The sequence below is a fragment of the Nitrospira sp. Vd2 genome (assembly GCF_979581665.1).
Map to the genome: position 1 here is coordinate 1 of NZ_CEFZSK010000039.1, position 110966 is coordinate 110966.

Below are 110966 nucleotides of genomic sequence, written 5' to 3' on the forward strand. Positions count from 1 at the left end.
ATCCTGGCCAGCGTGGCTCGATTTTGTCAGCGCACTTCAGAGACAGGACACTAGGGCATAAAGGGTGCTCCGGTCGTCATCCACCAACAACACCTGTGACGGGCGAGCCCGCGCCTTCTGCTCCTGGAGAATATGTCCCGTAATTCGGGCAACCTCCTCCACGCCTCGCTCCGATTTGACGACATAGTCGTGTAATCCGGCCTTGAGACCCCGGACAGCAACTTCCTCTGTGCCCGTCCCCGTATACATCACCACGGGACAGTGCGGATAACGAGCTTTCACCCGTTGCAGAATATCCAAGCCTGTCGTCCACTGAAGATGATAGTCAGTAATGACCAAAGCAAAGGCGCCGGCCTGAAGGCTCACATCGAATTGTGATGTCCCAAACACTTCAGTTACAGCGACGTCAACATGGTGCTTCGCATAGGCTCGCTTCAGGAGTGCCCGATCGTCAGGGTTGTCGTCTACTACGAGGATGACGGGGAGGGGTATTTCACACGACATAACGATACCTTCTAGCCAATCGGAGGTGAAGATTAGCGTCCGGAGATGGAGATAACAATACGGAAGGTCACGTACTGGCAGGGTTCAGGCGGAACGCAGTCGGACAATCCGAGGGCCTATCGGATCGCGGTATGAACGGAGGATGGAACCTGGCTCGAAAGGTTTAAGTTTCCAACCGTCCAACGCCAACACTCTTCGGCGATCGATGTACTCGTGGTCGATGATGACGAAGGGACGCTCCATGCTCTACAGGCATTGCTTGGGGGTCGCAACCACCATATTGTTTTGGCGCGTTCCGGGGAAGAGGCGCTCAAGTATCTGCTCACCATGAAGTCGCAGCCATTATCCTCGATGTCCAAATGAAAGGTATGAATGGCTACGAAACAGCGGCGCTGATCCGGCAACGAGCGAAATTCCGGGATACCCCCCCATCCTCTTTTTGACTGGGGGTGAGCGTGGCCCACGCGCGATAACCGTAGCCTATGACCTTGGGGCAGTGGATTTCCTGATCAAGCCGCCCGATCCCGGGTCGCCACGAGCTAAAGTGCAATGTTTTGTCGCGTTAGCTACTCGAACGGAAGCGATTCGGGCCGCGAAGGCGGAGCTTGAAGGAGCGCTCCGTGATGTCGAGCAGGTTCAGGCACTGAGCGATGAGCTAAAAGGGTGAAAGAGCAACTGGCACGGTGCGTCGAGGACCTGAAAGCCTTTGAAGATGCGGTGGCCGATCGCAAACTGAAGATGCTCGCATTGGAGGAAGAGAACGCGGACCTGCGGGAACAGCTTCGCATCCTAAAAGGCAACGGAGGGGCTCCGTAAATGCCCTCTGCCTCGCTGGTACTTCCCTCGCAAACTTGGCACCCGTCCTAAGGTCCGCCTAACCTTCTCTTCCTCGTTACTACACTTCTCTCGCTGACTCCAGGGAACGACAGAGCCGTGCTGTAAGACCTTTGGCGGATTGTACGTATCCCTCCTATGTTATCTTTGACCTCTGTATCGAGAGCGATGCGAAGCATGTCAAGCCGGCCGTTTGGCCCTAGTGAGTAGGGCCATAATTTTTTCGATTGTGGCACACGTGCAAGCATGAATTTTTGCATGCCATGAATTCCGTGGGGCGATGGGGTCAGGACTCCTATTGCGATGATTGCCGCGGCAGTCCTGGCCGCTCTCGTCCTCGTGGGTTGCGATAACGAAGTCACAGTAGCGCCTCGCTTACTGCCTGTCCCCTCCTGTCCACAGCTGTCCACCTTCATTCGTCGATGACGTTTGTGTAGGGTGCCACCATCAACACGGAGTTTTCTTAATGGAAGGCATTAGTGAAGCATCTCGATGGTTCGTGAGCGTGAGAGAACTGGCCCGCGAACTGGGGGTCAGTGAGAAGTCGATTCGGCGGGCCTATTGGAAAGGGGAACTCCGAGTAGTCAAGGTGTGCCACATGCTGCGGATCGATCGCCGGCATGTCTTGGCGAAGTTCGAGAAGGAAGGGATGGCGGAGAAGGGACGACTGGCGGGGCGAGGCGGCGCCAGCCGCTCGCGCCGCACAGCGGCAACTCGTCCCCGTTTAGTAAGACTGGGGCGCAATTCTAGGAGGACGGGATGGGCGGGTTCTTGCTCCCGATCGGGTGGTTCCGGTTCACGGTCCGCAAGACGACCGTCGATGAGGTCATGAATCTCATCGGCGGCGACTGGATCAAAGCTGAACGCGGCTGGCAAGGCTACGTGCTGCCGTTCAGGGTCCTGCCAGAGTTGGCGCAGCTCCTCGGATCGCACTGGGAGAAGACCTTGTCCCTCGAATTGACATCAGACCATGCTATCCCGTGGGTCTTCTATTGGTCGGACCGTGGGACCGTCAAGCCGATTCACCCGAAGGCCCTCTATCGGCGATGGGAAACGGCGTGCAAGGCGGCGGGTGTGCCGGAACGCATCCCCCATGATTTTCGGAGAACGGCAGTCCGCAATCTCGAACGGGCAGGGGTGCCGCGCTCAGTCGCCATGAAGATTACCGGACACCTGACCGAGGCAGACTATCGGCGGTATGCGATCGTGAGCGAAGCCGATCTGGCCGAGGGGCTGAAGAAACTGGCGGCGTTGAGTGTCAAAACCGAGTTTAGCCACAGTTTGGCCACACTTCAGGGGGAAAAACCTCGATTTTGGCCGGAAACAATGGCGGAGGGGGCGAGATTTGAACTCGCGGACGGGTTACCCCGTCTCCGGTTTTCAAGACCGGCACGTTCGGCCACTCCGTCACCCCTCCGTGATGAGCGTCGAGTATACAGGGAGTCATCTTGCGCCGCCAGTGAGGTGTCAGGAGTGTGAGACAGTAGGTCATCGGTCTTCGCGCGCGATGGAACGAGTGTCAGCGAGATTCCGAACGGTCGGTCTCACGCGATAAGGCCTGGCGGAGGCGCTGCACCTCCTTTTCCAATTCGATCATCTTCAATTCCCGCCCGACCACGACTTCTTCGAACTTCTCCAATTCGTTCACGCGCTCGTTCAGCTCATGCTGCGTCGCCATGAGTTGATCGTGTTCTGAGCGCAGTTGGGCAAGGAGTCGTTCGCGTTCCCGGTCGGACTGCTTGCGGTCGCTGATATCGGCAATGATCCCGAGTATGCCAAGCCGCGTGCCGTGGAGGTTTCTCAACGGCGCCCAATGCAACGCCACGTCGAGCAGGCGCCCGTCGCGGCGCACGCGTTTCGTCTCGATTGCCGTCGTCGTATTCTCATTCATGGCCTTGTGAAGATAGGCGAAAAGCTCGTCGCGTTTCTCCTCAGGGAGGTGAGGCGGAGGATGACCGATGACCTCATCGCACGTCCATCCCAAGAGGCGTTCGGCGGCGCGATTCCAGATCATCACGCCGCCATTGCCGTCGATCGCGACGATGGCGAGCGGAGACGCCTCGATCACCGCTTGCAGAATGTGCGACGTCTGATGTTGGAGTTGTTCCGTCTGTTTCCGAATGAGCGAGAACGCAATATGGTTCGCGATATTTTGCGCCAGCTCGATCTCTTCCACCGAGAACTGATGCGGGGTGCCAAAATAGACCATGAACTTCCCGAGCAGCTTCCGTTGGAACAGCAGGGGGAAAAACCCCAAGGCCGCGATGCCTTCGCGGGCGAGCGTGGCGCGCAATGTTTCGACGGATCGATCACCCGCGACGTCGGATATGACAATCGGCTGCGGCGCGGATTCGTCTCCACGCCACGGTGAATGGCCCTCGACGATCGAGCGGTATTCATCGGACAAATTGGTCCACGCCTTGAACCGCATGACGCCGTCCGCATCGAACAGCAGAATGGAAGCGCGGTCGGCGCGTAACCCTTGCTGAATAGCAGCGAGGGCCGCCTTGTACACCTCTTCAATATCGGAAGCCTGAATGACGGTTTGCGTGAGGTTATAGATCAAGCGGAGTTCGTCGTAGCGACGCTGGATTTCCGCTTCGTACCGCTTGCGCAGTGAGATGTCGCGCTTGATGCCGACATACGCCACCGTCTCGCCGCTGTCGTTTGTGATGGCCGAGGCCACGAGTTCGAGCGAGATCACCTCGCCGGCTTTCGTCCGGCTCATGACCTCCCCGCGATAAGAACCACGCGCTTTCAACTCTGCAGCGATCTTCCCAAACTCCTCTTCTCCAACATGGATCGCAGGCGTTTGGTCTCGAAGTTCGTAATCCTCGTATCCGAGCATGCGGCGGTGGGCATCGTTTTGGGCGAGGTACCGGCCTTGCGGGTCGATGATCGCAATGCCGTCGTTCGAGACGCGAAATACCTCCCGGTAGAAGGTCGCGTCATCCAGAAGCGGCTCGAGGGACTTACGCATGAAAGCACTGTAAATTGGACAGAAAAAGCAGCATGTCGGATATTCAGCGAGGGCCCTTGTCGGTACAGACCGACATGCGTGGCGCGGGCGGTGGGCAGGGGAGGGGGGACCATGAATTGGAACCCGGGAAGCATTCGGCTAAGAAGCGGCTGGCGGTGTGATGCGCTCCAGGCCGCCCATATATGGACGCAGGACATTCGGGATCATCACCGAGCCGTCTGCCTGTTGATAATTTTCGAGGATTGCGAGGAGCGTGCGACCGACCGCGAGCCCCGATCCGTTCAGCGTATGGACGAATTCTGTTTTGGCGTCGCCCTTTGCCGCCGGACGGCGAAAGCGGATGTTGGCCCGACGCGCTTGGAAGCTCTCGAAGTTACTGCATGACGAAATTTCGCGGAACTGTTGTTGTCCCGGCAGCCAGACTTCAAGGTCGTACGTTTTCGCAGCGGAGAAACCCAGATCACCCGTGCACAATGCCACCACGCGATACGGCAGGCGCAGCCCCTGAAGGATCGATTCGGCTGCCGCCGTCAAGCATTCGAGTTCCTCGTAGGAATTGTCCGGTCTCGTCAAGACCACCAACTCGACTTTGTTGAACTGATGCAGTCGAATCAAGCCGCGCGTGTCCTTGCCATAAGAGCCCGCTTCTCGCCGGAAGCACGGCGTGTACGCGGTGTAGCGGAGCGGCAAGTCGCTCTCGTTCAATATTTCCTCGCGGTGGAGATTCGTCACGGGGACTTCGGCCGTCGGAATTAAGAAGTAAGGATCGTCACGGAGCGCAAAGAGATCGGCTTCAAACTTCGGCAACTGTCCCGTGCCGGTCATCGCGGCGCGATTGACCATCAATGGCGGCAGGACTTCCCGATAGCCGTGGCGTTCGGTGTGCATATCCAGCATGTAATTGATGAGGGCCCGCTCGAGTCGGGCGCCGACCCCAGAGACGACGACGAACCGCGCACCGGCCATGCGCGTGGCCCGCTCGAAATCCAGGATGCCGAGCGCCTCGCCAATCTCCCAATGGGGTTTCGGCACGAACGACAGAGACGGGAGTTCGCCCCAGCGCCGGATCTCTTGATTGTCATTCGAGTCCGATCCCGCCGGGACCGAGGCGTGGGGCACGTTCGGCACGCGGAGCGCCAGTTCGGCGAGCCGTTCTTCGAGGTCTCGCGCCTGTGTTTCCAACTCGCCGATCCGGTCTCCAACGACCTTCATCTTTGCCATCGCCTCGTCGGCGGGCTGCTTCTCGCGTTTGAGACGCGCGATCTCGTTGGAACCGGTCTTCAACTGATGGCGGAGGTCTTCGATCTTCGCCGTCAGGCTTTTCCGCTCCTGCAGCAGTTTGCCGAGTTCTTCCCATGGCACATCTCGACCGCGCGGACCGAGTTGTGCGCGGACGGTGTCGAGCTGATCGCGGAGGAGACGGGGATCGTGCATCGTTCAGAAGTCAGCGGATTTTGAGGTGCGCAATCTAACACCCGGTCCCCGAGGAGTCAATTGCGCGAGACATTGGGCGTGATGGTTCGTCGTGCTTGACAATCAGTATCGCGAATTCCACCATACGCCATGCGTGCGGTCAGGAATCCTCCCAATCCGTTCGAGTCCCAGTATCGTGAATTGTTGGAACCGCCGCCGGAGGCCCGTGTCGAGATCCTGGAAGATGCGACGCGCGAAATCCTCAGCCGCAACGACAGCCCCGATCTTCCCTTCCGCTGGAGCGTGAATCCGTATCGCGGCTGCTTCCATGCGTGCGCGTATTGTTATGCGCGCCGCTCGCATGAATACTGGGGCTTCGGCGCCGGCACGGATTTCGACTCGAAGATTCTCATCAAGCGTGACGCGGCCTCGTTGCTGCGAAAGGCCTTTCTCCGCCCCTCATGGAAAGGCGAAGTGATTCTCTTCTCGGGCAATACCGACTGCTACCAGCCGCTCGAGGCCTCCTACGGATTGACGCGGGCGTGTCTTGCCGTCTGTGCGGAATTTTGCAATCCCGTCCGCATCATCACCAAGTCGGCGCTCATCGTTCGGGACGTCGAGTTGCTGCAGCGGCTCCACCGGACCGCCTCGCTGCGCGTGTATTTCAGTATTCCGTTCATCGATGCCGAGACCGCAAGAAAGGTCGAACCGCATACCCCGTCCCCGGAGAAACGTTTCGCGGCCCTCCGCACGCTGTCGGAGGCCGGCATCCCGACCGGCATTTCGATCGCGCCGGTGATCCCGGGCCTCAACGAAGACGACATTCCGGAGTTATTGCGCCGGGCACGCGAGGCAGGCGCGAGTGATGCCGTGTACGTGCTCCTGCGCTTGTCAGGGAGCGTGCGGGATGTGTTTCTTGAACGGATGGCCGAGGCGTTTCCCCAGCGGATTGAGAAAATCATTTCCCGGATCCGCGATGTTCGGGGCGGCGCGCTATCGGACGGACACTTTTTCCGCCGTTATCAAGGACAGGGCCATCATTGGCGCGTGATCGAGCAACTCTTCGAAGTCGGACGGCGGAAAGCCGGCTTTCCCGATGCCGCCGATGAAGAGACCGTGACCACTTTTCGCAGGCCTGAAACGGTACAAACGACACTTTTCTGATGACACGATGACGCACAATCCTGGATTTCTCCGCCTCGTGGAGGAGGCCCGTCGACGTATTCGCGAGTGCACCATCGATGAGGTGCGGGCAAAACGGGAGCGCGGGGAACGGTTCGAATTCATCGATGTCCGCGAAGATCACGAATATGCCAAGGATCGCGCGTGTGGCGCCGACGTTGAAAGCCTCATCCCGGACAAATCGACCGACATCGTACTGTACTGTGGTGGCGGCTATCGTTCCGCTTTGTCGGCCGACAGCCTGAGACAGATGGGATACACGAACGTGACATCGATGGCCGGCGGCATCAGAGCGTGGCGGGAAGCCGGCTATCCATTGGAATCAGGCCCAACCGACTAGCCGTCACATGCCCCGCATTCGACGCAGCGATGCGTTACTGGAGACCCGCGTTTCTCACACCGTGTCCGGTCCCCTTCGATGACCCGACGCGATTTGCTTCAGCGTCTCCTGTTCGGCGTCGGTTTGATGTCGGCGCTCGCCTTCGCCCCGCGGTCGTTGCTCTCAACCTTGCTCTTTGAACCCGACGCCCCGCAGGTTCCGCCCAAAGCCCTCCCGGTGAACCTCTTTCAGCAGGATGGCAAGGCGCTCGTGGTGATGATCCATGGCCCGGATCCCGCGGTGCTCGTGCGTGAGGCGCTCGCGCGTCTCGGTGGACTGGAACGGTTGTATCCCTCCGGCAAGCGGATCCTCATCAAGCCCAACGTCGTGAACGATCGGCCGCCACCCAGCACGACGGGTCCCGCTGTGCTAAGCGCGGTCCTCGACCTGGTGAAGCAGACGGATCCAGCAGAGTTGATCGTCGCAGACAGCTCCGGAATGTTGCGCTTCCCGACGTCAGACAACTTGACGGAAACGGGCCTCCGACAGGTGGCCGCGTCACACGGCGTTCGTGTGCTCACGCTGGAAGAGGAGCCCTGGGTACGAGTTGAGCCGCCCGCGGCGGCGTCCATGCGTCAGTACTGCGTGTCGCAGCCGGTGTACGATGCGGACCTGTTCATCAACGTGCCTGTCGTCAAGACGCACAAGTTCGCTCACTATTCGTGCAGCCTTAAGAATCTCGTCGGCATCATCCATCCCCGGTATCGCCCGTCCCTGCGATTTCTCTCTGGACGCTGGCACGAACAGATCGCCGAACTGAACTTGGCCGTCCATCCTCATCTCACGATTGCGGATGCCACGACGATGATGATCGCCGGCGGGCCGACGAGCGGGACACCGGCGGACGCGGACATCGTTCTCGCGAGCGGGGACCGGGTGGCGATCGACGTGGTCGCCCTCGCCCTCATTCGTTCATACGGCGCGTGGCCGAAGGTCGAGGGCGGATCGGTGTGGGAGCAGCGTCAGATCAAGCGGGCAAGAGCGTTGGGCCTTGGGGTGAACGGACCGGCCGAGATCGAATTGGTCATCCACACGTTGGCGCCAAAGGATGAGGGGTTTCAGCGTCGAGCTGACGCCGTTCGGGCTGACGTGATGAATGGCTAGATGTGGGTCCGAGGCGAACCGCTTACTTGTTTTGGCGATCGAATTCCTTGATCACTTGGTCGGTCAGATCAAGGGTATCGCGGTTGTAGAGCACGATCTTGATCGTGTTCTCGCTTCCTTTGTCCACGACGAGCGTGAACCCGCCTTTCTCCGCGACGGCCTTCGTGGCCGCCTGGATCTTCTTCATGTATTCATCGACGAGTTCTTTCTGCTTGGCCCCGAGTTCTTGGTTGAACTCCTGCGCCCGCCGCTGATAGTCCTGCAGCTTGCTGCGAAACTGGTTCTGCTTGTCCCGCTTCTGTTGCTCGCTGAGCGACGCGTCCTGCTCCTTGAGTTGCTTCTCTAAGTTCTTCAACTCCTCCTCGTCGCCGGCGAGCAGCTTCTGGCGGGTGGAGGCATATTCCTTCAACGTGTCGAGCGCCCGCTTGCCGGCCTTGGATTTCTCCAACACGGCTTGCGGATCAACGACGCCCATCTTGAAGGTCTCGGCGGCACGGGTTAGCGACCCAAGCGGCGTGAGGACCAAGAGAGCCAGGATGGCGGCGGACAGCATTGTGAACGTGGCTCTCGGCTGAATCTCGCGCATAAAGTCTCCTTTTCTTCTTCGATAGCGGAAAACGCGGCGAGAATAACGTTCCGACGACAGCGTGTCAAGCAAACGCTGAGCGGTTTTCAGTAGAGATGAGGCGGGGTGCTGTCAGAGGAAATAGCGGCTGGTGTCGAAGCGGTACTCCGTATTGTCGACAAGCTGGACGATCGAATGCCGATACTGGCCGCTTGGGTCCTTCTCGGACAGGTCGAGTTCCGGTCCATCGATCGGGTTGCCGTCGACATCGCCGACCACCTTGACAATCGGACGCCGGGCGAATTCGGCCTCCGGATGTGGGCGGAGGACGACGGCAAGCTCATTGGTATCGAGCATGACGAGGCTGCCGATCGGAATAATGCCGATGCAGTTCACGAACAATTTCAGGAGCAGCGGATCAAAGGCTTGCCCGGTCTTGCTCAGCATCATCTTCAACACCTTCTCGGGCGGCATGGGCTGGCGGCGGTACACCCGCGACGACGTCATGGCATCGTAACAATCGGCGATTGTCAGAATGCGGCCAGTAAGCGACTGGGTCCACGGGACGCTGAGTTTCGGATACCCCGAAAAATCGAGATTCATGTGGTGTTCGAAAGACGCAGCCGCCATGCGCGCCGGCAGGTCCGCAATCCCCCGCAGGCGGATCATGTTGATGACCCCTTCGGTCGGGTGGCTCCGCATGACCTGCCAGTCCTCGTCCGTGAATTCTCCCGGCTTGTTGAGCACCTCGAGCGGGATGGAAGCCTTGCCCGAGTCATGAAACAGTGCGGCGAGGCCGACGTCGGCCAGCTCGGTCCGCGGATAGCCGGCCTTGTTGGCGAGCGCAAGGGACAAGACGCAGACGTTGACCGAATGATTGTGGGTATATTCGTCGTGGCACCGGAGGGTCGCCAAACCGAGCATCGTCGCTTCGTCATATTTCATCAGATCGACGAGGTTTTCGATCGCCCGTTTGGCGAGTTTGAAATTCGGCCGCTTGCCTTCCCGAACGCTTTGGACGAGCGCCTGCACCGCCTTGCCGGCTCCGGCATAGCTGCTCTTCGCCAAGGCTTTCGTATGGGCACGGTGCTCGGTCTTTCGAGCACCGCCGGTTTTGGCTTCTTCGATCTCGATGTGCGTAATCCCGGCTTGCTTCATGTCCTGTTGCAGCTCGAAGACGGTAATTTTCGCGGGATCGCTCGACATCAACAACGACGCAAACTCGCGCAGCTCTTCGGCCGTAAGGTCGGCCGCGAAGGAGATCGAACCGATCTTCCAACTGGTGAGCAGGTCGATCAAACCAGTGAAGACGGCGAGCTGCTGCGTGTTCATTTTCAAGTGCATCTCGCCCAAGAACAGAAAGTCGTTTTGGAACCGGAGGATGACGGGGCGGTCCTGCCCGAGCGTCTTCACGATTTTGAGAATCGCGTTGACAGGCTGGTTGAGGGCGGCGTTCCCGCGGTCGTGAATGCGGACCGTGCGGAACAACGAGTACAGTTGCGCCACGCATTGGGAGCCCAGCCACAGGATTTGTTGATCGAGGATGTCGTGAGCCTCGGAACCCTGACCGATCTTTCCGGTGAGCGACTTTTCGTGCGTCAGCAGCGGCTGTTCGGTGGTCGTCGCCTCCGATCCTGAAGACACCGGGGTGCTGGTCTTCTCGGTCATGGCTGTGCTGCTCCTCGGGAAGGTGCCTGCTGTACGATTGTGAGTGCGTTACTGCACGCCCGGCGAATGGTTTTGTTGAAGCGACGTTGACCAATCCGGAGCACGGCAGCGGCGGCGGGGGTCTTCAAGGCGCCGAGGGCCTCAGCCGCAAGCACGGCGGCTTCCTCGTGTCGCTTTCGATGTCGCCATGCCCGGTAGGTCACTAGTTGTTGCCAATACGGGACACATGCCTCGCCGGCCGTCTGCCGCATGGCCTGGAAGACGGATCGTCGTTCCGCGACAGGACGATCGTGAAACGTCGGCGCGGTCACAATCGGCACCCACGCATCAAATGACGCCGTGTACTCCGCCGAGAGCAAGGTCTTGAGCGCCATCAATCGAATCGATTCCTCGGTGTCGTTGAGAAAGGCAATGTAGCGATCGGCTTTCTTCGTCTGCGATAGCGTCCGCACGGCCCGCAACACTTCTTTCCGGACGCGCACGTCGGCGTGCGTCGCGAGCGGCTCCAAGTGCTTGACCATTTGCTCATCGCCGACTTTGCTGATGACGTACACCAGATTGCGAACGACGTACCATCGCGCGTCGGACAGGCCTTTGATCAGCGGCATTGGGTTGTGTTTCGCGTGCGCCATCAGGACGTCGCAGACGACCATCCGATGTTCCTTGTGCTTCAAGTTCGCCATCAGCACGCAGAGGCCATGGGTGGCATGAGGGTTCAGCAACAACAGCAAGGCGTGCAGGTCATCGGTCGCGGTGTTCGGCGACGCGTTGAGGACGGCCTCGATCGTTTTTAAGCGATCGGCGCGACTGAGCGAATCGAACAGCTGGGCCACTTTCTGCTTGTGGGCCTCACTCAAATTGGGACAGAGCTCCTGCGCCTCCCGCAGCAAGCTGACGAAGGTGTTGAGGAGCTTCCAGTTGCCTTCCTTCGTCAGCGTATCGAGAATCTCCGAGAAGAGGCCGAGCAGCCGATCGAGAACCAGGGGCGACTGCTCGCTGGCGAGAATGGCGGTCAACATATCGAGCAAATACGTGACGCTGTCCCGAGCGGACTCCGCTGCAATCTCCTCCGCCAGTCGTTGCAGGTCGGTCTCGGAAATCTCATACGCCGGGACCCCTTGTCCCTGACCGCTCTTGTCCTCTTGCTGGCGATCTGCCTGATGGTGTCGGCGCTCCTGTTCCGCGATAGCGCGCAAGTTAGAGGGCGCGGCGTTGAGTGTCTCAGCGTCCTGCGGGGTGAGAAAAGCGCCGGCATCTGACGTGTTGATGATTTCTTCGGCGGTAATGAAAGAGATCGTGGAGAGATTCTTCTCCCAGAGTCGCGTCACGATATCGTCGTCCGACGCCTCCGCGTCATAGGTTCCCCAGACCGCTTGCAGAAAATATTGGAGGTCGTCCTGGCTCAGCCCTTTGTGAAACGACAATTCGCGAATGCCGTCGGCGTGGAGCTTGAACGCGAGGTTTTCGGTGGGAGTGGACGATCGGTACACCGCCTGGCCCTTGTAGTACAATTCCCCTCGCTGCACGAGAAATTGCAGAACGTCGTGAGCGGCGAGTTGTAGCGTAAGGTAGCTATAGAACTGCTGAAAGAACTTCTGCGCGACCGGGTTGTTCGGTCCATAGGTGCGGACGGTCTTGAACGTCTTATCCAGCAGGCCGAGGAGCTGCTTGATAGCTTGCAGTTCGTTCGAATCGACCTGTTCGGGTACCGAAGGACTCTGCTCTCCTGTGGAAGTCGTCATTGGTCGGCGCTTTCAAGCATCGCTGTAGGGACCCTTGAAGAATGCAATGTAGTTCTGAAAACTGGCATGCGTATGTCGTTGCCCGTTCTTGCTGTTGGAAAGTTTCGTCGGCAAGCCAAAGTTTGTCAATTTTTGAGACGGTGATGAACACGTTTTGTCAAGGAGCGATCCCGCTATGACTAGCCCTCCGGCTCCTCGCTCCATCGTATGCTTTGGTGACAGTCTGACGGTCGGCTACCAGTCGCCGCCGCCCGGTGTCTTATCGGTAACGGAGACGCCGTATGGCGGCTTTTTGCAGGATCGGCTCGGAGATAGGGCCCGCGTGATCGTGACAGGTATCTGCGGCGAGTTGACCGGTGAGATGGTGGCGCGATTCGAGAAGGACGTTCTCGCTCGGCGGCCGGACTATGTCGTCATTCTGGGCGGAACGAACGACCTTGGTTGGAATGTGCCGATACCGGAGATCACGCGGAATCTCTTTCTGATGTACCAACGCGCACACGAAGCCGGGATTCAGCCCGTTGCGTTGACCGTGCCATCCTTGCGGGCAACGTCAGGCGCAGATGCCGAGGCGGCCGCCTGGCTCAGGGACCACATCGCGCGACGCCGAACGGTCAATGCGGCACTTGAAGAGTACTGTTCGACCCACTCGCTGCCCTGTGTCGATCTGTTCACCGCCACCTCGGAACCCGGCACAGGCCTTCTCGCGGCGCGCTATTCCAACGATGGCCTGCATTTCAACACGGACGGTTATCACCTCATTGCAGAGCTGTTGTACGCGCAAGTCTTTGCTGCCCTCATGGTGTCATAATGCAGGACGTCAATGACCGGCAGTTCGATCGTGTGATTGAGGGAGCGCGGGTCCCCGTCCTCGTCGAGTTCTGGCAGCCCGGATGTGGAGCGTGCCGTGCGCTCATGCGCCAGCTCGAACAATTGGAGGCGGAAGTCGGGGACCGTCTCCTGATTCTGAGGATGAACGTCGAAGAGAACTATCAAATCCCCGCCGAGCTCGAGATCTCCTCTCTCCCGGTGCTGGCGCTGTACAAGAATGGACGGTTCGAGCGGTTTATCGGCGGCCTCGGAAGGAGGGATGAGATACTGAAGCAATTGCGGCTTGCCTAGCGATTCACTCGTGTGCGTTCCTACATTGCTGTTCCCACACCCGTCCACTCCGTTTGACAGCCCCCGACGCTCTGTTAGCCTTGAAGACAAGCCACACGGTGGAGGGTGTTATGCGTATCATCCGACGTCATTCGGTTCACGCCTTGGTCATTCTGCTTCCGTTGCTCATGAGCGTTGCGACCGGTTGCAGCCGAACGATTTCGACGTACGGCGGAGACAAACAGTCCGAGTATGGAAAAGACCGGGGGGCCCAAGGCCGGGAGGCGAGCCGTGGTCGTCCGGGGCAGCCGTCGACAGGCGGAGGGGAGGTGGGGCAGGAAGGCCGGGACGATTCACCGATCCCGTCGCTCAGTCAGGTGGAGCGTCCCGACGCTTTCAGCCTTGGGAAATCGACTGGAGAGGAGCGAATCCCGTCGGATGCGATCGTCACGGCTCAGCCGGTGGAGGGCGCGAATGGCGTTCAGGGGAGTGAGGGACGGACGCGATCGTCACGCGGTCTCTCGGGGAAGTCCGGCACGCTGCTCACCGGCGACCACGAGGTGGAGATCGAAGCGGTCAACGACGTCTTCTTCGGCTTCGACAGTGCGATCATCACGAATGAAGGCAAACAGGCGCTGCTCAACGACGTGCGATGGTTTCAAACCCATCCCGAAGTGCGCCTGCTGATCGAAGGTCATTGCGATGAGCGCGGGACGAACGCCTACAATCTCGTGCTTGGCGAGAAGCGCTCGAAGGCCATTCGCGCGTTCCTCAGCGACCAACGCATCGATCACACCCGCATGTCGATCGTCTCGTACGGTAAAGAGCGGCCGTTCTGTGAAAGCCACGACGAATCATGCTATCAGCAAAACCGCCGGGTGCATTTTGCGATGCGCGAATAGCAGGAACCGATCTGCGCCGTCATACGCGTCGGGCCTCCGTCTCTCGATTCAGTGAGGCGGAGGCTCGGTCGTTAGAGCGTCCGCCACCGGCGCCCGTCCATTTGAATCAACCGGTCGGCCTCCACCGGTCCCCACGTTCCTGCCGCATACTCCGGCAACCACCGCGCGCCTTCCGTTCGCCATCCGTCGAGAATCGTTTGAATCCATGCCCAGGATGCTTCGACAGCGTCACGGCGCATGAAGAGCGAGGCGTCCCCGATCATCACATCGAGGAGAAGCCGTTCGTAGGCTTCCGGCGACGATGAGCCGAATGCTTCATCGTACTTGAAGTCCATCTCGACCGGATGCGTTTGCGCCTTGCTACCCGGCACTTTGGAAATCACGCGGAGGGAGAAACCTTCTTCGGGCTGGATGCGAAGCCGCAAGACGTTCGGCGCCTGCGGCATGTGAGGATTCGCATTGAACAGGATGTGCGGAATATCCTTGAACTGGACCGCGACTTCGCTCGCACGTTTCGGCATGGCCTTCCCGGTGCGGAGATAAAAGGGAACGCCGGCCCACCGCCAGTTCTCGACAAACAGTTTGAGGGCGACGTACGTCTCCGTCGTCGAATCGGGCGGTACCCCGGACTCTCGGCGATAGCCAGGAACTTCCCGCCCGCCGATCTTGCCTTGGATATATTGCGCACGGACCGTCATCGTTTCGACGTCCTTGCCGACGATCGGCCGTAAACATCGGAGCACGTCGATGCGTGCATCACGGACCACCGTCGCGTCCAGGGAATAGGGCGGCTCCATCGCGACGAGGCAGAGCAACTGCAGGATGTGATTTTGCACCATGTCGCGCAGGGCGCCGGTCTCGTCATAGTACCCGGCTCGCGTCCCGACGCCCTCGGCCTCGCTCACGGTGAGTTGCACGTGGTCGATGTACTTGCTGTTCCAGACCGGCTCGAAGATGCTGTTCGCGAACCGCAGCACCATGATGTTCTGAACGGTTTCCTTGCCGAGATAATGGTCGATCCGGAAAATTTGCGATTCGTCGAAGACGCTTGCCAAGGCGGTGTTGATCGCCTGCGCGGATGGGAGATCGTGGCCGATCGGTTTCTCGACGATCACCCGACAGAACGGCCGGCGATCCTCGGGCACATGAATCAGTCCGGCGTCATTCAGTCCCCGGCAGACCGGAACAAACGCATCCGGGGGAATAGCCAGATAGAAAATCCGATGGCCGGGCATCCGGGCCTCGGTTTCAATCGCTTCCAGCCGCGTGCGGATCGCCGGATAGGTCGCGGGGTCGTCGATGGAACCCGCGAGATAGAACAGGTGGCTGGCAAACTCTTGCCACGTGGTCTCGTCGATCGGTTGGCGGGAATACTTTTCCAGTCCTTCGCGCATCTGCAATCGGAATTGCTCATCGGTCCAGGTCTTTCTTCCGTTCCCGAGCACCGCGTAGGTCGTGGGCAGCATGCCGTCCAGCAGCAGATTGTACAGGGCGGGGATCAGCTTACGTCGGGTAAGGTCGCCCGACGCGCCAAAAATCACGAGGGAAGACGGCTCCACGTGACTACGTCCGGCCTCGGTCGGTGAACCAGGCGTGACCATGAGCGGCTTCCTCCAGTGGTTTACTGTTTGACCGCGTGGCCGCCGAAGGCATGGCGCAGCGCCGCGAGCATCTTCTCGGCAAATGATTCGGCCTGCCGGGAGCGAAAGCGGGTAAAGAGCGCGGTGGTCAGCGTGGGAACCGGGACATCCTTGTCGATGGCATCCTCGATCATCCACCGGCCTTCTCCGGAGTCCTCTACGTAGCCCTTCAGTTTCTCGAGCCGTGGATCCTGGGCCAGTGCATCGGCGGCGAGTTCGAGCAACCACGAGCGAACGACGCTTCCCTGCAGCCACAGTCGGGCGATCTTCGGCAAATCGAGCCCGTACTCGCTTTTCGCCATCAACTCAAAACCCTCGGCGTAACCCTGCATCAAACTGTACTCGATGCCGTTGTGCACCATCTTTACGTAGTGACCGGCGCCGTGACCACCCATATGCGCCCAGCCGGACGGCGGCGCCAGCGTCTCGAACACCGGGGCGAGCCGCTGCACCACCGCCGCCTCTCCACCGACCATCAAGCAATAGCCGACTTTCAGCCCCCATACGCCGCCGCTCGTGCCAACGTCGATATAGTGGATGCGGTCTTTGGCCAGGTCACCGGCGCGGCGGATGTCATCGTGGTACCGCGTATTGCCACCGTCGATGACGACGTCATCGGCCTGAAGCAAGCGCTTCAGCGAAGCAATGGTTTGTTCGGTCGGCGACCCGGCGGGAACCATGACCCACACGGCACGGGGAGCCGAAAGTTTCTGGACGAGCTCCTCCAGCGACCGGGCGGGGATCGCGCCTTGGTCAGCCGCACGATCGGTGACGGCTGCGGAGCGGTCGAACGCCACCACGCGATGCCCGCCTTGCCGCAGGCGAGTCACCATGTTCATGCCCATTTTGCCTAAGCCGACAAATCCGATTTCCATAGCCGGTCCTTTCCTGGTCAAATACCTCGGGTGGATTCTAGCACAGCGGCGTCGTCGCCGCTGTCGGTCGTGGAGCAGCTGTCGACACGTCCCGCCCGTCACCAACCCAAATAGAGGAATCCCGTGTCTTGACGCGTTCGTCCGTTGGATGCGAGAAGTAATCATGTCTCCAGCGGCAATACTCCACGGGCTGCTCCTTGCCGTTCTGCTCGTCGCCTGCAGTTCACCTCCGCCCATCATCGGGAATCCTGCTCAAGAGGCCGCGAAGCGCGACCTGAATCTCCTCAATGCGCGGGTCATTCATGCCTATCAAGAGCGGGAGGAAGCGCGAAAACGCGTCGAGTTCTTCAAGCGTCAACTCGCGCAGCGCGGTCTGTCAGCAAAAGAGAGGGCCGGTATCCAGGTTGATCTAGAAGAGGCCCAAGCCCGACTGCAAGCAAGCACCGACCACGTCGCCGAGTTGGAAGCCGCATTGGCGGAAGAACATCGTCGTTACCGTGCGGCGTACGGAGACGGTCCACGCGCGGCTGGGATGGAGGCAGTGCCCCGCCCGTCCAGTCCTGTCCGGTCGCGTCAATAGCGAGCGTCCTCCGCACCGGCAAATCAGCGAGGCGCGCCGCGTGGCGAGGTCGCGATGAGACGCTGCACGAGCGTTCGCTCATCGTGCTCCGAGCGAACCTCGCCGTTCAGCCGATCCTTTAACAGCCGGTCGAAAATCGCGCGGTAAATCGGTCCTGGCTTGACGCCGAGAGCCTGAAGGTCGGCCCCGGTGAGATGCGGTTTCACGTGTTGATAGGTCGTGAGGTACGCGGACACGTGGCGCTTCGCGCTTTCAGATGGCGCTTTCGCGATCAGAAACAGCAGCACTTCATCGGGCAGGCCGGAGAGAAGCGTATAGACCTCCGCCGGTTTGGGGCCCGGCTGGGCCGTAAGTCGGCGTAAGATGCCGGCCGAGTCGAAGCGCGCGCGGCGGATTTTTCCGGCGTGCCGTTCTGGTACACGGAGCCGCTTCAGCGTCTCTCGCACGGCATCCGGCGGCAGGGGGTCCATCACTGCCATGAAGTAGACGACCCACGCATCCATCTGGCGATCGAGAAACAGGAGCTTGTACCAATCCAGCGCATCCTCCAGGGCTTTGACCTTCGTCGCGAGATTCACCGCACGTTTCAAGCGTGGATGAATGAAACGAAGCAGGTCCAGTTCGCCGAGGCGGGATACGGCCGCCTGCGGATCGTCCTCGGAGAGCAAGAGAACGAGTTCGGTCAACAGGCGCGAGCCGGAGAGGCGGTGAAAGAGGTCCATTTTTACCGCGCCCTTGATCAAGGACAGCGTTTCTTTGCCCAGCCGAAAGCCGAACCGATGTTCGAAGCGAATCGCGCGGAATACGCGTGTGGGGTCCTCGACGAAACTGAGGCTGTGGAGAACGCGGATCGTCTTGTCCTTGAGGTCGCGCTGACCGCCGTAGAAATCGAGCAGCTGCCCGAACCGCGGCGTATTGAGACAAACCGCCAGGGTGTTGATCGTGAAATCCCGCCGGTACAGGTCTTTCTTGATCGAGCTGCGCTCCACCGTCGGGAGCGCGGTCGGGTATTCGTAGTATTCGGTCCTCGCCGTCGCGACATCGATCTTCCGGCCATTCGGCAACCGGACAACCGCCGTACCAAACCGCTCATGAGTCTTCACCGAGGCGCCGTGTTCCTGCGCCCACTCGCGCGCATAGGCAAGGCCATCGCCTTCGACGACGAAATCGAGGTCCAGATTCGGATGACCCAGCAGTAGGTCGCGGACGAAGCCGCCCACCACGTAGAGGGACACCGACCTCCGTTCGGCGAGCGCGCCCGCGTCTTCCAACAATCGATAGATCTCCGTCGGCAGATGCGTCTTGAGAAGCGATCGCACATTGCGACTCTGCGGCGTGTCCGGGACCTCCTCGTCCTTCGACCGTATGCGGCCTGAGCTGCGGAGATCATGGTGCAGGGCGCGAACGAGATCCGTTCGGGTGATCACGCCCATCACCCGACTGCCATCAAGAATCGGCACGAAGCGCTGATTCCGATCGACCATCTGCGTTTCGATGTCGCGAAAGGGCGTGGTCGGTGTCGCGGTATACACATCGGTCTGCATCACGTCGGCGACAGGCGTCTTGTGGAACTTATGAAAAAGCGCCTTCTGGACCGTCTCGCGCGTGATGATGCCGCGATAGTGGTCGTCCTCGTCGACGACCGGCACGGCATTGACCTGATAGCGCGTCAGCGTCCCCTCAACCTCCTGGACGCTCGCGCCTTGGTCCACGATCTTTGCGGGGCTCGACATCACGTCACGGGCGAGGAGCACCGGCTCGGCCCGCCGCCGCACCCAGTCGACGATCTGCTCGCGCACCTCGATGAGCGTGCGGCCTTTGATCGTCGCGGCCGCCGCGACCGCATGGCCGCCGCCGCCGAACTCGCGGGCCAGCGCCCCGACATCGACGGCATCCCGGCGGCTGCGTCCGATCAGCTCAATTTTCTCTTCCAGCGCAATGGCCGCAATCACGGCATCCAAGCCTTCCATTTCGGCGAGCTTCTGCACCACGTCCGCCAACTCGCCTCGGTAGCGATCGTACGTGCTCGCGGCAATGAGCACTTTACAGCCCTCGAGATAATGGATCTCGCCGTTCTGCAGCAAATCATCGAGGAGCGCAATTTGCTCGCGGTCGAGGGGATGCCGAAGGGTATCGGTCACCATCGTCAGATCGGCGCCGCAGCGGAGCACATGGGCGGCGGCCTCGAGGTCGCGGGGCGTCGTGGACGTGAACGCGAGAAAGCCGGTTTCTTCGTAGAGCCCGAGCGCGAGCACGGTGGCTTCGAACGGCGTGAGGGGAATCCGCTCTCGCTGCAACGCCTCCACGAGCAACGTCGTGGTCGCCCCGACGGATTCGACCACCCGGTGCTCGGCGCGAATCCCCGGCCGGTCCGGCGACTCCTCGCCGTCGGGGTGATGATCATAGATGATCACCCGCACCGCCGGTCGATCAAGCACGCGGCGAAAGGGACCGAGTCGGTCCGGTTCCTGAGCGTCCATCAGAATGAGACGCTCGACCTGGGAGAGATCGACGTCCTTCATCCGTTTGATCCCAAGGTCATGAGTTGCGAGGAAGCGGCGCACCGCCTCCTGTGCGCCGGCGGGGAGTGCGAGGACGGCGCCCGGGTAGAGCTTTCGGCCGGCCACCATGGAAGCCACGCCGTCAAAATCGGCGTTGAGGTGAGTGGTAATCAGGTCCACGGCGGAGGACTCCTTGAGGCATTCTAGCAGGAGGCACGACGTCGCGGCATGCAGCCGTGTCGGAGGTCAATCGACACGGGCGGGGAGCGGGATGTCTTTGAAGATCTCATCAGCCAACTGCCGGCCGAGCGCGAGTCGCTCATCCAGCGACGCGGCGGTCAAGAAACGGTCCATCAATTCGCCGATTGCCGCATCCCGGCTGGACACGAAGCGCAGGACATCCGCCGGGGCGGTCGCCCAATAGCCACGCAACCGAAAAAACGCTTGAACCAGATAGTCGAAAAAGAGGCCCAATAGGTATTGGGCGGTCGCCGGCACGTGGGCGAGATCTTCGGCCTTCCCGAGCCGATGGAAGCATTCGGCCTTCAGCCGGATCTTCTCGTTCATGCTGGCCGGTCGCGGTCCTTGTCGGAAGCGTTGAGCCGCCTTGTCCACCAGCCGGGCACCGACCTGCTCATGGTCGAAGAGCACGCGGCCTTTTCGAAGGAGCGGCGGCAGCCGGGCAGTGAAGGGTAATTCCTGTTCGACCGCCTTGTGGCCGCGGTAGCGAACCTCGATGTGCCGGTCGTCGATGCGGACGATCTCCTCGCCCTCATCCTGCCCTTTGACGAGGGCGATGAAATTCAGATCGCTGTGTGCCGTTAATCCGCGGCGGATGCCGGATCCCACGAGGATGATCGAGACAAGATCCGCCCCACGCCGTCCCCGGATGTAACTCACCGCCGCCGTGACGACTTTCTCGAGACCCGGCGGCGCAATCGGCTCGGGCTGCTCCGGCGGCTCCGGTACTGGAAGGAGTTCGGCGAGCAGTTCCTCACGCTTGGGTCCTAGAGGCGCCGGGTGGCTCGGTCCCGGGTGCTGTGATTCGGTCGTCATCGAGAGTCCATAGGGCGCCCTTGCCAGACCGCGATGATCGTCGGCTCCAAATTTGCCAGCCAACGATCGAACGGTGTGTCGGCATCGACGATGATCTCGAGTTTTCCGTTCGGCAACGTGCGGACAACGCCGGGAGACTCCGAGCCGAGCGGAATTTCGACCCGCTCGCGATTCAGTCCGAGTCGGTCGGTAACTTCCAGTATCTGCGCGATCTGCTGAAACGACACGGCATCACTCATCATTTTGCGCCCGCGCATTCTAGAAAGCAGCGGTCGGCACGTCAATATCATTGAAGATGGCTCAATGGTGCAGACGTCCATGCACGTCTGGGTCGCCGCAGGTGTGGACGTGTCGGTGCTTCAAGGACATACCCTTTCTATCATATCGGCTGAAGAACCCTGCTTCGCGAACGTTAAGCTAAACCAAGCATAGTTAGGAGGAGGCAATTGTCATGAAACGGTATACCGTAGCTCTGCTCGCAGGCGTGACCATGCTGTCCGCGTGTGCTCAGCAGCATCCAACAGCCGAGACGCACCGGGCGTCTGCGCAACGGCAGACGCCGTCCGAGGAGGCGCAGTGGCAACAGCGGGCGGCACAGGCGCGGGCGCAAGCGCAGCAACAGCAAGCCCAAGGGAAGCTCGCCTCGACCGATCAGCAGTTCCTCAATGAAGCGGCACGCGACGGCGCGTTGGAAGTGAAACTCGGGAGCCTCGCAATGGTGCAAGGCACCACGCCGGCTGTGCAACAATTGGGCGATCGACTGATGAAGGATCACACCAAGGCCAATGAGGAATTGCAGAAGTTGGTGGACCAGCAAGGATGGCGCATCCCGTTGGCACCGGCCGACGGGGAGCAGACGATGCGTCAACTGTCCCAACTCTCCGGGCGTGAGTTCGAGCGTGCCTACTTACAGCGGATGGTCGAGGATCACCAGAAGGATCTGGCGGCCTTCGAGCGGGAGGTGGATGAGGGGCAGAATCCCGCCGTCAAGGCGTGGGTGGCTCAGGTCGTTCCACAGCTGCGCGAGCACTTGAATCTGGTGCAGAAAACGGTCCAAGAGTTGTCACAACAGGAGAACGCGGGCGCAGTCCCCACGGCACCGATTCTTCCAAACACCGGAGGCGGAACCGCTTCAGAACGGTGATGGATCGTCGTGCTGCGGTGATCGACTGAAGAGTAGTGAGAAGTCCCGGCTGGAAGAGTTCTTCCGGACACCCGTATAATGGCATGCCTTTTGGCCTGCCACAGGTGTACGGTGACCTCTCGGCTGATATCACTCATCGGGATCGTGGGCGGGCTCGCAGGACTGTTTTGGTTCATCGCCCTCGCCATGACCAAGAAGTCCTCCGAGCCCTCCGAGACGAAACGCGCCGCATGACATTTGCCATCGCGGCGAGTGGCGAATGGTTCGAGAGCTGAAGTACGTTTATTAACTTAGGACAACCCCTCCTCTTGCACGACTGGCAGCACCTCCCTAGAATGCCGTAACTTCCGGCTCGCCGATAGGCGGATTCATCCATTGCCGACGAGAAACCTCAGATGTTTGTGGACAAGCCAGCTCCTGTCGCAAGTTGCCGATGGTGTCACGAAGCTGGCACTCCTGTGGTTCGTCTATTCGGTTACGGGATCCGCGTTTAAGACGACGCTGATCGGCCTCCTCCAAACGATTTCCTCCATCGTCTGTACGCCCTTCATCGGGGTCCTCGTCGATCGACTCCCGAAGAAGGGAATCCTCGTCGTCACCGATCTCCTGCGTGGTGTGTTCCTGGGGTTCGTGCCCTGGCTGGTGCCATCGGATGTACTGACCGTCGATCTCCTCTATGGCCTGGTCTTTCTGTATGGGCTCACCTCCGCCGTCTTCACACCGGCATTGTCGGCGTCCGTCCCGTTCCTCGTGTCCCGAAGGCGTTTCACAGCGGGCAATGCGGTCTTACAGAGCACGACCAGTATCGGGATCATCCTCGGCCCGATCATGAGCGGAATCGGCATTGCAGCGCTGGGCCCCAAAGAGGTGCTGTCGCTCAATACGGTGACCTATGTCGCGTCGGCTCTTCTGCTCCTGCCGATGCAGTTTCAAGACCGTGCGTCGGTACCGGCCGCCCGCAAGCCACGGACAATTGCCGCGCTATTGGAAGCCGCTCGCTTTGTGTTTCGCTCCTCGCCGACGATCGTTCGATTGATCATCATCGCCGCCCTCTATACGTTCGCCACCGCGGCGTTGACGACATTGCTGCCTGTGTTCGGAAAAAGCCTCTTTCAATTCGGCCCGGTGGAAGTGGGATATTTCTGGTCGTCGCTCGGCGTCGGCTTTCTCGTCGTCTCCATCGGGCTGCTCCGCGTTTCTACCTGGACCCTTCGTGCGCGCGTCTATCTGGTTGCAGGTTCCAGTGCAGTCGCCGGCGTGGCGCTGCTCACCCTCTTGTCGACGATGAACCTGGCGGTCGCGCTCGCGCTGATGGCCATCGTGGGCGCGGGAATAGGGACCTTGACGCCCGTGGCGTGGGGCATCCTTCAGGAACTCTCGCCGCTGCCGATGCTGGGGCGAGTCATGGGACTGTACACGGCCGTCGCGATGACAACATCCTTGGCCGGTATCTGGGGATTTGGATGGCTCGTCCAAGAATGGGGACCGGCGATCGGCCTGATGGGAATCGCGACCATTCTGTTGAGTGTCGCGGGGACGAGCGTCCTGTTCGCCGGCGCGATGACGGGCGTGACACAGGTCATCTTCATGGAGCGCGTCCGCTCGGGGTTGGCCGATGACCGCGAGCCAGCGGCGCTCGCGCTCGTCTCCCGGAGCCGTACTCGGTAGGGATGGAAAGGAGTGGCAGGAGATGGCGGCGATGATGGAGCGAGCAGCCCTTCAACGAAAAGGCATGGTACGGCTGATTCCCGTCTTTGTGTTGATCGCAGCGCTTGGTCTGGTTGATCTGCTGGTGCCCGCGCTCTCCATCGACCCGATGCTGTACGTCGCACCGATTGCCTGGATCGCGCTCTGGTCGGAGCGGTCCGAAGGCGTCTTCGTCCTGCTCGCCGGATGCGTGTGTTGTGGTTTGATCATTGCCGCCGGATTGCGTGATGGGCTCATCCTCTCACCCGAGCTGGCGCACCGCGCCGTGGCCGTCTGTATCCTGTGGGTCATCGTCGCGATGTCACTCGCGAGAAAACGTGTCGAGGAGGAAGTCAAAGTGCTCAAGGGCCTGCTGCCGATCTGCGCGTACTGCAAAAAGATCCGTGACGACCAAGGATACTGGAAGCAATTGGAAATCTACATCGCTGCGCACTTGCAGGCCGATTTCAGCCATGGCCTCTGCCCGGAATGCGGCCCAGCCCACTACCCCGATATTCTCGGCACGCAAGTTCCGAGCTTCTCGCCCGTGCGCCGATCGGCGCCCTAACGCCCCTCAAGCAACCAGACTCCTCGCCACGTCACTACGTAGACCGTCGTCTCGCTTCCTCGTTCAAGTTCGTCCACGGGAACCCGCGCATGCGGCGGACATACTGCAGGCCCACCCCGGGGCGGATAATGAAAGAACCTGACATCACGATCACCCAAGCCAGGAGGGCGACATGAGATACCAACGCATCTGGCTACCGCTATCACTGTTGATGATGCTGTGCGTACCCGGTCTCACGTTCGGTGCGGAGTCGTCCGAGCGGATCGGCCCAGGAGACCGCGTGATCATCTCGTATACCTTGTCAGTGCCGGACAGCGAGTTCATCATGCGGGACAATGTCAGCGAATACACTCCCGGGCAAGGCCAGCTCCTTCCACGGCTGGAAGACGCGCTGATGGGCATGAGAGCGGGAGAGCAGAAGCATGTCGAGCTGAGGCCGGACGAAAGTTTCGGGCGTTACGAGGAAGGCAAGCGGATCACGATCGCGCGGGACCGATTGCCGGACGACGCCAAGGTCGGGGACGTGTACCAGACGCCCCATGGGCAACCGTTCATCGTGAAACGGTTAGCGAACGACGCCGCCGTGGTCGACTTCAATCATCCGCTGGCTGGAAAGGACGTGGTCTTCAACGTGACCATCTTGAACGTCATGCACCCGGGCATGGCATCGAGGTCGGGACAAGAGGAGCCGACGATCATGACGTTCAACGGGGCGACGGTGGAGAAAGTGGACCCGGACAGCCAACAAATTCGCGTTCGAACTCAGGAAGGGGACAATTGGCTGCTCAACGTGACGCGGGACGATCTGCTCAAGGGCGTGAATGCGGGTGACCGCGTGAGCTTGGAGCTGAACGGCGAGAATCGCGTCAAGAATCTGATCAAGCAGGAGTCCAGATAAGCCGCCTGAACGGGGTGGCCGGCGGAGCGGGACCGAGGGTGTCGTGTGTCGAAACGGAAGACGATCGGAAGAGTCGGACGTCGTCGAGTCGGCAGCGGTCACGACACCGGGGTTCGGTACCGCGCGGTCACCCGCTTGACTCCGTCCCCGAGGGTTTCGCCGGGTTTCAACATAAACGAAGATCGTGTGCCGAGGGCGTCTTCGAAGAGGGCGAAATCGCCGTGGTCCGTTTGCCACACTCCGCAAAATCGGAGACCGTGTAGCCGGTTGACCTCGTCGTTCAGTGTCACATCGTTGCTCATGTATCCCTCCATGTACCACCCAAAGGCCGTAAGCTCTAGGATGACATGAAGTGTACACCTTTGCTGACGAAAGTCGAGGGGAACAGTGGCTCTAGACAAAGTACGTGGCTCGGGAGGACGGGTGGGCTTGTTGGATCCCGGCTCCCTACCATTCCGTTCGTTGCGCTCCTCGAACGACACTTCGGTGCGCGTTCGCACATTGGGGACCTAAGCGGTTCCCGTAGCGGGCCATTATTTCGCCGACGGGATCAGTGCTGAAGGCTTGCGGTGGAGCGGCAGATCCTACCAGGCACGCGACGGTGGAGCCTTGGACGGCCGTGTCGTTGGAACAACTACGAGGAGAATACACTTGCCGAGGCGAACGTGAATAGGTATAACAAATGCGCTCATGAGGACCCCTTCTCTTCTCCTTCTCCTCTTCACTTTCGTCAGCGTCATGCTTGGCTGCGCCGGACACAGGCATGATGCCCGGGTTGCCCTTCAGCCTGGCGTCGCGACCTTCATTGCTGAGGAGTATCAATTCGAGGGACCGAACATCGTGCCGGAAGGCCGCACGGTGATCCAGGTGCGGAACCACGGTCATGAGGCACATCACATTCAGCTCTTGAAACTCGAGAAGGGGAAAACCGCCGACGAGTTGGTCGAGGCGCTTCGGCACCGCGTCGTGCACATCCCGTCATGGGCCAAGCAAGTGGGTGGGCCCAACGGCATCAGTCCGGGTCAAGATGCCGAAGCGATCGTCGACCTCCAGCCGGGCTCCTACGTTCTCGTGTGTGTGATTCCGTCACGAGATGGCACCCCGCATGTCGCACTCGGCATGCATCAGGAGTTGCAAGTGATCGAAGGAGGCCTCTCTGCACCTCATTATGACTACCATCTCGCCCTGCGAGACTTCTCCTTTGCGGTCCCAGAGCAAATTCACTCCGGCCGACGAACCTTCCGGGTCTTCAATCGCGGCACGCAGGCGCATGAGGTGACGCTGGTGAAGCTCGCTCCGGCGGCCACAGTCCCCGATGTCGTCGCGTCACTGACGCCCGGTGCGACAGACCCGTTGCCCGGAACCCTGATGGGCGGACTCTCGGGTCTCGAGCCGGGGACGGAGGGATTTTTTACCGCGACGCTGACGCCGGGCCGGTATGCCTTCCTCTGTCTTTTTCCCAACCCGGGTGGCGAGACGTCCCACGTGAATCGCGGCATGGTCTTGACCTTCAGCGTCGAGGGCTCGAAAGACATCCCTGCCGTCCGTCCCGTCAGTCTGCCCGTTCCGGAATAGCCTCGACCGATTATCCGCTCAGCGACGGGGACGCCCCCGAGGATCGCCTCGGTCGCGGGACTGCGTCCGGCGGCCGCGTGCGCGTTTACGACGAGCCCGATAACGCTCGCACGGACATTCGCGACAATGTCCGCGGGTTCCCGCGACGACCGCATGCTGCCGTTTGTTGTGTCCGCAGATGCAGACTCGTTCGGCTTTGGTCCGCGCGCTCATCTCACGCGCCGCGGTTGGTGTCGCCCGTCCATCCGTCAGTCCAGCGTTTGGCGGTAGCGGGTGACGGCAATGATCAGCGCCACCGCGGTGAAGAGCGCGATTTGCCAGAGTTGGAGTACCACCTCGTTCGGGCCGTTGCCCTTCAGCAAGATCCCACGAACGATACGCAGAAAATGGGTCAGCGGGAAGACTTCGCCCAGCCCCTGCGCCCATGTCGGCATGCCGCGAAACGGAAACATGAACCCGGAGAGCAGCAGCGATGGGAGGAAGAAGAAGAACGACATCTGCATGGCCTGCAACTGATTCTGCGCCACCGTGGAAAAGGTGATGCCGACGGCCAGATTGGCGGCGATGAACACCAGCGACACCACGAGCAGAAGGAGCACGCTGCCGGCCATCGGCACGTGAAAGAGGAATCGCGATGCCACGAGAATGAGGCCGACTTGGACGTAGCCGACGAGGATGTAAGGAACGATCTTACCGAGCAAGACTTCAAGTGGACGTGTGGGCATGGACAGCAAGGTTTCCATCGTGCCGCGTTCCCGCTCGCGCGTCATGACCAAGCCCGTGATAATCACCATCGTCATCGTGAGGACGACGCCCATGAGGCCGGGCACGATGTTGTACTGCGTGATCGCCTCGGGGTTGTACCGCGCGTGAATCCGCACATCGATGGGCGGGGTCGCCCCGGTGAGGTACGCGAGCGGGCCTTTGAGGTCGTGCTGGAGCGCCGTGCTGATGGCCATGGTCAGCGAACCCAGCGCGTTACTCGTCGCCGCAGGATCCGTCGCATCGGCCTCGACGAGGATCGCGGGTCGGTCGCCGCGTAACAAGTCCCGGCTGAAGTTCTCGGGAATGTTCACCACGAACTGGACGTCCCCCCGCGCGAGCACGGCATGGCCCTCCGCTTCAGTGTCCACCTGGCGCACGAAGTCGAAGTAACTGCTGTTCCGGATGGCGGAGAGCACGGTGCGGCCCTGCGGGCCGTGGTCGGCCAGGAGGACGGCGGTCGGAAGGTGCTTGGGATCGGAATTGATCGCGAAGCCGAACAGCGTGAGCTGGATGAGTGGGATGCCGATCATCATCCCGAACGTCAGACGATCCCGGCGCATCTGAACGAACTCCTTGACGACGATGGCCCAGAACCGCCCAAACGAAAAACCAGAGCGCGTCACGTTGGCACCGCCTGCTGAGGGTGCTCCATCAAACGGATGAACACGTCTTCCAAGCTCGAGTCGATCGGACGCCAGTGATAGGGCTCGCGGCGGAACGGCGCGATCGCCCGTTGGAGCGCCTCGGGATCGTCACCGCTGACGTGCAAGACGTTCCCGAACGGCACCGCTTGGCCCACGCCCGGCTGGCGGCGCAACTGCTGAGCCAGGTCAAGCAACTGCGATCCCGAAACAGCCCACGTGGATAGATTGGCCTGCGCAATGACCTCGGCGACGGTGCCGTGAGCCAGCAACCGACCGTTGGAGATAAAGGCGAGCCGGTGGCACCGTTCCGCTTCGTCCATATAGTGAGTCGTGATGAGGAAGGTGAGGCCTTCCGCGGCCAACTCATGAATCTCTTCCCAAAATTCGCGTCGAGCCTTCGGGTCGACGCCGGCCGTCGGTTCATCGAGCAACAACAGCTTCGGGCGATGGATCAGGCAGGCGGCGAGCGCCAGCCGTTGTTTCCACCCGCCGGAGAGCTGCGCGGCCAATTGGTCGCGACGATCGACCAGTCCCAGCCGCTCCAAGCTTTGCCACACGGCCTCACGCCTCTGGGGCATCGAGTACATGCGCGCGACGAAGTCGAGGTTTTCGGCGATCGTCAGATCTTCATAGAAACTGAAGCGCTGCGTCATGTATCCGACCTGTCGCTTGATGACCTCACTCTCTCGGATCACATCGTGCCCGAGACACGTGCCGCGCCCCTCATCGGCGCGAAGCAGCCCGCACAGCATGCGCAGAAAGGTCGTCTTGCCGCTTCCGTTCGGTCCGAGAAATCCGCACACTTCGCCGGTCTGCACCAGAAGGTCGACATGGTCGACGGCGAGGCGGTTCCCGAAGCGCTTGGTCATGTCCTGAACGTCGATGGCGACCGGGCTAGTCATGATTGCTCCCAAACTGCACGTCGACGGGCTGACCGGGGTGGAGCGTCGCAGCGACGGCCGGATCCACTGCCGCCTCGATCATGAAGACGAGCTTCGCACGGCTCTCCTGACTGTAGATCACCGGGGGCGTGTATTCGGCACGCGGCGAAATGTAGTTGACGCGCGCCTCGAGGGGTTGCGGCACGCCGTCGACCAGAACCGCCACTCGGTCGCCGGGATGGATCGTCGCGACCTTGGCCTCGGATACAAATGCCCGAACCTTGATGTTCTGCGGCGGAAGCAGGGCGACCACGGGCCGACCGCCCGGCACCCACTCTCCCTCACGATACAACGTATCGTACACGAGGCCCGCTTGTGAGGCCGTCTGCCGTTTTTGCGACAGCTCCCACTCTGCCTTTGCGAGGGCGGCCTCTTGCGCGCGGACGGTGGCTTCTGCCGCCGCGATCTGATCGGTGCGCGAGCCGAGGCGGGCCGTTTTCAGCTCGGCTTCGAGTTGGGCGACGCGTTGGCGATTTTCGTCGCGAAGGAAACGGGCGCGGTCGTAGTCCTGCTCCGGCGTGGCGCCCGGCTCTTTGATCAAATTCGCCTGTCGCTCGAAGTCTCGTTCGGACAGGGCGAGCGCGGCGCGTGCCTGCCGCAGTTGCGCCTCGATCGATTCGAGCTCTGTTGGGCGCTTGCCCTTCTTCACGTCTTTCAACGTTGCGCGGGCTTGGGCGAGCCGGCGCTCGGCTTCGTCTCGTGCGGCTTGTTCGGGCGTGCTGTCCAAGATGAAGAGCAGGTCCCCGGTTTTCACCTGACTCCCGCGGGACACCAGGAGCGAAGTCAACGTCCCGGGCAAGGGCGACGCGACATAGACGAACTCGCCTTCAACATAGCCTTGGGCGCGGTTGGGGTCGGCTTTGGCGCAGCCACTGACGAGCACCAGGACTCCCATCAGGGCAGCCAGCGATAGGCCAAAGGAGGCAGACGTTCGAGGTGTCACGGCGTCCGCCCTCGCCGAGTCATGACACCGTCGAGCATGATGGTGATGATGGCCGAGAAGCCCGTTTTTGGCGTAATGCCGAGCTCGGCCATCTTGGGCGGATTCAAGACGCCGCTGACGGCGGCGAGAAGGATTTCGACCACGAGGGTGACCGGGAGATCACGCCGCATCAGGCCGGCTCGCCGTGCCCGCTGGAACACATGGCCGAAATACCGCTGCAAGATCACCCGGCGGCGACGTTCGACGATGGCAAACAGGTCCGGCGCTTCGCGTTGAATATCACGCACGAAGGGAGGCTGGATCTCCTCCGTGTGTCGCTGGACGCACGCGAGAAGTTGATGGATCGTCGTCGGGACGGCGGCTCCGTTTCGCGTAATCTGTCGGAGGTCCCGCTCGATGTCGGCAAACTTGTCCCGCAGCACGGCCTTGAGAAGAGCCTCCTTGCTTGGAAAGCACCCATACAATGTCTTCTTACTCATGCCGAGAGCGGCGGCCAGGTCGTCCATCGTGACGCCCCGAAAACCATGCGTGAGGAACTGGCGTCGCGCGGCAAGCACGATGCGCCGGCGCGTCGTCGCACGGCTTGACGATGACGGCTCGACTCGCAAGTGTTGAGAGGCACGGTGCATAGCGAAGAGGGAACGATAGAAACTCTAATAGTATTATCAGTTTCCTGAGGATAAAACGCAAGAGGGGCTGCCGACCGCACCGCCGGCTACGGTCGAACCGGACTAAGGTCGCGGCCCGTAGTGGCGCCTGACTAGACGCCAGTAGATGGCGAGGTTCACTGCGAGCACGGCCGTGCCGAGGACGATCTGCACCTCCCGCGTCAGTGCCGAGGGATAGAGGATGGACAAGAGATAATGCGTGATGAAATCCTCGTCATAATTCGCCGCCTCTCCGCGCTGGCGAAGGAAATGTTCGAGCGGCGTGAGGGGGCACACCCAACCGGCGAATTCGACCACCGCGCCCCATGCCGCGGCCGGGAGATGGAGGCAGGCCAGGCGCGGCGTTCGCCGGACGAGGAACCCGTCGCCCACAACGAACAGAACAAACGCCAGATGGAGTAGGAGAACGCCATCCGCGGCGAGGCGATAGACCATCACACGGTCTCAGCATCGTTCAGGTTCGGAGCGGTTGGTCTGAGGATCGGGTATAATCACGCAGCGTTTTCTTCGTCATCCCGCGCTCATGCCATCCCGCTATCGCGGCATACGCTGGTACATCGTCGCGCTGGCCGGCGTGTTGCTCGTCGGGCTCATCGGCAGTCTCTATCAGATATTTCAGCTCATTCACAATCGGCAGGCCGATGCCGTCATCATCGACCTCGCGGGACGGCAACGCATGCTGGCCGAGCGCCACCTCCAAGAACTCTTGTTGGCCTCCCAAGGCGTGCAGGCCGACCATAGCGGAACAGGACAGCTGCTGCTCGAGCGCGTGGACGTGCTCCTCAACGGCGGGCATACGATGGGAGACATTGGGCAGCCGACCACTCTCACGATTCCCGCCGCTCAAACTGATGCCATCCGCCGCGAGTTCTTAGAGGAACGCAGTCTGCTGGTCGCGCTCCTTGACAAGGCGCATCTATTTCTACAACTGGCGCCGAACACGCCCGAATACCTATTGGCTCGGGACGACCTTCTGCGGATGAACCAGGCGTTGGTCGTCGCCGCCAATGAAGCGGTCGTGACGATGACCGAGCATTCGGAGTCGAAGATTCAGGCGATCATCCAGTGGACGGCCGGGTTCATCATCGTGGCGGCTGTCTTGGGATTGGGGCTTGCCGGATTGCTCTGGCGAACCAACCAGGAGCTCAACAAGGAGACCACGGAGCGGCAGCATGCGCAGCAGCGGGCGTTGGAGGCCCTCCAGCAGAGCGATTCGCTGAAGACCGCGCTGCTGTCTTCTGTCTCCCACGAGCTTCGGACGCCGCTTACGGCCATCCAGAGCTTGATTACGGGAGTCGAAGACGCGACCGGCGACGTTCGGCGCGAGCTGATCGAGGGAGTCCGCGAGGAAGTGCGCTACTTGCACCGCTTGGTGGAAAACTTGCTCGACATGTCGAGATTGGAGGCCGGGGTGCTGTGCCCACATTGCGATTGGCATGTCGTCGAGGAGTTGATGGAAGGGGCGATCAGGCGTGTCGGGCCGGCGATCGAGCAGCGCGAATTGCTCGTTGAGTTGGACGACGGCCTGCCGCCTCTCTACGTCGATGGAACCGAGATCCAACTCGTCCTCGTCAATCTCCTCGACAACGCCGTGAAATTTTCTCCCGCCGGTTCGCTCATCACCCTTCGGGCAAGCGCGAATCCCGGCACGATCGTCGTCTCGGTCTCGAATCGCGGCGTCGCCATTGCGGATGACGACGTGGCGCGGATCTTTGACCGATTCTATCGCACGGAATCAGCTGTGCGGAGCGGTGTGCCGGGGACAGGACTGGGCTTGGCGATCTGCAAGGCGATCATTGAAGTCCACGGCGGGCACATCACCGCCCGGTCCTCTGACGGTGAAACGACCGTGCAATTCGAGCTGCCTCTGGTGCCGGAGCCCGCCGGCGCCGGACTTCCGAGTCACCGTGAGGCCCAATCAGGTCGACCATGAGCGCCGGCGCACGAATCCTTGTCGTCGATGATGAGCGGCACATCAGACGTTCGCTGCAAGTAAGCCTTGAGAGTCGTGGCTACGCGGTGGTGACGGCGACGAACGGGGAAGAGGCACTTGCGCTCTTTGCCGCGCGCCCGGCGGATCTCGCGGTCGTCGATCTCGTCATGCCGGTCATGGACGGCCTCGAGGTGACGCGGGCTCTGCGTGAACGGTCCAGCGTGCCGATCATCGTCCTGTCGGCGGTCGGTGAGGAAGCGCAAAAGGTTCAAGCCCTCGAGCAAGGCGCGGACGATTATGTGACGAAACCGTTCGGCACCGAAGAATTGCTCGCCCGCATCCGCGCCTTGTTGCGCCGCGCGGCGGGTGCCCAGAGTGCGGAGCCGATCTATCGGGCCGGGCCGCTCACGGTCCGTTTCGATCGCCGCGAAGTGCGCCTCCACGGCGAACTCGTGCCTCTCACCCCCACGGAATAATGATTTGCTGAAATATCTGATCGAGCACGCGGGAAAGGTCGTCACCCATCGCATGCTGCTGCAAGCCGTCTGGGGACCCGGGTACGTTGAACAGACGCAATATCTGCGGGTCTTCGTCGGTCACTTGCGAAGAAAACTCGAGCCGGATGCCACGCGGCCACGCTTTATCCTGACCGATCCCGGAGTCGGCTATCGCTTTCAAGCGGAGCCGGACTAGCTCCCTTCCCCCGCTTTCCATCGATTCTTTACAGCTTTTTTACGGGTTCCCGCGCATCGGTGCACGGCATCTTTATCCCTCGCGCGGTACGCTGCTCATGACGGGACGCAACATCCCTCGGCAAGGAGGTACGCCGATGATGTTTCCATTCGTCGTGCTCATGACGCTCGCGGCATTGACGTTGCCGTCGACCCTCTACGCCAGTGGTCCTTCTGCTTTGACGATCACGATGGACAGCGGCGGCCTGTATTACGATCCCGTGACCGCGGTCGCGACGGACGGAACGGCGATTACCTGGCGGAATGGCACCCCATCCCCACACAGCATCCGACATGACGGCTGCGGGAGACGAGACAGCGAGTGTTGGTTCGACTCCGGCATCGTCCGGCCGGACGCGGCCTTTAGCATTGCGGCCCCTCCTCCCGGACGATACCCGTATCACTGTGAGCTGCATCCGATCATGCGTGGCATCCTCATCGTTGGAGCCGCCGATCTGTCTCAGCGGGCCGCGTGTGGTGAGGGATGCGCCGGACAATGAGAAGTCGAATCCCGTGGTCGCGCGCCGGGACGAGGTGAAGAGTGGGAGGGGCGATACTGGTGGTCGACGACAATCCCGATACGATTCGCGTCCTCAGCGACCGATTGCGTGCGGCCGGATACCTGATCGTGACGGCCAATGACGGTTTGACGGCGGTGAGGCTCCTGACTGAAGCGTCCGCGTCCTCACCGATCTGTGGCGTGCTGTTGGATGTTCAGATGCCTGTCATGGATGGACTTGAGGCGTTGCGGTGGCTCCGGTCGAACCTTTCGTCGATCCCGGTCTTGATGATGTCCGCGGTTGAGAATGCGGCGATCGTTGGGGAAGCACGACGGCTTGGCGCGGCAGGATTTATCTCGAAATCCGAAGAGGGGGTGACATTCATCGCCCGGTGCGCTGAGGTTTTCGGCCCTCCCGGTAATGCTTTAGAAAGACGGATGACAGACGAATAGGCCGTCATCCTCTACGGAGGGAGCCGCAGGGGTGTTAACGTGCAGGTGATGCTTACGCGTGAATGTGCCTGGTGTAAGGCAGTGTTGGGATCGGTCCTCTGTGATGCGGAGGGCATTACGCACGGCATCTGTGCCGCATGCGAAGCGCGACTCATGCGCGATCTCGAGACCAGACGTCGTCGGGCTCGCGAAGCCGCGCTTGCCGTCTCCGTAACCTCCTAGTTCCCCCCTGACTCAAGTCCTCTTCTACTCAAGTCCTCTTCTAACTGTGCCGCCCGGTCCGATAACCCGCTTTTCGTGGCGATTTGTCTGCAAGGCACACGTAATACACGAACTTCCTTCAGCGACTCCCCCAACCGGCGCTTAGCGCGCCTTTTCCTTTCGCCCATGTTTCCTGAAGCAGCCCGCGCCAGTCATTGCGGCTCAAGACCGGCATGGTCGTGATCTTGATGTGGCCGAGCGATGAATTCAGCAACGCCGCCTTCATCGCCGTGCGATTGTCGGGAAATTCCAAAATGGCGACGACGTCGTATTCACCGAGACAGTAGTATGCGTCGATCAGCCGTCCACCCAAGGATTCGATATTCTGCTGCACGACGTCCGAACGCGAGACGCCTTGGTCCTTCATGGTCGTGACCCCCTGGGTGCTGAACTTGACGAGACTGACGTAGATCGGCATGGCATCCTCCTTCCTTCACGCATCTGCGACGCTCCATACCAGGTTGCCGACAATCGAGATGTAAGCGTCGGGCCATCTTCGTCGTAGGTCGAACGGGGCAAATGTCCACCATCTGGTATTACGATTAGGTGGTATAGCGAAATTGACTATCGCACGCAGGAGTAGGATAGTCGCCTACGCGAGGCTTCCTCTCGTGGCTTCCTGAAAATAGGCGCAAGATCTTGATGACAATTCCCGATCCGGCCGTCGCGTGGCTGCATCTCGCCTCCGAAGTTCTCATCGCGCTCGCGTACTTCGCTATCCCTCCGGCCCTGATTCTCCTGATCCGAAGACGACGTGATGTACCCGTCCCCAGCGTGTACGTGCTCTTTGCCGCCGTGCTATTCGTGTGCGGGCTTACCTTCGTCTTCGGCCCCGTGGCCCTGGCCTGGTCGCCGCTTCCAACCGTCCACGGCGCGCTGAAGGCCGCCACGGCGATCCTCTCGCTCGGGGCGGCCATTTTGTTGTGGCGGTCGCTTCCCGTGCTGATCCGCGTTCCAACACCCAAGGACTATGACGACGTGATGCGGTCGCTCCAAGCCGAAATTGAAGAACGCATCCGAGCCGAGCGAGCGTTGCGGGAGAGTGAGGAGCGTTTCCAAGCGTTCATGAACCATAGCCCGGCGGTGGCCTTCATCAAGAACGACAAAGGGGAGTTCGTCTATTGGAACGAACGGGCGCCGCTCACCGCGCAACTGCTCGCTGGACGCGACTGGCGGGGCAAAACGGCGTTTGACCTGTGGCCGGAATCTGCCTTTGTCGCGAAAGAATACGATCATCAGGTGCTCGAGCGATCGGCACCGATGGTGCACCATGAGTTGGTGCCGCTATCCGACGGCCGGACACGAGAATGGATCGTGTACAAATTTCCCTTTGCGGATCGCGACGGGCGGCGATTCATCGGCGGCATGGCGATCGACGACACGGCGAGATCGGAGGCCGAGCGCGCGCTCCGTGAGGCCCACGATGAACTCGAGCGACGGGTCAGGGAACGCACGATGGAGCTGGTCGCGGTCAATAGCGAACTGACGCGAAGCAAGGGGGAGTTGCAGTGGCAGGCGGCGTTGCTCGAGATGGCGCCGGATCCGATGTTCGCCTGGGAGTTGGGCAAAGGAATTCGCTATTGGAACCGGCGAGCCGAAGAATTATACAGCTTCTCCCGTGCCGCGGCGGAGGGCCGGTCCAGCCATGAATTGCTCAATACGGTATTCCCCGTGTCGCTGGACGCCGTTGAAGCCGCGCTCAAGACGCACGGCCACTGGAAAGGGGAATTGGTCCATACGACCGCCACAGGACAACGCATCATCGTGGACAGCGAGATGCGTGTGGTCTCAAATGGCCGGACGCTGGTGATCGAGGCCGACCGGGACATGACCGAGCGCAAACAGGCGGAAGAGGCGCTCCGGGAAAGCCAAGAACGCTATCGCGAGCGCGAGGAGCTGCTGCGGACGCTCGGAGACAATCTGCCCGACGGGGTGATCTACCAATACGTCTTGGAGCCGGGCGGGCGGCACTACTTCCCCTACGTGAGTGCCGGCATCACGAGGTCGACGGGCCTGAGCGCCGAGGCCCTGCGGCAGGATGCGACCCCGGCGTTCGCGCAAATCCTGCCCGAAGATCTCGAACCGCTCTGGCAGGCCAACCTGGCCTCGGCCGCCCAGCTCACACTGTTTGAAGCAGAGGCACGTCGCCGCCTTCCGTCGGGGGAACTGCGGTGGTTTTACTACCGCTCGCGTCCACGCCGTTTACCGAACGGCGGCACCATCTGGGACGGGCTGGAAGTCGATATTACCGACCGCAAGCAGGCCGAGCTGGCACTCCGGACGGCCCTTCTGCAACTTCAAGAAAAGCAAGACCAGCTCATTCAGGCCGGCAAGCTCGCGAGCCTGGGCGAACTCGCGACCGGCATTGCGCATGAAATCAACAACCCGTTGAACAACATTGCGCTCTACGTCGGCAATGCGTTGGACAAGCTTGCGTTGGCATCGTGCCCGCCGCAAGCCGTGATGCGGGAGCTTCAGGAAGCCTTGCAGCAAGTCGCGCGCGCGGCCGAAATCATTACCCATCTCCGCATGTTCGCCCGGAAGGCCGGCCATAAACGGGAGCGCGTAGTAATCTATGACGTCATCGCGTCGGTGCTGCGGTTCATGCGCGAGCCGCTGCGGCTGCTCGAAGTGCAGGTCGATATCGAGGAGACGGGTGACAGTCCTTCGATAGAGGGCAACCGGCTGCAACTCGAACAAGTCCTCGTGAACCTCATCACCAATGCGCGCGATGCGGTGAAAGATGCCCCGGTGAAACGCATCGTGGTCGCGACCCGACTGATCGACGAGACGGTCGAGATTCGGGTGGAGGACTCCGGGTGTGGCATTCCGGCCGATGTCCTTCCGCGCATCTTCGATCCTTTCTTCACGACAAAGGAAGTGGGGCACGGAACGGGTCTGGGACTGTCGATCAGCTATGGGATCATCAAGGAGCACGGCGGGAGCATCGCGGTAGCCAGTGAAGCGGGGCAGGGCACGGTGTTCACGATCCGGCTTCCGGTCCAGGTCGCAGAGCGCGGGCACGTCAGTCCCGATGCCTCAGCGGTCGCACTCTAGAACCTATGGACCGCTCGAACGCTTCGCACCGTGCGCCGCTCAGGTACGGCCAGCTCACCATCTCGCCGGCGCGCACAAGCGCGGCACTCTTTATTCATCGCGCCGTGCGCCTTGCGGCGTCCGAGCTTCGCTGAACGCCGCTTCGAACAATCAGCAGCGTCCTCGCCGCGCTTTCGCTGAGCGGTTCGCCAGCAAGACACGGCCGGCTCACCATCTCGCCGGCGTCTGCAAGCGTGACGCTCATTATTCTTCGCGTCGCGGACCTCTGATGGTGCTGGGCCGCTGTCCCTGTCCAGACTGCAGCAGAGTGATTTTGAGATAGGTTCTAGGATCGTAGCTTAGCGGCGTGTCGCGCGTGAAACGCGACGCCTCCTGATTGCCCCTCTGTTTCTCTTCGCCAGCAGCCCGAGCACGACCAGCCCTGCCGTTATCAATGCGGCGGTCCCGGGCTCGGGGGCCGCGAGCAGCAAGACCTCGCCATGAATCTTGAACGAATACCGGGGGAGGTCTGAGGGACCTGGAAAGTCCTCGAAATACGCTTGCACGGCATGATCACCGTGGATCATCCCTTGCCACAGATGGGTCGGATCCTTGCCGAGCAACGTGGAGAACGGCACTCGGGCCAAGTCATACCCCGTCAGATTGTCCGTGATATCGAGCCAGGCCCGATTTCTCGGCGCCCCGTTGAAGGGATCGTTCACGCTTTCAAAAAAGCCGCCGTTCGCGACGCGGAGCCAGAGCTGCCCATCGGTGGCACGTGACACGGCATCGGCTGCGGAAGCGTCGAAATTCTTCGCGGCTCCCGTACCCACATACAAGCGGAACTCCCCGGCTCCGAATTCGAGGTGATTGTTCGGCCCGCCGCCGATTACCTGAAACCGATACTGCGCGGTCAGTTCCGTCGCGCTAAATTGAGCGGAGAGATCGACGGTTCCCTCCGCATTCCGCACCGTCTGGAACTGAATCAACCCTTCAAAGACATCACCGATGCCGATCGTGTTGTTGTTGCCGGGAGCCGGCAGCCGGGTTTCATAGCCGGTGTACGAAAGCACGGCGATGTCGTTTGTTGGGAGTGTGAGGGGCGCCGAGATACAGAGCGAGGGTGGATCGACGAGAGTCACGAGGCTGACGATGAACGGGAGAGTGATCCTCCGCATGCAGCCTCCCTTCGCCGGTGAGGTCAAAGGAGCCTTCCTGGTCGGTGCCTCGTGTAGCTCAGATAACCAACAAAGGCTATAGGCGAATGGCCTACATATTTTTACTCCCGCTCGCCGGCATGCGGCCCGGAGCGGTGCCGGGCACCGCTCCGGGAAGTGCCGGTCGCATGAGAAGCGCGACCCCTCGCTCTACTCAGCCGGCGCCGGCATCGAACACATCATCTCGCCAATAGTCACACCCGCCAGGCAGGCAGCGCGGTCCGCCGTCGTATGGTGTGTTGATCGCGCCTTCCGGCACGCTGACCGGCATTTCGTGTAACGACTCGTTGTCGCGCGTAGTGAGCATTTGGAACAGATCATCGGCGGCCGTATCACTGATCCCATACTCTCGCGCCGTCAGCATTCGAATCAATTCCCCCTCGGCGCGCTGGACGACGGCCTCGTCGTTCGCGGCCATTCCTTTGCGGATCGTCGTCGTCTTGTCGAAATACGGCTGCCAATCGGCGTTCGCGTCACTCTGCTGGTAGAACACCATGGTGTTCGTGAACTGATCGATCCACCTGTCATCGGCCGACGCCAGGGTGATCGTGAAGAACGGGAAGACGAAGAGCACCAGCGGCAAGACTGTCATGGAGGCGCGATGGCGATTCATGGAGTCCTCCGGGCGAAAGGTTCCGCGCCCCGACATGAGGCGCGTCGATGGTTCAAGTCGTAGCAAACCAGACTAGATCAGACAGGACACGGGAACGATCCGCTGGGAGAGTGGTTTTCGATACGTCGGTCGGGTGACGACCGAGTACGTAGAGGTGTGGCGCAGACACGGGAAGGAGGCGGGGAGTGTGAAGTCGCAGCTCGGCCGGTCCCCTGCCGGGTATACATCCCGATGGGGTCAGATCATGCCACGTGCGGCTCGTCGCTTACTGAGTTCCTCCAAGGACCGCGGCCAGTCGTCTTTGAGAAGCCGGGACAGCGCGCGATCGGCAAGGAGCCGTCCGCCCGTTTGGCATGTCGGGCAGTAGTTCGCCTCGTTCTCCGCGTACACGATGCGTTGAACCGGTGACCCGCACACGGGGCAGGGCTTCCGGTAGCGGCCGTGCACCGCCATGCCCGGACGAAACGCCGTCACGTGCTCGGGAAATCCCTCCCCGGCATCCTGCCGCAGCCGACGAATCCATCCCGAAAGCACCCGCTTCGAAGAATCGAAGAGCCGAGCGATCTCGCTCTCGCCCAGCGTGCGGGTCAGAACGAGTGGAGAGAGACGAGCGTCATGGAGGATTTCATCCGAGTACGCGTTGCCGATGCCACTGAAGAGACGCGGATCGGTCAGGGCGCGTTTGAGTGTATGGTTCTCGCGTTGCAGTGCCGATCGGTACGCCTCGAGATTCACGGTGAGCGGGTCGATGCCGCCCGCGTCGAATTCTCGCAGCCCCTCGGCGCCGCGGACCAGATAAAGCGCCGCGCGCTTTTTGCTGCCGGCCTCGGTGATCAGGAGACTCCCATGTGAAAAATCGAGCGCGGCGAGTCCGGTGCGGGCGGGGATGGGTGCATGCGGCAACCGCCAATGAAGCCGGCCGGCGATCATCAGGTGCAGCACGAGATAGAACTCTTCGTCCAACTCGAAGACGAGGTGCTTGCCGATTCGGCGGACGTCGCGGACGGCTCTGTCTTGCGCGTCGGTGAGTGGAGGGACGGCTGTCCGCATGAGCGAAGGCCCGCCAATCCGAATACCGTCGAGCCGGCGACCAACGATGCGCCGTTGGAGCGCCTCGACATACACAATCAGATCAGGCAATTCCGGCATTACATTCACCTCATTGCACGACTAGGATTTCCCACAGTCATGTGGCGGCAGTGCTGGCCTGCCATGGCCCTGCTTGCGCGTCCTCGCGAGTGCCGCGGCGGCGCTGCTGGCAGGAGCAAATGCCTGGGATTGAGAACAAGCATCTGAATACCGTCAGCCCGGTGATGGTGAGACGGCACGACGTTTCGCGATGGGAAACCAAACCGAGGCGGACGGGAAGAAATACGGGCAGTAGCCTGTCAGGGCGGACAAAGGATCTGGAGGCTCACAGAACGTCCTTGTCCTTCAACTCGAGCAGGGCCCATGACTGGCGCTCGCCGTTGGCCCGTGCTGAAGACGGGGCGCATTCAGAGGCGGCACCGATCTTTCGACGGAATGCAGCAAATCATCTGGACGGCGACATTCGTGTCGGCCATGAAGCAATGTTGTTCATTCGGCGCGATGTACACTGAATCGCCCGGTTGAAAGGCCGTCTCTTTTCCTTCCGTCCGGACCCGCCCAGTCCCTGAAATGATATAGACCTCATGCTCCCATTCATGCCTGTGGTACGGCGTGCTCGCGCCGGCCTGCACGTCGAACACCCGCATCGCAAACGTTGGCGCCCCATCGCGAGCGGTGATCATTTCACGAATCTGGACACCGTCCGGAACTCCTTCATAGGCGGTCGGTGCCACATCGTTGTAAGACTTGATCAGCATGTACGCCTCTCCGCTCTCCGTTATACGGGCAGATGCTAACACCGGGCGCAGAGGCGTTCAAGCGGCGGCCGACACAGCGATCTTCAGATCAGGCGGCGCGAGGTCTTCAACGACAGTCGGAAAATTTTACAACCGAGACATGGAGAATGGAGAGTGACTACGGCTATGAGATATGGACGTTTTTGCGCTCCACCGCCTCGAATGAATACCGATCACGTGTAAAAAAGTTTGTCACTTCCCACCAGACCATGGCTTGTAAACACGCGCAGTGAACGAGGTCATCATCTTGCACGTTTTTTCGCTCGCGGCACCTTGTTTCATCGCCATGGCCTGTCTTGATCGCCGCCGTTCTCGCATGGGCCAGGCCAAGCCGCGCTGGCATCGTGTTTTCAAGGCTTTGACGAAATTTAATCATGGAGAGACCCATGATGATACGAACGCTATTAGCCGCCGTGGTATGTGTGAGCCTCATCGCCTGCCTCGCTCCGTCTGCTACAGCTGATGTGTTTACATTCAGCACGAACGATCCCGATGGCCGAATGGCGAGCGCGTCACGGCCCGAGAGCACGGGCAAGTTCGAAATCGAGTCGGCCGATGATTTTGTCCTGGCCTCCTCGACGGTGCTCAACCACGCGACGTTCACCGGTCTGTTGACCGGGGGCGCCGGGGTGTCCGACATCGGGCAAGTCATTGTCGAGATGTATCGCGTCTTTCCCAACGACTCGAACGTCGCGCGTACCAACGGCCCGCCGACGTTCAGTACATCGCAGGTGCCGACGCGGGTCAATTCTCCGTCCGATGTCGCAGTCGCGAGCCGTGACAGCGTTGCCGGAGAGTTGGCGTTTTCGGTGACGACGCTCAACAGGAGTTTCAGTGTCTTGAATACGATCCTGCCGGGCGGCATCCATCCGCTCCCGAATCAAACGACGGGCGGTAACGGTCCGGCCACAGGGATCGAAGTCATGTTCGACATCACGTTTACGGCACCGTTGACGCTGGCGGCGGACCACTATTTCTTTGTGCCGCAGGTGCAGGTGAACGGCGGTGAGTTCCTGTGGCTGTCGGCGCCGAGGCCGATCATCGCGCCGGGAACACCCTTTGCGCCGGACTTGCAGAGCTGGACGCGTGATGCCTTCTTGGATCCGGACTGGCTGCGAATCGGGACGGATATTGTCGGCGGCTCGCCGGCTCCGACGTTTAATGCCGCCTTTTCGCTGAGCGGTCAGACGATTCCGGAACCCACATCGCTGTGGCTCTTCGCTTCCGGCGTCGCGGCCCTCGCCGGATGGCGGCGGTACGGTACCGCTCGATAGAAAATGCCGGCGAGGGGCTCATGCCTGTCCGTCGCTTCACCCACTTTAGCCTCGCCTCGCGCAGCGCACCGACCGGCCGCAGGTCTGGTTGCCGACCAGCCTCCCTCTCAGCGGTCCGGTCCACCCTGAAGACGATGGCGATTACCTACCGCTGTTTCTCCAGCGCCTCCCGCAGCGCTCCAACGGTGGGATAATCGTCCGTTCGCACGGCGGCGTACTCTTGCCGTGATTGACCCGCCCGTGTACCGAGGAGAAAGATGTGCCAGCCTTGCAGCGGGAGGCGGTCATCGAACGTCGGTGCTTTCGCATCCCGGTGCCAGATGCCCGCAAACATCAACGTCTGAGTTTTCTTTTTCGCGTCCGCCGCGCGAAACGAGAAACGGAGCTCAAAGCCGATCTTCTGATCCGCCAACTCCTTGGCCTCGCCGGACAGTCGCCAGGGGGCGGAGAAGTAGCCTTTCGCGCCGGTTGTCCCGATTCGAATCGGCTCCTTACTCTCCTTCAGCGCAATTCGTTCGTGCCCTTTTACGGAGGATGGGCCGCCTGGATAGGCACGGGCCAAGAGCTGCTCGATGAGCTGCACTTGGAGGCCCGCCGCGTCGAGCACGTCGAGCTCTTTGCCGGTGGGCACCGGCCCGGCCACTGCCAGTGCCTGACCGCTGACAAGGAGGAGCGTCAACGTCTCCACTCCATCGTTTGTTTTCTCTTCCCGGCGCGATGGACAGCAGGAGGAGCAGCACTCGGATCATGGACCAAGACTCCTATGAGGAATGCGATGAGGACTTGCGGTATGTCTAGCACTACCGCATGACGGAGTGCCAGTCCCGCGCTGGCGTTTTTCATTGCATTCTTTGACAAGGATACGGGGCAGGCGCGCAACCGTGCGGCAAGCGACCGTCTGCTGTTGGACGATGTTCCGAAGCTCTCTTGATCACGACGACAAGCGCGTGCGCGGCAAACAGAAGTGTGCGGTGATGCGTGGCGCGTCGAACGACGCGGCACGTATCACCGCGGTCGGCTCAGAGATGAAGCGCCAACTGCCAGCGCTTCTAGCCCCTTCTCTGTAACACCTCGCTCAACTCGGCATCATCGACGACCGGCACAACATTGAGCGACAGAAGGTCACTCCATTGCAAGGCGAACTCGGTCAACGCCTTGGGGTCGTCAGTCTCGACGAGGTCGAAGCCTTCGCTGGTATCGGCACTCGTCCAACGTCCCACCAGCTTGACGCCCCTCGGCGGTTGTCCTCCGGTCTTGATGAATCGCGAAATCGCTTGGTCGCGCTTCTCAGGGAGTAACCTGAATGTGAGCATGAATTTCATCGTGTCTCCTTTCTATGGGATGGTGTCCGCCGCTGCTCTGTCCCTACTACGGCCCATCCACTGGGTTGGATGTATGGTGGCGGATGAAAGGCGAGGCGGCCTATTCGTGGCGGGTGTGATCCGAGGCCTTGATTGCTCGGTGGATGCCTCCCAGAAGCCAGCCGGCAAAGAGAGACGCCCATGTGAGCAGGGTCGCGATGATGCGATTGACGTCACCGATCAATGGATCCGTCCCCGTCGGGGAGTAGAGGTAACCGAGGAAGGTGAGAACCGTCACCCCGACGGCAAGAAAGAAGGCATGCTCCAAATGGCACAACAGAGATGCCAGGAAGATCGGGAGCGCGTAGAGTGCCGGGAGTGCCACCCCGAGCGGCGTGAGTACATCCAGCAGAAAGATCACGGCAATGCTCGCGACGAGTGATCGTTTCACGAGTCGTGCGCTTCGTGTGGGGTCGATCTCAGACAGGATTTGAGTCAGGCGCGCAGGGAACATGATCGTTCGGGATGACGGGTCAGCCCGGCGATGCGATCTCTGCGGTAGAGAGCATGGGGTAGTGCCGTACCTCGTAAACAATCGGCACGACCCCCTTCCCCTATCACAACTATCTGGGCCTGTATGCCCCTGAGGCCTGTATGCCCCTGAGATCACGACATCCCGTCACGCTTCGATCGACAGGGAGGCGCTTACACGAGACTGATGCGGGGAACCGGGGGAGTAGAACAGCCCGTGAGGAAAACCCGAACGACTCTTGTTCAGCGTGCCGAATACCGACGGTGCAAGCACGCCTCCGCGCGTTAGGTGTGCCCTTACCGTCGGCTCCACACGCGGTGCGCGTACGACCACGAGCACGCGGACGTGCGGCTAGAGGGACACGGTTTGGAAGAGCTTGTCGAAATCATCGACGGTGACATACTCGAGCGCCTCGGGATCCGGCTGCACGACGGCGAGAAACGGAGGGGCAAGTTCCAGCGCGGTCTCGATGAGTGCACATAACTCCGGCAAGCCGAGATGGGGCGCATCGCTGGCCCCCAAGTATTTCAATGTCAGTCCCCAGAATTGATCGGCGAAGCGCTGCCGATCGTGATCAGCCCGCGCCCAGGACCAGATGTCGTGGGCGTACCGAAGGAGCGCCCCTGACTCCTGCGAGGGCAGACTCGCGATCACGGTCTGGCATTCCCATTGACGCGGGTGGAAGCCGGTGAATCGCCACAATTGGATGGCACGCGACAACGCGTACAACGCGTCCCATAACTCCACGGACACATGGCGGTGTCCGGGGACACAGAGAAAGTCATCGAGATAACGATGAAGGTCACCATCGTCCGGAAGGACGGTCAGCGGAACCTGATGGTTGAGGACGGCAAGCATCAGACGACCGAGCCGAGGGCGCGGATGCCTCGGCTGACCTCTTCGATCATGGATGGCGTGATCGACGCGGTCATGAGGTGACGGCAATGCACGTCCTGATACGGGAGGCACTCCAAGCCTCGGATGGTCTCGGCCGGTCGTGTGTGCGGATGGTACAACACCAGCCACGCGAACCGGTCGGGCAACTGGGCCGCCAAGATAGGGAGGAGATCACCGGGGACATCCGCCAACAGCCGCAAGAGTTCAATCGTCGTCTCATCGCTGAGACGGCTGTTCACCTGACCCAGGCAGGAGAGTAACTCCTCCAACGGCTCTCGTTCCTTCACTTCGATCATTGCGGGATATTTGCGGCGCGGCAAGGACAACATTCTCGGCTCCCCTCCGGTGCAATCGATCGCTACGCTTGACCGCTCTGCCAATGAAGACGGGCGATCACATCAGCCGGCAACGGCGTGCCACACGAGCCTCGTTTGGATTTCAAGGACGCGCACGCCGACAGCAGCAGCGGGTGTCGCTCCGTGCCACGTGGGCTCCGCACCCACTGATTCTCAAAGTCCTCTGCGTCGACTGCTGACAGCATGAGCGTCCGATGTCGCATTCAACACCTCCTGAAGTCTAAATCGTGCGTGTCGGGCGGGCTGATCGATCGTGTGTCATACAACGGCGTGAGCAGTAAAGACGGATCAAATGATATGTAGGAATAAGAAGAAGCACAATATCGGCATTACCCCTACACGTTGCAGGCTAAGTCGCCAACGCTTTTACGACGCCGTGCGGTGATACAAGGTACGGTAGAGACGCGGGAATAATCCGAAGATTGGGTGGAACGGTTAGCGGGCGGCGGTGTCGGACAAGAGCGGAGTCGCATCTTCGCGCTCGGCCGCGACAGTGTGCGTGACGAACTCGAGCATCGGTTTGGTGAATTCGGCGTAGGCTTCAGCGATCGTTCGCAGGGGAGACACCTGGATAAGAAACGGCGCTCTCCAGTCCGTCTCATACGTGGCGGGATGATCGGGAACCAAGATGCGTGAATAGTGGGCGGCCGCGGCGGCCGCGATTTTTTCCGTGATGTGGCCCACGCCGCCAAGACGCCCGTCCGATTCAATCGTCCCCGTCACCGCGCAGTTCGCCGTCGGGACATGACCTTCCACGAGCGCGATCGTCGTGAGCGCCATAATGGCCGACAGACTATGACCGTAGATGATCGTATTGGGATCGATGGCGCGGAAGGTCGCCCGGACCCGGGTCAACGCCACCCCGAGATGTTCCGCCGTGCGATGAATGGCGGTGAGCACGGCGGTCTTGGCTTCTTCACTGAACCGCCCGGGTTGATCCGCGAAGGCGGCTTCGAACGACTGCACTGCCTCGGTTTTCTCGACGAGCACCGAGGCATAGGTCACAAGACCGCGCCCGTCCGGTCCGGTGCTGATGCCCAGGATCGGGATCACCGCTTCCAAGGTCTGTGCGAATGAGACAGGTGCGAACAGAAGAACGGTGACAAGGCACGGGAGGACGATGTAGAGTCGCTGCACCGAACGCACGAGCCACCTCCGAGCGAGATGCTCGTGTGTAACGGACACGACATCGCACGAGAAGTCGAGATGGAGTAGGGCCGCTGTCAGCCGCGCGCATGGCGGCTGACGTTGTTGCTCCGACTCGCTATGTCAGCGGGCCGGCACCTTGCCATTCTGAAAGACTACTACGGCGGAGATAATGTGACACGTGGAGCATTTGTTCCTCTGTTGTGGGAGACACAGTAGACGTCGAATCGGCAAGATCACGGCAATCCGGTGCTTTCTTCCGGGCCTCTCACTTGCTAAAGCAGTCCCCGAAGGGGGTGAGGTTATGAGACACGCGACTTCAAAGAATCTGACGCGCGCACTCTCTCTTTCGCTTGGCATCATGGCCGCCTGCGCGCCGTTCCCAATCGATCAGAATGACGGGAGTCAGCCACGCGGCAATCGGACGCAAGCCACCCATGAGCCCGCCTTATCGCCGCCGAAACAGATGACGGCCAAGCAATCTCCACGCGGCAATCACGATGTCGCCCAGGATGCGCGTCGGGAGCGGAGCGGGGGGCGCGCAGTTCCCGGCGAATCGTCCGTCGGTGAGCCGTCTCCACTTGAGCCGATCGAGAACTTTGATGAGGCGGCGGCGCAAGAGTCGCCGGCCGAAGCTCTTCCCTCACTCGCGCGGCCGCAAGCCTCTGCGAGGGACGGAAAGATCGAGCCGGAGGAAGTGACGATCGCGCAGCGGCCCGACGGCCGGTCGGCGGGACCGGGACACGGGGGAGCGACATCCATGATCATGCTTCCCCTGGAGGACGTTTTCTTTCGGTTCAACAGCGTGACCATCGACGACGCCGGCAAACAGGCCCTGAACACAAACGCCGGCACGGTGAAGAATGCGCGGGTGAAGCGCATTGTCGTCGAAGGTCACTGCGACGAGCGGGGCAGTGCCGCGTATAATTTGGTCCTCGGCGAGAAGCGCGCAGCCGCCATCGAGCAGTACTTCAGCGAGTTGGGGATCGACCCGGCTGCGGTCGAGACCGTGTCGTACGGAAAAGAGCGCCCGTTCTGCAGGGAGCGCGACGAAGCCTGTTATCAACAGAACCGACGGGGACATATCTGGATGGAGGCCGAGGCCTCGGGTCCGCTGACGCGGCTCACGGAATGACGACGATCACGGAAGGGCGCTGCGAGGCAGAGCACTTTCAGCGGTCGAGCAACCACAGCGTATGGCGGGCAAAAAGCGGGAATTGGTCTTCGGCAGGAACGGTGATGAACTGTAGGCGGACCTGTCCGTGCCCGCCCCATCGCGCTTTTGCCAGATGAATCCCGACCGGACCAGATCATCGCCGGCCTGAAGCGCGGGGGTTTGTGCGAGGCACACCGCGACTCGGATCAATTGATGATCGTCGCCTCACCAACCAGACGATCGCCGAAAAAGTCAGGGACCTGCTGGGCTAGCGGATAGAACCTCGGCGAGTCGACAGGCCGGGGACTCCCCCATGGGAGCGGGGTTTGTTGGTAAAGTCTGCGCCGCCGTGTTTCCCTCTAGGGCCTCAGGAATCCCTTCCGAAGGCGGATGAGGAATTCGTCGATGGCATCAATATTCGGCTGATGATTGCACTGCTCGAGCCGTTTTACCGCTTCCGCGGTCCAATGTTCTGCAAGATCGATGACTTCCCCGGTGTGGAACTTCCCTTCGCGCAATCGGGCGATCGTGGGACCGATCGCCGTGTCCGCAATGTGCATCGAAAAGCGCCCCGCCTCCAATAGCTCGCAGAGGTTATAGAGTGTCCGGATATAGGTCGCAGCGTACTTTGCGGGCCGCCCGTCTTTCTTCTCCAAGAACTTGGTCCGTTGATTGACCGCGTACCCGGTAAATGCGTCGAAGGCACGCGTCGGCGACCAGACGGCGGGAAACAGCGCCCGGAGGTCCGCGCCCCACTCATCCATCATGACGACCGGCGCCATGAACGTTTCCAAGACCAATGGTTGGCACTGGACGGCCAGGGAGAGAAACGATCCCACTTCCCATGATGTTTCATCGGCCCCGCCCTTGGCCCAGCGAGGCCCGGGCAATTTGAAATCCAACCGGAACATCTCCACGGTCGGGACAACGAAGACGGCGCGGTAGTCGGCATCACTCTCCACGCCGGCCAATCCATGTGCCTGCGATCCGACGAGTACCCGCAAAATGATATGTTCAACACCGCGCGGCATTGACGGCCCGGATACTCGTCTTCTTGTGCAGACAAGTCAACTCTCTCCGGGAGAAGACCGCTGCCGGCAGTGCGGCGGATTGATGGTCCAAGAACGCGGAGGCGAGACGAGCGCGTAGCCATCCGTACTCTACGGCGAGCGGTGGCGACCAAAGAAGTAAGGAAAAATATGACAGATAAATACACCTAGGTCTGAGTGACTAAATCGGCGACCTGGGTTAAGAAGGGCGCACGATGCGATCCACTTTAACGAGGAGGTGCAGCATGGAATCCAACGGTGACCGATGGTACCAGACGCCCGCAGTATGGTATGGCTTTGCCGGCGGGGCCGTCATAGGGGCGGCCGTCGCGCTCCTGCTCGCCCCGCAAGCCGGGGAGGACACCCGTCGGCAGTTGCGACGATACGCCGAGCGCCAGGCGGATCAGCTCCGATCGGCGGGCGCGACTGTCGGGGCCTGGTGGGATGATGTCCGGTCCGCGACTGCTCAGATGGTCAAAGGAGACCACAGTGTCGCGTCCGGCAATGAGCGCGCCGAGCGGGAGCGTGAGGTAGCCCTAGCGGGCATCAATGGTGGTTAGGGCGCATGTCTGGTTCTCCCGTCCGCGGCGCCTTGCCGTTCTCGACCGCACGTCGCCATCGTTCCTGAGCCGGCCTGGGTCCCTGCCAGGCCGGCTGTCCAACGCGGACCGGCGTTGGGCGATCCGTGTCATTGTTTCGGCTCTGACCTCGACCAGTTTGCTTCTCGCCGTCGCGTGCAGCCGGACGCTCGTCTGGCAGACTGATATTCGCGACCCTCCCAGTTGCTCCCCTGACCGGCTTCCGACGCGGCAGGATTTTCGCGAGAGGTGGGAACCTGGCGTCCGGGCAGCAGAAACAGCGGTCCGCTACGTCCTCCACCCCGGCCCTCCTCCCCGTATTCAGGCCGTCTTCGATCCCAGCCTCTCATGGTTTCGCATGGACCTCTTGAAGGTGCCGTCCTGGGAAGGGCGTGCCGAGATGGTCTTACGCCACGAACAAGTGCACTTCGCCTTGAGCTGTTTACTCGCCCGCGAGGCGAATGCGGCGCTCGATCGAGGGGCATCGGTTCAAGCGACGCTGATGCTGTTGAACGCCATTGCGACGCGGGTCAACGTGCAATACGATGCCGAAACGGCGCACGGGACGAGAGATGATGCACAGCAACGGTGGGAGCGCGGCGTGATGCGTCAACTGCGGAAGCCACCGCGCGGGGAGCTGTCATCGGAAGCCGTGCTGGAATCGGTGGGGAGCCGTTAGGAGCCGGGCCCCATCCCTTCTCCGGCCTCGAAATGCCTGGCATGCGGGCTGCTTCCATCGGCGTAGCGCCGACCCAAGTGTGAGAAGTCGATGCCTTCCAGCGAGGACTCTCTGTTCAGAGACCGTCACGACGCCGGCCGGCAACTGGCCGACAGGCTGAAGGACTACGGGCCGGTGGCAGATGGCTTGGTTGTGGCGCTGCCTCGAGGCGGAGTAGTCGTGGGCTATGAGATTGCGCTTGCTCTGCGCCTGCCACTCGACGTATTCGTCACCCGCAAGCTCGGGACGCCGGGCAATCCCGAACTGGCCATGGGCGCGCTCTCGGAAACTGGGTATCGCCACGTGAACAGAGATGTGCTGCAAGAATGCCGGGTTACCGAGCGAGAACTGGATGAGGAGCTACAGCGGCAGCGTCATGAGATTGCTCGGCGGATTCAGCAATATCGCGAGGGCCGGTCCTTGCCCACGCTCGTGGGCCGGACGGTAATTCTCGTGGACGATGGAATCGCGACGGGGGCGACCTTTTATGCGTCGGTCGCCGCACTGCGCGCATTGCCGGTCGGGCGGGTGATCGCGGCCGCGCCCGTCGCGCCTCCGAGGGTACGCCATGATTTGATCTCGAAGGTCGACGACGTGATCATTCTGCACACCCCGGCCTTGTTCTTCGGCATCGGGCAGTTTTACGACGACTTCAGCCAAGTCGAGGACGATGAGGTCATCGACTGCTTGGCGCGGGCGAAGGCGGCGCTGCACAAGACCGGTTGAGCTTCACCGGTCGCGCCGGACAAAAGGGGAACTATATGCGAACGCTGTTGGCTGTGGATGGCTCGGAGCAATCGACCGAAGCGGTCCGTGCCCTGGCCCACATGACCCATTCGGAGGCGCTGTTCGTGGTCCACGCCGTCGACGTGCCGGCACCCGCCTATCCGATGATGGTTCCCGAAGTGGCGCGCGAGCTGTCGGTGGCCCAGGAACGGGCGCTTCGTGAGGAAGGCGAACGGATCGTCAACACGGCGGCTGCGCTCCTACCGCTTCACGTCGGTCCGGTCACGAAGCTGATCGAAATCGGCAAACCCAGTGATGTGATCACCGGCGTTGCCAAACGTGAACGCATCGATCTCATCGTAATGGGGGCGCGCGGGGTTGGAGCGGTCCGTGAACTGATGCTCGGGAGCGTCTCACACCGGGTGGTCAGCCATGCGCCCTGTTCGGTCCTTGTTGTCGGAGGCGCGCTCCGGCCGTCCGCACCCCTCGTGCTGGCCATTTCCGACGAGGCAGACGCGGACGCGGCCGTTCGGCTGCTTTCGATGCGCCCCTTGAAGGAACCGGGCGACGTGATCGTCCTCACGGTCGTGCCCTACGCGCACCCGGCTTGGCCGGTCGGCGCCGTCGTCCCCGAGTCAGTCTACACAGACATGGCGGCCCAGGCCAAGCAGTTCGGCGAACGTGTCGCGACCACCTTATCCGGATTGAGGTATCGGGCACGGGCTGTGGCCGAACTCGGCTCGCCGGCACACGAAATCGTCAAGACTGCGGCCACCGAGCGGGCAGGGATGATCGTGATGGGGTCTCACCATCATGGCCTGAGCCGCGCCATGCTGGGAAGCGTGAGCCATTCCGTGCTCCATCGTGTACCGTGCCCCGTGCTCGTCGTCCGACCCGCTTCGCCATCATAAACGGAGAGGCACTTCTATACAGCCTTTCCACGAGACTTCCGATGGCACGAGGTCAAACGGCGTTGTGAACGAAGTGAACGCCATCTGCGCATTCCATCGCAAACAGAGCCCATTCAGAACAGCGCCTGGCCCGTAGAGATGCTGCTGCCAGCGTCCGTGGCCATGGAGACGGCATGATGACGATTCAGGGTGTGAGATATAATCCTTCGTCGCAGATCGGGGGGCCGCGAGTGAAACTTGCGCTCACAGGCGATGTCATGCTCGGCCGCTTGGTGGACGAATATCTCATACATGATGTGACGCGCCCCGTCGAGACGGTGTGGGGCGACCTGCTGCCGTTCTTGACGTCGGCCGAGCGCCGGCTCGTGAATCTCGAGTGTGTGATCAGCCGCACGGGGCAACCCTGGCACCCTGATTCCAAAGCCTTTCACTTTCGCTCCGCTCCACGGGCCGTGGAGGTGTTGCAAGCTGCACACATCGACTGTGTCACGCTGGCGAACAATCATGCCCTGGATTACGGGGCCGAAGCGTTGGTGGAATGCTTGGCGTTGCTGGACAATGCCGGAATTCAGCACACAGGAGCCGGAGCGGACCTCGAAGCGGCGGCCGCGCCCGTATTTCTCGAGACAACAATAGGCCGGGTGGCTGTCTGTGCGATCACCGACAATGAACCGGAATGGGAAGCGACGGTCCGGTCACCCGGCGTGAACTTTGTCGAGTATGATGAGCGCGGGTTGATCGAGCCCTACCGGTCGCGGGTCATGGACATGCTTCGACGTGCCAGTCGTGAGGCACCCTTCGTCGTCGTGAGCGCCCATGTTGGACCGAACTGGGGGCCTCCGTCACGCGCCATGCGGGCCTTGGCTCACCAGTTCGTCGCGATCGGTGCCGATGTCTACTGGGGACACTCCAACCACACGCCACAAGGGATTGAGATCGTAGACGGCAAGCTGATCCTCTATTCGACCGGCGATTTCATCGACGACTATGCCGTCGACCCTTTGGAGCGAAACGATTTGTCGTTTCTCTTCTTGCTGGAAGCCTGTGATGGTAGACCGGCGGCGCTCATGCTGGTGCCGATCACGATCGACCACTGCACCGTTCGTCGCGCAGCCGACAAGGAAGCGGCGTTCTTGGCGACCCGGATGCAGGCGCAGTGTCGGTCGTTCGGCACACCGATCGAGTTTCGCGAAGGGATGGGAAGGATCGCCATCCGATGAACTCGCCTGACCAACCCGGAAACCAGCGCCCTCTATGACAGGGCAGGCCACAAAGGTCAGGCCGATGTGGTCGGCCTTTCCCTCCTGGGGGCAGTTCGCCTGGCTGCTTGCGATCAGTCTCTTCACAGCGTTTCGCGGATTGATTTTGCACAGGTTCGGCTTCCCGGGGTGGGAAGGCTGGCTGCTCGGAAGTGCCATCTTGATCACGTGTACTGCGGTGCTCCGGCGGTGGGCCCGCTACGTCATCGCGGCAGATCGTGTCTTCCTGCAAAATGGCTATACCGGACACGAGATTCGCGGCGTGGCCGCCGGCGAGATCGCAGAGGTGGCGATTCATCAAGGACTCGTTGGCGGGTGGCTCGGCATCGGGACCATTGTCATCCGCGATCAGGCCGGTGATGAGCGGTTGCGATTCAAAGGTGTGGCTGACCCGGACATCGTCCGTCATCGGATCCTCGCCCTGAAATCCGTGCGGGTGAGAAGCGAGGAGTCCGAGTAAGACGTGTTTGAAGAGCTATCCGATTTCCGGCATGCACTCCGCGTCCAGTCTCTCCGACCGGATCCCGCAAGCTGATCATGCGAATCGTCGGGCACGTCGATATGGACGCGTTCTATGCCGCCATCGAAGAGCGGGATACGCCGCGTCTGCGCGGGCAGCCAGTCGTCGTCGGCGCCGATCCCCGCGGCGGTGAAGGACGGGGCGTGGTATCGACCGCGAATTATCCGGCACGGGTCTACGGGATCCATTCCGCCATGCCGATTGCCACAGCGTGGCGGTGTGCCGAGCGGGCTCTTCGCCAAGGTCATCCGCCGGTCGTCTTTCTGCCTGTCGATATGCCGAAGTATCGACAGGTGTCCGAACGCATTATGGCCATTCTGCACGAGCACACACCGATCGTTGAGCCGGCCAGCATCGACGAGGCATATCTCGACTTGAGCCAGACAGGAACGTTCGAGCGGGCGGCCTCCGTTTGCCGCGCACTCAAGGAGCGCATTCGTCGCGATGAGCACCTAACCGCCTCGATCGGGATCGGGCCAAACAAACTCGTCGCGAAGATTGCCTCGGGTCTTCACAAACCGGACGGGTTGACGATCATCACGGAGGCCGAAGCCGATGGCGCGCTTGCGGCGCTCCCGCTGCGGGTCATTCCCGGCATCGGGCCGAAGACGGAGGCCGAGCTCAGGGAACAAGGATTTCAGCGAGTGGGCGATCTCAGGCGGCTCTCAAAAGAGGCCCTGTGCGACTGGTACGGCAAGCGAGGGCTGGCGCTCTATGAGAAGATCCGCGGGCGCGACGATGAGCCGGTGTCGCCGGTCTCCAAACTCAAATCCATTGGCGAGCAGGAAACCTTATTCCAGGATAGCGACGATGCCGGCATGTTAACGGATCGGTTGATGGCTCTGTGTCACGGCGTGATGCACCGGCTTGCCGACGAAGGCAACGTCGGGTTCCGGACGGTCGTGATTACCGTGCGATTTGCCGATTTTCACACGGTCTCGCGGCGCCGCACGCTGGAGCGCCCGACGTGTGAGCTGAGGACGCTCCAAGGTGAGGCCCTGCGATTGTTCCTGCCTTTTCTTGATCGGCGGGAGAATCCCCAAGGGAAACCGATCCGCCTCCTTGGGGTCCGAGTCGAACATTTCGCGCACGAGAACGGACCGGGCGCGAGCGACGCGAGCAGCGGTCAAGCCACTTTGTGGCCGGCCGCAGGCGCCTAGCGCTGGTCGAGCCGGCCCGTCGGCGCTACGCGATGTTGACGATTTTGACGTCGAAGTGCAGCGTCTTACCGGCGAGCGGGTGATTGAGATCGAGCACGACGGTGGTGTCATTGATTTGGGAAACCCGAGGATACACCGGCTTTCCATCTGGCCCCGTGCCCTGCAACTGCGTGCCGATCTTCAAGGCCTCGTTTGGAATCCGGCTCTTCTCGACTTCGAAGAACCCTTCCGGATGGGAGGGACCATACCCATCGGCTGGGCCGACCGTCACGCGCTTCTGCTCGCCGAGTTCCATCCCTTCCAAGGCGTTCTCGAGACCCGGAATGATCTCATGTGATCCATGGGTATAGGTGAGCGGCTCCGATCCAACGTTACTTTCGAATACCTCCTGATCGTCGAGGCGGAGGGTGTATTCGACGGAGACGACTTTTCCGTTCGTGACTGTCATCTGCGCTCCTTTCTTCGAGGCCATCAGGCACGCGACAAGCGTAACACATCTCCCTGGGTTCCGCTATGAAGCGGTCCGTCATCCTGGCCTGTCCGAAACGGAGCGAGCACCACCTGTCACGGCGATGGTGGATTCTGCGGAACGGGTCGAAGCTCGTGCGCCTTTTCTCGTGCTTCAGGACATGCATAATCGCCACCCTGGGCGCATTCCAGCGGCGAGGCCGGCGGCAGTGCCGTCCGAGGTGTGCAGGCCGCGAACAAATTGAGCATCAGCCAGATCCCTGCTGAACGCCTGGTCACACATTTCACAATCACGCGTCCTCCTCCTTTCGCCCATCAGCTCACCATACAATGACGGCGCCCACCAGCAGTCAGGATGGAAGTGTCGGGTCGCGACCTGATGAAGAAGCTCGTCGGAACGGACGAGCCAACGGTGACTCGTCGAGGCGGCGACACATAGATCGTGTCATATCCGAGATGCGCAACCAGCGAGCCAGTCGACCGAGCATCACGTCGGCCGCGAACGCGAGTGCGTGGATCGATCATACTCGAGACGCCATCCTGAAGGGCTAACAAGCTGACCGCAGTCGAGCGCAGGGTGCCGCCACGGCCGCTCTTTCGTGCCGTAGAATGCACCACAGCAATTTGCTGCACGCATGAAGAACTGCTGCGGGCTTCTGTCCCGACACAAGACCGGCACCGTTCTCGAGGATGGTCGGGTCAGCGCGATCCGTACCCGCGCGCGTTTGCGCCCTTTAGGAAGGACGGCAAGGCCTGTGCTTCGTCCGCGCGCGGCACGGTGATGCCATGGTGCTCATGACATACGGACGGTCGAGCGGGTCCTGTGTCGATCCTATCGAAAAGAATCGGCTGAATCATTTCCTGCCCGGCACGTCGGTGCTGTCCTTCGGCATGGCCATGCGAGAATGATCCAGAAGGCGCCGGGAGGATGGGGATCACGCAGGCTCACGATTGCATTGTCCCTTCTTGACACTGAACAGAATAACAGCCTGTAGCAATAGTCGTCAGCCGCGTTGTGACCGCTTGGCAACAGCCGGAATACGTCTGCTGCAGTCCTGTCGCGCTTGAATGCTTCGGCTGGCTAGAGGCTTGCAAGTAGGCTAGAGGCTTGCAAGTAAACAGAGGTGATGGGCTGCTGGCAAAGTCCATGTCTTTCGCAGGACAATAGGGAGGAGGCTATGCCGTCCCATAGTCGCGAAGTCCTCACACCGTTTCAGCGGTTGACTGTCTCACGTTTCATGGAACGGGATGTTCAGTATGCGCATCCCGAGACGAAGGCGGATAAGATCGCCTCGATGATGATCGAGGGGTTCGGCTCCGTGCCGATCGTCGACGAGAAGCGCCGGTTGGTCGGAATCGTGAGCGAATTTGATTTGCTGGCCTCGCTTGAAGCGGGCCGGAAATGGGGCGAGTTGACGGCGCACGAGACGATGACGCGCAATCCGTACTCGGTGCATCCAGAGACCGACGTCGCCACGCTGGTTCATGTCCTACGCGCGAGCGACTTGATTCGTGTCCCGGTCGTGGATGCCGACAATACGCTGATCGGGATCGTCGCACGCCGCGATATCCTTCGAGCCTACCTCAACTACGGAGCGGAAACGGTGCAGCGTTAAGTCGGGCAAGCGATGAGACGCACGGAGTACAGGACACGGGCCTGCGATCCCACATCGCTGACTGTTGGGCAGTTGATGGAAAACGCCGTTGTGACGTGCGGCCCGCACACTGATGGCTTGCGGCTGGCCCGGTTGTTCAGCGATCACCGCATCGGCAGCGTGCCGGTCGTCGACGAGGAGAAGACGCTTCTGGGTCTCGTGAGTGAATACGACCTTCTCCAGGCGACGATCGAGGGACGTGACTTGCGGAAGATCACCGCGTCAGAGATCATGACGGAAAAGGTGCTCACGGTCACGGAGGACATGACGTTGGTCGATTTAGCCAATCTCTTCGAGGATCGCTATCTGACGCGTGTGCCGGTGGTGAAGGGCAGGCGTGTAGTGGGAATCGTCGCACGTCGCGACCTCCTGTTTGGCTATATGAAAGCGCTCCAGTACTGGTCCTAACCGATGACGATTCATGTCCACGCTCTCAGAATGGCAGGAATCGTTGGCCTACTGCTGCTCTTGTTGTCGGTCGTGAGCCATGCCGCAGTTCCTGCGCCGACCGAGGTCGTGCGCACGACGGTGGATGAGGTCATCCGGGTGCTGTCAGATGCGGAGTGGAAAAAACCGGACCGGTTCGCGGAGCGCCGGAAACTGCTCGAGCGGTTGATCGGGCAGCGATTCGACTATGAAGAGATGGCGAAACGCGCGCTGGCCCGCCACTGGCTCACGTTGAATGAAAAGGAGCGAACAGAGTTCGTCGAGTTATTCGCGGCGTTTCTCTCGGCGAGCTACGCGGATAAGATCGAAAGCTATACGAGTGAGCGCGTGGAATATCTGAATGAACGGTTGTCGGACGGATATGCCGAGGTCCGGACGAAGATCATCTCGTCGAAAGCCGAATATCCGCTCGATTATCGGTTGTTGAACAAAGGGAACAAGTGGTACGTCTACGACGTCGTCGTCGACGGCATCAGTCTGGTTAAGAACTACCGCGGACAATTTGACCGCACGATCCGGTCCTCGTCGTATCAGAAGCTGGTTGAGACGCTTCGGCAGAAGGTCGAGGAGAGCAAGGTCCGCCGCTCACCGCACTAAGCGCCTCATCCTGGTGCATCGGCGTCGACGTGCGCGGCGAGGTGCCGAAGGGCTGGGGAGACGCGCACCTCGACGGTCGCGCCGTCCTCAAGATGGCTGAGGGGGTCCGGCAAGCAAGCGAGTTGCGATGCCGCGTAGTGACGGACGGCGGGGAGGGTGGGCGGCGGCCCGACGCGCTTCCCGTCTCGCATGACCGGCTTGAGCAGCGGTGAGCCTGACATGCGGTCGTCGACCAGTGTCAGCAGGTCGTAGTCGATCTTCCCATCCGCATGGTAATTTCGATACACCTCCTTGCGACCAGGCCACGTCGCTTTGCCCTCCGACCGCTTGCGGCACGGTCGCCCCGCATACTCTTGAAGTTTGTACGCGCAGTCAACGTATGGTGCATCGGCCGACGTGGTCAAGTGCGTGCCCACCGCGAAGCTGTCGATCGGCGCGCCGCTGGCCACGAGGCGTCGGAGGGTGGCTTCGTCCATGTTGCCGCTGGCGACGATCTCGACCGATTCCAGCCCGCGCTGATCAAGGATGCGTCTGACCTTGAAGGCATGGTCGGCCAGGTCACCGCTATCCAGGCGCACCCCGCCAATCGTGATGCCTTTCGCACGCAGTCGGTGGGCCACGTCGACGACCTTCCGTGCCCCCTCCTCGGTGTCGTACGTGTCGATGAGCAGCACGATGTCCGAGCCGTAGGACGAGGCCATGTGCTCGAACGCCTCGCTCTCGTTTCGGTGCGCCTGCACGAGCGAATGGGCCATCGTGCCGTAGATCGGGATCCCGAAGCGCATGCCGGCGAGCACCGTGGCGGTACCTGCGATTCCGGCAAGATAGGCCGCACGTGCGGCGAGCAGCCCGGCCTCTGCTCCATGAGCCCGACGCAGACCAAAATCAATGAGCGGCTTGTCGGGTACGGTCAAAACCAAGCGAGCCGCCTTCGACGCGATGACCGTCTGAAAATGCAAGAGATTGATCAGACGAGTCTCGACCAGTTGTGCCTCTGGAAGGGGGGCGATCACGCGCAGCAGCGGTTCATTCGGAAAGCAGATCGTGCCCTCCGGCATGGCGTCAAGGTCCCCGGTGAAACGGAGGTCGGCCAGGGAAGCGAGGAACTCGCGACTGAAGCGACCCTGTCCCTTGAGCCAGTCCACCTCCCACGGTGCGAAGTGGAGGGTTTCGAGATAATGCACGGCCTGTTCCAGTCCTGCCGCCATGAGGAAGCCCCGGCCGGGGGGGAGTTTCCGCGCGAACAACTCGAAGACGGCCGGTTCATGCATGCGGTGATCGAAGTACGTCTGCAGCATGGTGAGCTGGTACAGGTCGGTCAGAAGGACGCTCGCGGGCGAGTCCATAGTCATGGGGCAAGCTGATCGAACCGGATCGGGACCGCGCCAAGCTCGATCATTTCGACGATCGCTTTCTCGCCGTCCCCGGTCTTGGCGTTGACGGCGCAGATGCCGTCGAGGAGCAGGACCACGGCGTAACCAAGCCGTCTGGCGTCACGGACCGTGTTGATCACGCAATAATCGGTGGCGAGCCCGCCGACGAACAGTCGGCTCACCCTCTTCGCCTGGAGAGCCTGATGCAAGCCCGTCCCCTCGAATGCGGAGTAGGCTTCCTTGTCGGGATCGGTTGCTTTATAGACGATGACCGCTGATGCCGGTACCTGAAACGTCGCCGGCGGCATCGCGCCCGGCGATCCGGCCACGCAATGCTGCGGCCAGATCCCACCACGCGCGTGAAACGAGCAGTGGTTGGGTGGATGCCAGTCTCGCGTCGTATAGATCGGAAGCCCCCGTGCGTCAAACCGTTGAAGATACCGCATGAGCACCGGCACGATGGCATCGCCGCCGGCAATCCCTAGTGCGCCGCCCGGCAAGAAATCATTCTGCACATCCGCGATGCAGAGGGCGTCGCCGGAGGAGAGGGTGATCGACGTGGTATGCGCCGAGACCATGCCACGAGTCTCTTTGGTGCTTGACGCTAACAGGTCTGTCGACCTTCGACAATAGGAAGATCATCTCGCGGCGCGGCGAAGCTGGCGTGGCCCAAAGGGGCAGAACGAGATCATCTGGCTCTTCATCGGAACTTCCGTTTAGCGCGCCGCTTGCAAATCGCGGATACAGCCCAGCACCTCCTCCCGCTCCTTAGAACGTCAGTCGGTCGCCCCACTCGTGCATTCGGGCTGTCGATGAAACGACGGGTGATGATGGCCAGGGAGATGTGGAATCGTACATCGGCATGGCAGCCGCAGACTGGTGCTCAATTAAGATATATACGGTAGCGTGGTGAGTTCCGGCATCGAGGCACGGTCGAGTAGGACCATGTGGCCTGAGGCGCAGCCGCGAAACACGCGCCCCGCCTCAGGCTCGGGTTACTACTCGTATTCCTTTCCTGGAAGTGCGGGAATGGCGCTGACCACGGTCGCCTGCTCCCCCTTCTCGCCCGGTTCGGTATCGAACGCCACTTCGAGGCCGTCGGTCAGCGACTCGAAGGTCAAGCCTTGCAGCGCGTTCTTATGGAAATAGACTTCGCCGCCGCCATCCTTCAGAATGAACCCGTACCCCTTGCCGGGAAAGACTTTCGAGATCACGCCACGCAGTGGCGGAATCGGCTCCGTCCGCACTTCCTTGGTCGCCCGTTTTTCGCGGTACTTTCGCAACTCGATATCGACGGCGAAGAACGCCGCGCGGATCGCTTCCTCAAACGTCTTTTCTTCCTTCCGTGCGGTGATCGTATGCCGACCCGGCAGCGTCACGACCACGAGCGCTTCGGCCACCCGAGCATCTTTCTTATGATGCCGATTTTTCGTGAGCGTGACGCGTCCATGGGTGATATCGTCATGGCCGACCTGAAGGTCAGCCATCCGTTCCTCGATCTCGGTTTTCCATCGAGGCGTCATGTCGACGTTTCTGCTTTCAATTTCGAGATCCATAGGCCTCCTCTATCTCAATGACCGAATCTCTTCTCCGGTGAGGATGCGCAAGCGATGTGCCATCATCCACGCTGGATGGCCCTTGTGATCCTGCAGCGCCGGTGGCTAGGCTGTCGCAGGATGATGCATTTTACCTCAAGCCGTGTGGCGGCACTGACGCCTAATGCGGCAGGATCACGTAGGGCCATCAGCAAACAGACCCGAATAACCTTTGCTTTTTCTTTCAGTCGGAGAGCGCCATGCCACTGCTGAGGCGAGATCGTCTGCTGCAATACGTTCGTGCCCGGTTCGGTGATTCGGCTGAACTCGTGAGCTATGGGCCGATTGGAGAAGAAACGTCGGATGAGAAGCTTAAGGGCTATGGCTATGGCGCCCCTATTCGCCTGACGATTCGAATCGGCCGGATGCAACGCCGGGTCGTCCTGGGAACGATGAAGCCCGGACCGTTTGGCCACGAACACCGGGCCGACCGGGCCCAAGCGCTGCTCTGGGATTTCGATTCCTACGAGCGCCTTCCCAAACACGTGCGCGCTCTCGACGTCGGCGCGTTCACTGCCGATGGACGCTTGTTTTCGATCGCGCCCGCGGCCGAATTCTTTCTCTTGACCGAATGGGCCGATGGAACAACGTATCACGAAGACCTCCGTCGCATGGCCGACAGCGGGCGGCTGCGACACCAGGATCGATCTCGGATGCGCGCGCTCGCGGACTATCTCGTCACCATCCATCGGCGCAAGCGCCGAGAGCCGGCCCTGTATCGGCGGCGTCTGCGCGAATTGATCGGCCATGGCGAGTGCATCATGGGGTTGACGGACAGTTACCCGCCACAGTACGGGTTCATTACCGAAGACCTGCTGCGTGGGATCGAGGACGCTTGCAATCGCTGGCGGTGGCGGCTTCGGTCGCGGTCGAGCCGGCTGAGTCAGGTCCACGGTGATTTCCACCCCTGGAACGTCCTGTTCCGGCGTGGGACGGATTTCACCGTGCTCGATCGATCGCGCGGCGAGTGGGGTGAGCCGGCCGACGACGTCACGTCCATGTCGATCAATTATCTTTTCTCCTCGCTGAGACGGTGGGGCAGCTTGCGCGGCCCGTTCGAAGTGTTATTCCGGGAATTCTGGGAACGGTACATCGCAGGGAGCGGCGATCGGGAAGTACTGGAAACGGCAGCGCCGTTCTTCGCGTTCCGCGGGTTGGTGATCGCCAGCCCCGTGTGGTACCCCGATTTGACGGACGAGACCCGGCGCGCGATCTTTGCGTTCGTCCAACACGTCCTGGCCGTCGACCGTTTCGACCCGGCGCTCGTCAATCAGTATTGCAAGTGGTGAGTCCAGGCCACGTCACATGGAAGCATTTGGAATCTGGATGACCGGTCTTCCGGCCTCGGGCAAGAGCGCCATCACGGCCGTGTTGCGTGATCGGCTGACAAAGCGAGGACTTCGGGTAGAAGTGTTGGAGTCCGATGCGGTACGGACGCTGCTCACGCCCCACGCCACATACGATCCGCAGGAGCGCGACTTGTTCTATCGCGCGCTGGCTTTCGCCGGAAGTCGCCTTGTCACGCACGGTGTCGTCGTGATCTTCGATGCGACGGCGACCAAGCGTCGGTACCGGGAGACCGGACGCGCATGGATTGCGCGATTTCTCGAAGTGGCGGTCGACTGTCCGCTGGCTGTCTGTATTGCCCGCGATCCCAAGGGCATCTATCGCCGTGGGTTAGCCGGTGAATTGACGAACGTGCCAGGGCTTCAGGACCCGTATGAGGCCCCTGAACGACCCGAGGTCCGTATTCCAGCCGATCAGATGCCGCCGGATCGCGCCGCCGATCTGATCATCGCCGCTCTCGTCACTCGTGGATGGCTTTCGCGCGGGTCAACGGTGTCGTGAGGGGACGACGAACACGGGACACGGTGCGGCATGCACGACCGAATGCGAGATGCTACACGCTGCTCGTGACTGCTGCGCCATCGGCCCAAGGGTCGTTCATTACATCGCTGTCGCCGCGGGAGTGGGTGTTCGGCTGTCCTTCGGCGTTTCCATTCTCCCTCTCGGTGAAGCCGCGAAGTGGGTCGGGCGTCGGGGGGTGGTCTCTCATACAGCAGGTAGCGAAGTTCAGGAGTGGAAAGATTTATTGAAGAGGAGTACGATAGCGGCACCAGGAAAAGACTCTATGGGTACTCCCGTGCTTGTCCGACTCACTCTCACCACCATTCTTAGCGCGCTACTGGGCTGCGCCGTGACAGCGCCACCGGCCCAGACCTTGTGCAAAGAAGGTCCGACCGGTCAGGAGGATTGCTCCAAGGTGGTCCCCGGCGCGATTCCCCCGGCTCACGCAACGGACCTCGGCCCCGGTCAGGCTCCCGGGATGGGATTGACCAAGCCGAACTGAGCCGATCGGGAGCCGGCGTATGGCCGCTCCGTGATGTCGTTGTGTCGGTCGTCTCGCACGCCTGACTTCGCGCCTTCCTACCTCCTGGTCCATCGCGAGTCGATATAGTGAAGCATGTGGATGCGAGCCGGCTTACTCGCCGCAATGTGGCTGCTCACCTCGTGCGCCTCACAGGTAATTCCCCGTGATTTGGAGCAAGAGGTGGACAAGAGCGTCTCGTTTCGGGAACTCGCCGAGTCGCCGGATCAGTACGTCGGCAGGACGGTCGCGCTGAGCGGCGAGGTCTTGGCCGCGAAACGCACTCCACAAGGGACGGTGATAGAAGTGTTGGAACTCCCGATGGACCGATGGGAGCCCGTCCCAGACCCGTCGGCTTCCGAAGGGCGCTTTCTCGCATGGAAGAAGGACGGCTTCCTTGATCCTGCAACGCTCCCCAAGAATACCCGCGTGACGATCGTCGGACAGGTCACGGGCTCAACGCGTCAAGGGGTAGAAGACTTCGACTATGCCTATCCGGAACTGACGGTCCGATATCTGAAGGTTTGGGAAGACCAGCCGCCAGCCGTTGGCGGTACACGACCGTGGTTCGGCATTTCCATTGGAGGCGGCACGATGGGGAGAGGCGTCGGTGTCGGCACCGGCGTCGGCGTCGGGTTCTGAACGAGGGCCGGATCACGCGCGTCAGTCCTACCATTCTCGTCTCGGGTAGGGTAGGATGCGATCCCTAAGGGTTGGGGGGTCGCATGAAGTCAGCAGTTGCATTGGCTGTGCTGAGCGTGACAGTGGTGGTGGCGGGATGCCAGTACTATGAAGATTACCGAATCAAGAAAGCGACGGCGGACGTCCGCGAGGAAACGGCTGAAATGCTGCACGCGTATCGGCTCTGTTTACAGCGTTACGAAGACGAGCCGCCGAAGGCCAAAGAACACTGCGCGCCCTACACCCAGTCGTTACGGGAACTAGAAATCAAGCACCAAATGGTTCGATGAGCGTGGGGCGGGGCGAGGCTAACGTCGGTCGGGCTTTGGCTCGACAGAGAGGGGGAGGATGGCCGGATCGAAGGACGTCGGCATCGTCTTCACGAGCCGCTCGATTTCTCTTTCACACCGGGCCCATTCCCATGCCTTGATCAACGCTTCGTTGGAATAGTACATCTGGCGGCGCTGACCAAGCCGGATTCGCACGTACAACGGAAACCCATACTTCATGGCATGCCGAACGGGCGTGAGGCGATGCCGCCATTGCATTCGCTGGCAGATCGAGGGCAATCCCCAATACTCGACGGTCGCTCGATCACCCGATCCCTTCGCGTCACCACCCATCGTCGGCTCTCCGCTGTGATTGTCAGCAAGCAAAGCGCGAGCCAATTGCAGACACGAGAGATAACCGCGTGTCAATTCACGATAAGCGATCGACAACTCGCCGCCGCCTTTCGCGATGAGGAATCGGAATCTCGTAAAGTTTTCGAACACCGTCTTTGGAAGGACTCCGAGGGAATCCATGCTGCAAAAACCCAGACCTGCCTCGCCGGAATTTCCGCAGGCCGTGTAAAGGACAGGGATTTCAGAACGAACGCGGCCTAGGACCTCCAACCATACACGTCGGCGGGATTCATCGCGGGAAAGGCTGTTAAATTTCTCGACAGCCGTCGAAGGGACAGATGAGTAGTCCGTGCTGACCAGGGGTCCGTCTTCTGGAGGGAACGAGAAGCGAGAAGAACCACGAACACACGGGAGAGAATCAGCGATCAGACGGCTTTCTTGACCGCACCGGACCGCAGGCACCGCGTGCACACGCGGATCCGCTTCGATGCTCCATTGATGAGGGCCCGAACGGTTTGGAGATTGGGGCTGAACACGCGCTTCGTCTTATTGTTCGCGTGACTCACGTTATGTCCCGACTGATGCCGCTTGCTGCAGATCTCACATGCGTACGCCACGATCAGAACTCCTTCTTCCACCGATACTTTATTGTCATCGAAGCGAGCGGCATGTTACCATGGCGTTCCGGTGCCTGACAAGCCTGCCAGCACGTCATTTCCTGATTGTCACCGCCCTGCTGCCGATTCCGACCATCTCCGGAGCCTGATCCAGCGTCTCACCCGCCCCATCGAATTTGCGAGTCGCACCGAATCGGCGCGCCGGTCTACCGTGAACACGCTAGGACCGTTCGTCACTCGCCAAGTGATCGAAGTGTTGGCAGAGCAGATCCATCTTCCATCGATTGAAGCCGATCTCCTGGCGCTCCATGATCTCTTCGTCGACTTTCATCAGCAGCTCGATCCATCTGAGCAGCGGCGACGGTTAGAATCGGCGCGACTGATCCTCGGTCGCCTCGATCGCTCGCGCACGGATGTCCCGGTCAGTGCTTCGGTGCCGGCGTCCGCATCGCCCGTGAGGCGCATTGATCTCTCTACCATTCCGATCCGGTTCGCCCACGGAGTAGGACCCAAGCGAGCGCCATTGTTGGAACGCCTTGGCATGCGGACTGTAGAGGACGCGCTGTGGTTCCTGCCCTGGCGGTATGAAGACCGGTCCGTCGTCACACCGATCGCCCGACTGACGCCCGGCATGGATGCGACCGTGTGGGGAACGGTCAGCTCCAGCCGGGTGAAACGGACGTTTCGCCGCGGAATGGCGCTGCTCGACGTCGAAATCAGTGACGGGACCGGGCTGATCCATGCCGTCTTCTTCAATCAGCCGTATCTCGAGCGTCTTCTCACGCCCGGACGCCGCGTGATGTTCAGCGGTCGGGTGACGGTCGGCCGTCAGGGGTGGACGAACCTCCAATTCGACAATCCACTGTACGAAGTGTTGGACGGCGAAGCGGAGACGCTCCACGTCGGACGTATCGTTCCGATCTATCACGAGACGAAAGGGATCACCACCAGACAACTTCGTGTGATGATCAAGGGACTGCTCGATGAACACCTGAAAGACGTTTCAGATATCCTGCCCGATGCGCTTCGAGACGCGCAGCGGTTGATCGACCTTCGGTCGGCTCTGGTCAATGTCCACTTCCCGCCGCCGGGAACACCACTCGACCTTCTGAACCGTGGCACGACTGCGGCGCACCGACGCCTCGCGTTTGAGGAGTGCTTCCTTCTCGAACTCGCTCTGGCCCTTCGTCACCGGTCGGTCAAGGAAGAGGCGAAAGGAATTCGGTTCGATGTCACGACGCCCTTGGTCGGCCGATTGCGCCGACTCTTGCCCTTCACGCTGACGGACGCGCAACGGCGCGTGGTCGGGGAGATCGAACGAGACATGGCGGCCTCGCGGCCGATGAACCGCCTCGTGCAAGGTGACGTCGGCTGCGGCAAAACGATCGTGGCGCTCCACGCGATCCTGATCGCGTGCGGCTCCGGCTATCAAGCTTCCGTGATGGTGCCGACCGAAATTTTAGCGGAGCAACATTATTTGAACCTCAAACCGCTGGTCGAGCCGCTGGGCCTTTCGATCGTGCTACTGAAGAGCGGCGGGAGTCCCAAGACGCGTAAGGCGGTGCTCGAGCGCATTGCGCGGGGCGGGGCGCACATCGTCGTCGGCACACATGCGTTGATTCAAAAAGGCGTGGGATTCCACAATCTCGGCCTCGCCGTGATCGACGAGCAACACAAGTTCGGCGTCTTGCAACGAAAGACGCTGGTCGACAAGGGCTACCGGCCCGACGTCCTGGTCATGACCGCGACGCCGATTCCCCGCACGCTGGCCATGACGGTGTACGGAGACCTGGACGTCTCGGTCATCGATGCGCTTCCACCGGGCCGGAAGCCGATTACCACGTGGCTGTTCGGCGCCTCACAGTCCACGCGCGCATATCGGATCGTCGCCGAGCAGGTGAAGGCGGGACGGCAAGCCTATATCGTCTATCCGCTGGTGGAGGAATCCGAGAAGGTCGATCTCCAGGCAGCGATTCAGGCGGCGGCCCGACTCCAGGCAACGGAATTTCCGGACTACCGCGTCGGCCTGCTTCACGGGCGGCTGAAATCGGACGAAAAAGAAGCGACGATGGCCGCGTTCAAGGCCGGCGAGATCCACATCCTCGTCGCGACGACGGTGATCGAGGTTGGTGTCGATGTGCCGAACGCCACCGTCATCCTCATCGAACATGCCGATCGGTTCGGGCTCGCGCAACTCCATCAATTGCGCGGGCGCGTTGGGCGAGGGGCTGAACGGTCGTATTGTCTGCTCCTCGCCTCTGGCGAGATCCGTGACCGCTCCGACCAGACGCCGTCGGCACTGCGATTGGAGGCGCTGGTGCGATCCACGGACGGGTTTGTCATCGCGGAGGAAGATCTTCGGATTCGAGGCCCGGGAGAATTCTTCGGCATTCGGCAGTGGGGCGTGCCGGAATTTCGCGCCGCCAACCTCATCCGTGACCGCGACCTGCTGGAGGCGGCACGCCGGGAGGCCTTTGCGCTGATCGAGCGGGATCCGAAGCTCGCGTCAAAGGACCATCTCGGGTTGAAAGAAGCGATGCTGCGCCGATGGAAGGATAAACTGGCCCTGGCCGGGGTGAGCTGACCATGGGGTTGATCCAGCGGCTGGCGCACGATATCCGCGCGGGTATTGCCAAGCTCCGCTATGGTACGGTGCGGGCCGCCCACCGGGCCCTGGAGGAGACCGAGTTGTTACAGTTGAAGCTGGAGATGCGGAAACTCGAGGAGCGGATCAATGAACTGAACGGGGATATCGGCGAGCGTGCCATCGACCTCCACGGACGGGGAGAGAGCCCGGAGGCGATCGTCCGGGATCCGGACATCCTTCGGCACGTGGAGCAGGTGCTTGCGCTGCGTGCGGAACGGACGAAATTGCTGGCCGAAATGGAAGAGGTTCGCGCGGAAGACCTGAATCGTTAATCCTCAGTTACCGGAAGGCCTGTGTTGTCTCTGCCCACCAATAACAATCGACGAATCACCACGTGATCCTCGCCGGTGTCGATCTTGGCACACTGACATGTCGCCTTCTGGTGGCAGCGTTCTCACCAGGAGCCGGGTTACAAGAACTGTATGCTGACCGGCGACTGCTGCGACTCGGGCAGGGTGTTGACCAGTCGCGTCGGCTGGATCCCGCTGCGATGTCCCGTGTGATCGACACCTTGAAGGCCTGGCGCCAGATCGTCGACGGCTACCGTGCCGATCGGGTCGCGGCCGTCGCAACGAGCGCGGTGCGCGATGCCGTCAATCGGGATGAGTTCATCGACCGCGTCAAGCATGAGATTGGATTTGATGTCGAGGTCCTGTCGGGAGAGGAAGAAGCGCGGCGAACGATGCTCGGCATCCGGTCAGGTTTGCCGGTGCATGTCGGCCCGGTCGTCGCCTTGGACATCGGCGGCGGGAGCACCGAATTCATTGTTGACCACGGAGAGGACACGCCCGTGGTGCGCTCATTCGATCTAGGCGTCGTGCGGCTGACGGAGCGCCTCTTCAAGCATGACCCGCCCACTCCCGACGAGTTGAGCCGTGCCCGGTCGTGGATTCGTGAGATGGTGGCTGCCGTGCGACCGGCGCTTGGTCCCACGCACGGCCTAACCTTCGTCGGAACGGCCGGCACGATCACGTCACTCGCGGCCATGGCGCAGCGACTCACGGTCTACCGACGCGCGCAGGTTCATAACTTTCCGCTGACGCTGGAGGCGATTATCTCGCTTGAACACGAGTTGGTGAGCCGTACGGCGAACGAACGACGGGACATTCCGGGGTTAGAGCCGGGACGTGAAGAAGTGATCGTTGCAGGGGTAGTGATTCTCCACACGGTGATGGAGGAGTTGGATCTTGACGCTTGCCTGGTGAGCGATTACGGCTTGCGGGAAGGTGTCGTCCTCGACCTCGCCGCACGGCCCGCATGACCGACAGTGCTCACCGCTGCGAATACCAGCGAAAGCCTTTCGCCTCCTGGAAGGCCGGACGGGGCGCGGCGCCGGGTTTGTGCAACAGGACCACTTTGAAGTCCCAGAGCCCAAACCACGCGGGATCGATCAGTTCGTGGTAGTGACAGCCCATGAGCCGCGGCCCCATATCGCCCAGCGTCGCCTTCAATTCACCTTCGGTGTAGGCACGAATCGCAAATGGTTTGCCGATTGCCTGGCAGAACCGCTGAATGGCATACGTGGCGCCGGTGCACAAGAGCGGCGTATCGGGCTTGAGGACGAGGAACTGCGGCAGCGTCAGGTACTCTTCGTGAAACCCGAGCCAGCGCGCGGCGTGCCGGAGATGGCCATAGTGCACCTCGTACTCGGTGTGCCCGGGAAGCTTGACGGGGGCCGGCCAGCCGGAGTCGATGCCGAACTCGATCAAGACCGCCCGGCCTCCGGGTTTCAACACGCGCCACAGTTCGGCGACGAACCGGATCGGTCCGAGATTGAAGAGAAACTCTTCGGGCAGATCAGGTTCCAGGGGAAGCCGCATGCGGCGAATCCAGTCGATCGCTTCCTGATTCTCCGCCGACGAGCCCCGTCCCGATTCGACTTCCGCCCGAGTCAACTGCACCGGCGTCATGTCGGCAAGATTTTCGTTATCGATGACGAGATCGACCGTGGCATCCTGCAGCGGCAGCTGTTCGGCGCTCCCTTGCACGCCGTGACAGCCCCATCCCCCCTCGCGGCCCAGCATCAATTGGGATTCCAAGAACGGCTTCGTAATGTCGAGGAAGACATACCGAACGCCCTGACGTTCAGTAGGCGAGAACTCCGCCGCCATTTCCCGTGCAACATAACCGAGTCCCGCGCCGACTTCGAGTACCGTCCGTGGCTTGGGGGTCCACCAGCCGCGCCGGCGCAAATGTCTGGCGAGTAAGCGCCCGTACGTCAACCCTTGCAGGGCTTCACTGGGCTCGCGGAACAGATGCGACACGGTCGTCTCGATGGTGTCGAAGTGTCCCTCACGCTTCGTAATCTCGCGCAAATGAAATTCGGAAAGATGCTCGCCGCCTTCAAACCCTTCGCGGCCCGACCAGCCTTCCCGGATCTTCTGGAGCAGCAGGTCCCACTTCGCTCCGTGGCGATCGCCGCTCGGCGGTTCGGTTCCGTAATAGCAGAGCGCGTACGTGGGGAGGGCCCATCGTTCGAGGTGCCACTGCCCCGTCTGACCGTCCGGTCCGCAGACCCATTTCCCGAATCGCTCGAGCAGACCGGCGACGGTTTGATGGCCATCGATTGCCGTCAACAGGTCGAGGCCGACTCGATTGAGCCGAATGAGCGGAAGCTGATCATCGAGGGGCGCAACCCACCACTCATTCGAGGCGTGCTGATAGACGATCATGTCTGGCATGCGCCAGGCACGAAGCCCCAAGATGTCGGGGTTCAGCGTCATCGGCGCATGCAGCAGGGCAGTCGGTTTCATCACTGAAGGGGTGTCGACATGCGACGCGAAAGAGAAGCCTACACCATGCGCAAACAGCGAGGCAAGCCGAGGTCAGGTCCGGGAAGAGCTTCCAGAGGGATCGACGATAACGACTGCGCCACGCATGATGGGATGCAGCCGGCACTGATAGGGATAGCGACCCGGGGGAAGTCCGGGCAGGGTATACGTCCCGTTCGGCGGGACGGTGCCCGAATCAAACGCACAGGGGTTGTCGTCCGTGAAGCAGCCATCGTGCGTGATCGTATGAGGGGAGCCGGTGGGGTTGTCCCATCGGATCGGTGAGCCGGCGGCAATCTTGGGCGATGCCGGATCGTAATAGGGCGCACCGCTCTCGATGATAATTTCAAACGGCGGAGGCGTGGCCTGCACGGGCAGTGCAACGACCACGAACGCGACGAGGATGACGATCAGACGGCTGGCTCCCATAGCCCTGGTCCTCGGAGGACACGTCATTGTACCACGCAGAGTGCAAAATCCAATGCATGTATATCGTTGAGGTCACAACGGTTTTTCGCTGCGAGGCAGCGAGGATCAACCACTGCTTGCGCACTTGTCGCCAGCTTTTGCCAAGCGCACCGAATCACTACGTAGCCCCGCATCATCGTGCCGCGCATGTCGTTGCTCACTGGTTGCAAGAATTCCTCGATTCATGCTAGATGGTTGCCCCAGGCAGCCCCGGGTCAGCCATCGAAGAGGAGGAGGAAATGGCCACAAAGACGAAGAAATCGAGCAAGCGCGGCTCGGCAAAAAAGACGTCCCGTGCCGGATCAGCGCGTGGCAAAAAGAAAAAGACCACGACGAAGCGCGCGGGTGCGAAAAAGACGGCGGCGAAGAAAGCTGCTCCCAAGCGGACGATGGCCAAGAAGAAACCGGCGGCCAAGAAAAAAGCGCCGGCCAAAGGGCGCAAAGCCGCACGAAGCACCCGCGCTGCGAAACCGGCGAAGACGGAGGAAACGCCGAAGTTTGCTCCTGGTGAAGAAGAAGAGCCGAAGGTGCGACGACGTCCACCGGTCGCCGAAGAGATGGGCATGGGTGAGGAGATGGACGAGGACATGGGCGAGGAGATGGCGCTCGACGAAGACACGGAATCCGATTTCCTCGACAAGCCGGAAGACCTGGCTGGCGACGAAGAGACCGAATAGACCTTCCCTCGCATCTTTTTTCGGCACTCATCCGTGACCGACCGATGATCTGTTCGAGGGCGCCGGGCGTCCGGCCCGCCGCCCTCCTTTTCCGGCCCGACCTTCCTCCACCGCCCATGAAGTGACGTTCAGGCCCCTCGATGATTCGCTCCGCTTTCCTGGCGGTCTCTGTCATTGTTGTCGTTTCCCTGTCCCCGCCGCTCATGAAGGTCATTGATGCGGCGGGAAATTGCGTGCTGGAGGCCGATTCGGCCACCGACCCCCCGGTGTTCCGCCGGCATCTGGTCGGTGGATGCACGAAGCAGGAACGCGCCGCCCAGACAGTAGCGGCGGAGGAGGTGTTAGCCGCGATCCAGCAAGGACGGGGAGTCGATCTTGCCGGGATCATTCTCACGGGCGATCTGATGCTCGATCAACTCCAGCCCGTCGCGGTCGCGGAGGTCGGATCATTGTCCTCTGCCGCACGGCAATTCTTGACCGAACGGCACGTCGAACAGGTGCGGATGATTCATGGACCGCTCGTGATTGAGGACGCGTTGGTCCGGGGGGTGGTGGCGACACGGCTGAAGGACAGTTATCTGGTGATCGAAGGACCGACCCGGCTCAATCGGTCGATATTCGAGCAAACGGTCGATCTTTCGCACGTGCTATTCCTGAACCGCGTCGATGCGACCGATGCCGTGTTCCAGCGCGAAGCCTTCTTCATCAAAAGCGGCTTTCAGCAAGGTGCCGTCTTCGAGCGCACGGCGTTCGGGCCGCACACGCGATTTCATCGCGCAACATTCGTCGGTCCGACAAGTTTTCTTCGCTCCGGCTTCAATGGCTTGGCCGAATTTCTCGAGGTCTCCTTCGACCAGGAGGCGAGTTTTTCGCGAACCTATTTCAAGATGGGCACGGGCTTTTCCGGGAGTCGATTCGGGGCTGTGCTCGATTTTTCCGAAGCGCTCTTCGAGCGTGAGGTGTACTTTCTCTTTACGGTCTTCGACGCCGATGCGTATTTCCGCCGGTCGACCTTCAAGAGCGTGGCCGACTTCTCGGATGCCCAGTTCAACGGGCTTGCCGATTTCTCAAAGGTCTATTTTCGCATCGAGCCCACCTTCGCCCGAGCGCGACTCGCCGGGGAGCCCCCTCGTCGTAGCGGCCTTCAAAACCCGGTTCTCCTCTACGGGATTGTCATCAGCCTCGTGGTCTTCACCGTCCTGTTCGTACTGTCCCTTAGGAAGCGCTAACGACTTCATCTGCCCCACATATTGAAAGCCGCTTGCGCTGTACCCCATATGGTGGTATAAGGCTGCCCGACCGGCTTGGAGGTGCGGTGGATCCAGAGCAAATCGAACTTCCCTACCACGTCCGCCTGGAGCAATTCGAGGGACCGCTCGATCTCCTGCTCCATCTGATCAAGAAAAACGAGATCAACATCTACGACATTCCAATCTCACTAATCACGCAGCAATACCTGGAATACTTGAGCCTCATGACCTCGTTGAACCTGGCCGTTGCCGGTGACTTCCTCGTCATGGCGGCGACGCTCGTCCAGATCAAGTCGCGCATGCTGTTGCCGGCCGACGAGACCGACGGGGATGAGGAGGATGGGCCGGACCCGCGCGAAGAACTCGTGCGCCGCTTGCTGGAGTACAAACAATTCAAGGATGCCGCCGGGCGACTCGATGAGCGGGATAAAGTATGGCGCGACGTGTTTGCGCGTGAGCAGCCGGTCCCCGTGACGGTCCGTTCCGATGAATCGCTCCTGGACGATGTGACGTTGTTCGACCTCGTCGATGCGCTCCAAGGGATTCTGGCCCGCACCCCGGACAAGCGTCTTATCGAGATCATTCCGGAAAACTTGACCGTCCAGGACCGCATGAATGCGATCCTGGAGTCGCTGGAAGATCATGAGTCGATCACCTTCGCCTCTCTCTTCGAGCAATCGCGCGCCCGACTGGTGATCATCGTGTCGTTCCTCGCGCTGCTGGAATTGATTCGTGTCAAACTCGTGCGTGTGTTTCAGCCTGAGTCGTTCGGGCCGATTCTCGTGACGCGCACCTTTACACCGGTCAGTGAGTCGCAGCTCGACTCAGTTGGTGATCTCGGCTGGGAGGACGTATGAGCTCTACGACTGAACCTACGGCAGAGGATACGCTGTTCGAGGGTTCGCCTCTGGCGGGTGGGAACGACGATGCCGGACACACGGAACCGGCGCAACCGGCTGCGGCTCAGGGAGAGTCAGAGACGCCCGTGATGGCGGGAACTGCTGCAGCCGAGATGGCCGGAGAGGCAGAGCTCAAACCGATTCTCGAGGCGCTCTTGTTCACCGCGCACGACCCCGTCCCGCTCGATCGGTTCGCCTCGGTCATCGGGGGAGTCCCGAAAGCCCGCATCCGGCAGGTGCTCGAGGAGTTGCAACGCGAGTACGGCAAGGCGGACCGAGGGTTACAACTGGTGGAGGTCGCCGGCGGCTTTCAGCTGACGACCCGGGCAGAGTACGCGCCGTGGATCAAAGCGTTCGGAAAGTCGAAGGCGGCGCCCAAGCTCTCGCGCTCCGGGCTCGAGTCGCTGGCGATCATCGCCTACAAGCAACCAATCGTGCGCAGTGAAATCGAGGCCATTCGTGGGGTGGAAACGTCGGGCGTGATCCGCACGCTCCTGGAACGTAAACTTGTGCGGATCGTCGGCCGCAAAGATGTGCCGGGCCGCCCCATCATGTACGGAACGACAAAGTATTTTCTCCAGCATTTTGGGCTTCGCGATCTGTCCGAACTTCCACCACTCCGAGAATTTAAGGAACTCGGCGAATCGGAGCAGGCCCTGCTGCCGGTCGGCGATGAGCCACTCCACGTGTCGACGGAGAACGGCAACGGCAATGGCCACGGTCCTGTTGCTGAGCACTACCCCACGGCTCTCCCGGATGTCGAGCGCCTTCCTGCCGATGCGGCCGAGCCACCGCCCGAGCCGGAACCACGATAAGTCTTCATCGGCATTTCCCCGTCTCACGCCCTTTTCTCTGTTTTGCAACCAGCATACGGTATGAGAGGCGGGCGCGCCGGTGTCTTGAGAAGGTGGCGGCCTTTTTCACCATCCTGCTAGAATGACCTCGTCGTCCATGTCGCTCATTCTTCCTCAACGCACGCAGGCAGTCTCGGCGGACCTTCGACGCCTCCTGGGACCGGACAAGGTCCGTGACGACGAACCGGCCCGCACCGCGTACGCGGTAGACGCGAGCATGTACCGGATTCGACCGCTCGCCGTCGTGCTCCCGGAGATAGAATCCGACATCGAAACCGTGGTGACCTATACCGTGTCGCGCGGCATTCCGTTGACCCCGCGCGCCGCGGGGACGAATTTGACCGGTTCGGCCATCGGCTCCGGTGTGATCCTTGACGTGTCTCGCATGAATCGGATTCTCGAACTCGATGTGGAGGAAAAACGCGCGCGCGTCCAGCCGGGTCTTGTGTTTGCGGAACTCAATAGGCGGCTTGCGAAGCACCGACTGTTATTCGGACCGGACCCGTCGAGTGGCGACATGTGTAAACTTGGCGGCATGCTGTCGAACAATTCGGCGGGTCCCCATACGTTGCGATATGGCTCGGTGAAGGACAACGTCCACGCGCTCCGCGTCTACCTGCAACAGAGTGGGTGGGTGGATGCCCGTTCGTACCTAGTCGGCGCCCCAGAAACCAACCGCCTCCTGACGGAGCATCCGGAGTTGCAACGCATTTGGAATCTCACCACTGCGAATGCCGACCTCATGCGAGCCAAGCGGCCCACTGTGAGCAAGAACAGTTGCGGCTACAACGTCTTTGGCCTGATTGATGGACTCGATCGCGATGTCTTCGATGTGCCCAAGCTGTTTGTCGGAAGTGAAGGCACACTGGGGGTGATCAGTGAGGCGACGATCCGGTTGGTGGATCGACCGCGCGCGACGACGACCGCGCTGATTCATTTTCGCCGGCTCGAAGAGGTGGGTGACGCGGTGTTCACGCTGCTCGACCTTTCACCCAGCGCGCTCGAGGTGATGGATGGGAACACGCTCAGCCTCATCGGGCGGGCGCAGCACGGGATTCCGGCAGACGCCGAGGCAACGTTGATTGCGGAGTTCGATGAAGTCGGAGAATCGGCCGGCACCCGTGATTACGCGACGGCGGTGGCCGCCGTGTGCCGGCACTTCACGCTTGCCGCAGCCCCCGCCATTGCAGCCGATCCGGATCGGCGGGAGGAACTCTGGAAGGCGCGCAAAGCCCTCTATCCGACCCTCTATCGTTACGGCGGCGGTAAGAAACCGATCAATTATGTGGATGACGTCGTCGTGCCGGCCGCACGCATTGGCGAGCTGATTCGATACCTCGAACACTATTTCAACGGCCGGCGAGTCCCCGTCGCCATCTTCGGGCATATCGGCAACGGCAACGCCCATATCGTACCGCTGCTCGATCTGGGTCACAAAGACGATTTCGAACAGATGGTGGAGAGCTACCACGCGGTACATGACGCCGTGCTGACCCGGTTCGGCGGATCGATCTGCGGCGAGCATGGGGATGGACGCGTGCGAGCGGAATACCTCCGACGGATGTTCGGGGACGAACTGTACAGCCTGTTCGTCGACATCAAACGGACGTGTGATCCGGCCGGTGTCATGAATCCGGGTGTGAAAATCAGCGACACGTCCTTCACCGAGCACATCGACTACCCCCGTTTGGCGAAGAACTGCGCGACCTGCGCGAAGTGCAATTCGGTGTGCCCGGTCTACGACGTGTTTCAGTCGGAAGATATGAGCAGCCGGGGCTGGTTCGAAATCGTCACGGCCAAAGACTATAGTTACCTTGACTCCAAGCGGGTGGTCGAAGCCTGCCTCAATTGCAAGTCGTGCCGGTCGATCTGTCCCGCCGACGTCGATGTCGCCGATCTTATCCTGAAACGACGGGCCGAGCATCCGAACCGCGCCGCCGGGCTGCTCTTCGCGTTGCACGCACGGCCGGCGGTGTTCGAGCCGCTGTTGAAACTCTTGGCCTATACTCAACCGCTTTGGGACCGGCCCTGGATTCGAGCCCTCATGGAACGTGCCACGAGGCCCTTCATGCGCCGGATTGCGTCGACGGCCCGCATCCCGCGAGATTTGGTCTTGCCGAAGCTCGCCACTCGATACTTACGCGACCGCTATCCGGACCTCGTCAGCCGGGCTGACGACCGCCAAACCCGCGTGGCCTATTTTCATGGATGCGCGGCCAATTACTTTGACGACGGCGTGGGCGATGCGGTGATCCGGGTGCTGCGACAGCAAGGCATTGAGCCGGCCTTGCCACCGCAACGCTGCTCCGGAACCCCGATCGAAACCTATGGGCACGTCGAGCTGGCCAAGCAGGGAGCCAGGGCGAACCTGACCTCGTTGGAGCGCTATGATGTCGTGGTCACCGGCTGCGCCTCATGCACGCTGGCGCTGAAGGATTACCCAAAGCTGTTTGCCGGGGAACCGGAAGAGGCGAGTGCCACACGCCTCGCGACAAAAGTACAACACATCTCAGAGATGGGCCGATTCCCGGATGGCGCGAGCCGGAAGCCTGCAGGCGCGGCGACCCGAAGAGTGACGTACCATTCCTCATGTCATCTTAGAGCTGCGGGTGTCACGAAGGCGCCGCGGCGAGCCCTTCAAGCACTACCGGATACCGAGTTCGTCGAGATGCAAGATGCCGATCGGTGTGCAGGCGGCGCGGGGACGTACATCGTCAAGGATTATGAGACGTCGCAGGCCATCTTCGAGCGCAAGCGTCGCGCGATCGAAGGGAGCGGCGCGGATGTTGTCGCGACGAGTTGTCCCGCCTGTATGATTCAACTGAAGAACGGGTTGAAGGGCACGGTAGTCGTGAAACACGTCGCGGAGTTGATGAGCGAAGCAGCCGAGGGCCAGGAGCCGGGACATCTACCTGCATGATGCGACTGCGGAAGGGCGATTGGCTGTTCGGGGCCGCGGTGCTCGCCGTCATTCTCTTCGTGGCCGTGCTGCCGTCGCCTCGGGAGCAGAATCCGGTGATCCCGGCCGATACCGAGCATCGGGCGGTCGCCAGCGAGAAACACTGTTCACAGTGCCACGGAACACAAGCGAGCCGCCCGTTGCCGGACCGCCACCCCAAACGTCAGGATTGCTTCAAGTGCCATCGACGCGGTGAAGCGCTGGGAGGATGATGAAGGAGTGCCCATGGTCACGGTGCTGCTATTCGGTCAGACGTTGAGAGATAGTGTGGGGGACTCGGAGCTGCAGTTCGAGGTGTCCGGCCCGACAACGGTCAAGAAGCTCATCGAGGCAAATGAGGCGCAGTTGGGCGGCCTCCTTCCGTTTTTGACGAAAGGGGAAGTCTTGGTGACCGTCAATCGTAAAGTCGGGACGATTGACTCGCCCATCCGCGACGGCGACACGCTGAAAATCACCCATCAAACGAACCCCGTCTTCGAAGGCGCCCGCTGGCACAATCCGTAGCTTCACTGCACTGAATAATGGCCCGCGATGTCGGTTTCCGGTTCTGCCGGCACTCGGTGCTCCCGATGCTGCTTCCACCGCAACGCTCGCTTCAGCAATGGAATCATGCCGTGGTAGGCGAGCACCGCCGCCGGCAACGCGAGCAGGCCCACGATCAGCATGCACGTGATCGTTTTTTCCCAAAACGGTTTGGCCAGAAACCGATCCGTCGTCGTGCAGGCCCACACAATCCACGTGAAGACGGCGGCACTCAAGACGGTCAGGCTTCGGTTGACAACCGGCGAGATAAAGGCCGAGGGGTCGAACTGCCGGAAGCGCAGCTTTGGCCCCTTGGCTGACACCAAGATGCGTCCGGCGTGATTGTCACTCATGAGAACCGTGAGCCGGAGTTGGTCCCCAGGGTTCATCAACGGGATGTTCAGCGTGTACGCGTCGCGCTCGGCGGTTTCCAGCTTCGGAGCGAGGGCTAACGTCGATGAAGACGAATGCGCGTGGAGCACGGCGACACCGGGCGGGAGAGTCACATGGACGGTCTGGCTCTCGATGTCCTTCATGCCGAGATTCTGAACGATTATTTCCATCACGCGCCCGGCTGAGAGCGGCTTGCCATCCAGCGACACCGAGAGGCGCCTGTCGAGGTCGGGATGCCGAATGCCGATCACCGACTCGTTCTTGATGATCGCGTACCCCAAGACCTTCCGCTGTGAGCCGATCAGGTACATCACGAGCGGGGGGACCAGTCCGGTTAGGACGGCACCTGCATAGGCAAGCCAATTACTCATGCTCGACTCCTTGAAGGGTGTCCAAAAGTATAGCCGGGGTCGTACAGAGCGCAAATGGCGAGAAAAGAAACCAGAGACAGGGGAGAGGCGCGTTAGACTTTCTCGATCACCGGCTCCAAGACCACGCCGATCTTTCGATACTTCTGATCGCGGCCGCTCAAAAGTTCTTCGCCACGGAGATCGACCAACTGGCTGAGGTGGGTAGTGAGAGCTTTGGCAATCCGTCCTGCCGTAGATTGCGGGTCGCGATGGGCGCCCCCGATCGGCTCCGGAATCACTTCATCAATGACACCGAGGTCCAGCAGGTCGTTGGCGGTCATCTTCAGACGTGCGGCGGCATCCGGCACTTTCGCCGGATCGTCCCACAAAATGGCGGCGCAGCCTTCGGGCGAAATCACCGAGTAGACGGCGTGCTCGAGCATAAGGACGCGATCGGCCACACCAAGCGCAAGCGCTCCGCCGCTCCCCCCTTCACCAATGACGACAGAAATGATGGGTACCTGTAGTCGCGCCATCACCAGGAGGTTGCGTGCGATCGCTTCGGCTTGCCCTCGCTCCTCGGCCCCGATCCCCGGATACGCGCCCGGCGTGTCGATGAACGTCAGGATGGGCCGATTGAACTTCTCGGCAAGCTTCATCAACCGAAGCGCCTTGCGGTACCCCTCGGGGTTGGGCATCCCGAAGTTACGCTCCATTCGTTCCTTTAGAGTGCGGCCTTTCTGATGGCCGATGACCATCACAGAACGCTCGTTGAAGCGGGCGAACCCGCCGACGATGGCGCGGTCGTCGGCAAAGGCTCGGTCGCCGTGCAATTCCAAGAAGTCACGACAGAAGGCATTGATGTAGTCGAGGACCGACGGGCGTTGAGGATGACGAGCAATCTGCGTCCGTTGCCACGGGGTGAGCTTGCTATAGAGTTCCGCTTCCTCCTGCGCCAGCTTGGCCTTGAGCTTGCGGATTTCCTCCTGTACCGAGGCCTTGCCGTTGCCGGACCCGGCCAGCTTTTCGATCCGCTCTTCGATCTCACGCAGGGGTTTTTCAAACTCCAAGTAATCACGCATGCCTGATCCCTCGGGTTAGAGCAAGACCACCGCACCCTTCCCCAAGACCTCTTCCACTTCCGCAATGAAGCTTTCGTTGGGGGACACGGTGAGGTTCGGGAGTGGTGTGGTATCCGCTTCGACGTTGGACAAGCAGAACGTCAACGAGATGGTTGCCTGGCCGGGGTACCGGCTCAGCAACTCCTTGAGTTGCGGCAGCCGTTGCACCGTGTCCGCCTGATCGGGGACACGGAGCGTAATGCGCGTGATCCCCTTCGCTTGCAGCTCTGCCAACGATTCCACCTTCACGCCTTTGAGCCGGGTGCCCTTTTCCGCGCGGTCGATCGTCCCCGTCACGCGGATCAGACTGTCGGGAACGATGAGAGCAGCTACGGACCGATAAAGATCAGGGAAAGCAATGACTTCAATCATGCCATGAAGGTCTTCAATTGTAAAATACGCCATGCGATCGCCCTTCTTGGTCGTCATGGCTTTCACGGTCTTAACGATCCCGCAGACCTTGATCTCCCGACCGTCGGAGGCTTCACCCGCACCCGCACAAGTGGTCGTGCTGAACTTCTCCAGCGCCGCGGCATACCGCGCCAAGGGATGACCGGTGATATAGAAGCCGGTCAGCTCGCGTTCCAATTTGAGGCGTTCACCGACGTCCCATTCAGGCACATTGGGAAGTGGGGGATCGGCGATCGGCGTGACCGCCTCGTCTGCGCCGAGATTCCCGAACATACTCGTCTGCCCTCTGGCCCGTTGTCGCTGTGCGGCGGCGGCATCCTCGATCAGTTGATCAAGCACGGCCATCAATTGAGACCGCCGTGCGCCCGTTGAGTCGAAGGCTCCCGTCTTGATCAAACCTTCCAGCACCCGCTTGTTGACTTTGTGCAAATCGATGCGATGGCAGAAATCGTAGAACGAGCGGAAGTGACCGCCTTCTCTTCGCGTCTCGATGATGGAGTCGACGGCCCCTTCCCCGACGTTCTTGATCGCCGCCAGCCCAAAGCGGATCCCGCCCTCCACGACCGTGAAGGTCGTGTAACTCTCGTTGACGTCCGGTGGCAGGATCGGGATACCGAGATCGCGGCATTCCGTAAAGTAGCCGACCATCTTATCGGCGTTGCCCATGTCGTTCGTCATCAACGCGGCCATGAACTCCGTCGGGTAGTGCGCCTTCAGATAGGCCGTTTGATACGTGACGAGCGCGTAGGCGGCGGAATGCGACTTGTTGAAGCCATACCCCGCGAAATACGCCATGAGGTCGAACAGCTTCTCGGCCTTCTTTTCGGAGAAGTGATTCTTTTTCGCCCCCTCGATGAATTTGACCTTTTGCTTCTCCATCTCCTCGGGCTTTTTCTTGCCCATGGCGCGGCGGAGCAGATCGGCTTGTCCGAGGGAGAAGCAGGCAATCTTGTTCGCGATCGCCATAACCTGCTCCTGGTACACGATCACGCCGTAGGTGTCCTTGAGGATCGGCTCGAGGGCCGGTGGATCGTAGGTGATCTGACCTGGGTCGCGCTTGCGCTTGATAAAGTCGTCGACCATGCCGCTTTCCAGGGGCCCGGGCCGATACAGCGCGAGAATCGCGATCAGATCCTCGAACCGCTCAGGCTTGATCCGAACCAGCAGGTTCCGCATGCCCGGGCTTTCCAACTGGAAAATGCCTGTGGTGCGGCCGGACGAGAGCAGCTCGTACGTTCGCTGATCGTCGAGCGGAAGATTCGTGACGGTGAACGGCGGTTTTCCCTCCCGAGAGCGGCGCTCATTGATCAACCGCACGGCGTGATGAATCATCGTGAGCGTTTTCAGGCCCAAGAAGTCGAACTTCACCAGCCCGATCTTCTCGACGTCGGTCATCGAATACTGCGTCACGATTTCGTCGTTTGCGCCTTTGTACAGCGGCACATGGTCAGTCAGCGGCTCCTGCGAGATCACGACACCGGCGGCATGAGTGGAGGCGTGGCGCGCGAGCCCCTCAAGCGACTTGGCGATGCTCATCAGCTCGTTGATCTTCGGATCCGTGTCGACGAGCTCCTTGAGACGCGGCTCCTGCTCCATCGCGGCGTCGAGCGTCATGTTCAGCTGGTTCGGCACGAGCTTGGCGACGCGATCGACTTCGGCATAGGGGATCTCGAGCACGCGCCCGACGTCACGGATCGCAGCCTTTGCGCCCAGCGTGCCGAAGGTGATGATCTGGCAGACGTGATCCTCGCCATACTTGTCGATGACGTAGTTGATCACCTCACCGCGCCGATCCATACAAAAGTCCATATCGATATCGGGCAGCGAGATGCGTTCAGGATTGAGGAACCGCTCGAAGAGGAGGTGGTAGACCAGCGGATCGAGGTCGGTGATGCGGAGCGCGTAGGCGACCAAACTGCCGGCCGCCGAGCCGCGCCCGGGGCCCACCGGGATCCCGCGCGAGCGCGCAAAATTAATGATGTCCCAGACGATCAAAAAGTACCCGGCGTACCCCATCGTGAGGATCACCGCCAACTCCTCGCGCAGGCGAAGCTGATATGCTTCCACCGGAATGCCGCTCGGCCGTTCGAGCAACCGCGCGGCCAGACCTTCGCTCGCCAACTTCTCGAGGTAGCTCTCGCGGGTGTATCCGTCCGGGACCTGGTAGTTCGGGAGGTAGGTCTTGTTGAAGGCCAGTTTGAGATCGCACTGCTCGGCGATGCGGACCGTATTGCGAACCGCCTGTGGAAACTCCGCGAAGGCCGCCATCATCTCCTCGGGCGACTTCACATAGAGCTGGTCCGTATCGAACTTCATCCGATTCGGATCGTTCAACGTCTTGCCGGTTTGCAGGCAAAGCATCACGTCGTGCGGGCGAGCATCGCCTTTGTTCAAGTAATGGCAGTCATTCGTCCCAACGAGGGGGATGCCTAGCTTCTTGTGAATCTCGACGAGTCCGGCGTTCGCGATCCGCTGATGTTCCAAGCCGTTTGCCTGGATCTCGAGATAATAATGGTCCTTGCCGAAGATCTCGCGGTACTCCCCGGCCACGCGCGTGGCGCCCTCGAGATCCTTCTGCCCGATGAGATACGGCACCTCCCCGCTCAAGCAGCCCGACAGCGCAATCAGCCCCTCGTGGTGCTGGGCCAGTAACTCTTTATCCATCCGCGGCTTGTAGTAAAACCCCTCAAGGTACGCTTTACTGACAAGCTTGATGAGATTCTGATAGCCGGTGAGGTTCGTCGCGAGGAGGATCAGATGATAGTAATCGTTGTGGGCGAGGGCGCCTTCTCGGTTCTTGCGGTTCCCGGGCGCCATGTACGCCTCGCAGCCGATGATCGGCTTGACACCGCCCGCCTGGGCCTTTTGAAAAAATTCGACCGCCCCAAAGAGGTTCCCATGGTCGGTCATCGCGACCGCCGGCATGTCGAAACGCTTCACTTGTTGGACGAGGGGCTCGATCTGATTCGCCCCGTCCAGCAGACTGTATTGTGTGTGTAGATGTAGATGAACGAACGAATCGGCAGGCAAGTGCAAACCTCGGTGCGGGATTCTAATCCGAAGGGGAGGGCGTGTCAATGAATCGGGTTGGGATAGTTAGCAATAGTGGGGAGCCGCTCTCAAAAACCCGAATCGGTGAGGCCAATACACGAAAGGACCGGTTTGGGCGACGGAGCACGTGCATGAAACGACTATTCGTTGTGAATGCCGATCGGAGCAAGAAAGGCGTACGCAATGCGTTCATCACTCTTGGGACTCGATCCGATCCAATCCCTGATGTTGAGCCTGCCTGAATATGTTCGAGCAATGCAGCGATGCCGGCACGCTGTTCCGGGTGCGCATGCACACACTCGCGTGCCCCAGGACGTTGCTCCTTGTGTTGGCACGGCGATATAGATTTGATCACTTAAACCGGATCGGGGTTCCCCGCTATCGTCCCCGCCCGAACCCTCGTACCGCGATCCTTGCACTGCTCACAACCATCTGTTATTCTCCGGCCCGTCATTGGATTCTTTGCGTTGAGAGGATGGCATGGCCGGCGTCAAGCGAGCGTTGATTAGTGTCTCAGACAAGACGGGCATCGTGGATCTCTCGAAGCGTCTCGCGGGACTGGGGGTCGAGATCCTGTCCACCGGCGGAACCGCGAAGACACTCCGTGATGCCGGCATTCCGGTCACGGATGTGTCGGCCTACACCGGCTCGCCCGAAATCCTCGACGGACGGGTGAAAACGCTGCACCCGAAAATTCATGGCGGGCTCCTCGCTCGGCGGCGGCTGCCGACGCATGTCGCCGAGATGGCGCAGCACGGTATCGCGCCGATCGACCTCGTCGTCGTGAATCTGTACCCCTTCGAAGCAACGATTGCGAAACCAGATTGCGCATTCGAAGAGGCGATCGAGAATATCGATATCGGTGGTCCGGCCATGTTGCGGTCAGCGGCCAAGAACCACGAGGACGTGCTGGTCGTGGTTGACCCTAAGGACTACGGACGCGTCCTTGACGCAGTGAAGGCGGCGGGCGACATCCCGGCGACCTTACGGCGCGAGTTGGCGATGAAGGTGTTCCAACATACGGCCAGGTACGATAGCCTCATCGCGGACTATCTCGAGAGGCAGGTGCAAGGAGGCGAGGGCAAATTTCCACCGATTCTGTCGTTGCAGTTTGAACGGGTGGAGACGCTGCGCTACGGAGAAAATCCGCACCAGCAGGGCGCGTTTTATCGCGAGCTCAATACCCGTGAGCCTTCCGTCTCACGAGCAGAGGTGCTGCATGGGAAGGCGATGTCCTACAACAATTATCTGGACGCCAATTCCGCCCTTGAATTGGTCAAGGAGTTTGCCGAGACCGCCGTCGTGATCATCAAGCACAACAATCCCTGCGGTGTGGCGGTCGGTACCAGCCCCGTAGAAGCCTACGTCAAGGCTCGCGAGACCGATCCTGTTTCCGCATTCGGCGGCGTCATTGCCTTTAACCGGCCTGTCGACTTGCCGGCGGCGAAAGAGATTACTTCGACGTTCGTCGAAGTCGTCGTGGCACCCGGCTACAGCGCAGAGGCGTTGGCCGAGTTGAGGCGCAAGAAAGACCTCCGGCTCCTTGATGTGGGGCCACTTGATGCGGCCGTTCGAGAGGGACTGGATCTCAAGAAGTTGGTGGGCGGCTTGATCGTCCAGGATCGGGATCTTGGCGACCTGAAGGATCTCAGGACGCTACAGGTACCAACACAGCGTAAGCCGACTGATGAAGAATATGCGGCCTGCGCCTTCGCGTGGAAGGTTTGCAAGCATGTGAAGTCCAACGCAATCGTCTATGCGAGGTCAGGACAAACAGTCGGCATCGGCGCCGGCCAGATGAGCCGGGTGGATTCCGTGAAGCTTGCCGGAATGAAAGCGGTACTGCCGGTCAAGGGCTGTGTCATGGCCTCCGATGCGTTCTTTCCGTTTCGAGATGGGCTGGATGCGGCCGCACAAGCGGGTATCACCGCGGTGATCCAACCCGGCGGCTCAATTCGCGATCAGGAAGTCATCAAAGCCGCCGATGAACATCAGATGGCGATGATTCTCACGGGGATGCGCCATTTCCGCCACTAAGCTCTCCGGCTGTCGCGACGCTGCGAATGAGCCGGCTTTTTCCGACTCGATTCTCGCCGCGATGCACTTTTTGTCGAGCCCGCACCATCCTTCTCCCATTTGCCGACGAGTCCGAGCAGGGCCCGGACCCCGATGTCGCCGGCACGCCTGGACACCGCAATGAGGATTCTTGTCATCGGGAGCGGTGGCCGCGAGCATGCGCTCGTATGGAAGCTCGCGCAAAGCCGGCGAGCGACCGATCTCCTCTGCGCCCCCGGTAATGCGGGCATCGAAGCACTTGCACGCTGTATTCCAATTGCTGCCGACAATATCGCCGGGCTGAAAGACCTAGTGTTACGCGAGCGGGTGGACTTCACCGTCGTAGGCCCGGAGGCGCCCCTGGCGCTCGGCATCGTTGACGAGTTCCGGAAGGCCAAGCTAAAGATTTTTGGCCCGACGCGGGCAGCGGCCCAAGTGGAAGCAAGCAAGGCTTTCTCGAAAGAGTTGATGGTGCGGTCCGGCATCCCCACCCCGAAAGCGAAACAGTTCGACTCGCTTACTCCTGCTTTGAAGTATGTAAACAATCAACCCCTCCCGATCGTCATCAAAGCGGATGGTTTGGCTCAAGGCAGAGGCGTCGTGGTAGCCGCAAGCCATGCAGAAGCCTCAGCGGCGATCACCTCCATGTTGGGGCGTGGAGACTTCGGCGAGGCCGGACGGCGGGTGCTGGTCGAGGAGTTTCTGGACGGGCAAGAAGCGACGATCATGGCGTTCACGGATGGCAAGACCGTTGTCCCGATGGTGGCCGCCCAAGATCATAAGCGCGTCCACGACGGAGACCGCGGGCCGAACACGGGTGGAATGGGGGCCTATGCGCCGGCACCGATCGTGACAGGGGCTCTGATCGACCGTGTCATGAAGGAAGTGTTTCATCCGGTCATCGATGCGCTTGCTAGACTCGGCAGTCCCTATCAAGGGGTACTCTACGCCGGGCTCATGATCGTTCGTGACAACCCGTATGTGCTGGAATTCAACGCGCGCTTCGGCGATCCAGAAACACAAGTCGTGCTGCCCTTGTTGAAGACGGACCTCCTCGACGTGATTGAAGCCGTGGTTGAACATCGACTCGACGCTCTAACAATCGCGTGGCGTGAGCAGGCGGCGGTCTGCGTCGTCATGGCGTCGGAAGGATATCCGGGGACGTACCAATCAGGCCGTCCGATTGAAGGATTGGCGAGCATGAGTCCTGAGACCGTCGTATTCCATGCCGGCACCCGGCGGGAAGGCGGGGCCATCGTGACTGCGGGAGGCCGCGTCCTGGGGATCACTGCGACCGGTCGGGACTTCCGCACGGCGCGCGATCGTGCATACCAGCAAGTGGAACGGATCAGGTTCGAGGGTCGGCATTTTCGGTCGGATATTGCCCTCCGTGCATTGACGTCGGCGTGACCTCGCAAGGAGCTGCTATCGATCATCCATGGCCGTTATTCTCCCTCTACGGGACGACTCATTACCGGCCCTGGCGACGGAGGCGTCGGCGCTACTCCGGGGAGGCGGAGTACTTGGCATTCCCACCGAAAGCGTCTATGGCCTGGCCGCCGCGTATGACAGTGCAATCGGTGTCCGGCGGGTTGGAGCCATCAAGGGAAGACCGGACGGGAAGCCTTTGCTGGTGCTGATTGGCCATCGCCGACAGCTGACGTCTCTCGTTCCCATTGTTTCGATCACGGCGCGCATCCTGATGGACCACTTCTGGCCGGGGCCACTGACCCTCATCATGCCGGCGGTTCCTGGACTGCCTCAGGAACTATCGGCGGGTACGGGCACCATCGCCGTCCGTCACGTTGGTCAACCTACGCTGGCGCGCCTTCTCGAGGTCATTGGACCAGTGACGGGAACGAGCGCCAATCGATCGGGTGAACCGCCGACGACGACGGCCGAAGAACTAAATCGGCTCCTCGGCCATGATCTTGATTTGATTGCTGACGGCGGGCCGGCTCCCACAATCGTGCCGTCGACGCTCGTTGACACGCGGGAGCCGGTCAAAATTGTGCGCGAAGGGTCGATCGGTCGTGCTGAGATTGTGACGGTTCTGGAAGCCTCGGGTATAGTTGTTACGTAGTGCCTTTTTTCACTAGGAGGTCACGTATGAGAGGTGTGTGGAATCGGGTTTTGAGTGCGGTCGGTGTTGCCACCCTGTCCGTCATCGGGATCACAGGGTGCGATTACTGGCCTCCGGCTCTTCAGGCGCAAATCGAGCAACTACAGGCGGAGGCCCAAACGGCAACGGCGGAACGCGCCAAGCTGCTGAATCAGTTGAACGAGACGACAAAGATCAAAGACGAACTACAGGCTCGCCTGGATGAGATGACGCGCGCCAATCGCGATCTGATGGCAAAGGTCTCCACGCTCGAGCAGACGTTGACGGCCGAACGTGAGAAGGCGGCGCGCGCCGTAAAAACCACGGCGAAACCGGCGGCGAAGACAGCCGTGAAGCCCGCTGTGAAGAAAACGGATAAAAAGAAATCGGTACCGGTCAAGAAGCGAACGTAGAACTTACGTCGATGAGGACGATGACGGTGAACTGGCCCCATTTGAACTCGGGGAGGACGTGGAACTGGCGGGACTTGTTGCAGGGGCAGCGTCGCCAGCCGCGGTAGGGGAGGGCGCCTTTTGGTCCTTTTGCCCATTGCTGCCGGCCGTGTCTGCGCTTCCTGGCGCCTTCAACTTATCGGAATAGTCGGTCACGTACCAACCGGTGCCTTTGAACATGATGGCCGGCGCAGAGATGACCTTTGTGACGGGGTGACCACAACGAATGCAGCTCCCGACCGGATCGTCGGTGAGCTTCTGTTTCACTTCAAATCGATGCGTACAGCTTTGGCAAACGTATTCGTAAATGGGCACGCCATCCTCCCTCCGTAACCGTTGGGCTGTGAGATAACCAGCATCCAGCCAAAGTCAACCAACGCCGAGGACTACCCGCGCAAGGCCGACAGAGCCGCCTCCATCCGGTTCAGGCCCTCAGTAATCGCCTTCAAGCTCGTCGCATATGAGAGCCGAATATGGGCTGCACTCCCGAACGGCTCGCCCGGCACCACTGCGATCTTTGCCTGCTCCAATAAATACGTCGCCAAATCTGAAGCGGACTGTATGAGACGATCACCAGCTCGTCGACGGAACAGGCCCGCCACGTTGGGGAACGCATAAAAGGCGCCCGTCGGCATCGGGCAACGCACGCCTGGCATTCTGTTCAACCGCTCGACCATATACCGGCGCCGGCGATCGAACTCGGCCAACATCGTGCGCGTGAAGTCATCCCCGTCACGCAGTGCCGCCACGGCGGCCTTTTGGGAAATTGAGGTAGGGTTCGAGGTGCTCTGGCTTTGGATGTTCGACATCGCCGCGATCAAAGGCTTGGGCCCTGCAGCGTATCCGATCCGCCATCCGGTCATTGCATAGGCTTTTGAGACGCCATTGACGATCACCGTCCGGGCCGCGATCTCGGGGGCCACTGTCGCAATGCTGACATGCTTCACATCATCGTAAATAATCTTTTCATAAATCTCATCGGAGATGATTGTCAGATCATGGCGCTCCGCGACCTCGGCAATCTGCTCCAGGCATGCACGATCGTACGTGGCGCCGGTTGGATTGCTCGGGCTGTTCACGATGATCGCTTTCGTCCGTGTGGTGATCTTGGCTTGGAGTGCATCGCGCCGGACCGCGTAGCCCTGCCGCTCTTCCGTTTCGAGGAACACCGGCGTCGCGTCGTTGAGCAGGACTTGATCCGGATAGGAGACCCAGAACGGTGACGGAATAATGACCTCGTCACCCTGCTCGAACAAGGCCTCGGCGATATTGTACAGGGTATGCTTAGCGCCGCAGGAAATTAAGATCTGGCTCTTATCGTATCGCAGCCCTTGTTCGGCCTCCAGTTTCTTGATCACGGCCAGCTTCAAGTCGTCAGTCCCCGATGCTGGCGTGTATTTAGTGAAGCCGGTCTTGATCGCCACCTCTGCTGCCGCTTTCACCACGTCCGGCGTATCGAAATCCGGTTCCCCTGAGGCGAAGTCGATCACATCGACCCCTTGGGCCACCATGGCTTTGGCCGTCGCCGTAATACTCAGGGTCGGGGAGGGGACAATGCGGCCGGCACGAGCGGCGAGTTTCATGCTGTTGTTCTCCGCAAACGGGTACGCAGTCTGATCGCGACTTGGGGATGCACAAAAGCCTCCAGGGATCCGCCCAAACTGGCGACTTCCTTGATAATGCTCGACGTCAGGTAAGAGTACTCTTCACTGGGCATGAAAAACACAGTCTCGAATGCTTGATCGAGTTTCCGATTGACCAAGGCCATTTGTAGCTCATATTCAAAGTCAGAGACCGCCCGAAGTCCCCGGATCACCGCGCGAGCGCCACGCTGTTTGATGTAGTCGACGAGGAGGCCGCTGAAGGGCTCCACCTCGACGTGCGGAATGTCCTTTGTCGCCAGCTTCACCATTTCGACACGCTCGTCCAAATCAAACAGCGGGTGCTTGCTCGGATTCAGCGCGACCGCAACGATCACGCGATCGAACACCCGAAGACTTCGTTGGATCAGGTCGGTATGACCATTCGTAATGGGATCGAACGTGCCGGGGTATACAGCGATCTTCATAACACCTCGCCATCAGAAGCAACCGAGAAGAGCGAGAGCGAGGTATCGCCGTATCGGTAGAGCCGAGTCCGAGAAAGACGACCAATTTGCAACGGGATGGATAGCTTGGTGGGATGTTCCAGGATCACGATCGTGTGAGGCGCGATCATAGCACTGCGGCTTAAGGATGGCAACAGAACCGCCCGACTGTCCTCGCGATACGGGGGATCGGCAAAGACAATCGTAAAGGGTTCTTCAACCGGTTTCCGTAGATACGACTGAACGTCACCTTTGTACACCTCTGTTCGCTCGGTAATGCCGCAGTGTTCTAGATTTGCGTTCAGGACACGCCACGAACGTGGGTCGGATTCGACGAACACGACCCGCGTTGCTCCTCGACTCACGGCCTCGATCCCGATTGCGCCGGTGCCGGCATAGAGGTCGAGGAAGCTTGCACCAGGAAGACGACTGCCCAAAATCGAAAACAACGCTTCTTTGACTCTGCCGGACGTGGGACGGGCATCATGTCTTCCAACTAAGAGCCGTCGCCCTTTATGTGCACCGGAAATGACGCGCATCGGCCAACCGTGGCCGACTCTAACACGCGATTTTTTTGAGGGTCAAGCTTACGAGGAGGAGCTTTGACGCTGGAGAAACCGGTCGGATATACTACGCATCCCTTTACAGATCAGGCACTGAAACCTCACCGCTCTCTGCAGCACGTATGCAGAGAGCGGGCGGCGAATGTTAGTGGGTGTGAATCGGCTCGCCTTCCGGCTTCAGGGCGCTCCGCTGCTGATTGACTGAGATCGTGTGATCCAAGATGGCGCCGCAGTTGATACACTTCCAGGCGTAGAACACCAGGAAGAAATCAGAAAACCGCTCCAGCGTCATCAATCCTTTGCAACGGAGGCATTTCATGATGGGCTCCCGGTTAAAGTCCACTGCATGGGTGAGCAAAAATAGCAATTACCGGGCCGAAAATTGCTAGTACGTAATTTCAAATAGTTATGTCTATCATTATGCAAAAAGACGAAAGACCAAAGTCGGTGAGAAACCAAAAACGTCATCAAGTGGCAAATCAGGGCATCACGCCAAAACAGGTAGGGGAGGGTAAGAGCAGTACCGGCATTCGGCAGTGGCCAGCGAGCGAGCGGCCGCGCGAACGGTTGCTGTCGGACGGTGCCCGAGTGCTGACTGACGCTCAACTGATGGCCATCCTCTTGCGAGTCGGTCGCCGAGATTCATCGGCAATTGCCGTTGCAATGGAGTTGCTGCACCACGTTGGCGGCCTCCAGGGCTTGGCGAATCGGGGAGTGGATGAGCTGTGTCGCATCCCCGGCATTGGCGCCGCCAAGGCGGCACAGATCCTTGCGGCTGTCGAGCTCGGCAAGCGCGTGCTTGCGACGCCGCTTTCGACAGGCATGAAAATCGGGTCGAGCCAGGACGTCTTCACGCACTATTATCCGTTAGTCCGAGACTTGCGACGCGAAGTATTCAAGACGATCTTGCTCGACGCGAAGCATGCAGTTATTCGCGACGTTACAGTGTCGGAAGGGACGTTGACGCTGAGCTTGGTTCATCCGCGCGAAGTCTTCAATCCCGCCATTCGTGAAGCAGCTGCGGCCGTCATCTTCCTCCATAATCATCCGAGCGGGGATCCCACGCCAAGCGTTGAAGATCGGCAGTTGACCCAACGGCTCACTGCGGTCGGTGAGCTGTTGGGCATTGACGTTCTCGATCATCTCATCATCGGCGACGGACGCTACGTGAGCTTCGCCGATCAGGGCTGGCTTCGCTCATAACGCGCCCGCCGCCCGAGGCATTCTTCCAACATTACGACGGTAATCCGGCGACTTCGATCCCTGCCTTTGCCGTTGACAGGCTCTCCACCCAAGCCTACGATAAGGCATTCATCGAGGAGGGACGCCATGAAAGAGCCCCGTGTCGATGCAATCCGTAATGTTGCTCTTATCTCTACGACCGGAGCAGGGAAAACGTCCTTGTTGGAAGCCATGTTGTTTTCGGCAGGCGCGATTCCATCAATGGGATCGGTCGCTGCGGGTACCACCGTGGCAGACTTCGAGCCGGAAGAACTCCACCGCAAAATCTCAATCAATACCGCCGTTGGCCATTTCACCTGGAAAGAGACGATTTGCAATATCCTCGATACTCCCGGTGCAGCGAGCTTCCTTGGCGAAGCGAAGGCCGCGCTGCGCGCGGTCGATGGGGTGATTCTCGTCATCGGAGCCTGCAGCGGATTTCGGTCCGAGATCGACTCCCTCCTCAAAATCATCGAAGACCGCCAACTGCCGTGCCTCGTCTTCATCAATGAGTTGGACAAGGACCGCGCCGACTGGGCGCATGTCCTCGACGAATGCCGACAAGCGCTAGCCGGTAACCTCTTGCCTCTGAGCCTGCCCCTCGAAGGACAGGGCGATGTCGTAATCGATGTGCTCAAAGGTGTGGCAGTCCGATCGGGGAGTGAGAGCGCGAAAGTCGCCTTGAGCCCTGTACCTTCTACAGGCCATGGGATGGTCGCGGACGCCAAGAAGAAGCTGGCCGAGGGCGTGGCCGAAATTGATGACGGCTTGCTGGAGAAATATTTAGCTGATGGTGACCTCAGTCTAGAAGAGTTGATGGCCGGATTGAAAAGTGGGGTGCTACGGCGGGCAATCTTTCCGGTCTTGTGCGGATCGGCCACTCAGCACCTCGGCATTTCCGTCTTGTTGGATGCCGTCAGTACCTTGCTCCCATCACCCCGTGAGTTTGCTGGGGAACATCCCGTCACAGGGACGGATGCGAGCGGCGAGGTGACGACTCGGGAGGTCAGTTATCACGCGCCGTTTTCGGGTTTCGTGTTTAAGACGGTGATCGATCCGTTCGTAGGCCGCTTATCCTACGTCCGTGTCTACTCTGGAAAACTGGACGCCGATTCAGGGTTTTATAATGCCACCCGCCACGTCAAAGAAAAGGGTGGCCATCTGTTTCACATTCTTGGCAAGAAGTATAGCCAGGTACCGGCGGCGACCGCTGGAGACATTGTGGCGATCGGCAAGCTCAAGGATACGCAAACCGGAGATACGATTTGTGACGAGCAATCACCGATTCGCTTCTCGGGACTCCAATTCCCGCGACCGGTGATGTCGTTCGCGCTTGAACCGAAATCCAAAGCCGACATCGAAAAAATTAGCTTGGGCTTGCACAAACTTGTCGAGGAGGATCCCACGTTGGAGTTTGTTCGCAACCAAGAAACGAAGGAAATGATATTGAGCGGCGTGGGCCAATTGCACATCGACGTGACGTTTGAAAAGCTCAAACGGAAGTACGGCGCCGACGTGGTCATTCACACACCTAAAGTGCCATATAAAGAAACGATTCGAAAGATGGCCCAAGCTCAGGGCAAATACAAGAAACAGACGGGTGGACACGGGCAATATGGTGATTGCTGGCTCCAGCTGGACCCGCTTCCTCGTGGTCAGGGCTTTGAATTCGTCAACCATATTGTCGGCGGAGCAATTCCCCGCAATTTCATTCCGGCCGTGGAGAAAGGCGTCGTCGAAGCGATGCAGGAGGGCATCTTGGCGGGCTACCCGGTCGTTGATGTCCGGGTCACCGTATACGACGGGTCCTATCACACCGTGGATTCATCCGAGTTGTCGTTCAAGATCGCCGGATCCATGGCCTTCAAGAAAGCGATGGAATCGGCGCAGCCGGTTCTCTTGGAACCGATGATGAACGTGGAAGTCAGCACTCCCGACGACGTCGTGGGCGGCGTCATCGGTGATCTCAACGCGCGCCGCGGCCGAATCGTCGGTGTATCGGCAAAAGGAAATACGGAAGTCATCAGTGCTCAAGTGCCGCTCGCCGAGATGTTGAAGTACTCGGTGTCACTGAACGCCGTCACCGGCGGCCGCGGCACGTATACGATGGAGTTCGCGAGCTACGAAGAGATGCCGCGAGAGTTGGCGGCGAAGGTGATCGAGGAGCAGCGGGCAATGAAGCACGCCGTCGCCCACTGAATTCACTTATCGGCAGCTTTCAATACAACGTAAAAGGCGCGATTCTCCCTTAGGACACGCAAGAGGACGGTTTCGCCGCGCTTGACCTTGGCAAGCGCGGCGGAAAATTCTGCGACGGATGACACTTCTGTCCGGTTCACCTCTTTGATCAGATCGCCTTCCCGAAGACCTTCCACCATGGCGATGCTGCCGCGCTCCACTTTTGCGATGAGGACGCCGCGCGTTTCACTGAGCTTGAATTTCTCCGCCAGCTCGGTAGTCAGATCCTGCACATCGACGCCCAATTTCATCTCAGGGCTGGACGGAGCTAGGGACGCGACCACCGGACTCTCCCGCCGCTCGGCCAGCGCTACGGCAATCATCTGACGTTTTCCATCCCGGACGATTTCGACATTGGCCGCGACGGCTGGGTCGAGCCCGGCAATCAGCCGGGACAAGCTGCTCGGCGTATCGACCGTCTTTCCATCGACCTTGGTAATGATGTCCCCCGGCTTGATGCCGGCCCGAGCCGCGGGGTCGTTCTCGAACACTTCGTTCACCAAGACGCCTTCGTTTTCGCTGACGCCGAATTTCGTCGCTAACTCCGCGGTCACTGGCTGAATCCCGACTCCGAGCCATGCACGCACGACCTTCCCGCGTGTAATGAGTTGCTGCATGACCTGTTTGGCCATATTCGACGGAATCGCAAATCCGATTCCTTGTGCAAAATTGATGATGGCCGTATTGATGCCGATCACGTCCCCACGAATGTTGAATAACGGGCCGCCTGAATTACCGGGATTGATCGACGCATCGGTCTGGATGAAATTCTCGTACTTCGAGAGATTCATATTCTCCCGCCCAATTCCGCTCACGACCCCCAGCGTAACAGTCCGATCGAGACCGAACGGATTTCCCACGGCTAATACCCATTGGCCGACCTTGACGGTACTCGAATCGCCAAGGGTCGCATAGGGCAGAGGCCGATCGGTCGTAATCTTCAAAACAGCAAGGTCGGTATCGGGATCCTTGCCGACGACCTGCGCGATGAATTTCGTGCGGTCGGAGAGGCGCACCTCCACCTCATGCGCGTCCCCGACGACGTGATTGTTCGTAATGATGTGGCCCTGTGCATCGACGATCACTCCGGAACCGGAGCCGGGCGTGCTCGGCGCACGATCACGTGGGCTCATTGACTTGGTATTTTGCGCGGGGAGGACGGTCACGACCGATGGTTTGACACGCTCGGCAAGATCGGTAATGACGTTCTGCAGCTCATCTAACAGCCGAAGGCCTGGAGGGCTAGCGTCTGCTGACGTGGAGGCGGGCGTTGCCGTCATGATAAGGACGGCAAGGAGCATACATGCGACGAGACGCCTCGTCATGGAACCTCGCTTCTTAAACTACACGGTCGAACGCCGCTTGTCGAGCGCCGAACAGAACCATCGTCGCGTCTAGCGCGGAGTCAGGCCCGAATAGGATCATAATGTCATGGGCACGGACCGTTATCTGTGGCGACGGGACGAGCATCATCGCGCCCCGGAACACAGCGGCGAGCGCGACCCCGGGGACGAGCGGAATATCGGTGATCCGCCGACCTAGGACTGGCGCGGTCGAGCCGACCAGGGCCCGGCGCATCGACATTCCGCGCTTCAGCAAATCCTGTTGCAGCTTGAGAAAATCCTCACGCAATGCTTCAAGTTCTAATGTGCAAATCTCAGTCTGGATTTCGTCGAGTTCCCTGTTCAGCAGGCCGATTGCCGCTGCTGCCGATTGGATCTTCTCAACCAACTCTGGACTTCTCAGAAGGGCATCTTTGAGCAGATGGTCTGCCGGCGCTAATGCCTCACACAGTCCGCTCCCAAGCCGCCGGTGAACTGACTGGATCTGCTGGTGCAGACCGGTAGCTTGCCAATGCAGTCGCATGATTTGCACGCGCCTATTGACACGCTCGGATATCGCAATCACGGCCTCGCGTATCGCATCGCTCGTGATTCGCGCTTCCTTGGTCAGTCGCTGAAGAAGAACGAATGGCGTCATGTCGGATAAGATCGATTATGTCAACTTACGTGCCGCCAGCCCCGAACAAACCGACAAGTCTCCCCCGAATTCTCTCCCACCGGGCCCACATTGGCAGCGCCGCACACAACACTCATCGACCTGCCCAGCCCTTTCACCCACACTCTACCGAAAACGCGCGGTTCTAGACAAGAAGAGCAAAATAGACCTATACCAATCAGTTCCAAACAGGAGGAACACCGATGGCTTGGCTGTACTTGATCGTAGCCGGTTTTTTCGAAATTCTCTGGGCAACCAGCATGAAATCCACAGAAGGCTTCACTAGGCTCTGGCCGTCACTCTGGACCCTTGCACCATGGCCGTCAGCGTATGGCTGCTTGGCATAGCTTTGAAGACGATCCCCGTAGGGACCGGCTATGCGGTCTGGACGGGCATCGGTGCGGCCGGAACTGCCCTCGCGGGCATGGTGCTCTTTGGAGAGTCCACGTCCGTTGTGCGCATTGCGTGCATCCTGCTGATCGTTGTCGGCATCGTGGGACTGAAGTTGAATTGAACGACATCTATGCCAAAATGCCCATCCTTGATCGCAATGAGCAACTTCCGGAATCGCTCGGCCACTCTCACACTCCGAACCGCCACTCTGCTTAAACAGCAATTTCACGGCAGTCACCGTCGTCTTTGGCAGTCCTTGTTGACGGGTTCCGCAACCGCCTTATACTGTTCGACAGGTGGTAGGCGCCATGCGGATCAACACGATCATCATCAGTGCGGCGGTCCTGGTGGTTTTCGTCGCGCTCGGCTTAGCGTGGATCAATCCATCCGTGACGCAGTATCGAATCCACATCTTGACCGCGGCGGCCCAGCAAGAGGCCGACCGCATTTCCGCAGCTGAGCAACAGGCTATCGAACGGGAAGCACGCTTGCTCAACACACACTTGGCCGCGGTTCACTATGAGGGCAGTCGATTGGACCGGGCCATGATTCAACGTCGCTATCCGCTGCTGGGCGGATCGCTCGTCGATACGAACGTGGAAGAAAGCCTCCACGAACGCGTGGCGCGCGTCAAAGAGCAGGCGCTCAGACGCGTGGCCTTGACCCGCGAGACCATTCTTTATCACACGCTGGCAGACCTCACCGCGCACACGCAGCGCAGGTCATACGGTTTATGGTCGGAGTATGTCACCTGCTATCAGAACATCCGTCTGGCCTATCTGGGCATCGGCGGTCATTTTTACGAGTCGAACGCCGTCCCCTGCCCACCGTCTCCGCGCATATGATGCGCTAAGTCGGCTGCGAATCGCGCGGCTTCCCAATCTTCGGCTCAGTCCCCTGCCACAGCCGCCACAGGTTCTCACGATGCCGTGAGATGATGAGGACCGTGATCGCAAGTGCGAAGACGAAAAACCGGCGGTCGGGATGAAAGAGCGCCAACACAGGAAGGGCCAGAAAGGCGGCGATCGCCGCCGCGGAGGAATACCGCCACATGCCGGCCGTCACCAGCCAAATCAGAACAAGTGCAAGGCCGATCCACGGCGCCACACCGAGAACGGCACCTAATGCCGTCGCGACCCCCTTGCCGCCGCGGAAGCTCAGAAACACCGAATAGAGATGGCCGAGAATCGGCATGAGCGCCACGACGAACACGAGCACAGGATCGTCAACGGACAGCGTCGCGACCCACCCGATGAGCCAACCCTTTCCCATGTCACCCGCCAACGTGAGCAGGCCCGCCTTCTTGCCGGAGACACGAAGTACATTGGTAAAGCCGATGTTACGACTACCGGCCGTCCGTGGATCGGGGACGCCTAGCACGCGACAGACGAGGACGCCGAATGGCACGGCGCCGAGAAGATAGCCGCCGAGACCGAGCAGCACCGGGAGCCAATGGCCGACCGTCATCGGGCAGAGGGCTGGGACACGGCGAGCAGTTAGAAACCGCGGAGTGCCACTTGGCGCCAAAACGTGACGAGGTACCGGGCGCCGGAGAACAGACCCAACACGAGCGCAATGTAGAGCAACACGTTCCCGATGGCCGTCAATTGCCAGACCGTATCGAACGCATCCGCGACGATCAAGGCGACAATCGCCACCACCTGGGCTACCATCTTGTATTTTCCGGTGGCCTCCGCCGACATGATCACGCCTTCGGCGGCCGCCACCGCGCGGATTCCCGTGACCGTCACCTCTCGGCCGATGATCAGGATGGCGACGATCGCGGAGACATGTTGAAATTCCACCAGCAGAATCAAGCCGGAGAGAACGAGGAGCTTATCGGCGATGGGATCGAGCAGCCGTCCGAGCCGAGTGACTTCCGAACGCCGGCGCGCGAGATAGCCGTCCAGCAGATCGGTCAACGCCGCAATGCCGAACACCGCCGCCGCGGCCAATGCACGTTCTGGCGTCGGCGTCGCGTACAGTGCGACGAAAATCGGAATCAACAGAAGGCGGACGAACGTGAGCGAGTTGGGTAGGTTCAACGCCGCATCGCGCGCATCCAATTTCTCGATCAACGGATCGTTCTGTTTTGCGCCACTAACACGCATCTGATGTGCCGGCTCGGCCACGTTACACAATGCCACTTTTCAAGAGGTCATGGAGGTGAATCACCCCGACCAGCGCCCCGTCGCCATTGACAACCGCCAATGAGGTAATTGAAAACTGCTCCATGGTCTGGACGGCACGGGCGGCAAGCGCATCGGGTTCGATCGTCTTCGGTGACCGGCTCGCCACGTCCCCGACGACGGTCGTTGCGAGATCAACGCCGCGCTGCAACAAACGGCGAAGATCGCCGTCCGTCAGCACACCGACCAAGCGGCCGGCATCGTCGAGAACCGTCGTCATCCCTAGCTTCTTCCCGGTCATCTCCAAGATCGCATCACGCACGCTCGCTCCGTGAGCGATTCTCGGGATGGCGTCACCATGATGCATGAGATCACGGACCTTCAGCAATAGGCGACGACCCAACGTCCCCCCGGGGTGAAACTGCGCGAAATCCTCTTCCTTGAAGCCACGCCGGTCGAGCAACGCGATCGCCAGCGCATCGCCCATCGCCAACGTGGCCGTCGTACTCGCCGTCGGGGCGAGACCCATCGGACACGCTTCTTCGCTGACCGAGACGTCGAGCACCACATCGCTATTTTTCGCGAGCGTCGATTGCGGCCGTCCCGTCAACGCGATCACCGGGATGTTGAGCCGCTTGACGAACGGAAGGAGCTTGAGCACTTCCTCGGTCTCACCGCTATTCGAGAGCGCAATCATCGTATCGTGCCTCGCCAGCATGCCGAGGTCGCCGTGGATGCCTTCAGCAGGATGGAGAAAGAAGGCCGGTGTCCCGGTGCTGGCCAGCGTCGCGGCAATCTTCTGGCCGATCAATCCCGACTTGCCCATGCCGGAGACGACCACTTTGCCCGTACAGGTGAGCAGAAGCTCGACCGCGTCAGTGAACCGGTGATCAAGTCGATCGACGAGCTTCGCAATGGCACGAGCCTCGATGTCCAGCACCCGCCGCCCCTGCTCGATGCTCATGAGAACGACTCCCCGCCCTTTCCCGCCACTCGAGCAATCGCGACCAGTCGTTCGAGCAATGGTTTCAAATGATGCAAGGGGACCATGTTCGGACCATCCGAGAGCGCACGATCTGGATCAGGATGGACTTCCATGAAAAACGCATCGCAGCCCGCTGCCGCGGCGGCGCTGGCCAGCGGTGTAATGAACTCACGTTGTCCGCTCGAGCGGGTGCCGCCGCCACCGGGGAGTTGCACGCTGTGTGTCGCATCGAACACCACAGGGTAACCGAATGCGCGCATCACAGGCAACGATCGCATATCGACGACCAGGTTGTTGTACCCAAAGGAGGCGCCGCGTTCCGTCAGCAGAATGCGCGTGGTGCCGCTTTCCTCAAGCTTCGTCACCACGTTTTTCATATCCCACGGTGAGAGAAATTGCCCCTTTTTCACGTTGACGACGCGTCCGGTCTTCGCGGCCGCGACGAGTAAATCCGTTTGCCGGCAGAGAAAGGCCGGGATCTGCAGGATATCGACGACCGCGCCTGCCGCCCGCGCCTGCTCCGCCGTATGAACATCGGTAAGCACGGGCACACCGAGCTGCGCTTTGACCTTCGCCAACGCCTCGAGTCCCTTCTCGATCCCGGGACCGCGGTATGAATGAATCGAGCTCCGGTTCGCCTTATCGTAAGACGACTTGAAGATGTACGGCATGCCGACCGCCCGAGCGATGTCCGCGATGCGCGCCGCCGTCTCGAGCACGAGACCTTCGCTCTCGATGACACACGGCCCGGCAATCAACGCATGCGGCTGATCGCCACCGATCTTGAACGGACCGATGTCCACTTCACAAATCATGGCTCCCGCCCGAGACCCTGACAAAGGGGACGCTCAAAATGACCATCCAACAAGGCCGCAGGCGAGCAAACACCGGAGGCGTTGATTGTTCTCACCCACCCGCCCTGAGTCTGCCGAGACAGGCTCTCCTCCCCTCTGGGGTACGTTGAGGGCGCACGGTGCGACGAATAAGTCGCACCGTGTTTGTGCGCGCCGCCGAGATGGTGAGACGGCAGGGTTCCACAATCTCTAACGCAGTGGGGCGGCATTTTCAGCGTGCCATTATTGCCCGCATTTTCTTCTCAGCGCCGCCCCCACAAACCCGCTGAACAGTGGATGCGGATGGTGCGGGCGCGAGTTGAACTCGGGATGGAATTGCGTGGCGACGAACCACGGATGATCGGGCAACTCGACGATTTCGACCAGTTGGCTGTCCGGTGAAACGCCGCTGAGCACCAGGCCGTGCTTGGTCAGCGCCTCGCGATAGGCATTGTTGAATTCATACCTGTGGCGATGCCGTTCCTTGACCTCGACCACACCGTAGGCCTTGTGCGCCAGGCTCCCCTCGACGATTCGACACGGATAGGAGCCTAATCGCATCGTGCCGCCCTTTTCATTCACGCCGCGCTGCGTGGCCATGAGATCGATCACGGGATGCGGCGTCGCCGGGTCGAACTCGGCGCTGTTCGCTCGCTCCAGGCCGGCGACATCCCTCGCGAACTCGATCACGGCGCACTGCATGCCCAAACACAGTCCCAGGAACGGAACACCGTGCTCACGGGCATAGCGGATCGTCTGAATCTTGCCCTCGATCCCGCGCACGCCGAATCCACCGGGAATCAGAATCCCGTCAAGCTCGCGCAGCAGCCGTTCCGTCCCCTGCCGCTCGATGTCTTCCGACTCGATCCAGTGAATCGTGACGCGCGTCTCATGGTCGATCCCGCCATGGACAAGGGCTTCGGTGAGGCTCTTGTACGATTCCTTGAGGCCGATGTACTTCCCGACGAGGGCGATCGACACCTCATGTTTGGGATGCTTGATCTTCTGCACCATCGCATCCCATTCCCTGAGGTTCGGCGGACCGGTTTCGAGGTGCAGCATCCGGACGATCAATTCGTCGAGGCCTTCTTTCCGGAAGACGATCGGCACCTCGTAGACGGTCTCGACGTCCTTCGCCGTGATCACGGCGTCCTTTTCTACGTTGCAGAACAGCGCGATTTTGGCTTTCAAATCCGGTGGGAGATAACGATCGGTGCGACACAACAGAATATTGGGCTGAATACCGATCTCGCGCAGCTTGTTCACCGAGTGCTGTGTCGGCTTGGTTTTCAATTCGCCCGCCGCGCCGATGTACGGCACCAAGGTCAGATGCACGTAGAGCACGTTCTCACGGCCTACGTCGTACGGGATCTGGCGAATCGCTTCGAGGAACGGCAGGCTTTCGATATCGCCGACGGTGCCGCCGATTTCGACGATCGCGACATCCGCGCCCTTCGCGACATCGACGACCGATCGCTTGATCTCATCCGTAATGTGCGGGACCACCTGCACGGTTCCCCCCAGGTAATCGCCACGCCGCTCCTTCGTGATGACGGTGTGGTAAATGCGACCGGTCGTGTAATTGTTCTCACGTGACAACGTGAGCGAGGTGTAGCGCTCGTAGTGGCCGAGATCCAAGTCGGTTTCCGCCCCGTCTTCGGTGACAAAGACCTCGCCGTGTTGATACGGATTCATCGTGCCGGGATCGACGTTGATATACGGATCGAGCTTGAGGAACGTAATCTTCAACCCTCGGCTTTCGAGTAAATTGCCGATCGAGGCCGAGGCCAAGCCCTTGCCAAGGGAAGAGACCACGCCGCCGGTCACGAAAATGAATTTGCTCATAGGCCCCCTTTCGACTGCGGCTGAAGCTGCGCCGCGAGCACCTGCGCCGCGGCAGCGACATCGTTCGGTGTATCAATACGAAGCGACTGATGGCTCGTCTCCCACACCTTGATGCCGATTCCGTGTTCCAACGCACGCAACTGTTCGAGTTTTTCTGTCTCTTCCAACATCCCCGTCGGTAAGGCGGCAAACCGCTTGAGCGTTTCGCGACGAAAGATGTAGACACCAAGATGGATAAAGTACAGGTCTTTGGGGAATGCACTGGTCACCCTGTCCCGCCAATGAGGGATGGGAGCCCGTGAAAAATAGAGGGCCCATCCCGCCTGATTCGTCACGACTTTCACAACGGCCGAATTCTCCACCTCATCCCATGACGTCAGGCGCCGTTTCAGCGTCCCCATGCCGGCCTCGCTCGCGACGAACGGCGTGACGAGATCGGTGATGAGCCGATCGTCCATGAGGATTTCATCACCTTGCAGGTTGATGAAGATCTCCCCTGGCATCTGTTCCGCGACAGCCGCGACTCTATCGGTACCGGTCCGAAACGGTTCGGCCACGAGAATCGCGTCACCACCGAACCGCGTGACCGCATCGTGAATCCGCCGATCATCGGTCGCAACGACCACCTGGCTGACGCCGGTCGCCCTCACAACCCGCTCGTAGACGTGGCGGATCAGCGGTTGGCCGGCAATCGTTGCGAGCGGTTTTCCTGGAAAACGGGAGGAACCAAACCGCGCAGGGATGACGACGGTCACCCGAGGCGATGGGTTAGCCATGAAGGACTGCCTCGTTGAGTTGCGCCGCGGTGACAGTCGCCGTGCCCACCATGCCGACGACGATCCCGGCCGCATGGTTCGCCAGGATCGCGCTATGGGCCATCGACGCCCCTGTTGCCTGCGCCAAGGCCAATGTCGCAACCACCGTATCGCCGGCCCCCGTGACATCATAGACCTGCCGCGCGACGGTGGGAATATGGAGCGTGGTCCCGTCGGATTCAAACAGGCTCATGCCCTTTTCCCCGCGCGTGACGAGCACGGATTGGCATCCCAACCGCTGGCGAATCGTTTCGCCGGCTTCGCAGATCGCCGTGTCGTCGTCCCCGTGGACGCCGGCCGCCTGCGTGGCTTCGAGATGATTCGGTGTGACCACGGTGACATTCTTATAGAAGGAAAAATGCTCCACCTTTGGATCGACGATCAACGGAATCCGCCGGAGCGTCGCCAACCGAACCAGCTCCGCCATCAGCGGCGCCGTCACCACGCCTTTGGCATAGTCGGACACCACCAGGCAGCCGATCTCCCTGAGCCGCGATTCGACATGCCGAATGATCCGCCGTTGATAGAGCGGCTTGATATCCTGACGGTGCTCGACATCATAGCGAACGATCTGTTGATTGTGGGCGACCACGCGCGTCTTCCGTGTGGTCGGCCGTTCAGGATCGATGATGATCCCGCCGCGTCCCTGTCGGTTGGCCCCCAGTTCGGCGAGCAGCCGGCGACCGCCTTCATCGGCGCCCAGTACGCCGCAGATTTCCGCCCGTCCGCCCAACGCCACGATGTTGCTATAGACGTTGGCCGCGCCGCCGAGCTTCAAGGATTCAGACTCCACATGGACGACGGGTACCGGCGCTTCCGGCGAAATGCGGCTGACCTTGCCCCAAATATAATGATCGAGAATCAAATCACCGATGACCAGGACGCCCGCCTGCGGGAACCGTTGGATGTGGCGCTGAAGGGTACGCGGATCGGCTGGCTGCGGGCGCTCGCGGTCCTTCGGCTGCGTTCCGGGCTTCCGTTCCATGGGCGCTCCGCTATCGGATGGCTTGACCGATCCGTTCCCAGCGAACCCAATGCGTCCAATCGCCGTGGCCGCTCCACGACCAGTAGATGCGGAAGGCCTTGCCACGGATCTTCTCGGCACGGACGTATCCCCAGAATCGACTGTCGAGGCTCTGATCACGGTTGTCGCCCATCACGAAATAGGCGCCTTCGGGAACGGTGACGGGCCCGAAATTATCGCGCGGGTTGATGGCGCCGTTGATGATTCCCGGATCGACCCGTTGGGTGTAGGCTTTATCGTCGAGCGGCTGACCGTTGACGTAGACGACCTTCTGACGAATTTCGATCGTGTCGCCCGGCAAACCGATGATCCGCTTGATGAAGTCTTTTTCTTCGTCCTCGGGGTAGCGAAAGACGATCACATCGCCCCGCTGCGGGTCCCCGAACGCGATCACGGTATGGGAGGTATAGCACGTCACCGGTGGAAAGCTGACGCGAAACTTGCAGTCACCGGGCCACTGGACGCCATAGGACAGCTTGCTGACGAGGATATGATCGCCGATCAGGAGCGTGGGAATCATCGACCCGGAGGGAATCTTGAAGGCCTGCACGACGAACACGCGAATCGCGAAGGCGAGCAGCATCGCGAGCACGATCGCCTCGGCGTATTCGCGGAGAATGGATTTCCGGCGAGGCGGTGCGTCGGCCACGCTCGCGGGGACGACCGATTCGGAAGCGGTGCGCGTGGCCTCGTCTAGGCGGGGTGGCTGAGGCTCCATTACTCCCCCGTCACCTTCAGGAGAGCCAGGAAGGCTTCCTGCGGGACTTCGACGCGCCCGACCTGCTTCATCCGCTTTTTGCCTTCTTTCTGCTTCTCCCACAATTTTCGTTTCCGGCTGATGTCACCACCATAACACTTCGCGGTCACGTTTTTCTTGAGCGCGCCGACCGTCTCCCGCGCGATGACTTTGTTGCCGATCGCCGCCTGGATCGCGATTTCGAACATTTGCTTGGGGATCAGCTCTTTCATTTTTTCCGCAAGCTGACGGCCGCGGGCATAGGCTTTCTCGCGATGCGTGATCAGCGAGAGCGCGTCGACCGTCTCCCCATTGAGCAGCAGGTCGAGCTTGATCAAATCGGACTCGCGATAGCCGATCAATTCATAATCGAGCGAGGCGTACCCCTGGGTTTTCGATTTCAGTTTATCGTAAAAATCGAGGATGACCTCGTTGAGCGGCAACTCATACGTCAACATGACCCGCGTTGGGTCGAGATACTGAAGCGCGACCTGAACACCGCGTCGCTCCTGGCACAGCTGCAGAATGCTGCCGACGTACCGTTCGGGCGTGATGATCGTCGCTTTGATGAACGGCTCCTCGAACTTCTCGATTGCCGAAGGTGCCGGCAGCTTCGCGGGATTGTCGATCGAGAGCACCTCGCCGTTGGTCGTGTGGACACGATAGACGACGGTCGGCGCGGTGGTAATCAAGGTCAACCCATACTCGCGTTCCAATCGCTCCTGAATGATCTCCATGTGCAGCAAGCCCAAGAAGCCGCATCGGAACCCGAACCCGAGGGCGAGGGACGTTTCAGGCTCATACACGAAGGAGGAATCGTTCAAGCGCAGCTTCTGGAGCGCGTCGCGCAGGTCTTCGTATTTCGCGGTATCGGTCGAGTACAGCCCGCAGAAGACGAGCGGTTTGACTTCCTTATAGCCGGGGAAGGGCGAGTCGGTCGGCCGCGCCGCGTCGGTGAGCGTATCACCGATCTTCACGTCCGCGACCTCGCGCATGTTCGCGCAGACGTACCCTACCTCGCCGGTTGAGAGTAGCTCGGTCTTCGTCCGCTTGGGGGTGAACTGGCCGACCTCGGTGATCTCGAACACCTTGTCGTTCGACATCACGCGGATCTTCATGCCGGGCCTGATCGTGCCGTCGATGACCCGCGTGAGGACGATCACGCCTTGATAGTTGTCGAACCAGGAGTCGAACACGAGCGCCTTGAGCGGCTTGTGCGGATCGCCGGACGGCGGCGGGATCCGGTGGATGACCGCTTCGAGGACTTCGCGCACGCCCTTCCCTTCCTTCGCGCTCACGAGCAGCGTCTCGGTGACGTCGAGGCCGAGCACGTCATGAACCTGCCGTTTCACGCCTTCGATGTCGGCGCTCGGGAGGTCGATCTTATTGATCACGGGGATGATCACGAGGTTGTTGGCAATTGCCAAATACGCGTTCGCGATCGTCTGCGCCTCGACGCCCTGCGTGGCGTCGACGAGCAGCAGGGCGCCTTCACAGGCCGCCAGGCTCCGTGACACCTCATAGGTAAAGTCGACATGGCCGGGCGTATCGATCAAATGCAACGCGTACGTCTGCCCGTCGTCGGCTTTATACCGGATCGCGACCGCATGGGCCTTGATCGTGATCCCCCGTTCACGCTCCAAGTCCATCGCGTCGAGGATCTGTTCACGAAATTCACGGGCGGTGATGGCGCCCGTGATCTCGAGGATCCGGTCGGCGAGGGTAGATTTCCCGTGATCGATATGGGCGATGATGGAAAAGTTGCGAACGTGGCGCTGCGAGTCCGACATCATGTGGAAAATCGGTTCATTATATGGACCGCTCTGCACGTTGTCAAAGAATTATCCCCCTCACTATAATCGCTCCTCGCACACGATTTCCATTCAATCGAGCCGTCCTGATGGCGTACAGATCAACCGCGGAGACGAAGGCACTCGCTCGGTGGGACCGACGCTACCTGTGGCACCCCTTTACGCAAATGCGCGAGTGGGAGCAGGAGGAACCCATCATCATTTGCCGCGGGAACGGTATCTACCTCTATGATACCGACGGGCGGCGCTATCTCGATGGCGTCTCCTCGATTTGGGTGAATATCCATGGCCACCGTCATCCGGTGCTCGATCGGGCGGTGCGACGCCAACTCGACGAAGTCGCGCACACCACGCTTCTCGGGCTGTCGAACGTGCCGGCCATTCGGCTCGCCAAGGAACTCATCCGTCTCGCACCGAAGGGTCTCAGCCGCGTCTTCTATTCGGATGATGGGTCGACCGCCGTCGAGGTCGCGCTCAAGATGGCGGTGCAATATTGGCAGCAGCAGAGCACTCCCGCTCCGCGCAAGCGCACCTTCGTCAATCTCCGACTCGCCTACCATGGCGATACGGCAGGCGCGATGAGCGTCGGAAACATCGACCTGTTTCATGAGCGGTTCCATCCCCTACTCTTTCCCACGCTGCGCGCGGATGCGCCCTATTGCTACCGGTGCCCGCTGAAGCTTTCCTATCCGTCGTGCAGGCGCGCGTGCCTAGAGCCGATTCAACGTTTGCTTGAGGAACGCCACGAGGAAATCGCCGGCGTCGTCATCGAGCCGCTGGTGCAAGCCGCGGCCGGCATGCTGACCGCGCCGCCCGGATATCTTCGACACGTTCGTGAACTCTGCACCCGGTACGGTGTATTGCTCATCGCCGACGAAGTGGCCACCGGGTTCGGCCGCACCGGGAAGATGTTCGCCTGTCAGCATGAGGGCGTGACTCCCGATCTGATGGCGATCAGCAAGGGCGTGACCGGCGGCTACCTTCCCTTGGGCGCCACACTGACGACCGACACGATCTATCGGGCATTCTTGGGTGACTACGCGGAGTGGAAGACCTTCTTCCATGGCCATAGTTATACGGGCAACCCGCTCGCCTGCGCCGTGGCGCTCGCGAATCTCAAGGTCTTCCGAGACGAGTGCACGCTGGCCGCCCTGCAACCGAAGATCAAAGCATTGACTCATCTGCTCCAGCCGCTGATCAGCCATCCGCACGTCGGTGACGTGCGACAGCGCGGCTTCATGGTGGGGATCGAACTGGTGCAGGACAAGACGACCCGCGAGCCCTATCGACTCGAGGCCCGGATCGGGCATCAGGTCGCGAGAGAAGCACGCCGCCGTGGCCTCCTGCTGCGCCCGCTCGGTAATGTCATCGTGCTGATGCCGCCGCTCTCGATCCGCATGGCCGAATTGCGCGCCATGGTGGGGATCGTGAGCGAAGCCATAGCGGTTGTCACCAAAGACGGCGGCTCTCGCCGCTCCACCGCTACGCGGCCGGCTTCTCGACGGTCAAGTACTCCTCGCGGTAAATCTGGATCGCGGTCATGAGGATGGCCAGGAGAATCGGCCCGAGGAACAGTCCGATCATCCCATAGGCCGCAAGCCCGCCGACAATACTAAAGAAGAGGAACAAGACCGGCAGTTGCGCGCCTTTGCCGATCAGCAGAGGGCGCACGATGTTGTCCACCATCGTGATCACCCCGGCTCCCCACGCGAGCATCACGACGGCCTTCACGATCGAGCCGCTCCAATAGAGATACCCGGCGACGGGCAACCACACGAGCGCCGTCCCGCCAAACGGCAGCGGCGCCAACAAAGCCGTGAGCGCCATCAAGACGACCGGGAACGGCACACCGAGGACGCCATAGGCCGCGCCGGCCAGGAGGCCCTGCACGAGCGCGGTGATGATCACGCCTTTGACCACGGCGCGCAAGGTGACATCGAGGCGCTCAAAAATCTTCTGCTTGTGCAACTCGTCCAACGGCGTCACGTCGTACAGGTTCCGATACAGACGATCGCCGTCCTTGAAAAAGAAGAACAGCGTGAAGACCATCACGAGGAAGTTCATCACGAGCAGGAAGAGGTTCGTGGCGAGACCGGCGACCTGTTCGACGAAAAACCCGCTGAGCGCTTTGAAATTCTGAAGGAGCGAAGCTTCCAGATCGCCTTGCGAGGCAATCAGCCGCCCGAGCACGGGCTGCACGTACCCGCCGATGATGGGCCACTGGGACAGCTCACCGGGGATGCGCTTGAACCCGCCGCTCTCGATCCATGCCTTGGTGGTCAAGTAGGCCGCGCCCGCCTCCTCGATCAATTGAATGATGAAGAACACGAGCGGCACGACGACCAGGCCGAGGATGGCAATGGTCAGCAGCCCCGCCGAGAGGCCTTCTCGCCCGCCCAGCCACGTCGTCAACCCGCGATGCAAGGGATAGGTGATATGGGCGAGCACGACGGCCCACAGCACCGGCAAGAAGAATGGGCGAAAGATGACGGCAATCTGATACAGCAAGAGCGCCAGAACCGCGAAGAAGCCGACGGCGAACAGTTGTCGCTGTGTCATGCCAGGCAGGCCGTCGGGAAGGGCAGGGGCGCACCAATCATGATCTGTAGTACCGCCACGCGCCGGCGCTGTCAGGTGACTTCGAGCGGGTCACCACGGCGGACCTTGAGCACATCCGCGGCGCGCCCCTCCTTGAGGAACACTTCCAACTGTCCGTTGCTGTTGATCAACGCGCGCGGCTCTTGGGGCGCGCCGTCGGCATAGCAGTCCACGAGGCCGTCGATCGTCACGCCGCCGACGCGGATCAGGACCGAGGAGCGTTTCGTCACATTCCGAATCTCTTTCAGATGCAGCGGCGTGATGTTGGATATCAGATTGCCGAAATGGTCGATGTAGACGATCCGGCCGGCGAAGAGCGGGCCCTGCCATCCCGGCTCAGTGATGGGCAGTTTCACGAAATCCCGCACGAGCCGGCCATAGGTCCCAGGCACCTGCCCTCGCGTCAGCCACGCGGCCGCCGGGGCGAACAGATCCCGACCGTCGAAGGTCGCGCCTTCGGAATCCAGCCGGTACTGGCGATTCTCGATCTGGCGCACCTCGACCGACAGCTCTTCGTCATAGATGTAACTCAAGAGACCGTTGTCCGGTGCCACGAACAGATAGCGGGACGTCGTGACGAGCAGCGGACGGCGGGTACTCCCGACGCCGGGATCGACTACCGCGACGTGAATCGTCCCTTCCGGGAAATAGCGGTAGCACGACTTGAGGAGATAGGCGGCCGCCTCGATATCATGCGCCGGCACCTCGTGCGTGAGATCGACCACCCGCGCTTGCGGATTGATGTTGTAGATTACCCCTTTCATGCTCGCCACGAAATAATCGCGCGAGCCGAAATCGGTCAGCAGGGTGATGAGCGAAATCGCGGTGGGCATAGCGGCCACGGCCTCAGGTCAAGGTTGACGCCAGGAGTCACGTCTCGGCCTCAGCTGTCTTACTCATCCTCGAACCGAATGTCCAAGACTTCGTATTCCACGACCTTCGCGGGCGTCGTCACTTCCACCTGATCGCCGATTCGCTTGCCGATCAAGGCGCGGCCGACCGGCGACTGAACCGAGATCTTCCCGTTCTTCAGGTCGGCCTCGTCCTGCCCCACCAGCATGTACTGTTTCTTCTCGTTCGATTGAAGGTCCAAGAGGGACACCGTGGCGCCAAAGACGACGGTCTCGCTCGTGCGGTTCGCCGTCTCGATGATCCGCGCGTCCGCGAGCTTTCCTTCGAGCTCGCTGATGCGCGATTCGATAAAGCCCTGTCGTTC

At 60.6% G+C, this 110966-nt stretch carries 112 protein-coding genes, 1 tRNA gene and 4 pseudogenes (1 of these 117 running past the window's edge); 56 read left to right on the forward strand and 61 right to left on the reverse strand.

Going from position 1 to position 110966, the window contains the following annotated elements; all coding sequences use genetic code 11:
- Positions 1–36 precede the first annotated feature (36 nt).
- A complete protein-coding gene (locus AC1U7K_RS15635; RefSeq protein WP_480252478.1) occupies positions 37–504 on the reverse strand; it encodes a response regulator in 468 nt (155 codons plus the stop codon).
- A 663-nt stretch (positions 505–1167) separates the two neighbouring features.
- Between AC1U7K_RS15635 and AC1U7K_RS15640 the strand changes: the two genes are divergently transcribed.
- Together AC1U7K_RS15640 and AC1U7K_RS15645 are read left to right on the forward strand one after the other, a co-directional pair.
- Positions 1168–1320 (forward strand): hypothetical protein, encoded by a 153-nt coding sequence (locus AC1U7K_RS15640; protein ID WP_480252480.1) that lies wholly within the window; start codon positions 1168–1170, stop codon positions 1318–1320.
- A gap of 846 nt (positions 1321–2166) precedes the next feature.
- Positions 2167–2532: pseudogene (locus AC1U7K_RS15645) on the forward strand (tyrosine-type recombinase/integrase); the annotation flags it as partial.
- A 133-nt stretch (positions 2533–2665) separates the two neighbouring features.
- Here AC1U7K_RS15645 and AC1U7K_RS15650 read toward each other — a convergent pair.
- From AC1U7K_RS15650 to serS, 3 genes are all read right to left on the reverse strand, one after another.
- Positions 2666–2755, reverse strand: a tRNA-Ser gene (locus AC1U7K_RS15650).
- Between the two features lie 102 nt (positions 2756–2857).
- Entirely contained in the window at positions 2858–4318 is a 1461-nt protein-coding gene (locus AC1U7K_RS15655) for a PAS domain S-box protein (protein WP_480252481.1), read from the reverse strand.
- A 138-nt stretch (positions 4319–4456) separates the two neighbouring features.
- Positions 4457–5752, reverse strand: coding sequence for a serine--tRNA ligase (serS, locus tag AC1U7K_RS15660; protein ID WP_480252482.1), 1296 nt, complete (start codon positions 5750–5752; stop codon positions 4457–4459).
- A 129-nt stretch (positions 5753–5881) separates the two neighbouring features.
- Between serS and AC1U7K_RS15665 the strand changes: the two genes are divergently transcribed.
- The 3 genes from AC1U7K_RS15665 to AC1U7K_RS15675 all read left to right on the forward strand — a co-directional run bounded on the left by AC1U7K_RS15665 (position 5882) and on the right by AC1U7K_RS15675 (position 8396).
- Complete coding sequence (locus AC1U7K_RS15665; RefSeq protein ID WP_480252483.1) at positions 5882–6895, forward strand: PA0069 family radical SAM protein; 1014 nt, start codon at positions 5882–5884, stop codon at positions 6893–6895.
- 7 nt (positions 6896–6902) lie between these two features.
- Positions 6903–7253 (forward strand): rhodanese-like domain-containing protein, encoded by a 351-nt coding sequence (locus AC1U7K_RS15670; RefSeq protein ID WP_480252484.1) that lies wholly within the window; start codon positions 6903–6905, stop codon positions 7251–7253.
- A gap of 78 nt (positions 7254–7331) precedes the next feature.
- Positions 7332–8396: a DUF362 domain-containing protein gene (locus tag AC1U7K_RS15675; protein ID WP_480252485.1), complete on the forward strand. Its 1065-nt coding sequence runs from the start codon at positions 7332–7334 to the stop codon at positions 8394–8396.
- Between the two features lie 22 nt (positions 8397–8418).
- Here AC1U7K_RS15675 and AC1U7K_RS15680 read toward each other — a convergent pair whose 3' ends face one another.
- The 3 genes from AC1U7K_RS15680 to AC1U7K_RS15690 all read right to left on the reverse strand — a co-directional run bounded on the left by AC1U7K_RS15680 (position 8419) and on the right by AC1U7K_RS15690 (position 12371).
- A complete protein-coding gene (locus tag AC1U7K_RS15680; protein WP_480252486.1) occupies positions 8419–8982 on the reverse strand; it encodes an OmpH/Skp family outer membrane protein in 564 nt (187 codons plus the stop codon).
- A gap of 111 nt (positions 8983–9093) precedes the next feature.
- Positions 9094–10629, reverse strand: coding sequence for an HD-GYP domain-containing protein (locus tag AC1U7K_RS15685; protein WP_480252487.1), 1536 nt, complete (start codon positions 10627–10629; stop codon positions 9094–9096).
- Complete coding sequence (locus AC1U7K_RS15690) at positions 10626–12371, reverse strand: HEAT repeat domain-containing protein (RefSeq protein ID WP_480252488.1); 1746 nt, start codon at positions 12369–12371, stop codon at positions 10626–10628. Before AC1U7K_RS15690 ends, AC1U7K_RS15685 begins: the two co-directional genes overlap by 4 nt.
- Positions 12372–12546: 175 nt before the next feature.
- Between AC1U7K_RS15690 and AC1U7K_RS15695 the strand changes: the two genes are divergently transcribed.
- The 3 genes from AC1U7K_RS15695 to AC1U7K_RS15705 all read left to right on the forward strand — a co-directional run bounded on the left by AC1U7K_RS15695 (position 12547) and on the right by AC1U7K_RS15705 (position 14374).
- Positions 12547–13182, forward strand: coding sequence for an SGNH/GDSL hydrolase family protein (locus tag AC1U7K_RS15695; RefSeq protein ID WP_480252489.1), 636 nt, complete (start codon positions 12547–12549; stop codon positions 13180–13182).
- Positions 13182–13493, forward strand: a complete 312-nt coding sequence (locus AC1U7K_RS15700; RefSeq protein ID WP_480252490.1) for a thioredoxin family protein — start codon at positions 13182–13184, stop codon at positions 13491–13493. Before AC1U7K_RS15695 ends, AC1U7K_RS15700 begins: the two co-directional genes overlap by 1 nt.
- 110 nt (positions 13494–13603) lie before the next feature.
- Positions 13604–14374 (forward strand): OmpA family protein, encoded by a 771-nt coding sequence (locus AC1U7K_RS15705; protein ID WP_480252492.1) that lies wholly within the window; start codon positions 13604–13606, stop codon positions 14372–14374.
- 71 nt (positions 14375–14445) lie between these two features.
- Here the strand turns inward: AC1U7K_RS15705 and zwf are convergent, their stop codons facing one another.
- Positions 14446–15975, reverse strand: a complete 1530-nt coding sequence (gene zwf, locus AC1U7K_RS15710) for a glucose-6-phosphate dehydrogenase (RefSeq protein WP_480252493.1) — start codon at positions 15973–15975, stop codon at positions 14446–14448.
- A 20-nt stretch (positions 15976–15995) separates the two neighbouring features.
- Positions 15996–16889, reverse strand: a complete 894-nt coding sequence (gene gnd / locus AC1U7K_RS15715) for a phosphogluconate dehydrogenase (NAD(+)-dependent, decarboxylating) (RefSeq protein ID WP_480252494.1) — start codon at positions 16887–16889, stop codon at positions 15996–15998.
- A 163-nt stretch (positions 16890–17052) separates the two neighbouring features.
- Between gnd and AC1U7K_RS15720 the strand changes: the two genes are divergently transcribed.
- Positions 17053–17469 carry a hypothetical protein gene (locus AC1U7K_RS15720; protein WP_480252495.1) on the forward strand — a complete coding sequence of 139 codons (417 nt, stop codon included), beginning with the start codon at positions 17053–17055 and terminating at the stop codon, positions 17467–17469.
- 23 nt (positions 17470–17492) lie between these two features.
- Here the strand turns inward: AC1U7K_RS15720 and AC1U7K_RS15725 are convergent, their stop codons facing one another.
- The 3 genes from AC1U7K_RS15725 to AC1U7K_RS15735 form a co-directional block, all read right to left on the reverse strand.
- Positions 17493–20150 carry a CBS domain-containing protein gene (locus AC1U7K_RS15725; protein WP_480252497.1) on the reverse strand — a complete coding sequence of 886 codons (2658 nt, stop codon included), beginning with the start codon at positions 20148–20150 and terminating at the stop codon, positions 17493–17495.
- Between the two features lie 66 nt (positions 20151–20216).
- Entirely contained in the window at positions 20217–21026 is an 810-nt protein-coding gene (locus tag AC1U7K_RS15730) for a hypothetical protein (protein ID WP_480252498.1), read from the reverse strand.
- The gene (locus AC1U7K_RS15735) at positions 21023–21268 is read right to left on the reverse strand and encodes a hypothetical protein (RefSeq protein ID WP_480252500.1); all 246 of its coding nucleotides are present in this window, start codon (positions 21266–21268) and stop codon (positions 21023–21025) included. The genes AC1U7K_RS15730 and AC1U7K_RS15735 overlap by 4 nt, the downstream gene beginning before the upstream one ends.
- A gap of 209 nt (positions 21269–21477) precedes the next feature.
- On the opposite strand from AC1U7K_RS15735, the gene AC1U7K_RS15740 reads away from it, so the two are divergent.
- From AC1U7K_RS15740 to AC1U7K_RS15755, 4 genes are all read left to right on the forward strand, one after another.
- Positions 21478–22170: a DUF4142 domain-containing protein gene (locus AC1U7K_RS15740; protein WP_480252501.1), complete on the forward strand. Its 693-nt coding sequence runs from the start codon at positions 21478–21480 to the stop codon at positions 22168–22170.
- Positions 22171–22545: 375 nt separating this feature from the next.
- Positions 22546–23838: an MFS transporter gene (locus tag AC1U7K_RS15745; RefSeq protein ID WP_480252503.1), complete on the forward strand. Its 1293-nt coding sequence runs from the start codon at positions 22546–22548 to the stop codon at positions 23836–23838.
- A 22-nt stretch (positions 23839–23860) separates the two neighbouring features.
- Entirely contained in the window at positions 23861–24424 is a 564-nt protein-coding gene (locus tag AC1U7K_RS15750; RefSeq protein ID WP_480252504.1) for a hypothetical protein, read from the forward strand.
- A 172-nt stretch (positions 24425–24596) separates the two neighbouring features.
- Positions 24597–25322: an FKBP-type peptidyl-prolyl cis-trans isomerase gene (locus AC1U7K_RS15755; RefSeq protein ID WP_480252506.1), complete on the forward strand. Its 726-nt coding sequence runs from the start codon at positions 24597–24599 to the stop codon at positions 25320–25322.
- 98 nt (positions 25323–25420) lie between these two features.
- On the opposite strand, the gene AC1U7K_RS15760 is transcribed toward AC1U7K_RS15755, so the two are convergent.
- Complete coding sequence (locus AC1U7K_RS15760) at positions 25421–25624, reverse strand: hypothetical protein (RefSeq protein WP_480252508.1); 204 nt, start codon at positions 25622–25624, stop codon at positions 25421–25423.
- A gap of 388 nt (positions 25625–26012) precedes the next feature.
- Between AC1U7K_RS15760 and AC1U7K_RS15765 the strand changes: the two genes are divergently transcribed.
- On the forward strand, positions 26013–26897 hold the full coding sequence (locus AC1U7K_RS15765) for a hypothetical protein (RefSeq protein ID WP_480252509.1): 885 nt from the start codon (positions 26013–26015) through the stop codon (positions 26895–26897).
- A 248-nt stretch (positions 26898–27145) separates the two neighbouring features.
- On the opposite strand, the gene AC1U7K_RS15770 is transcribed toward AC1U7K_RS15765, so the two are convergent.
- From AC1U7K_RS15770 to AC1U7K_RS15790, 5 genes are all read right to left on the reverse strand, one after another.
- Positions 27146–28285 (reverse strand): ABC transporter permease, encoded by a 1140-nt coding sequence (locus AC1U7K_RS15770; protein ID WP_480252510.1) that lies wholly within the window; start codon positions 28283–28285, stop codon positions 27146–27148.
- Entirely contained in the window at positions 28282–29208 is a 927-nt protein-coding gene (locus AC1U7K_RS15775; protein ID WP_480252511.1) for an ABC transporter ATP-binding protein, read from the reverse strand. Before AC1U7K_RS15775 ends, AC1U7K_RS15770 begins: the two co-directional genes overlap by 4 nt.
- Positions 29201–30142 carry an HlyD family secretion protein gene (locus tag AC1U7K_RS15780; protein ID WP_480252512.1) on the reverse strand — a complete coding sequence of 314 codons (942 nt, stop codon included), beginning with the start codon at positions 30140–30142 and terminating at the stop codon, positions 29201–29203. The genes AC1U7K_RS15775 and AC1U7K_RS15780 overlap by 8 nt, the downstream gene beginning before the upstream one ends.
- Before the next feature lie 44 nt (positions 30143–30186).
- Positions 30187–30747, reverse strand: coding sequence for a TetR/AcrR family transcriptional regulator (locus tag AC1U7K_RS15785; RefSeq protein ID WP_480252513.1), 561 nt, complete (start codon positions 30745–30747; stop codon positions 30187–30189).
- Positions 30748–30921: 174 nt separating this feature from the next.
- Complete coding sequence (locus tag AC1U7K_RS15790; RefSeq protein ID WP_480252769.1) at positions 30922–31293, reverse strand: DUF2784 domain-containing protein; 372 nt, start codon at positions 31291–31293, stop codon at positions 30922–30924.
- Positions 31294–31381: 88 nt separating this feature from the next.
- Here AC1U7K_RS15790 and AC1U7K_RS15795 point away from each other — a divergent pair, with 88 nt between their 5' ends.
- From AC1U7K_RS15795 to AC1U7K_RS15810, 4 genes and pseudogenes are all read left to right on the forward strand, one after another.
- On the forward strand, positions 31382–32791 hold the full coding sequence (locus AC1U7K_RS15795) for a sensor histidine kinase (RefSeq protein ID WP_480252514.1): 1410 nt from the start codon (positions 31382–31384) through the stop codon (positions 32789–32791).
- A pseudogene (locus AC1U7K_RS15800) lies at positions 32788–33484 on the forward strand (response regulator transcription factor). The gene AC1U7K_RS15795 and the pseudogene AC1U7K_RS15800 overlap by 4 nt, the downstream one beginning before the upstream one ends.
- 136 nt (positions 33485–33620) lie before the next feature.
- Positions 33621–34022, forward strand: a complete 402-nt coding sequence (locus AC1U7K_RS15805) for a cupredoxin domain-containing protein (RefSeq protein ID WP_480252516.1) — start codon at positions 33621–33623, stop codon at positions 34020–34022.
- A 41-nt stretch (positions 34023–34063) separates the two neighbouring features.
- Complete coding sequence (locus tag AC1U7K_RS15810; RefSeq protein ID WP_480252517.1) at positions 34064–34474, forward strand: response regulator; 411 nt, start codon at positions 34064–34066, stop codon at positions 34472–34474.
- Positions 34475–34814: 340 nt separating this feature from the next.
- On the opposite strand, the gene AC1U7K_RS15815 is transcribed toward AC1U7K_RS15810, so the two are convergent.
- Positions 34815–35153: a GYD domain-containing protein gene (locus AC1U7K_RS15815; RefSeq protein WP_480252518.1), complete on the reverse strand. Its 339-nt coding sequence runs from the start codon at positions 35151–35153 to the stop codon at positions 34815–34817.
- A gap of 224 nt (positions 35154–35377) precedes the next feature.
- Between AC1U7K_RS15815 and AC1U7K_RS15820 the strand changes: the two genes are divergently transcribed.
- A complete protein-coding gene (locus tag AC1U7K_RS15820) occupies positions 35378–37792 on the forward strand; it encodes a PAS domain-containing sensor histidine kinase (RefSeq protein ID WP_480252770.1) in 2415 nt (804 codons plus the stop codon).
- A gap of 338 nt (positions 37793–38130) precedes the next feature.
- Here AC1U7K_RS15820 and AC1U7K_RS15825 read toward each other — a convergent pair whose 3' ends face one another.
- The 4 genes from AC1U7K_RS15825 to AC1U7K_RS15840 form a co-directional block, all read right to left on the reverse strand.
- The gene (locus AC1U7K_RS15825) at positions 38131–38949 is read right to left on the reverse strand and encodes a hypothetical protein (protein WP_480252520.1); all 819 of its coding nucleotides are present in this window, start codon (positions 38947–38949) and stop codon (positions 38131–38133) included.
- A gap of 193 nt (positions 38950–39142) precedes the next feature.
- A complete protein-coding gene (locus AC1U7K_RS15830; protein ID WP_480252522.1) occupies positions 39143–39601 on the reverse strand; it encodes a hypothetical protein in 459 nt (152 codons plus the stop codon).
- Between the two features lie 237 nt (positions 39602–39838).
- The gene (locus AC1U7K_RS15835) at positions 39839–40750 is read right to left on the reverse strand and encodes an Fpg/Nei family DNA glycosylase (RefSeq protein WP_480252524.1); all 912 of its coding nucleotides are present in this window, start codon (positions 40748–40750) and stop codon (positions 39839–39841) included.
- Positions 40751–41097: 347 nt separating this feature from the next.
- On the reverse strand, positions 41098–41448 hold the full coding sequence (locus AC1U7K_RS15840) for a cupin domain-containing protein (protein WP_480252525.1): 351 nt from the start codon (positions 41446–41448) through the stop codon (positions 41098–41100).
- Between the two features lie 425 nt (positions 41449–41873).
- Between AC1U7K_RS15840 and AC1U7K_RS15845 the strand changes: the two genes are divergently transcribed.
- Positions 41874–42761 carry a PEP-CTERM sorting domain-containing protein gene (locus AC1U7K_RS15845; protein ID WP_480252527.1) on the forward strand — a complete coding sequence of 296 codons (888 nt, stop codon included), beginning with the start codon at positions 41874–41876 and terminating at the stop codon, positions 42759–42761.
- A 145-nt stretch (positions 42762–42906) separates the two neighbouring features.
- Here AC1U7K_RS15845 and AC1U7K_RS15850 read toward each other — a convergent pair whose 3' ends face one another.
- From AC1U7K_RS15850 to AC1U7K_RS15880, 7 genes are all read right to left on the reverse strand, one after another.
- Positions 42907–43440, reverse strand: a complete 534-nt coding sequence (locus AC1U7K_RS15850; protein WP_480252528.1) for a hypothetical protein — start codon at positions 43438–43440, stop codon at positions 42907–42909.
- A 370-nt stretch (positions 43441–43810) separates the two neighbouring features.
- Positions 43811–44083 carry a DUF3303 domain-containing protein gene (locus tag AC1U7K_RS15855; RefSeq protein ID WP_480252530.1) on the reverse strand — a complete coding sequence of 91 codons (273 nt, stop codon included), beginning with the start codon at positions 44081–44083 and terminating at the stop codon, positions 43811–43813.
- A 100-nt stretch (positions 44084–44183) separates the two neighbouring features.
- Complete coding sequence (locus AC1U7K_RS15860) at positions 44184–44513, reverse strand: hypothetical protein (RefSeq protein WP_480252531.1); 330 nt, start codon at positions 44511–44513, stop codon at positions 44184–44186.
- Positions 44514–44945: 432 nt separating this feature from the next.
- Positions 44946–45452, reverse strand: a complete 507-nt coding sequence (locus AC1U7K_RS15865) for a hypothetical protein (RefSeq protein ID WP_480252533.1) — start codon at positions 45450–45452, stop codon at positions 44946–44948.
- The gene (locus tag AC1U7K_RS15870; protein ID WP_480252534.1) at positions 45452–45820 is read right to left on the reverse strand and encodes a hypothetical protein; all 369 of its coding nucleotides are present in this window, start codon (positions 45818–45820) and stop codon (positions 45452–45454) included. The genes AC1U7K_RS15865 and AC1U7K_RS15870 overlap by 1 nt, the downstream gene beginning before the upstream one ends.
- Before the next feature lie 29 nt (positions 45821–45849).
- Positions 45850–46050 carry a hypothetical protein gene (locus AC1U7K_RS15875; protein WP_480252536.1) on the reverse strand — a complete coding sequence of 67 codons (201 nt, stop codon included), beginning with the start codon at positions 46048–46050 and terminating at the stop codon, positions 45850–45852.
- A gap of 232 nt (positions 46051–46282) precedes the next feature.
- On the reverse strand, positions 46283–46993 hold the full coding sequence (locus tag AC1U7K_RS15880) for a S16 family serine protease (protein WP_480252538.1): 711 nt from the start codon (positions 46991–46993) through the stop codon (positions 46283–46285).
- 304 nt (positions 46994–47297) lie between these two features.
- On the opposite strand from AC1U7K_RS15880, the gene AC1U7K_RS15885 reads away from it, so the two are divergent.
- Positions 47298–48128, forward strand: coding sequence for an OmpA family protein (locus AC1U7K_RS15885; RefSeq protein WP_480252540.1), 831 nt, complete (start codon positions 47298–47300; stop codon positions 48126–48128).
- A gap of 380 nt (positions 48129–48508) precedes the next feature.
- On the opposite strand, the gene AC1U7K_RS15890 is transcribed toward AC1U7K_RS15885, so the two are convergent.
- Positions 48509–49180, reverse strand: coding sequence for a DNA polymerase beta superfamily protein (locus AC1U7K_RS15890; RefSeq protein ID WP_480252541.1), 672 nt, complete (start codon positions 49178–49180; stop codon positions 48509–48511).
- 263 nt (positions 49181–49443) lie between these two features.
- Here AC1U7K_RS15890 and AC1U7K_RS15895 point away from each other — a divergent pair, with 263 nt between their 5' ends.
- The 7 genes from AC1U7K_RS15895 (at position 49444) to dinB (ending at position 55070) form a co-directional block, all read left to right on the forward strand.
- Positions 49444–49758 carry a YtxH domain-containing protein gene (locus tag AC1U7K_RS15895; protein WP_480252542.1) on the forward strand — a complete coding sequence of 105 codons (315 nt, stop codon included), beginning with the start codon at positions 49444–49446 and terminating at the stop codon, positions 49756–49758.
- Positions 49759–50134: 376 nt separating this feature from the next.
- Entirely contained in the window at positions 50135–50455 is a 321-nt protein-coding gene (locus tag AC1U7K_RS15900; RefSeq protein ID WP_480252544.1) for a hypothetical protein, read from the forward strand.
- A gap of 90 nt (positions 50456–50545) precedes the next feature.
- Positions 50546–51220, forward strand: coding sequence for a phosphoribosyltransferase (locus AC1U7K_RS15905; protein ID WP_480252545.1), 675 nt, complete (start codon positions 50546–50548; stop codon positions 51218–51220).
- Positions 51221–51255: 35 nt separating this feature from the next.
- On the forward strand, positions 51256–52131 hold the full coding sequence (locus AC1U7K_RS15910) for a universal stress protein (protein ID WP_480252546.1): 876 nt from the start codon (positions 51256–51258) through the stop codon (positions 52129–52131).
- Between the two features lie 173 nt (positions 52132–52304).
- Entirely contained in the window at positions 52305–53351 is a 1047-nt protein-coding gene (locus AC1U7K_RS15915) for a CapA family protein (RefSeq protein ID WP_480252547.1), read from the forward strand.
- 64 nt (positions 53352–53415) lie between these two features.
- Entirely contained in the window at positions 53416–53850 is a 435-nt protein-coding gene (locus AC1U7K_RS15920; RefSeq protein ID WP_480252548.1) for a PH domain-containing protein, read from the forward strand.
- A gap of 77 nt (positions 53851–53927) precedes the next feature.
- Entirely contained in the window at positions 53928–55070 is a 1143-nt protein-coding gene (dinB, locus tag AC1U7K_RS15925; RefSeq protein WP_480252550.1) for a DNA polymerase IV, read from the forward strand.
- Positions 55071–55095: 25 nt separating this feature from the next.
- Here dinB and AC1U7K_RS15930 read toward each other — a convergent pair whose 3' ends face one another.
- Positions 55096–55518, reverse strand: a complete 423-nt coding sequence (locus AC1U7K_RS15930; protein ID WP_480252551.1) for an FKBP-type peptidyl-prolyl cis-trans isomerase — start codon at positions 55516–55518, stop codon at positions 55096–55098.
- A 758-nt stretch (positions 55519–56276) separates the two neighbouring features.
- Between AC1U7K_RS15930 and AC1U7K_RS15935 the strand changes: the two are divergent.
- The 4 genes and pseudogenes from AC1U7K_RS15935 to AC1U7K_RS15950 all read left to right on the forward strand — a co-directional run.
- Positions 56277–56435 (forward strand): annotated as a pseudogene (locus AC1U7K_RS15935) (AmmeMemoRadiSam system radical SAM enzyme); the annotation flags it as partial.
- Between the two features lie 281 nt (positions 56436–56716).
- Positions 56717–57154, forward strand: coding sequence for a CBS domain-containing protein (locus AC1U7K_RS15940; RefSeq protein ID WP_480252552.1), 438 nt, complete (start codon positions 56717–56719; stop codon positions 57152–57154).
- A gap of 12 nt (positions 57155–57166) precedes the next feature.
- Positions 57167–57601 carry a CBS domain-containing protein gene (locus AC1U7K_RS15945; protein ID WP_480252554.1) on the forward strand — a complete coding sequence of 145 codons (435 nt, stop codon included), beginning with the start codon at positions 57167–57169 and terminating at the stop codon, positions 57599–57601.
- Between the two features lie 30 nt (positions 57602–57631).
- Complete coding sequence (locus AC1U7K_RS15950; protein ID WP_480252555.1) at positions 57632–58237, forward strand: MlaC/ttg2D family ABC transporter substrate-binding protein; 606 nt, start codon at positions 57632–57634, stop codon at positions 58235–58237.
- 5 nt (positions 58238–58242) lie between these two features.
- On the opposite strand, the gene AC1U7K_RS15955 is transcribed toward AC1U7K_RS15950, so the two are convergent.
- The 3 genes from AC1U7K_RS15955 to AC1U7K_RS15965 form a co-directional block, all read right to left on the reverse strand.
- Positions 58243–59583, reverse strand: coding sequence for a nicotinate phosphoribosyltransferase (locus AC1U7K_RS15955; RefSeq protein ID WP_480252771.1), 1341 nt, complete (start codon positions 59581–59583; stop codon positions 58243–58245).
- A gap of 2 nt (positions 59584–59585) precedes the next feature.
- On the reverse strand, positions 59586–60188 hold the full coding sequence (locus AC1U7K_RS15960; protein WP_480252556.1) for an isochorismatase family protein: 603 nt from the start codon (positions 60186–60188) through the stop codon (positions 59586–59588).
- A 420-nt stretch (positions 60189–60608) separates the two neighbouring features.
- On the reverse strand, positions 60609–61166 hold the full coding sequence (locus AC1U7K_RS15965; protein ID WP_480252558.1) for a cold shock domain-containing protein: 558 nt from the start codon (positions 61164–61166) through the stop codon (positions 60609–60611).
- Between the two features lie 239 nt (positions 61167–61405).
- Here AC1U7K_RS15965 and AC1U7K_RS15970 point away from each other — a divergent pair, with 239 nt between their 5' ends.
- The 5 genes from AC1U7K_RS15970 to AC1U7K_RS15990 all read left to right on the forward strand — a co-directional run bounded on the left by AC1U7K_RS15970 (position 61406) and on the right by AC1U7K_RS15990 (position 64544).
- Positions 61406–62494, forward strand: coding sequence for a phosphotransferase (locus AC1U7K_RS15970; RefSeq protein ID WP_480252560.1), 1089 nt, complete (start codon positions 61406–61408; stop codon positions 62492–62494).
- A 16-nt stretch (positions 62495–62510) separates the two neighbouring features.
- Entirely contained in the window at positions 62511–63053 is a 543-nt protein-coding gene (locus tag AC1U7K_RS15975; RefSeq protein WP_480252562.1) for an adenylyl-sulfate kinase, read from the forward strand.
- Positions 63054–63336: 283 nt separating this feature from the next.
- A complete protein-coding gene (locus AC1U7K_RS15980) occupies positions 63337–63555 on the forward strand; it encodes a hypothetical protein (RefSeq protein ID WP_480252564.1) in 219 nt (72 codons plus the stop codon).
- Positions 63556–63675: 120 nt separating this feature from the next.
- On the forward strand, positions 63676–64215 hold the full coding sequence (locus AC1U7K_RS15985) for a Slp family lipoprotein (protein ID WP_480252565.1): 540 nt from the start codon (positions 63676–63678) through the stop codon (positions 64213–64215).
- Between the two features lie 83 nt (positions 64216–64298).
- The gene (locus AC1U7K_RS15990) at positions 64299–64544 is read left to right on the forward strand and encodes a hypothetical protein (RefSeq protein ID WP_480252567.1); all 246 of its coding nucleotides are present in this window, start codon (positions 64299–64301) and stop codon (positions 64542–64544) included.
- An 18-nt stretch (positions 64545–64562) separates the two neighbouring features.
- Here AC1U7K_RS15990 and AC1U7K_RS15995 read toward each other — a convergent pair whose 3' ends face one another.
- Together AC1U7K_RS15995 and rpmB are read right to left on the reverse strand one after the other, a co-directional pair.
- A complete protein-coding gene (locus AC1U7K_RS15995; protein ID WP_480252569.1) occupies positions 64563–65057 on the reverse strand; it encodes a hypothetical protein in 495 nt (164 codons plus the stop codon).
- Between the two features lie 245 nt (positions 65058–65302).
- Entirely contained in the window at positions 65303–65494 is a 192-nt protein-coding gene (gene rpmB, locus AC1U7K_RS16000) for a 50S ribosomal protein L28 (protein WP_480252571.1), read from the reverse strand.
- A 70-nt stretch (positions 65495–65564) separates the two neighbouring features.
- Here rpmB and recG point away from each other — a divergent pair, with 70 nt between their 5' ends.
- The 3 genes from recG to AC1U7K_RS16015 all read left to right on the forward strand — a co-directional run bounded on the left by recG (position 65565) and on the right by AC1U7K_RS16015 (position 69402).
- Positions 65565–68078 carry an ATP-dependent DNA helicase RecG gene (recG, locus tag AC1U7K_RS16005; protein WP_480252573.1) on the forward strand — a complete coding sequence of 838 codons (2514 nt, stop codon included), beginning with the start codon at positions 65565–65567 and terminating at the stop codon, positions 68076–68078.
- 2 nt (positions 68079–68080) lie between these two features.
- A complete protein-coding gene (locus AC1U7K_RS16010) occupies positions 68081–68413 on the forward strand; it encodes a hypothetical protein (RefSeq protein WP_480252574.1) in 333 nt (110 codons plus the stop codon).
- Positions 68414–68475: 62 nt separating this feature from the next.
- Positions 68476–69402 (forward strand): Ppx/GppA phosphatase family protein, encoded by a 927-nt coding sequence (locus AC1U7K_RS16015; protein WP_480252576.1) that lies wholly within the window; start codon positions 68476–68478, stop codon positions 69400–69402.
- A gap of 10 nt (positions 69403–69412) precedes the next feature.
- On the opposite strand, the gene AC1U7K_RS16020 is transcribed toward AC1U7K_RS16015, so the two are convergent.
- Positions 69413–70894 carry a class I SAM-dependent methyltransferase gene (locus AC1U7K_RS16020; RefSeq protein WP_480252578.1) on the reverse strand — a complete coding sequence of 494 codons (1482 nt, stop codon included), beginning with the start codon at positions 70892–70894 and terminating at the stop codon, positions 69413–69415.
- Between the two features lie 72 nt (positions 70895–70966).
- Positions 70967–71341, reverse strand: coding sequence for a cupredoxin domain-containing protein (locus tag AC1U7K_RS16025; RefSeq protein ID WP_480252579.1), 375 nt, complete (start codon positions 71339–71341; stop codon positions 70967–70969).
- A 278-nt stretch (positions 71342–71619) separates the two neighbouring features.
- On the opposite strand from AC1U7K_RS16025, the gene AC1U7K_RS16030 reads away from it, so the two are divergent.
- From AC1U7K_RS16030 to AC1U7K_RS16060, 7 genes are all read left to right on the forward strand, one after another.
- Positions 71620–72057: a hypothetical protein gene (locus AC1U7K_RS16030; protein ID WP_480252581.1), complete on the forward strand. Its 438-nt coding sequence runs from the start codon at positions 71620–71622 to the stop codon at positions 72055–72057.
- A gap of 140 nt (positions 72058–72197) precedes the next feature.
- Complete coding sequence (locus tag AC1U7K_RS16035; RefSeq protein ID WP_480252583.1) at positions 72198–73286, forward strand: pentapeptide repeat-containing protein; 1089 nt, start codon at positions 72198–72200, stop codon at positions 73284–73286.
- Positions 73287–73372: 86 nt separating this feature from the next.
- The gene (locus tag AC1U7K_RS16040; protein WP_480252585.1) at positions 73373–74164 is read left to right on the forward strand and encodes a segregation and condensation protein A; all 792 of its coding nucleotides are present in this window, start codon (positions 73373–73375) and stop codon (positions 74162–74164) included.
- Positions 74161–75021: an SMC-Scp complex subunit ScpB gene (gene scpB, locus AC1U7K_RS16045; RefSeq protein WP_480252586.1), complete on the forward strand. Its 861-nt coding sequence runs from the start codon at positions 74161–74163 to the stop codon at positions 75019–75021. The genes AC1U7K_RS16040 and scpB overlap by 4 nt, the downstream gene beginning before the upstream one ends.
- 136 nt (positions 75022–75157) lie before the next feature.
- Positions 75158–77980 (forward strand): FAD-binding and (Fe-S)-binding domain-containing protein, encoded by a 2823-nt coding sequence (locus AC1U7K_RS16050; protein ID WP_480252588.1) that lies wholly within the window; start codon positions 75158–75160, stop codon positions 77978–77980.
- Positions 77977–78231: a hypothetical protein gene (locus AC1U7K_RS16055; RefSeq protein WP_480252589.1), complete on the forward strand. Its 255-nt coding sequence runs from the start codon at positions 77977–77979 to the stop codon at positions 78229–78231. Before AC1U7K_RS16050 ends, AC1U7K_RS16055 begins: the two co-directional genes overlap by 4 nt.
- Positions 78232–78244: 13 nt before the next feature.
- Positions 78245–78523, forward strand: a complete 279-nt coding sequence (locus AC1U7K_RS16060; RefSeq protein WP_480252591.1) for a MoaD/ThiS family protein — start codon at positions 78245–78247, stop codon at positions 78521–78523.
- Between the two features lie 2 nt (positions 78524–78525).
- Here AC1U7K_RS16060 and AC1U7K_RS16065 read toward each other — a convergent pair whose 3' ends face one another.
- The 3 genes from AC1U7K_RS16065 to dnaE all read right to left on the reverse strand — a co-directional run bounded on the left by AC1U7K_RS16065 (position 78526) and on the right by dnaE (position 83846).
- On the reverse strand, positions 78526–79305 hold the full coding sequence (locus AC1U7K_RS16065) for a hypothetical protein (protein ID WP_480252592.1): 780 nt from the start codon (positions 79303–79305) through the stop codon (positions 78526–78528).
- A gap of 92 nt (positions 79306–79397) precedes the next feature.
- Complete coding sequence (locus AC1U7K_RS16070; protein WP_480252594.1) at positions 79398–80366, reverse strand: acetyl-CoA carboxylase carboxyltransferase subunit alpha; 969 nt, start codon at positions 80364–80366, stop codon at positions 79398–79400.
- A 15-nt stretch (positions 80367–80381) separates the two neighbouring features.
- Complete coding sequence (dnaE, locus tag AC1U7K_RS16075; protein ID WP_480252596.1) at positions 80382–83846, reverse strand: DNA polymerase III subunit alpha; 3465 nt, start codon at positions 83844–83846, stop codon at positions 80382–80384.
- 501 nt (positions 83847–84347) lie between these two features.
- Here dnaE and purH point away from each other — a divergent pair.
- From purH to AC1U7K_RS16095, 4 genes are all read left to right on the forward strand, one after another.
- The gene (purH, locus tag AC1U7K_RS16080; RefSeq protein ID WP_480252597.1) at positions 84348–85904 is read left to right on the forward strand and encodes a bifunctional phosphoribosylaminoimidazolecarboxamide formyltransferase/IMP cyclohydrolase; all 1557 of its coding nucleotides are present in this window, start codon (positions 84348–84350) and stop codon (positions 85902–85904) included.
- A gap of 159 nt (positions 85905–86063) precedes the next feature.
- A complete protein-coding gene (gene purD / locus AC1U7K_RS16085) occupies positions 86064–87332 on the forward strand; it encodes a phosphoribosylamine--glycine ligase (RefSeq protein ID WP_480252599.1) in 1269 nt (422 codons plus the stop codon).
- Positions 87333–87360: 28 nt separating this feature from the next.
- Positions 87361–88005, forward strand: coding sequence for an L-threonylcarbamoyladenylate synthase (locus AC1U7K_RS16090; RefSeq protein WP_480252600.1), 645 nt, complete (start codon positions 87361–87363; stop codon positions 88003–88005).
- A gap of 26 nt (positions 88006–88031) precedes the next feature.
- Positions 88032–88436 carry a hypothetical protein gene (locus AC1U7K_RS16095; protein WP_480252602.1) on the forward strand — a complete coding sequence of 135 codons (405 nt, stop codon included), beginning with the start codon at positions 88032–88034 and terminating at the stop codon, positions 88434–88436.
- Positions 88437–88439: 3 nt separating this feature from the next.
- Here the strand turns inward: AC1U7K_RS16095 and AC1U7K_RS16100 are convergent, their stop codons facing one another.
- From AC1U7K_RS16100 to AC1U7K_RS16120, 5 genes are all read right to left on the reverse strand, one after another.
- Positions 88440–88790, reverse strand: coding sequence for an FmdB family zinc ribbon protein (locus AC1U7K_RS16100; RefSeq protein WP_480252603.1), 351 nt, complete (start codon positions 88788–88790; stop codon positions 88440–88442).
- Positions 88791–88861: 71 nt separating this feature from the next.
- Entirely contained in the window at positions 88862–90058 is a 1197-nt protein-coding gene (locus AC1U7K_RS16105) for a pyridoxal phosphate-dependent aminotransferase (RefSeq protein WP_480252605.1), read from the reverse strand.
- Positions 90055–90543 carry a pantetheine-phosphate adenylyltransferase gene (gene coaD, locus AC1U7K_RS16110; protein ID WP_480252606.1) on the reverse strand — a complete coding sequence of 163 codons (489 nt, stop codon included), beginning with the start codon at positions 90541–90543 and terminating at the stop codon, positions 90055–90057. The genes AC1U7K_RS16105 and coaD overlap by 4 nt, the downstream gene beginning before the upstream one ends.
- Positions 90540–91100 carry a 16S rRNA (guanine(966)-N(2))-methyltransferase RsmD gene (gene rsmD, locus AC1U7K_RS16115; protein ID WP_480252608.1) on the reverse strand — a complete coding sequence of 187 codons (561 nt, stop codon included), beginning with the start codon at positions 91098–91100 and terminating at the stop codon, positions 90540–90542. Before rsmD ends, coaD begins: the two co-directional genes overlap by 4 nt.
- Before the next feature lie 169 nt (positions 91101–91269).
- Positions 91270–91443 (reverse strand): hypothetical protein, encoded by a 174-nt coding sequence (locus AC1U7K_RS16120; RefSeq protein ID WP_480252609.1) that lies wholly within the window; start codon positions 91441–91443, stop codon positions 91270–91272.
- 152 nt (positions 91444–91595) lie between these two features.
- On the opposite strand from AC1U7K_RS16120, the gene radC reads away from it, so the two are divergent.
- Together radC and fusA are read left to right on the forward strand one after the other, a co-directional pair.
- Positions 91596–92327 (forward strand): RadC family protein, encoded by a 732-nt coding sequence (radC, locus tag AC1U7K_RS16125; RefSeq protein ID WP_480252611.1) that lies wholly within the window; start codon positions 91596–91598, stop codon positions 92325–92327.
- A 126-nt stretch (positions 92328–92453) separates the two neighbouring features.
- Complete coding sequence (fusA, locus tag AC1U7K_RS16130; RefSeq protein ID WP_480252613.1) at positions 92454–94544, forward strand: elongation factor G; 2091 nt, start codon at positions 92454–92456, stop codon at positions 94542–94544.
- A 2-nt stretch (positions 94545–94546) separates the two neighbouring features.
- Here fusA and AC1U7K_RS16135 read toward each other — a convergent pair whose 3' ends face one another.
- Together AC1U7K_RS16135 and AC1U7K_RS16140 are read right to left on the reverse strand one after the other, a co-directional pair.
- Complete coding sequence (locus AC1U7K_RS16135) at positions 94547–95908, reverse strand: Do family serine endopeptidase (RefSeq protein WP_480252614.1); 1362 nt, start codon at positions 95906–95908, stop codon at positions 94547–94549.
- Positions 95909–95921: 13 nt separating this feature from the next.
- Positions 95922–96563, reverse strand: coding sequence for a TrkA C-terminal domain-containing protein (locus tag AC1U7K_RS16140; RefSeq protein WP_480252616.1), 642 nt, complete (start codon positions 96561–96563; stop codon positions 95922–95924).
- 221 nt (positions 96564–96784) lie between these two features.
- Here AC1U7K_RS16140 and AC1U7K_RS16145 point away from each other — a divergent pair.
- Positions 96785–97095, forward strand: a pseudogene (locus tag AC1U7K_RS16145) (DMT family transporter).
- Between the two features lie 187 nt (positions 97096–97282).
- Positions 97283–97819 (forward strand): hypothetical protein, encoded by a 537-nt coding sequence (locus AC1U7K_RS16150; protein WP_480252617.1) that lies wholly within the window; start codon positions 97283–97285, stop codon positions 97817–97819.
- Between the two features lie 4 nt (positions 97820–97823).
- Here AC1U7K_RS16150 and plsY read toward each other — a convergent pair whose 3' ends face one another.
- The 9 genes from plsY to lepA all read right to left on the reverse strand — a co-directional run bounded on the left by plsY (position 97824) and on the right by lepA (position 107131).
- Positions 97824–98441, reverse strand: a complete 618-nt coding sequence (gene plsY, locus AC1U7K_RS16155) for a glycerol-3-phosphate 1-O-acyltransferase PlsY (RefSeq protein WP_480252618.1) — start codon at positions 98439–98441, stop codon at positions 97824–97826.
- A gap of 29 nt (positions 98442–98470) precedes the next feature.
- The gene (pgsA, locus tag AC1U7K_RS16160) at positions 98471–99085 is read right to left on the reverse strand and encodes a CDP-diacylglycerol--glycerol-3-phosphate 3-phosphatidyltransferase (RefSeq protein WP_480252620.1); all 615 of its coding nucleotides are present in this window, start codon (positions 99083–99085) and stop codon (positions 98471–98473) included.
- A gap of 22 nt (positions 99086–99107) precedes the next feature.
- Positions 99108–100067 (reverse strand): KpsF/GutQ family sugar-phosphate isomerase, encoded by a 960-nt coding sequence (locus AC1U7K_RS16165; protein ID WP_480252621.1) that lies wholly within the window; start codon positions 100065–100067, stop codon positions 99108–99110.
- Positions 100064–100903, reverse strand: a complete 840-nt coding sequence (kdsA, locus tag AC1U7K_RS16170) for a 3-deoxy-8-phosphooctulonate synthase (RefSeq protein WP_480252623.1) — start codon at positions 100901–100903, stop codon at positions 100064–100066. The genes AC1U7K_RS16165 and kdsA overlap by 4 nt, the downstream gene beginning before the upstream one ends.
- A gap of 261 nt (positions 100904–101164) precedes the next feature.
- Entirely contained in the window at positions 101165–102766 is a 1602-nt protein-coding gene (locus AC1U7K_RS16175) for a CTP synthase (RefSeq protein ID WP_480252625.1), read from the reverse strand.
- Positions 102763–103542 (reverse strand): 3-deoxy-manno-octulosonate cytidylyltransferase, encoded by a 780-nt coding sequence (gene kdsB, locus AC1U7K_RS16180; protein ID WP_480252627.1) that lies wholly within the window; start codon positions 103540–103542, stop codon positions 102763–102765. Before kdsB ends, AC1U7K_RS16175 begins: the two co-directional genes overlap by 4 nt.
- The gene (rfaE1, locus tag AC1U7K_RS16185) at positions 103535–104566 is read right to left on the reverse strand and encodes a D-glycero-beta-D-manno-heptose-7-phosphate kinase (RefSeq protein WP_480252628.1); all 1032 of its coding nucleotides are present in this window, start codon (positions 104564–104566) and stop codon (positions 103535–103537) included. Before rfaE1 ends, kdsB begins: the two co-directional genes overlap by 8 nt.
- Positions 104567–104576: 10 nt before the next feature.
- Positions 104577–105323 (reverse strand): signal peptidase I, encoded by a 747-nt coding sequence (lepB, locus tag AC1U7K_RS16190; protein ID WP_480252630.1) that lies wholly within the window; start codon positions 105321–105323, stop codon positions 104577–104579.
- Entirely contained in the window at positions 105323–107131 is a 1809-nt protein-coding gene (lepA, locus tag AC1U7K_RS16195) for a translation elongation factor 4 (protein ID WP_480252773.1), read from the reverse strand. Before lepA ends, lepB begins: the two co-directional genes overlap by 1 nt.
- A 110-nt stretch (positions 107132–107241) precedes the next feature.
- Here lepA and bioA point away from each other — a divergent pair, with 110 nt between their 5' ends.
- Positions 107242–108696 carry an adenosylmethionine--8-amino-7-oxononanoate transaminase gene (gene bioA / locus AC1U7K_RS16200; RefSeq protein ID WP_480252632.1) on the forward strand — a complete coding sequence of 485 codons (1455 nt, stop codon included), beginning with the start codon at positions 107242–107244 and terminating at the stop codon, positions 108694–108696.
- Here bioA and AC1U7K_RS16205 read toward each other — a convergent pair.
- From AC1U7K_RS16205 to greA, 3 genes are all read right to left on the reverse strand, one after another.
- Positions 108635–109711, reverse strand: coding sequence for an AI-2E family transporter (locus tag AC1U7K_RS16205; RefSeq protein WP_480252633.1), 1077 nt, complete (start codon positions 109709–109711; stop codon positions 108635–108637). The two genes, bioA and AC1U7K_RS16205, sit on opposite strands and share 62 nt — an antisense overlap.
- 71 nt (positions 109712–109782) lie before the next feature.
- Positions 109783–110583 (reverse strand): SAM hydrolase/SAM-dependent halogenase family protein, encoded by an 801-nt coding sequence (locus tag AC1U7K_RS16210; protein WP_480252634.1) that lies wholly within the window; start codon positions 110581–110583, stop codon positions 109783–109785.
- 59 nt (positions 110584–110642) lie between these two features.
- Positions 110643–110966 carry the 3' portion of a transcription elongation factor GreA gene (greA, locus tag AC1U7K_RS16215; protein ID WP_480252636.1) on the reverse strand. It continues 153 nt past the right edge of the window, so only the last 324 of its 477 coding nucleotides appear in the window; the start codon falls outside the window, past its right edge — the gene reads right to left on this strand; it ends in the stop codon at positions 110643–110645.

What these genes read in the sequence shown, in the direction of transcription:
- AC1U7K_RS15635 (WP_480252478.1), bottom strand. Translation starts at nt 504, where the DNA reads ATGTCGTGTGAAATACCCCTCCCCGTCATCCTCGTAGTAGACGACAAC.
- AC1U7K_RS15655 (WP_480252481.1), bottom strand. Translation starts at nt 4,318, where the DNA reads ATGCGTAAGTCCCTCGAGCCGCTTCTGGATGACGCGACCTTCTACCGG.
- serS (WP_480252482.1), bottom strand. Translation starts at nt 5,752, where the DNA reads ATGCACGATCCCCGTCTCCTCCGCGATCAGCTCGACACCGTCCGCGCA.
- AC1U7K_RS15665 (WP_480252483.1), top strand. Translation starts at nt 5,882, where the DNA reads ATGCGTGCGGTCAGGAATCCTCCCAATCCGTTCGAGTCCCAGTATCGT.
- AC1U7K_RS15670 (WP_480252484.1), top strand. Translation starts at nt 6,903, where the DNA reads ATGACGCACAATCCTGGATTTCTCCGCCTCGTGGAGGAGGCCCGTCGA.
- AC1U7K_RS15675 (WP_480252485.1), top strand. Translation starts at nt 7,332, where the DNA reads ATGACCCGACGCGATTTGCTTCAGCGTCTCCTGTTCGGCGTCGGTTTG.
- AC1U7K_RS15680 (WP_480252486.1), bottom strand. Translation starts at nt 8,982, where the DNA reads ATGCGCGAGATTCAGCCGAGAGCCACGTTCACAATGCTGTCCGCCGCC.
- AC1U7K_RS15685 (WP_480252487.1), bottom strand. Translation starts at nt 10,629, where the DNA reads ATGACCGAGAAGACCAGCACCCCGGTGTCTTCAGGATCGGAGGCGACG.
- AC1U7K_RS15690 (WP_480252488.1), bottom strand. Translation starts at nt 12,371, where the DNA reads ATGACGACTTCCACAGGAGAGCAGAGTCCTTCGGTACCCGAACAGGTC.
- AC1U7K_RS15695 (WP_480252489.1), top strand. Translation starts at nt 12,547, where the DNA reads ATGACTAGCCCTCCGGCTCCTCGCTCCATCGTATGCTTTGGTGACAGT.
- AC1U7K_RS15700 (WP_480252490.1), top strand. Translation starts at nt 13,182, where the DNA reads ATGCAGGACGTCAATGACCGGCAGTTCGATCGTGTGATTGAGGGAGCG.
- AC1U7K_RS15705 (WP_480252492.1), top strand. Translation starts at nt 13,604, where the DNA reads ATGCGTATCATCCGACGTCATTCGGTTCACGCCTTGGTCATTCTGCTT.
- zwf (WP_480252493.1), bottom strand. Translation starts at nt 15,975, where the DNA reads ATGGTCACGCCTGGTTCACCGACCGAGGCCGGACGTAGTCACGTGGAG.
- gnd (WP_480252494.1), bottom strand. Translation starts at nt 16,889, where the DNA reads ATGGAAATCGGATTTGTCGGCTTAGGCAAAATGGGCATGAACATGGTG.
- AC1U7K_RS15720 (WP_480252495.1), top strand. Translation starts at nt 17,053, where the DNA reads ATGTCTCCAGCGGCAATACTCCACGGGCTGCTCCTTGCCGTTCTGCTC.
- AC1U7K_RS15730 (WP_480252498.1), bottom strand. Translation starts at nt 21,026, where the DNA reads ATGACGACCGAATCACAGCACCCGGGACCGAGCCACCCGGCGCCTCTA.
- AC1U7K_RS15735 (WP_480252500.1), bottom strand. Translation starts at nt 21,268, where the DNA reads ATGATGAGTGATGCCGTGTCGTTTCAGCAGATCGCGCAGATACTGGAA.
- AC1U7K_RS15740 (WP_480252501.1), top strand. Translation starts at nt 21,478, where the DNA reads ATGAAACGGTATACCGTAGCTCTGCTCGCAGGCGTGACCATGCTGTCC.
- AC1U7K_RS15750 (WP_480252504.1), top strand. Translation starts at nt 23,861, where the DNA reads ATGGCGGCGATGATGGAGCGAGCAGCCCTTCAACGAAAAGGCATGGTA.
- AC1U7K_RS15755 (WP_480252506.1), top strand. Translation starts at nt 24,597, where the DNA reads ATGAGATACCAACGCATCTGGCTACCGCTATCACTGTTGATGATGCTG.
- AC1U7K_RS15760 (WP_480252508.1), bottom strand. Translation starts at nt 25,624, where the DNA reads ATGAGCAACGATGTGACACTGAACGACGAGGTCAACCGGCTACACGGT.
- AC1U7K_RS15765 (WP_480252509.1), top strand. Translation starts at nt 26,013, where the DNA reads ATGAGGACCCCTTCTCTTCTCCTTCTCCTCTTCACTTTCGTCAGCGTC.
- AC1U7K_RS15775 (WP_480252511.1), bottom strand. Translation starts at nt 29,208, where the DNA reads ATGACTAGCCCGGTCGCCATCGACGTTCAGGACATGACCAAGCGCTTC.
- AC1U7K_RS15780 (WP_480252512.1), bottom strand. Translation starts at nt 30,142, where the DNA reads ATGGGAGTCCTGGTGCTCGTCAGTGGCTGCGCCAAAGCCGACCCCAAC.
- AC1U7K_RS15790 (WP_480252769.1), bottom strand. Translation starts at nt 31,293, where the DNA reads ATGGTCTATCGCCTCGCCGCGGATGGCGTTCTCCTACTCCATCTGGCG.
- AC1U7K_RS15795 (WP_480252514.1), top strand. Translation starts at nt 31,382, where the DNA reads ATGCCATCCCGCTATCGCGGCATACGCTGGTACATCGTCGCGCTGGCC.
- AC1U7K_RS15805 (WP_480252516.1), top strand. Translation starts at nt 33,621, where the DNA reads ATGATGTTTCCATTCGTCGTGCTCATGACGCTCGCGGCATTGACGTTG.
- AC1U7K_RS15815 (WP_480252518.1), bottom strand. Translation starts at nt 35,153, where the DNA reads ATGCCGATCTACGTCAGTCTCGTCAAGTTCAGCACCCAGGGGGTCACG.
- AC1U7K_RS15820 (WP_480252770.1), top strand. Translation starts at nt 35,378, where the DNA reads ATGACAATTCCCGATCCGGCCGTCGCGTGGCTGCATCTCGCCTCCGAA.
- AC1U7K_RS15825 (WP_480252520.1), bottom strand. Translation starts at nt 38,949, where the DNA reads ATGCGGAGGATCACTCTCCCGTTCATCGTCAGCCTCGTGACTCTCGTC.
- AC1U7K_RS15830 (WP_480252522.1), bottom strand. Translation starts at nt 39,601, where the DNA reads ATGAATCGCCATCGCGCCTCCATGACAGTCTTGCCGCTGGTGCTCTTC.
- AC1U7K_RS15835 (WP_480252524.1), bottom strand. Translation starts at nt 40,750, where the DNA reads ATGCCGGAATTGCCTGATCTGATTGTGTATGTCGAGGCGCTCCAACGG.
- AC1U7K_RS15840 (WP_480252525.1), bottom strand. Translation starts at nt 41,448, where the DNA reads ATGCTGATCAAGTCTTACAACGATGTGGCACCGACCGCCTATGAAGGA.
- AC1U7K_RS15845 (WP_480252527.1), top strand. Translation starts at nt 41,874, where the DNA reads ATGATGATACGAACGCTATTAGCCGCCGTGGTATGTGTGAGCCTCATC.
- AC1U7K_RS15855 (WP_480252530.1), bottom strand. Translation starts at nt 44,083, where the DNA reads ATGAAATTCATGCTCACATTCAGGTTACTCCCTGAGAAGCGCGACCAA.
- AC1U7K_RS15865 (WP_480252533.1), bottom strand. Translation starts at nt 45,452, where the DNA reads ATGCTTGCCGTCCTCAACCATCAGGTTCCGCTGACCGTCCTTCCGGAC.
- AC1U7K_RS15870 (WP_480252534.1), bottom strand. Translation starts at nt 45,820, where the DNA reads ATGTTGTCCTTGCCGCGCCGCAAATATCCCGCAATGATCGAAGTGAAG.
- AC1U7K_RS15875 (WP_480252536.1), bottom strand. Translation starts at nt 46,050, where the DNA reads ATGCGACATCGGACGCTCATGCTGTCAGCAGTCGACGCAGAGGACTTT.
- AC1U7K_RS15885 (WP_480252540.1), top strand. Translation starts at nt 47,298, where the DNA reads ATGAGACACGCGACTTCAAAGAATCTGACGCGCGCACTCTCTCTTTCG.
- AC1U7K_RS15890 (WP_480252541.1), bottom strand. Translation starts at nt 49,180, where the DNA reads ATGCCGCGCGGTGTTGAACATATCATTTTGCGGGTACTCGTCGGATCG.
- AC1U7K_RS15895 (WP_480252542.1), top strand. Translation starts at nt 49,444, where the DNA reads ATGGAATCCAACGGTGACCGATGGTACCAGACGCCCGCAGTATGGTAT.
- AC1U7K_RS15900 (WP_480252544.1), top strand. Translation starts at nt 50,135, where the DNA reads ATGGACCTCTTGAAGGTGCCGTCCTGGGAAGGGCGTGCCGAGATGGTC.
- AC1U7K_RS15905 (WP_480252545.1), top strand. Translation starts at nt 50,546, where the DNA reads ATGCCTTCCAGCGAGGACTCTCTGTTCAGAGACCGTCACGACGCCGGC.
- AC1U7K_RS15910 (WP_480252546.1), top strand. Translation starts at nt 51,256, where the DNA reads ATGCGAACGCTGTTGGCTGTGGATGGCTCGGAGCAATCGACCGAAGCG.
- AC1U7K_RS15915 (WP_480252547.1), top strand. Translation starts at nt 52,305, where the DNA reads ATGATGACGATTCAGGGTGTGAGATATAATCCTTCGTCGCAGATCGGG.
- AC1U7K_RS15920 (WP_480252548.1), top strand. Translation starts at nt 53,416, where the DNA reads ATGTGGTCGGCCTTTCCCTCCTGGGGGCAGTTCGCCTGGCTGCTTGCG.
- dinB (WP_480252550.1), top strand. Translation starts at nt 53,928, where the DNA reads ATGCGAATCGTCGGGCACGTCGATATGGACGCGTTCTATGCCGCCATC.
- AC1U7K_RS15930 (WP_480252551.1), bottom strand. Translation starts at nt 55,518, where the DNA reads ATGACAGTCACGAACGGAAAAGTCGTCTCCGTCGAATACACCCTCCGC.
- AC1U7K_RS15940 (WP_480252552.1), top strand. Translation starts at nt 56,717, where the DNA reads ATGCCGTCCCATAGTCGCGAAGTCCTCACACCGTTTCAGCGGTTGACT.
- AC1U7K_RS15945 (WP_480252554.1), top strand. Translation starts at nt 57,167, where the DNA reads ATGAGACGCACGGAGTACAGGACACGGGCCTGCGATCCCACATCGCTG.
- AC1U7K_RS15950 (WP_480252555.1), top strand. Translation starts at nt 57,632, where the DNA reads ATGGCAGGAATCGTTGGCCTACTGCTGCTCTTGTTGTCGGTCGTGAGC.
- AC1U7K_RS15955 (WP_480252771.1), bottom strand. Translation starts at nt 59,583, where the DNA reads ATGGACTCGCCCGCGAGCGTCCTTCTGACCGACCTGTACCAGCTCACC.
- AC1U7K_RS15960 (WP_480252556.1), bottom strand. Translation starts at nt 60,188, where the DNA reads ATGGTCTCGGCGCATACCACGTCGATCACCCTCTCCTCCGGCGACGCC.
- AC1U7K_RS15965 (WP_480252558.1), bottom strand. Translation starts at nt 61,166, where the DNA reads ATGGATCTCGAAATTGAAAGCAGAAACGTCGACATGACGCCTCGATGG.
- AC1U7K_RS15970 (WP_480252560.1), top strand. Translation starts at nt 61,406, where the DNA reads ATGCCACTGCTGAGGCGAGATCGTCTGCTGCAATACGTTCGTGCCCGG.
- AC1U7K_RS15975 (WP_480252562.1), top strand. Translation starts at nt 62,511, where the DNA reads ATGGAAGCATTTGGAATCTGGATGACCGGTCTTCCGGCCTCGGGCAAG.
- AC1U7K_RS15980 (WP_480252564.1), top strand. Translation starts at nt 63,337, where the DNA reads ATGGGTACTCCCGTGCTTGTCCGACTCACTCTCACCACCATTCTTAGC.
- AC1U7K_RS15985 (WP_480252565.1), top strand. Translation starts at nt 63,676, where the DNA reads ATGCGAGCCGGCTTACTCGCCGCAATGTGGCTGCTCACCTCGTGCGCC.
- AC1U7K_RS15990 (WP_480252567.1), top strand. Translation starts at nt 64,299, where the DNA reads ATGAAGTCAGCAGTTGCATTGGCTGTGCTGAGCGTGACAGTGGTGGTG.
- AC1U7K_RS15995 (WP_480252569.1), bottom strand. Translation starts at nt 65,057, where the DNA reads ATGGATTCCCTCGGAGTCCTTCCAAAGACGGTGTTCGAAAACTTTACG.
- AC1U7K_RS16010 (WP_480252574.1), top strand. Translation starts at nt 68,081, where the DNA reads ATGGGGTTGATCCAGCGGCTGGCGCACGATATCCGCGCGGGTATTGCC.
- AC1U7K_RS16020 (WP_480252578.1), bottom strand. Translation starts at nt 70,894, where the DNA reads ATGAAACCGACTGCCCTGCTGCATGCGCCGATGACGCTGAACCCCGAC.
- AC1U7K_RS16025 (WP_480252579.1), bottom strand. Translation starts at nt 71,341, where the DNA reads ATGGGAGCCAGCCGTCTGATCGTCATCCTCGTCGCGTTCGTGGTCGTT.
- AC1U7K_RS16030 (WP_480252581.1), top strand. Translation starts at nt 71,620, where the DNA reads ATGGCCACAAAGACGAAGAAATCGAGCAAGCGCGGCTCGGCAAAAAAG.
- AC1U7K_RS16035 (WP_480252583.1), top strand. Translation starts at nt 72,198, where the DNA reads ATGATTCGCTCCGCTTTCCTGGCGGTCTCTGTCATTGTTGTCGTTTCC.
- scpB (WP_480252586.1), top strand. Translation starts at nt 74,161, where the DNA reads ATGAGCTCTACGACTGAACCTACGGCAGAGGATACGCTGTTCGAGGGT.
- AC1U7K_RS16050 (WP_480252588.1), top strand. Translation starts at nt 75,158, where the DNA reads ATGTCGCTCATTCTTCCTCAACGCACGCAGGCAGTCTCGGCGGACCTT.
- AC1U7K_RS16055 (WP_480252589.1), top strand. Translation starts at nt 77,977, where the DNA reads ATGATGCGACTGCGGAAGGGCGATTGGCTGTTCGGGGCCGCGGTGCTC.
- AC1U7K_RS16060 (WP_480252591.1), top strand. Translation starts at nt 78,245, where the DNA reads ATGGTCACGGTGCTGCTATTCGGTCAGACGTTGAGAGATAGTGTGGGG.
- AC1U7K_RS16065 (WP_480252592.1), bottom strand. Translation starts at nt 79,305, where the DNA reads ATGAGTAATTGGCTTGCCTATGCAGGTGCCGTCCTAACCGGACTGGTC.
- AC1U7K_RS16070 (WP_480252594.1), bottom strand. Translation starts at nt 80,366, where the DNA reads ATGCGTGATTACTTGGAGTTTGAAAAACCCCTGCGTGAGATCGAAGAG.
- purH (WP_480252597.1), top strand. Translation starts at nt 84,348, where the DNA reads ATGGCCGGCGTCAAGCGAGCGTTGATTAGTGTCTCAGACAAGACGGGC.
- purD (WP_480252599.1), top strand. Translation starts at nt 86,064, where the DNA reads ATGAGGATTCTTGTCATCGGGAGCGGTGGCCGCGAGCATGCGCTCGTA.
- AC1U7K_RS16090 (WP_480252600.1), top strand. Translation starts at nt 87,361, where the DNA reads ATGGCCGTTATTCTCCCTCTACGGGACGACTCATTACCGGCCCTGGCG.
- AC1U7K_RS16095 (WP_480252602.1), top strand. Translation starts at nt 88,032, where the DNA reads ATGAGAGGTGTGTGGAATCGGGTTTTGAGTGCGGTCGGTGTTGCCACC.
- AC1U7K_RS16105 (WP_480252605.1), bottom strand. Translation starts at nt 90,058, where the DNA reads ATGAAACTCGCCGCTCGTGCCGGCCGCATTGTCCCCTCCCCGACCCTG.
- coaD (WP_480252606.1), bottom strand. Translation starts at nt 90,543, where the DNA reads ATGAAGATCGCTGTATACCCCGGCACGTTCGATCCCATTACGAATGGT.
- rsmD (WP_480252608.1), bottom strand. Translation starts at nt 91,100, where the DNA reads ATGCGCGTCATTTCCGGTGCACATAAAGGGCGACGGCTCTTAGTTGGA.
- AC1U7K_RS16120 (WP_480252609.1), bottom strand. Translation starts at nt 91,443, where the DNA reads ATGAAATGCCTCCGTTGCAAAGGATTGATGACGCTGGAGCGGTTTTCT.
- fusA (WP_480252613.1), top strand. Translation starts at nt 92,454, where the DNA reads ATGAAAGAGCCCCGTGTCGATGCAATCCGTAATGTTGCTCTTATCTCT.
- AC1U7K_RS16135 (WP_480252614.1), bottom strand. Translation starts at nt 95,908, where the DNA reads ATGACGAGGCGTCTCGTCGCATGTATGCTCCTTGCCGTCCTTATCATG.
- AC1U7K_RS16140 (WP_480252616.1), bottom strand. Translation starts at nt 96,563, where the DNA reads ATGACGCCATTCGTTCTTCTTCAGCGACTGACCAAGGAAGCGCGAATC.
- AC1U7K_RS16150 (WP_480252617.1), top strand. Translation starts at nt 97,283, where the DNA reads ATGCGGATCAACACGATCATCATCAGTGCGGCGGTCCTGGTGGTTTTC.
- plsY (WP_480252618.1), bottom strand. Translation starts at nt 98,441, where the DNA reads ATGACGGTCGGCCATTGGCTCCCGGTGCTGCTCGGTCTCGGCGGCTAT.
- pgsA (WP_480252620.1), bottom strand. Translation starts at nt 99,085, where the DNA reads ATGCGTGTTAGTGGCGCAAAACAGAACGATCCGTTGATCGAGAAATTG.
- AC1U7K_RS16165 (WP_480252621.1), bottom strand. Translation starts at nt 100,067, where the DNA reads ATGAGCATCGAGCAGGGGCGGCGGGTGCTGGACATCGAGGCTCGTGCC.
- kdsA (WP_480252623.1), bottom strand. Translation starts at nt 100,903, where the DNA reads ATGATTTGTGAAGTGGACATCGGTCCGTTCAAGATCGGTGGCGATCAG.
- AC1U7K_RS16175 (WP_480252625.1), bottom strand. Translation starts at nt 102,766, where the DNA reads ATGAGCAAATTCATTTTCGTGACCGGCGGCGTGGTCTCTTCCCTTGGC.
- kdsB (WP_480252627.1), bottom strand. Translation starts at nt 103,542, where the DNA reads ATGGCTAACCCATCGCCTCGGGTGACCGTCGTCATCCCTGCGCGGTTT.
- rfaE1 (WP_480252628.1), bottom strand. Translation starts at nt 104,566, where the DNA reads ATGGAACGGAAGCCCGGAACGCAGCCGAAGGACCGCGAGCGCCCGCAG.
- lepB (WP_480252630.1), bottom strand. Translation starts at nt 105,323, where the DNA reads ATGGAGCCTCAGCCACCCCGCCTAGACGAGGCCACGCGCACCGCTTCC.
- lepA (WP_480252773.1), bottom strand. Translation starts at nt 107,131, where the DNA reads ATGTCGGACTCGCAGCGCCACGTTCGCAACTTTTCCATCATCGCCCAT.
- bioA (WP_480252632.1), top strand. Translation starts at nt 107,242, where the DNA reads ATGGCGTACAGATCAACCGCGGAGACGAAGGCACTCGCTCGGTGGGAC.
- AC1U7K_RS16205 (WP_480252633.1), bottom strand. Translation starts at nt 109,711, where the DNA reads ATGACACAGCGACAACTGTTCGCCGTCGGCTTCTTCGCGGTTCTGGCG.
- AC1U7K_RS16210 (WP_480252634.1), bottom strand. Translation starts at nt 110,583, where the DNA reads ATGCCCACCGCGATTTCGCTCATCACCCTGCTGACCGATTTCGGCTCG.